Annotated in this window: 101 protein-coding genes, 1 tRNA gene and 1 pseudogene (1 of these 103 running past the window's edge); 44 read left to right on the top strand and 59 right to left on the bottom strand. The window is 63.3% G+C overall.

What is annotated here, in order from left to right:
- Window positions 1-116: 116 nt before the first annotated feature.
- A complete protein-coding gene (locus tag XH88_RS13165) occupies window positions 117-572 on the top strand; it encodes a cupin domain-containing protein (RefSeq protein WP_271668719.1) in 456 nt (151 codons plus the stop codon).
- A gap of 109 nt (window positions 573-681) precedes the next feature.
- On the opposite strand, the pseudogene XH88_RS13160 reads toward XH88_RS13165, so the two are convergent.
- The 6 genes and pseudogenes from XH88_RS13160 to XH88_RS13135 form a co-directional block, all read right to left on the bottom strand.
- Window positions 682-1,195 (bottom strand): annotated as a pseudogene (locus tag XH88_RS13160) (hypothetical protein).
- 75 nt (window positions 1,196-1,270) lie between these two features.
- Window positions 1,271-1,822: an EamA family transporter gene (locus tag XH88_RS13155; RefSeq protein ID WP_271668718.1), complete on the bottom strand. Its 552-nt coding sequence runs from the start codon at window positions 1,820-1,822 to the stop codon at window positions 1,271-1,273.
- 69 nt (window positions 1,823-1,891) lie between these two features.
- Window positions 1,892-2,704 (bottom strand): MBL fold metallo-hydrolase, encoded by an 813-nt coding sequence (locus XH88_RS13150; protein WP_271668717.1) that lies wholly within the window; start codon window positions 2,702-2,704, stop codon window positions 1,892-1,894.
- A gap of 90 nt (window positions 2,705-2,794) precedes the next feature.
- The gene (locus XH88_RS13145) at window positions 2,795-3,046 is read right to left on the bottom strand and encodes an AbrB/MazE/SpoVT family DNA-binding domain-containing protein (protein WP_271668716.1); all 252 of its coding nucleotides are present in this window, start codon (window positions 3,044-3,046) and stop codon (window positions 2,795-2,797) included.
- A gap of 56 nt (window positions 3,047-3,102) precedes the next feature.
- A complete protein-coding gene (locus tag XH88_RS13140) occupies window positions 3,103-4,629 on the bottom strand; it encodes a permease (protein ID WP_271668715.1) in 1,527 nt (508 codons plus the stop codon).
- Entirely contained in the window at window positions 4,626-5,375 is a 750-nt protein-coding gene (locus tag XH88_RS13135; RefSeq protein WP_271669056.1) for an ABC transporter ATP-binding protein, read from the bottom strand. The genes XH88_RS13140 and XH88_RS13135 overlap by 4 nt, the downstream gene beginning before the upstream one ends.
- Window positions 5,376-5,648: 273 nt before the next feature.
- Here XH88_RS13135 and XH88_RS13130 point away from each other — a divergent pair, with 273 nt between their 5' ends.
- The 6 genes from XH88_RS13130 (at window position 5,649) to XH88_RS13105 (ending at window position 12,416) form a co-directional block, all read left to right on the top strand.
- Window positions 5,649-6,524: a branched-chain amino acid ABC transporter permease gene (locus tag XH88_RS13130; protein WP_271668714.1), complete on the top strand. Its 876-nt coding sequence runs from the start codon at window positions 5,649-5,651 to the stop codon at window positions 6,522-6,524.
- A gap of 4 nt (window positions 6,525-6,528) precedes the next feature.
- Complete coding sequence (locus XH88_RS13125) at window positions 6,529-7,680, top strand: branched-chain amino acid ABC transporter permease (RefSeq protein ID WP_271668713.1); 1,152 nt, start codon at window positions 6,529-6,531, stop codon at window positions 7,678-7,680.
- Entirely contained in the window at window positions 7,677-8,435 is a 759-nt protein-coding gene (locus tag XH88_RS13120) for an ABC transporter ATP-binding protein (protein ID WP_271668712.1), read from the top strand. The genes XH88_RS13125 and XH88_RS13120 overlap by 4 nt, the downstream gene beginning before the upstream one ends.
- Window positions 8,436-8,439: 4 nt before the next feature.
- Window positions 8,440-9,228: an ABC transporter ATP-binding protein gene (locus XH88_RS13115; protein WP_271668711.1), complete on the top strand. Its 789-nt coding sequence runs from the start codon at window positions 8,440-8,442 to the stop codon at window positions 9,226-9,228.
- A 70-nt stretch (window positions 9,229-9,298) separates the two neighbouring features.
- On the top strand, window positions 9,299-11,137 hold the full coding sequence (locus XH88_RS13110; protein WP_271668710.1) for an AMP-dependent synthetase/ligase: 1,839 nt from the start codon (window positions 9,299-9,301) through the stop codon (window positions 11,135-11,137).
- Window positions 11,138-11,216: 79 nt separating this feature from the next.
- The gene (locus tag XH88_RS13105) at window positions 11,217-12,416 is read left to right on the top strand and encodes an ABC transporter substrate-binding protein (protein ID WP_271668709.1); all 1,200 of its coding nucleotides are present in this window, start codon (window positions 11,217-11,219) and stop codon (window positions 12,414-12,416) included.
- 187 nt (window positions 12,417-12,603) lie between these two features.
- On the opposite strand, the gene XH88_RS13100 is transcribed toward XH88_RS13105, so the two are convergent.
- Both XH88_RS13100 and XH88_RS13095 read right to left on the bottom strand, forming a co-directional pair.
- A complete protein-coding gene (locus XH88_RS13100; RefSeq protein ID WP_271668708.1) occupies window positions 12,604-13,728 on the bottom strand; it encodes a hypothetical protein in 1,125 nt (374 codons plus the stop codon).
- Window positions 13,729-13,792: 64 nt separating this feature from the next.
- Entirely contained in the window at window positions 13,793-14,524 is a 732-nt protein-coding gene (locus XH88_RS13095; protein WP_271668707.1) for a transglutaminase-like cysteine peptidase, read from the bottom strand.
- A gap of 617 nt (window positions 14,525-15,141) precedes the next feature.
- Between XH88_RS13095 and XH88_RS13090 the strand changes: the two genes are divergently transcribed.
- The 11 genes from XH88_RS13090 (at window position 15,142) to XH88_RS13040 (ending at window position 34,853) form a co-directional block, all read left to right on the top strand.
- Window positions 15,142-23,403, top strand: a complete 8,262-nt coding sequence (locus XH88_RS13090) for a VCBS domain-containing protein (protein ID WP_271668706.1) — start codon at window positions 15,142-15,144, stop codon at window positions 23,401-23,403.
- Between the two features lie 79 nt (window positions 23,404-23,482).
- Window positions 23,483-25,714 carry a CHASE2 domain-containing protein gene (locus XH88_RS13085; protein ID WP_271668705.1) on the top strand — a complete coding sequence of 744 codons (2,232 nt, stop codon included), beginning with the start codon at window positions 23,483-23,485 and terminating at the stop codon, window positions 25,712-25,714.
- A 42-nt stretch (window positions 25,715-25,756) separates the two neighbouring features.
- On the top strand, window positions 25,757-25,954 hold the full coding sequence (locus tag XH88_RS13080) for a hypothetical protein (protein ID WP_271668704.1): 198 nt from the start codon (window positions 25,757-25,759) through the stop codon (window positions 25,952-25,954).
- On the top strand, window positions 25,951-27,366 hold the full coding sequence (locus XH88_RS13075; protein WP_271668703.1) for an amidase: 1,416 nt from the start codon (window positions 25,951-25,953) through the stop codon (window positions 27,364-27,366). Before XH88_RS13080 ends, XH88_RS13075 begins: the two co-directional genes overlap by 4 nt.
- Before the next feature lie 227 nt (window positions 27,367-27,593).
- Window positions 27,594-27,863, top strand: a complete 270-nt coding sequence (locus tag XH88_RS13070) for a GlsB/YeaQ/YmgE family stress response membrane protein (RefSeq protein WP_271668702.1) — start codon at window positions 27,594-27,596, stop codon at window positions 27,861-27,863.
- Between the two features lie 251 nt (window positions 27,864-28,114).
- Entirely contained in the window at window positions 28,115-29,863 is a 1,749-nt protein-coding gene (locus tag XH88_RS13065; RefSeq protein WP_271668701.1) for a type I secretion system permease/ATPase, read from the top strand.
- Window positions 29,860-31,194, top strand: coding sequence for an HlyD family type I secretion periplasmic adaptor subunit (locus tag XH88_RS13060; protein WP_271668700.1), 1,335 nt, complete (start codon window positions 29,860-29,862; stop codon window positions 31,192-31,194). The genes XH88_RS13065 and XH88_RS13060 overlap by 4 nt, the downstream gene beginning before the upstream one ends.
- A 150-nt stretch (window positions 31,195-31,344) precedes the next feature.
- Complete coding sequence (locus XH88_RS13055; protein ID WP_271668699.1) at window positions 31,345-32,814, top strand: AMP nucleosidase; 1,470 nt, start codon at window positions 31,345-31,347, stop codon at window positions 32,812-32,814.
- A gap of 120 nt (window positions 32,815-32,934) precedes the next feature.
- Window positions 32,935-33,549, top strand: a complete 615-nt coding sequence (locus XH88_RS13050; protein ID WP_271668698.1) for a tetratricopeptide repeat protein — start codon at window positions 32,935-32,937, stop codon at window positions 33,547-33,549.
- A 135-nt stretch (window positions 33,550-33,684) separates the two neighbouring features.
- On the top strand, window positions 33,685-33,960 hold the full coding sequence (locus XH88_RS13045; RefSeq protein ID WP_271668697.1) for a DUF1488 family protein: 276 nt from the start codon (window positions 33,685-33,687) through the stop codon (window positions 33,958-33,960).
- A 362-nt stretch (window positions 33,961-34,322) separates the two neighbouring features.
- Window positions 34,323-34,853, top strand: a complete 531-nt coding sequence (locus XH88_RS13040) for a hypothetical protein (RefSeq protein ID WP_271668696.1) — start codon at window positions 34,323-34,325, stop codon at window positions 34,851-34,853.
- A 26-nt stretch (window positions 34,854-34,879) separates the two neighbouring features.
- On the opposite strand, the gene XH88_RS13035 is transcribed toward XH88_RS13040, so the two are convergent.
- Window positions 34,880-35,362, bottom strand: coding sequence for a CinA family protein (locus XH88_RS13035; RefSeq protein ID WP_271668695.1), 483 nt, complete (start codon window positions 35,360-35,362; stop codon window positions 34,880-34,882).
- Between the two features lie 143 nt (window positions 35,363-35,505).
- Between XH88_RS13035 and XH88_RS13030 the strand changes: the two genes are divergently transcribed.
- Genes XH88_RS13030 through XH88_RS13020 form a run of 3 tightly spaced genes read left to right on the top strand, consistent with a single transcriptional unit; the run spans window position 35,506 to window position 38,165 of the window.
- On the top strand, window positions 35,506-36,564 hold the full coding sequence (locus tag XH88_RS13030; protein WP_271668694.1) for an amidohydrolase family protein: 1,059 nt from the start codon (window positions 35,506-35,508) through the stop codon (window positions 36,562-36,564).
- A 25-nt stretch (window positions 36,565-36,589) separates the two neighbouring features.
- Window positions 36,590-37,702, top strand: coding sequence for an amidohydrolase family protein (locus tag XH88_RS13025; RefSeq protein WP_271668693.1), 1,113 nt, complete (start codon window positions 36,590-36,592; stop codon window positions 37,700-37,702).
- Between the two features lie 49 nt (window positions 37,703-37,751).
- On the top strand, window positions 37,752-38,165 hold the full coding sequence (locus tag XH88_RS13020) for a Rieske (2Fe-2S) protein (protein ID WP_271668692.1): 414 nt from the start codon (window positions 37,752-37,754) through the stop codon (window positions 38,163-38,165).
- 142 nt (window positions 38,166-38,307) lie between these two features.
- Here the strand turns inward: XH88_RS13020 and XH88_RS13015 are convergent, their stop codons facing one another.
- Both XH88_RS13015 and XH88_RS13010 read right to left on the bottom strand, forming a co-directional pair.
- A complete protein-coding gene (locus XH88_RS13015) occupies window positions 38,308-39,654 on the bottom strand; it encodes an MFS transporter (protein ID WP_271668691.1) in 1,347 nt (448 codons plus the stop codon).
- A 143-nt stretch (window positions 39,655-39,797) separates the two neighbouring features.
- On the bottom strand, window positions 39,798-40,691 hold the full coding sequence (locus tag XH88_RS13010) for a transcriptional regulator GcvA (protein ID WP_271668690.1): 894 nt from the start codon (window positions 40,689-40,691) through the stop codon (window positions 39,798-39,800).
- A 110-nt stretch (window positions 40,692-40,801) separates the two neighbouring features.
- Between XH88_RS13010 and XH88_RS13005 the strand changes: the two genes are divergently transcribed.
- Window positions 40,802-41,005, top strand: coding sequence for a DUF1127 domain-containing protein (locus tag XH88_RS13005; protein ID WP_271668689.1), 204 nt, complete (start codon window positions 40,802-40,804; stop codon window positions 41,003-41,005).
- Between the two features lie 69 nt (window positions 41,006-41,074).
- Window positions 41,075-41,698: a GNAT family N-acetyltransferase gene (locus XH88_RS13000; protein WP_271668688.1), complete on the top strand. Its 624-nt coding sequence runs from the start codon at window positions 41,075-41,077 to the stop codon at window positions 41,696-41,698.
- 117 nt (window positions 41,699-41,815) lie between these two features.
- On the opposite strand, the gene XH88_RS12995 is transcribed toward XH88_RS13000, so the two are convergent.
- Together XH88_RS12995 and XH88_RS12990 are read right to left on the bottom strand one after the other, a co-directional pair.
- Complete coding sequence (locus XH88_RS12995; protein ID WP_271669055.1) at window positions 41,816-42,646, bottom strand: enoyl-CoA hydratase; 831 nt, start codon at window positions 42,644-42,646, stop codon at window positions 41,816-41,818.
- A gap of 123 nt (window positions 42,647-42,769) precedes the next feature.
- Complete coding sequence (locus XH88_RS12990) at window positions 42,770-43,471, bottom strand: SDR family NAD(P)-dependent oxidoreductase (protein WP_271668687.1); 702 nt, start codon at window positions 43,469-43,471, stop codon at window positions 42,770-42,772.
- Between the two features lie 245 nt (window positions 43,472-43,716).
- Between XH88_RS12990 and XH88_RS12985 the strand changes: the two genes are divergently transcribed.
- Together XH88_RS12985 and XH88_RS12980 are read left to right on the top strand one after the other, a co-directional pair.
- Window positions 43,717-45,486 carry an acyl-CoA dehydrogenase family protein gene (locus XH88_RS12985; RefSeq protein WP_271668686.1) on the top strand — a complete coding sequence of 590 codons (1,770 nt, stop codon included), beginning with the start codon at window positions 43,717-43,719 and terminating at the stop codon, window positions 45,484-45,486.
- Window positions 45,487-45,558: 72 nt separating this feature from the next.
- The gene (locus tag XH88_RS12980) at window positions 45,559-46,647 is read left to right on the top strand and encodes a Zn-dependent alcohol dehydrogenase (RefSeq protein WP_271668685.1); all 1,089 of its coding nucleotides are present in this window, start codon (window positions 45,559-45,561) and stop codon (window positions 46,645-46,647) included.
- 77 nt (window positions 46,648-46,724) lie between these two features.
- Here the strand turns inward: XH88_RS12980 and XH88_RS12975 are convergent, their stop codons facing one another.
- The 5 genes from XH88_RS12975 to mbfA all read right to left on the bottom strand — a co-directional run bounded on the left by XH88_RS12975 (window position 46,725) and on the right by mbfA (window position 51,070).
- A complete protein-coding gene (locus XH88_RS12975) occupies window positions 46,725-47,078 on the bottom strand; it encodes a nuclear transport factor 2 family protein (RefSeq protein ID WP_271668684.1) in 354 nt (117 codons plus the stop codon).
- 28 nt (window positions 47,079-47,106) lie between these two features.
- A complete protein-coding gene (locus XH88_RS12970) occupies window positions 47,107-48,579 on the bottom strand; it encodes an amidase (RefSeq protein WP_271668683.1) in 1,473 nt (490 codons plus the stop codon).
- Between the two features lie 91 nt (window positions 48,580-48,670).
- The gene (locus XH88_RS12965) at window positions 48,671-49,201 is read right to left on the bottom strand and encodes a cytochrome b (RefSeq protein ID WP_271668682.1); all 531 of its coding nucleotides are present in this window, start codon (window positions 49,199-49,201) and stop codon (window positions 48,671-48,673) included.
- 30 nt (window positions 49,202-49,231) lie between these two features.
- Window positions 49,232-50,089, bottom strand: coding sequence for a hypothetical protein (locus tag XH88_RS12960; RefSeq protein WP_271668681.1), 858 nt, complete (start codon window positions 50,087-50,089; stop codon window positions 49,232-49,234).
- Window positions 50,090-50,098: 9 nt separating this feature from the next.
- Complete coding sequence (gene mbfA, locus XH88_RS12955; protein ID WP_271668680.1) at window positions 50,099-51,070, bottom strand: iron exporter MbfA; 972 nt, start codon at window positions 51,068-51,070, stop codon at window positions 50,099-50,101.
- A gap of 183 nt (window positions 51,071-51,253) precedes the next feature.
- Here mbfA and XH88_RS12950 point away from each other — a divergent pair, with 183 nt between their 5' ends.
- On the top strand, window positions 51,254-51,976 hold the full coding sequence (locus XH88_RS12950; protein WP_271668679.1) for a hypothetical protein: 723 nt from the start codon (window positions 51,254-51,256) through the stop codon (window positions 51,974-51,976).
- A gap of 159 nt (window positions 51,977-52,135) precedes the next feature.
- On the opposite strand, the gene XH88_RS12945 is transcribed toward XH88_RS12950, so the two are convergent.
- From XH88_RS12945 to XH88_RS12920, 6 genes are all read right to left on the bottom strand, one after another.
- Window positions 52,136-52,513, bottom strand: a complete 378-nt coding sequence (locus XH88_RS12945) for a hypothetical protein (protein WP_271668678.1) — start codon at window positions 52,511-52,513, stop codon at window positions 52,136-52,138.
- A gap of 110 nt (window positions 52,514-52,623) precedes the next feature.
- Complete coding sequence (locus XH88_RS12940) at window positions 52,624-53,772, bottom strand: alpha/beta fold hydrolase (RefSeq protein ID WP_271668677.1); 1,149 nt, start codon at window positions 53,770-53,772, stop codon at window positions 52,624-52,626.
- 70 nt (window positions 53,773-53,842) lie between these two features.
- Window positions 53,843-54,712 (bottom strand): MBL fold metallo-hydrolase, encoded by an 870-nt coding sequence (locus tag XH88_RS12935; RefSeq protein WP_271668676.1) that lies wholly within the window; start codon window positions 54,710-54,712, stop codon window positions 53,843-53,845.
- Window positions 54,713-54,727: 15 nt separating this feature from the next.
- A complete protein-coding gene (locus XH88_RS12930) occupies window positions 54,728-55,339 on the bottom strand; it encodes a glutathione S-transferase family protein (protein WP_271668675.1) in 612 nt (203 codons plus the stop codon).
- Window positions 55,340-55,479: 140 nt separating this feature from the next.
- On the bottom strand, window positions 55,480-56,322 hold the full coding sequence (locus XH88_RS12925; protein ID WP_271668674.1) for a fumarylacetoacetate hydrolase family protein: 843 nt from the start codon (window positions 56,320-56,322) through the stop codon (window positions 55,480-55,482).
- A gap of 198 nt (window positions 56,323-56,520) precedes the next feature.
- On the bottom strand, window positions 56,521-57,372 hold the full coding sequence (locus tag XH88_RS12920; protein ID WP_271668673.1) for an MBL fold metallo-hydrolase: 852 nt from the start codon (window positions 57,370-57,372) through the stop codon (window positions 56,521-56,523).
- A 135-nt stretch (window positions 57,373-57,507) separates the two neighbouring features.
- Between XH88_RS12920 and XH88_RS12915 the strand changes: the two genes are divergently transcribed.
- Window positions 57,508-57,939, top strand: coding sequence for a DUF3775 domain-containing protein (locus tag XH88_RS12915; RefSeq protein ID WP_271668672.1), 432 nt, complete (start codon window positions 57,508-57,510; stop codon window positions 57,937-57,939).
- Between the two features lie 3 nt (window positions 57,940-57,942).
- Here XH88_RS12915 and XH88_RS12910 read toward each other — a convergent pair whose 3' ends face one another.
- From XH88_RS12910 to XH88_RS12890, 5 genes are all read right to left on the bottom strand, one after another.
- A complete protein-coding gene (locus XH88_RS12910; RefSeq protein ID WP_333909249.1) occupies window positions 57,943-58,932 on the bottom strand; it encodes an NADPH:quinone reductase in 990 nt (329 codons plus the stop codon).
- Window positions 58,929-59,711, bottom strand: a complete 783-nt coding sequence (locus tag XH88_RS12905; protein ID WP_271668670.1) for an SDR family oxidoreductase — start codon at window positions 59,709-59,711, stop codon at window positions 58,929-58,931. The genes XH88_RS12910 and XH88_RS12905 overlap by 4 nt, the downstream gene beginning before the upstream one ends.
- Window positions 59,712-59,842: 131 nt before the next feature.
- Window positions 59,843-60,355, bottom strand: coding sequence for a CvpA family protein (locus XH88_RS12900; protein ID WP_271668669.1), 513 nt, complete (start codon window positions 60,353-60,355; stop codon window positions 59,843-59,845).
- A 197-nt stretch (window positions 60,356-60,552) separates the two neighbouring features.
- The gene (locus XH88_RS12895; RefSeq protein ID WP_271668668.1) at window positions 60,553-62,142 is read right to left on the bottom strand and encodes a GMC family oxidoreductase; all 1,590 of its coding nucleotides are present in this window, start codon (window positions 62,140-62,142) and stop codon (window positions 60,553-60,555) included.
- 104 nt (window positions 62,143-62,246) lie between these two features.
- Window positions 62,247-63,704 (bottom strand): coniferyl aldehyde dehydrogenase, encoded by a 1,458-nt coding sequence (locus tag XH88_RS12890; RefSeq protein WP_271668667.1) that lies wholly within the window; start codon window positions 63,702-63,704, stop codon window positions 62,247-62,249.
- 308 nt (window positions 63,705-64,012) lie between these two features.
- Here XH88_RS12890 and XH88_RS12885 point away from each other — a divergent pair.
- Both XH88_RS12885 and XH88_RS12880 read left to right on the top strand, forming a co-directional pair.
- Window positions 64,013-64,089 (top strand) — tRNA-Met (locus XH88_RS12885).
- A 153-nt stretch (window positions 64,090-64,242) separates the two neighbouring features.
- On the top strand, window positions 64,243-65,019 hold the full coding sequence (locus tag XH88_RS12880) for a cyclase family protein (protein ID WP_271668666.1): 777 nt from the start codon (window positions 64,243-64,245) through the stop codon (window positions 65,017-65,019).
- A 206-nt stretch (window positions 65,020-65,225) separates the two neighbouring features.
- On the opposite strand, the gene XH88_RS12875 is transcribed toward XH88_RS12880, so the two are convergent.
- The 6 genes from XH88_RS12875 to XH88_RS12850 all read right to left on the bottom strand — a co-directional run bounded on the left by XH88_RS12875 (window position 65,226) and on the right by XH88_RS12850 (window position 74,059).
- On the bottom strand, window positions 65,226-66,086 hold the full coding sequence (locus tag XH88_RS12875) for a carbohydrate ABC transporter permease (protein ID WP_271669054.1): 861 nt from the start codon (window positions 66,084-66,086) through the stop codon (window positions 65,226-65,228).
- Window positions 66,087-66,159: 73 nt separating this feature from the next.
- Window positions 66,160-67,230 carry a carbohydrate ABC transporter permease gene (locus XH88_RS12870; RefSeq protein WP_271668665.1) on the bottom strand — a complete coding sequence of 357 codons (1,071 nt, stop codon included), beginning with the start codon at window positions 67,228-67,230 and terminating at the stop codon, window positions 66,160-66,162.
- A gap of 288 nt (window positions 67,231-67,518) precedes the next feature.
- Complete coding sequence (locus XH88_RS12865) at window positions 67,519-69,144, bottom strand: extracellular solute-binding protein (protein ID WP_271669053.1); 1,626 nt, start codon at window positions 69,142-69,144, stop codon at window positions 67,519-67,521.
- A gap of 642 nt (window positions 69,145-69,786) precedes the next feature.
- Window positions 69,787-71,058, bottom strand: coding sequence for an oxalate/formate MFS antiporter (gene oxlT, locus XH88_RS12860; protein ID WP_271668664.1), 1,272 nt, complete (start codon window positions 71,056-71,058; stop codon window positions 69,787-69,789).
- Window positions 71,059-71,862: 804 nt separating this feature from the next.
- Window positions 71,863-72,882, bottom strand: a complete 1,020-nt coding sequence (locus tag XH88_RS12855; RefSeq protein ID WP_271668663.1) for a hypothetical protein — start codon at window positions 72,880-72,882, stop codon at window positions 71,863-71,865.
- Window position 72,883: 1 nt separating this feature from the next.
- Window positions 72,884-74,059, bottom strand: a complete 1,176-nt coding sequence (locus XH88_RS12850) for an MBL fold metallo-hydrolase (protein ID WP_333909248.1) — start codon at window positions 74,057-74,059, stop codon at window positions 72,884-72,886.
- A gap of 497 nt (window positions 74,060-74,556) precedes the next feature.
- Between XH88_RS12850 and XH88_RS12845 the strand changes: the two genes are divergently transcribed.
- Complete coding sequence (locus XH88_RS12845) at window positions 74,557-75,270, top strand: metallophosphoesterase family protein (RefSeq protein ID WP_271668661.1); 714 nt, start codon at window positions 74,557-74,559, stop codon at window positions 75,268-75,270.
- Between the two features lie 259 nt (window positions 75,271-75,529).
- Here the strand turns inward: XH88_RS12845 and XH88_RS12840 are convergent, their stop codons facing one another.
- Window positions 75,530-76,021, bottom strand: a complete 492-nt coding sequence (locus tag XH88_RS12840) for a hypothetical protein (protein ID WP_271668660.1) — start codon at window positions 76,019-76,021, stop codon at window positions 75,530-75,532.
- Window positions 76,022-76,269: 248 nt separating this feature from the next.
- Here XH88_RS12840 and XH88_RS12835 point away from each other — a divergent pair, with 248 nt between their 5' ends.
- The 3 genes from XH88_RS12835 (at window position 76,270) to XH88_RS12825 (ending at window position 81,315) form a co-directional block, all read left to right on the top strand.
- Window positions 76,270-79,326: an ATP-binding protein gene (locus XH88_RS12835; RefSeq protein ID WP_271668659.1), complete on the top strand. Its 3,057-nt coding sequence runs from the start codon at window positions 76,270-76,272 to the stop codon at window positions 79,324-79,326.
- 269 nt (window positions 79,327-79,595) lie between these two features.
- On the top strand, window positions 79,596-80,813 hold the full coding sequence (locus XH88_RS12830; RefSeq protein WP_271668658.1) for an OpgC domain-containing protein: 1,218 nt from the start codon (window positions 79,596-79,598) through the stop codon (window positions 80,811-80,813).
- Window positions 80,814-80,826: 13 nt separating this feature from the next.
- Entirely contained in the window at window positions 80,827-81,315 is a 489-nt protein-coding gene (locus XH88_RS12825; protein WP_271668657.1) for a DUF2059 domain-containing protein, read from the top strand.
- A 257-nt stretch (window positions 81,316-81,572) separates the two neighbouring features.
- Here XH88_RS12825 and XH88_RS12820 read toward each other — a convergent pair whose 3' ends face one another.
- The 5 genes from XH88_RS12820 to XH88_RS12800 form a co-directional block, all read right to left on the bottom strand.
- Window positions 81,573-83,069 carry a sugar ABC transporter ATP-binding protein gene (locus XH88_RS12820; protein ID WP_271668656.1) on the bottom strand — a complete coding sequence of 499 codons (1,497 nt, stop codon included), beginning with the start codon at window positions 83,067-83,069 and terminating at the stop codon, window positions 81,573-81,575.
- Window positions 83,066-84,163 carry a hypothetical protein gene (locus tag XH88_RS12815; protein WP_271668655.1) on the bottom strand — a complete coding sequence of 366 codons (1,098 nt, stop codon included), beginning with the start codon at window positions 84,161-84,163 and terminating at the stop codon, window positions 83,066-83,068. The genes XH88_RS12820 and XH88_RS12815 overlap by 4 nt, the downstream gene beginning before the upstream one ends.
- Window positions 84,160-86,283 carry an ABC transporter permease subunit gene (locus XH88_RS12810; protein ID WP_271668654.1) on the bottom strand — a complete coding sequence of 708 codons (2,124 nt, stop codon included), beginning with the start codon at window positions 86,281-86,283 and terminating at the stop codon, window positions 84,160-84,162. The genes XH88_RS12815 and XH88_RS12810 overlap by 4 nt, the downstream gene beginning before the upstream one ends.
- 70 nt (window positions 86,284-86,353) lie before the next feature.
- A complete protein-coding gene (locus XH88_RS12805) occupies window positions 86,354-87,370 on the bottom strand; it encodes a sugar ABC transporter substrate-binding protein (RefSeq protein ID WP_271668653.1) in 1,017 nt (338 codons plus the stop codon).
- 40 nt (window positions 87,371-87,410) lie between these two features.
- Complete coding sequence (locus XH88_RS12800) at window positions 87,411-88,382, bottom strand: ABC transporter permease (protein WP_271668652.1); 972 nt, start codon at window positions 88,380-88,382, stop codon at window positions 87,411-87,413.
- 739 nt (window positions 88,383-89,121) lie between these two features.
- On the opposite strand from XH88_RS12800, the gene XH88_RS12795 reads away from it, so the two are divergent.
- A complete protein-coding gene (locus XH88_RS12795; RefSeq protein ID WP_271668651.1) occupies window positions 89,122-90,735 on the top strand; it encodes an acyl-CoA synthetase in 1,614 nt (537 codons plus the stop codon).
- Window positions 90,736-90,773: 38 nt separating this feature from the next.
- On the opposite strand, the gene XH88_RS12790 is transcribed toward XH88_RS12795, so the two are convergent.
- Window positions 90,774-91,967 (bottom strand): MFS transporter, encoded by a 1,194-nt coding sequence (locus tag XH88_RS12790; RefSeq protein WP_271668650.1) that lies wholly within the window; start codon window positions 91,965-91,967, stop codon window positions 90,774-90,776.
- 183 nt (window positions 91,968-92,150) lie between these two features.
- Between XH88_RS12790 and XH88_RS12785 the strand changes: the two genes are divergently transcribed.
- The 3 genes from XH88_RS12785 to XH88_RS12775 all read left to right on the top strand — a co-directional run bounded on the left by XH88_RS12785 (window position 92,151) and on the right by XH88_RS12775 (window position 95,096).
- Window positions 92,151-92,954, top strand: a complete 804-nt coding sequence (locus XH88_RS12785; RefSeq protein ID WP_271668649.1) for an MBL fold metallo-hydrolase — start codon at window positions 92,151-92,153, stop codon at window positions 92,952-92,954.
- 159 nt (window positions 92,955-93,113) lie between these two features.
- Window positions 93,114-94,133, top strand: a complete 1,020-nt coding sequence (locus XH88_RS12780; RefSeq protein ID WP_271668648.1) for an alpha/beta fold hydrolase — start codon at window positions 93,114-93,116, stop codon at window positions 94,131-94,133.
- A 15-nt stretch (window positions 94,134-94,148) separates the two neighbouring features.
- Window positions 94,149-95,096 carry a fatty acid desaturase gene (locus XH88_RS12775; RefSeq protein ID WP_271668647.1) on the top strand — a complete coding sequence of 316 codons (948 nt, stop codon included), beginning with the start codon at window positions 94,149-94,151 and terminating at the stop codon, window positions 95,094-95,096.
- A 54-nt stretch (window positions 95,097-95,150) separates the two neighbouring features.
- On the opposite strand, the gene XH88_RS12770 is transcribed toward XH88_RS12775, so the two are convergent.
- On the bottom strand, window positions 95,151-95,384 hold the full coding sequence (locus XH88_RS12770; protein WP_271668646.1) for a hypothetical protein: 234 nt from the start codon (window positions 95,382-95,384) through the stop codon (window positions 95,151-95,153).
- Between the two features lie 98 nt (window positions 95,385-95,482).
- Window positions 95,483-96,502, bottom strand: coding sequence for a helix-turn-helix transcriptional regulator (locus tag XH88_RS12765; protein ID WP_271668645.1), 1,020 nt, complete (start codon window positions 96,500-96,502; stop codon window positions 95,483-95,485).
- An 85-nt stretch (window positions 96,503-96,587) separates the two neighbouring features.
- Between XH88_RS12765 and XH88_RS12760 the strand changes: the two genes are divergently transcribed.
- Window positions 96,588-97,232, top strand: coding sequence for a glutathione S-transferase family protein (locus XH88_RS12760; protein ID WP_271668644.1), 645 nt, complete (start codon window positions 96,588-96,590; stop codon window positions 97,230-97,232).
- A 16-nt stretch (window positions 97,233-97,248) separates the two neighbouring features.
- Complete coding sequence (locus XH88_RS12755) at window positions 97,249-97,683, top strand: DUF6157 family protein (protein ID WP_271668643.1); 435 nt, start codon at window positions 97,249-97,251, stop codon at window positions 97,681-97,683.
- A gap of 3 nt (window positions 97,684-97,686) precedes the next feature.
- On the opposite strand, the gene XH88_RS12750 is transcribed toward XH88_RS12755, so the two are convergent.
- The 3 genes from XH88_RS12750 to XH88_RS12740 form a co-directional block, all read right to left on the bottom strand.
- Entirely contained in the window at window positions 97,687-98,472 is a 786-nt protein-coding gene (locus XH88_RS12750; RefSeq protein WP_271668642.1) for an enoyl-CoA hydratase/isomerase family protein, read from the bottom strand.
- A gap of 12 nt (window positions 98,473-98,484) precedes the next feature.
- Complete coding sequence (locus XH88_RS12745) at window positions 98,485-99,594, bottom strand: cyclic nucleotide-gated ion channel (RefSeq protein ID WP_271668641.1); 1,110 nt, start codon at window positions 99,592-99,594, stop codon at window positions 98,485-98,487.
- Window positions 99,595-99,768: 174 nt separating this feature from the next.
- Window positions 99,769-99,987: a hypothetical protein gene (locus tag XH88_RS12740; RefSeq protein ID WP_271668640.1), complete on the bottom strand. Its 219-nt coding sequence runs from the start codon at window positions 99,985-99,987 to the stop codon at window positions 99,769-99,771.
- A 454-nt stretch (window positions 99,988-100,441) separates the two neighbouring features.
- Between XH88_RS12740 and XH88_RS12735 the strand changes: the two genes are divergently transcribed.
- Window positions 100,442-100,789: a DUF3307 domain-containing protein gene (locus XH88_RS12735; RefSeq protein WP_271669052.1), complete on the top strand. Its 348-nt coding sequence runs from the start codon at window positions 100,442-100,444 to the stop codon at window positions 100,787-100,789.
- A gap of 207 nt (window positions 100,790-100,996) precedes the next feature.
- Entirely contained in the window at window positions 100,997-101,395 is a 399-nt protein-coding gene (locus tag XH88_RS12730) for a hypothetical protein (RefSeq protein WP_271668639.1), read from the top strand.
- Here the strand turns inward: XH88_RS12730 and XH88_RS12725 are convergent.
- Both XH88_RS12725 and XH88_RS12720 read right to left on the bottom strand, forming a co-directional pair.
- Entirely contained in the window at window positions 101,392-101,706 is a 315-nt protein-coding gene (locus XH88_RS12725) for a YkgJ family cysteine cluster protein (RefSeq protein WP_271668638.1), read from the bottom strand. The genes XH88_RS12730 and XH88_RS12725 overlap by 4 nt on opposite strands.
- 2 nt (window positions 101,707-101,708) lie before the next feature.
- Window positions 101,709-102,407: a helix-turn-helix transcriptional regulator gene (locus XH88_RS12720; protein ID WP_271668637.1), complete on the bottom strand. Its 699-nt coding sequence runs from the start codon at window positions 102,405-102,407 to the stop codon at window positions 101,709-101,711.
- Between the two features lie 112 nt (window positions 102,408-102,519).
- Here XH88_RS12720 and XH88_RS12715 point away from each other — a divergent pair, with 112 nt between their 5' ends.
- Window positions 102,520-102,795: a hypothetical protein gene (locus XH88_RS12715; RefSeq protein ID WP_271668636.1), complete on the top strand. Its 276-nt coding sequence runs from the start codon at window positions 102,520-102,522 to the stop codon at window positions 102,793-102,795.
- A gap of 39 nt (window positions 102,796-102,834) precedes the next feature.
- Window positions 102,835-103,563, top strand: coding sequence for a glutathione S-transferase family protein (locus XH88_RS12710; RefSeq protein WP_271668635.1), 729 nt, complete (start codon window positions 102,835-102,837; stop codon window positions 103,561-103,563).
- Window positions 103,564-103,642: 79 nt separating this feature from the next.
- Here XH88_RS12710 and XH88_RS12705 read toward each other — a convergent pair whose 3' ends face one another.
- From XH88_RS12705 to XH88_RS12665, 9 genes are all read right to left on the bottom strand, one after another.
- Window positions 103,643-104,794, bottom strand: a complete 1,152-nt coding sequence (locus tag XH88_RS12705; RefSeq protein ID WP_271668634.1) for an ABC transporter substrate-binding protein — start codon at window positions 104,792-104,794, stop codon at window positions 103,643-103,645.
- Window positions 104,795-104,872: 78 nt separating this feature from the next.
- Window positions 104,873-105,304, bottom strand: coding sequence for an acyl-CoA thioesterase (locus XH88_RS12700; protein ID WP_271668633.1), 432 nt, complete (start codon window positions 105,302-105,304; stop codon window positions 104,873-104,875).
- A 25-nt stretch (window positions 105,305-105,329) separates the two neighbouring features.
- Complete coding sequence (locus tag XH88_RS12695) at window positions 105,330-106,091, bottom strand: 3-hydroxyacyl-CoA dehydrogenase (protein WP_271668632.1); 762 nt, start codon at window positions 106,089-106,091, stop codon at window positions 105,330-105,332.
- Window positions 106,092-106,116: 25 nt separating this feature from the next.
- Entirely contained in the window at window positions 106,117-108,000 is a 1,884-nt protein-coding gene (locus tag XH88_RS12690; protein ID WP_271668631.1) for a feruloyl-CoA synthase, read from the bottom strand.
- The gene (locus tag XH88_RS12685) at window positions 107,997-108,806 is read right to left on the bottom strand and encodes a crotonase/enoyl-CoA hydratase family protein (RefSeq protein ID WP_271668630.1); all 810 of its coding nucleotides are present in this window, start codon (window positions 108,804-108,806) and stop codon (window positions 107,997-107,999) included. The genes XH88_RS12690 and XH88_RS12685 overlap by 4 nt, the downstream gene beginning before the upstream one ends.
- A 243-nt stretch (window positions 108,807-109,049) precedes the next feature.
- Window positions 109,050-109,511, bottom strand: a complete 462-nt coding sequence (locus tag XH88_RS12680) for a DUF3237 domain-containing protein (RefSeq protein ID WP_271668629.1) — start codon at window positions 109,509-109,511, stop codon at window positions 109,050-109,052.
- Between the two features lie 12 nt (window positions 109,512-109,523).
- Window positions 109,524-110,843, bottom strand: coding sequence for a TRAP transporter large permease (locus XH88_RS12675; RefSeq protein ID WP_271668628.1), 1,320 nt, complete (start codon window positions 110,841-110,843; stop codon window positions 109,524-109,526).
- A gap of 2 nt (window positions 110,844-110,845) precedes the next feature.
- Window positions 110,846-111,355: a TRAP transporter small permease gene (locus tag XH88_RS12670; protein ID WP_271668627.1), complete on the bottom strand. Its 510-nt coding sequence runs from the start codon at window positions 111,353-111,355 to the stop codon at window positions 110,846-110,848.
- A gap of 167 nt (window positions 111,356-111,522) precedes the next feature.
- Entirely contained in the window at window positions 111,523-112,539 is a 1,017-nt protein-coding gene (locus XH88_RS12665) for a TRAP transporter substrate-binding protein (RefSeq protein ID WP_271668626.1), read from the bottom strand.
- 537 nt (window positions 112,540-113,076) lie between these two features.
- Between XH88_RS12665 and XH88_RS12660 the strand changes: the two genes are divergently transcribed.
- A complete protein-coding gene (locus tag XH88_RS12660; protein WP_271668625.1) occupies window positions 113,077-113,496 on the top strand; it encodes a PaaI family thioesterase in 420 nt (139 codons plus the stop codon).
- Between the two features lie 3 nt (window positions 113,497-113,499).
- Here the strand turns inward: XH88_RS12660 and XH88_RS12655 are convergent, their stop codons facing one another.
- Window positions 113,500-114,331, bottom strand: partial view of a LysR family transcriptional regulator gene (locus XH88_RS12655; RefSeq protein ID WP_271668624.1) — the 3' portion only. Its footprint extends 53 nt past the window's final position; the window shows 832 of its 885 coding nt (coding positions 54-885); its start codon lies beyond the right edge, outside the window; it ends in the stop codon at window positions 113,500-113,502.

Raw genomic sequence — 114,331 nt, 5'->3', positions numbered from 1 at the left:
TGATTCTTCGGGCCTGCGTAAGAAAGAATTAAAAGCCGGCTACTAGCGTTCCGACATCTTTCGAAACAATCCGGGCCGAGACCCGGCCATACATATTATATCCTCTGGGGAAGCAGATGTCGCGCGCATTGATTGAAATTGGTAGTTGCAACGTGGATCTGGAGCTGCGGCCGATCGAGCCGGCCTGGATCATCGAGGGCAATCCGGTCTCGCGTTCGCACATTCTCTCGACCAGCTCGGACGGCACCTCCTCGACCATCATCTGGTCCTGCACCGAGGGCCGCTTCAACTGGTATTATGATTTCGACGAGACGATCATGATCCTGGAAGGATCGATCGTGCTCGAGAGCGACGGGCTGCCGCCGAAGCGCTATGGCGTCGGCGACGTCATCTTCTTCCGCGACGGCGCGCACGCCAAGTGGCATGTCGAAGGCCACGTCAAGAAGATCGCCTTCTGCCGCAAGACCAATCCGGCCGTGATCGGCTTCATGGTCCGCGTCGTCAACAAGCTGAAGCGGATGGTCGTCTCGCCCGGCGAGCGCCGCCCCGCGACGCTGATGGGCGCTGGCTGATCATTTTCAAGGACGCTTCCCAGCGGCCACGACGGAAGAGGGGGCGGGACCAACATCCCGGCCCCTCTTTCACGTCATGGCGGTCGTTTGCCCCATGGCGACGTTCTCGTCAGCTCTTGCGTCGCTGCGCCCTCACATCGACCACCAGACGCCAACCGGCTGCCGTGGCGGGCTTGACCTCGCCGAGCCAATGGAACGAATAGTCGGTGATCTCCATAAAGCTCCAGCTCACCTCCGTCGGTCGTGCCCTCCTGCACGATGTCCTCGCCGCGCGGACGGCCGATCTGCTGGCGGAATACGCTGCGGCCGGGATCGAACCACGAAATCCGCCACGCTGAAATGGAGGGATCGTAGACGCGCAGTGTCGTGCCGTACCAGTTGCCGGCGATCGGAAAGGTGGGGCTGCCCGCGGGACGCGGAATGATCCAGACGTCCTGGACGGCGCGGCCTTCCAGCACCCAGCCGAAATGGATTTCGCCGGGCGCGGTGTGCTTCGTTCCATCAGCGCCGTGGGCCGTGATCTCGGCGTCCCAATCGCCGACGAAGCGGCCGTAGAGCTGAAGCGCTGCCGCGTGCTCGGGGTTGGGTCCGTCGGCATGCAACAATCTCTCAAAGTCGGTCATGTCGATCTCCTGTTGCCAGCGAGATCAGCACGATCGGTCGCCGACCGACTTGGAGAAAATTGCCGTCGGTGATCGTCAGATCTTGCGCAAAAACAGATGTCTCAATTCCCGATCAGCCGGATCGCTCGCCCGGCGACTCCCCGCGCGTTCGGCGCTCCAGATGACGATGACCGAGATGATGACGAGACCCGCGCCAAGCAGCATCATGCGCGAGAACGGCTCGCCCAGCACGAGGGTGCCCGGAACGAGTGCGAGCAGCGCAACGGGCCGGGGGCGCTGATCGCCGGGGAACAGCACATCGATCAACAGGATCCAGAACGGGATCGTGGCAAGCACGACCGCGGCCACGCCCGACGGACCCGATCGTTGCGCGAACGCGAGGACCCCATGGCACCCCACGAAGAACAGCAGCCCGCACAGGCTCGCATTGACCCATGTCCGTAACGACACGCTCGCAATCTGCCCGCCACTCATGGCCAGCAACACGATGCCGCCGCAGAACGAGCGAAGCGCCATCAGCAGAATCGGCGGGATCGATTTCAATCCCAGAGTGATCGCGAAATAGGTGGAACCCCAAAGCAGGTAAATGGCGGCGAACGCGCCGATGACCAGGAACCTTCTGCTCATGATTGCTCCGATCGAGGATGTTCTCGAGGCAACCAAGTCGGAGCAGGATCATGCGTTCCGGTCTCTCCCTCAGACCCCGTCGAGGATGATCACCGTCGGCGTCGTCGGCAAAGTATCCCGCGACATCCGCAAGGACCGCTCGGTGCGGCGGTCGATCTCGAATTGCTGGCCGATGCGGCGCATGAACTCGTCGAGCGGAGTCGCGAAGCGGTGCATCGGCAGCACCACCGAGGCGCGCAGGCGCTTGGTGATCTCCGAGATGCCGTCGAGCGACATGGTGTAGGTGCCGTCGATCGGCACCATCACGATGTCGAGCCGGCCGATCTGGGCGAAATGGCTGTCGGCGAGCTTGTGATGCAAATGGCCGAGATGGCCGATGCAGAGGCCCGCGACCTCGAAGATGAAGATCGAATTGCCGTCGCGGATCATGTCGGCGCCGGAATCGTCACCAAAATAGCGGCGGATGTCGGTGGTGACGTTGCGGATGAAGGTGTCGCCGATCCGCTCCGACACGACAGCCGGTTTGCCGTCCTCGCCCCAGCCATGCAGGACGTGCGGAATGCGCTTGTCGGGATTGAGGGAATAATGGGTGCTGTGGGCCCGGTTCATGGTAACGACGTCGGGTAGCCGGCCGACCTGATAGGCGCCGCTATAGTCGGTCGCGATCCGTACCCCGCCGGGCGTATCGATGAAATACGTGGAGTGGCCGGCATAGGTGATCTCGACCTCGCCAGCGGCGGCGGCCTGGCGGAAGGCGACCGGCATGGCGCGCGGCGCGCCGTTCGCCATCGCCAGGCATTCGCTGCGCTGGGGCTGCTGGGCGAAGGCGGGTGAGAAACACGCGCTGAACAGCGCAACTGCTGCTGAGACTATTCGCCACATGTTCGGTCCCCAATGACTTCGGGGAAGTTTAGCTATCAACGCAGCGTGTGGCCAACAGGATGCGATCAACAGCGCGTCAATGCCGCAGACCTACCGCTCACCCGCCCAACTCGCAGAAATGATTTCATTGATCTCCTCGATCGAGAGAGAACGGCCACCGCTCTGCGCACGTAAGAAGCCAAAAGCGTTGGAAATATCGCCCTTCGGGGCGGCTCTCAATTCGACGCTTCCGTTCGGAAGTTCACTTGCGAGGAGCTTATCTCCCGGCTGCATACCGAGGTGCTTGAGCAACTCGGCGGTCAGCGTCAGCTGTCCTTCAGCGGTCACTTTGAGCGTATCCATTGCTTATCAATACGGCAGAATAGACGTGTCTTAAAGGGGCAAGTGCGTACAGCGTCTCACTCCCGCCTCGGGCTGAACTTCCAGGTCATCGCCAGCAGGCCCGCGGTGATCAGGCCGCTGACGATGCCGGCGGTCGGCAGCGTGAGCAGCAGCGCGGCGGTGGCGGCCCAGCCGATCGAGGAGAATGCTTCGGCGAAGGTGGCGAGCCGCGAGGAGGTCTGGCGGCGGCGGAATTGGCTGCGTCGGGCCTGGACGCGGAACCAGAGCTGGATCGCCGTGGCGGAGGCCGCGCCGACGATGAGCACGGCGGCCGTGATGCTGGCCTGGAACGGCGAGGCGAAAACCAGTGCCGCAACCAGCGGGCTGAAAATGACGGCGATCGCGATCAGCACCACCTCGATCTTGGCGCGGGTCACGCTGGATGGCGTCAGTGGCGCGGTCGCGACCAGATCGGGCGCGTCCTCGCCCGAGATCGTCAGCCAGGCCAGCCCGCCGGCGAGCTGACCCGCGGCCATGACGATGACCGGTGTGATCAGCGTCAGTGCGACGGAGCTGTCCCCAAAACTGCGCCACAGCAGCAGCGCCGGCGGCACCAGATAAAGCAGCTGCATCAGGGTTTGCGAGATCAGCCAGGGATCTCGCCAGAGCAGGATGATTTCCTTGCGCCGCAGCGCCTGCCGCCGCGAGCCGCCACGGAACGGCCGCTCCTTCGCACGCTTGCGGTTGGATGTACCATACGCAGCAGCGTCGATCGCGGTGTCGGCGAAGCGGCCCGAGAAGATCGCCATCACGCATCCAAGCAGCACCAACCCGAGCGCCAGAAGCAGCAGCAGCGCCTCGCTGTCGCCCATGGTCGCCCGTGCCGGCCACCACCAGATACTATCGACATCGGGCGCGTGCGCGGCGAGGGTGCCCGAGGTCAGGATGGTGAAGCGCGACAGCGTGCCGTAGGAGATGATCGCCGCCACCTGCAGCGCGATCACGAATCCGGCGCCGATGATCGCCGCCAGGATCTGGGCGACGAAGCGCGTCCGCGCCGGACCGATCAGGCGAAACAACAGGATGGTGACGGCGATCGCGACCGCCGCGGCCGACAGGCCCATCGCGACGACGACGCCGAAGGCGCCGAGCCAGCGCAGGCCACCGCCGATCACCAGCACGTCGATGAAGGGCGTCGAGAACAGCAGGGCCATCGCCGTGACGCTGAGCGCGATTGCGGCGATGCGTACCGAGAACAGATTGGCGAGCCGCGCCGGCGAGGACATGATCAGGTCGAGATCGGCGCGCGCGTAAAACACCCGCGTGACCGATTCGATCGCCTGCGACAGCATCAAGGTCCAGGCGAGCAGGATCGTCGCCGAGATCACGATCAGCGACGATTTGTCCAGCGGCAGCTGCAGATCGGCGAAGCGGCCGATCACGGCCCATGCCGGCACATGCAGCAGCGCGGCGAAGAACAGGAGCCCGATCACGGCGGCCCGGGCCCGCCGGCGCCGGCCGCCCGTCATCATGGCGAACCATTCGCGCCAGGCGAGCCTGAGCTCGTGCCGGGCAAACCAGGAGAGCGCGGTCGCCGGGCTCATGCCGCATCCTGGAGCGTCACCAATGCGATGAAGAGATCTTCCAGGCTGGTGTCGGCATGGCCGTTCTGCTGGCGCAGCTCCGTGAGCGTGCCCTCGGCAACGAGACGACCCGCGGCGATCACGCCGATGCGGTCGGCCATGCGCTCGGCGACCTCGAGGATATGCGTCGTCATGATGACGGTGCAGCCGGCGCGGACGCGATCGCCGAGCAGTCCCTTCACATGGCGGGCCGAAACGGCATCGAGGCCTGTCAGCGGCTCGTCGAGGATGATGAGGCGGGGATCGTGCACAAGCGCGCCGGCGAGAGCGACCTTCTGGCGCATGCCCTTGGAGAAGCCCTCGCAGCGCTCGTGCCGGTGCGGCGCGAGCCCGAGCGAGCTCAGGAGCTCTTCGGCGACCGGTTTCGAGGCCGAGGGGGCGATGCCCCAGAGACCGGCGACGAATTCGAGATATTCGAGCGGGGTGAGTTTGTCATAGATCATGGGCTCGTCGGAGACCCACGCCATCACCTGCTTGGCCGCGACCGGATCGGCAAGCGCGTCGATCCCGAAGATCGAGACCGCGCCGTCGTCGGGCCTGAGCAGGCCCGCCACCATGCGCAAAGTGGTGGTCTTGCCGGCACCATTGGGGCCGACCAGCGCGTAGAATTCCCCGGCATGAATGGTGAGATCGAGGCTATCGACCGCCAAACGGTCAAAACGCTTCGTTAACCCTCGGAGTTCGAGCGCCGAGCTTTCCGGCTTCATGACGGCCACACCATCCGGTTTTGCATCGGTCGCGACCATGACCTGAAGATGTTTCGGCCCCGTGAATCACGCAGCCGCAAATTCCGGCATCCATCTTGGACTAAAGGCAGGACACCCTAGAAGTCACCGTTTGTTGACAGCGCTTGGCGGTTCAGGCTGAATTGGCGTCGGGACAAATGGCGCTCACGCGGCGAAACGACTGCGTAGCGGCTGGACACAGGATGCGGCGATGCGGTCGTCAAGAACCGCAGGTTGCATCGGGAGGACGCGGCGATGCTGGATTTTGTTCAGCAGCTGGTCAGCGGTGTTGCGCTCGGCTGTGTTTACGGCCTGATCGCACTCGGCTTCGTGCTCGTCTACAAGGCCACCGAGGTCGTCAATTTCGCCCAGGGCGATCTGATGATGCTGGGCGGATTCTTCGCCTTCACCTTCATCGGCATGATGGGCCTGAACTACTGGATCGGCTTTGCCGGTGCGGTGGCGGCGATGGCGCTGTTCGGCATGCTGGCGGAGCGGATCGTGGTGCGGCCGATCCTCGGCTATCCGCAATTCTCCATCATCATGGCCACCATTGGCCTCGGCTATTTCCTGCGCTCTGTCGCCGGCATGATCTGGGGCACCGACGACTTCAAGATCGACACGCCGTTCAGCCAGGGCGTCTTGCGGATCGGCTCTCTCGTGCTGGCCTATGACAAGCTCTCGGTGATCGCAGCGACGATGATCCTGTGCACGCTGCTCTGGCTGTTTTTCAACAAGACCACGCTCGGCACCGCGATGCGTGCCAGCTCCGAGAACATGCTCGCGGCCTATTACATGGGCATCCCGGTCAAGCGCGTGGTGTCGATCGTCTGGGCGATCAGCGCGGCGGTCGCCACCTGCGCCGGCGTGCTGCTGGCGCCGATCACCTTCATTCATTCCAATGTCGGCCTCGTGCTTGGGCTGAAGGCGTTCCCGGCCGCGGTGCTCGGCGGCTTCGGCTCGATTCCCGGCGCGGTGGTCGGAGGCGTCCTGATCGGGGTGATCGAGAGCATGGCCGGCTTCTATCTGCCGGAAGGCTGGAAGGACGTCGCGCCCTACATCGTCCTGCTCGCCGTGCTGCTGCTCAAGCCCGAAGGCCTGTTCGGCCTTCACGCCCGCAAGAAGGTCTGAACGCATGCGCTTCCTGTTCAAGACCGACTATGAGGATGACATCAGACTGTTCCCGCATTCGGGCTACGTCGTCTCCTACGGCCTGCTGTTCGCAGTGCTGCTGATCGCGCCTTACGTGCTCTCCAGCTATCTGATGAGCCAGCTCGTCTTCGTCTGCATCTACGCCACCGTCGGCGTGGCGCTTCTGATCCTGACCGGCTTTACCGGCCAGGCCTCGCTCGGGCACGCCGCGTTCCTCGCGATCGGCGCCTATACGGCGGCCTATTTGCAGAAATACAACGTGCCGTTCCCGGTCTATTTCCTCGCCGCGGGCGTCCTGACCGGCTGCATCGGCGCGCTGGTCGGCTTTCCCGCGCTGCGGCTTCAGGGCATCTATCTCGTCATCGCCACGATCTCCTTCGCCTTCATCGTCGAGGAGATCCTGGCGCGCTGGGAGAGCGTCACCAACGGCAATGAGGGTCTGCGCGTCAAGGCGCTGTCGCTGCTCGGCGTGACAGTCTCGCGCGACAGCCCGACCTTCTATTTCCTCTGCCTTGCGGTGCTGGTGCTGACCATCGTCGGCACGCTCAATCTGTTGCGCTCGCCGACCGGGCGCGCCTTTGTCGCGATCCGCGACAGCGAGACCGCGGCGCGCAGCATGGGCGTCAATGTCGCGCTGTACAAGGTCAAGTCCTTCGCGATCTCGGCGGCGATCACCGGCTTTGCCGGCGTGCTGTTCGCGCACAAGCTCTCCTTCATCTCGCCCGAGATGTTCACGCTCCAGCTCTCGATCGAATTCATCATCGTGATCCTGATCGGCGGTACCTTCAGCCTGCACGGCGCGGTGCTGGGCGCGATCTTCATCGTGATGATTGATCCGTTCCTGACTTACCTCAAGGATGACATGCCCGGCGTCATCGCCGGCATCGCCGCTGCCTTTGGCGCAGGCACGGTGACCGCGGGAAACATCCAGTCGAAGGTCGCGGCGTTCGCCTCGCTCAACGGACTCAAGGGCGCGATCTACGGCGTCATCATCATGCTGTTCGTGCTGTTCGAGCCGCTCGGCCTCTATGGCCGCTGGCTCAAGATCAAGCTCTTCTTCCAGCTGTTTCCGCTCTACAAGCGCGCCACCTTCAAGCGGCAGAAGATCTACGTGAAGTCGGAGCGGAATCGATGAGCTATTTCCGCGCCGAGAATCTGTCGCTGCATTTCGGAGGGCTGAAAGCCGTCGATGCGGTGTCGTTCGCGGTCGAAAAGGGCGAGATCCTGTCCATCATCGGGCCGAACGGCGCGGGCAAGAGCTCGATCTTCAATCTGATCTCGCGGATCTACCGGCCGACCTCGGGCCGCATCTTCTTCGAGGACCAGGACATCACCGAACAGCCGCCTTACGACATCGCCAAGCTCGGTATTGCCCGCACGTTCCAGAACATCGAGCTGTTCGAGAATGCGACGGTGCTGTCCAATCTGCTGGTCGGGCGTCACCGGCATTCCTCCACGCAGCTCTGGCAGGAACTGCTGTTCCTGCCGAGCGTGCGCGCCAACGAGAAGCTGCACCGTCGCCGGGTCGAGCAGGTGATCGAGTTCCTCGACCTCGAGCCTTACCGCGACAAGCTGATCTCGGGCCTGCCCTACGGCGTGCGCAAGGTGATCGAACTCGCGCGCGCGCTCTGTTCGGAGCCGAAGCTGATCCTGCTCGACGAGCCGTCATCCGGCCTCAATGTCGAGGAGACCGACGACATGTCGTTCTGGATCCGCGACATGAAGAGCGAGCTCGGCGTCACCGTGCTGATGGTCGAGCACGACATGTCGCTGGTCAACCGCGTCTCGGACCGCGTCATCGCGCTGAATTACGGCCGCGTGCTGGCGATGGGCTCGCCGTCCGAGGTGCAGCAGCATCCCGACGTCGTCGCCGCGTATCTGGGAGCCTGACGCGATGGATGCGACCGTGACCCCGGACATCATCTTGAGACTCTCCAACATCGAGAGCTATTACGGGCCGATCATGGCGATCCGCGGCATCTCGCTGGAGGTGCCGCGCGGCCGCATCGTCACGCTGCTGGGCGCCAACGGCGCTGGCAAGACCACGGTGCTGAAGACGATCTCGGGCATCCTCGATCCGCAGAAGGGGTCGATCGAGTTCATGGGCAAGCCGATCCAGCGCATGGAGGCGGACCGCATCGTGCGGCTCGGCCTCAGCCATGTGCCTGAGGGACGCGAGGTGTTTCCGTTCCTCTCGGTGCGCGAGAACCTGATGATGGGCGCCTATCCGCGCAAGGATCGGGACGGCGTGGCGGAGGATCTGGGACGCGTCTACGGCTATTTCCCGCGCCTGAAGGAGCGCATCGACCAGCCGGCCGGCCAGCTCTCCGGCGGCGAGCAGCAGATGCTGGCGATCGGGCGCGCGTTGATGAACCGGCCGACGCTGCTGCTGCTCGACGAGCCCTCGCTCGGCCTGTCGCCGATCCTGGTGAAGGAGATCTTCACGATCATCCGCCGCGTCAACGAGGAGCAGGGCATGTCGATCCTGCTGGTCGAGCAGAACGCGCGCGTGGCGCTGGAGACGGCGCATTACGGCTACGTGCTGGAGATCGGCCGCGTCGTGATGAACGACAGCTGCGACCGCTTGATGCATTCGAAGGACATTCAGGAATTCTACCTTGGCGCCAAGGAAGCCGGTGCGCGAGGCGAACGGCGCTGGAAAAAGAAGAAGACGTGGCGATGAAGAATTGGCGATGAAGAATTGGCGATGAAGAATTGGCGATGAGGTACTAGGCGGCAAGGAGGAGACGCGCATGGCCCGACCGGCGGTGCTGACGGTCGCTGATACGATCGCAAAGAGCTTTTTGCGCGCGGCAGAGGTGCGCGGCGACAGGCCCGCGATCCGCGAGAAGAAATTCGGCATCTGGCAGCCAACGAGCTGGCGCGAATGGCTGCAGATCTCGAAGGAGATCGCCTATGGCCTTCGCGCCATTGGCTTCATGCCCGGCGACGTCGCCTCCATCATTGCCAACGCCATTCCGGAATGGATCTACGCCGACATGGGCATCCTGTGCGCCGGCGGCGTCTCCTCGGGCATCTATCCGACGGATGCGTCGGCCCAGGTCGAATACCTGATCAATGATTCCATGACGCGGGTGATCTTCGCCGAAGACGAGGAGCAGCTCGACAAGGTTCTCACCTGCCGTGCCCGCTGCCCCAGTCTGCAACGGATCGTCGTGTTCGACATGGAGGGCCTCAGCGGCTTCTCCGACGACATGGTGATGTCGTTTGAGGAGTTTCGCGCGCTCGGCCGCAATCACATGGTCGGCCGCGAGACGCTGTGGCAGGAGATGGTCGACAGCCGCAGTGCTGACGATCTCGCCGTGCTCGTCTACACGTCAGGCACGACAGGCCCGCCCAAGGGCGCCATGCACGCCAACCGCAGCGTCACCCACCAGATGCGGCACGCCAATGATTTCATTCCGGCGCGCGAGGACGAGGACCGGCTGATCTTCCTGCCGCTCTGTCACGTCGCCGAGCGCGTCGGCGGCTATTACATCTCGGTCGCGCTTGGCTCGGTGATGAACTTTGCCGAAAGCCCGGAGACCGTGCCGGACAATCTGCGTGAGGTGCAGCCGACGGTGTTCCTCGCGGTGCCGCGGATCTGGGAGAAATTCTACTCAGCCATCACCATCGCGCTGAAGGACGCCACGCCGCTCCAGCAATGGGTCTATCGCCGCGCCATCAAAATCGGCTACCGCATGGTCGATTTCCGCCTCGAGGGCAGGACGCCGCCGCTCAGCTTGCGCATCGCCAACAGCGTCGCCTACCGGGTTGCGTTCCGCAACATCCGCCGCATGATCGGGCTCGACCGCTGCCGCATCGCCTTCACCGGCGCGGCGCCGATCGCACCGGATCTGATCCGCTGGTATCTTGCGCTCGGCATCGACATGCACGAGGTGTATGGCCAGACCGAGAATTGCGGGGTCGCGACCATGATGCCGGCGGAGCGCATCAAGCTCGGCTCGGTCGGCACGGCCGTACCCTGGGGCGAGGTTGCGCTCTCACCCGACGGCGAGATCCTGATCAAGGGTGACTTCCTGTTCATGGGCTATCTGAACCAGCCGGAGAAGACGGCGGAGACTATCGATGTCAGCGGTTGGTTGCACACCGGCGACGTCGGCACCATCGACAATGAGGGGTTTGTCCGCATCACCGACCGGATGAAGGACATCATCATCACCTCAGGCGGCAAGAACATCACGCCGTCGGAGATCGAGAACCAGCTCAAATTCTCGCCCTATATCTCGGACGCCGTCGTGATCGGCGACAAAAGACCCTATCTCACCTGTCTCGTGATGATCGACCAGGAGAATGTCGAAAAGTTCGCCCAGGACCACGACATTCCCTTCACCAACTACGCCAGCCTTTGCCGTGCCCGCGAAATCCAGGACCTGATCTGGCACGAGATCGAAGCGGTCAACGTGAACTTTGCCCGCGTCGAGACCATCAAGAAATTCTACCTGATCGAACGCCAGCTCAGCCCCGAGGACGAGGAGCTGACGCCGACCATGAAGCTGAAGCGCAATTTCGTGAACAAGCGCTATGCCGCCGAAATCGATGCGATGTATCGCCAGCGCGCGGTGGCGTAAGCCTGTGCAAGACGAGAACAGCGAAGCGGTGATGGCCCCGCCCTTCGCGTCACACGGGGCCTGAGGAGAGGAGACGTCAATGTCGAAATCGTTGAAAGCGTTCGGCCTTGCAGTGGCTGCGGTCGCGCTCACCTGTCTGCCGGCTGCGGCCCAAACCAAGGTCACCAATGAAGGCATCTCGGCAAGCGAGATCGTCATCGGCACTCATCAGGATCTCTCGGGCCCGATCAAGGTCTGGGGCGTGCCTGTTTCCAACGGCATGAAGATGGCGGTCGAGGAGATCAACGCGGCCGGCGGCATCCAGGGCCGCAAGATCAAGATGATCCTGGAGGACAATGGCTACGATCCGAAGAAGGCGGTGCTGGCCTCGCAGAAGATGGTCGAGCGCGACAAGATCTTTGCGATGATCGGCCCGATGGGCTCGCCCACGGTCCTCGCCGCGCAGGACATCCTGTTCGATGCCGGCGTGCTTCAGCTGTTTCCGCTGACGGCGGCCGAATTCACCTTCAAGTTCGATCCGGCCAAGCCGCAGGAGCGGCTGAAGTTCAACAACCTGCTGCCCTACGTCGAGAGCACGCGGGCGGCGCTGAAATACATGATGGAGTGGAAGAACTTCAAGAAGCCCTGCATCATGCACCAGGACGACGAGTACGGAAAGAACGTGCTCGACGGCTTCAATCAGCAGCTGACCGCGATGAAGATCCCGGCGGCGTCGGTGACGAGCTACAAGCGCGGCGCCTCCGATTTCAGCGCGCAGGTCGCCAAGATGAAGTCGGACGGCTGCGATCTCGTCGTGCTCGGCACCGTGATCCGCGAGACCATCGGTGCGATGACGGAAGCCAGGAAGCTCGGCTGGGACGTCACCTTCCTCGGCGCGACGCCGACCAACGTGCTGGAAGTGCCGACGCTCGGGAAGGAGGCGGTCGAGGGGCTCTACGCGGCGAGCGGATTCGAGATTCCCTATGAGGACACCGCCAAGGGCAAGGTCCACGACTGGCTGATCAACTACAAGAAGATGTTCGGCACCGATGCCAACACGCAGGCGATCATCGGCTACAACGCGGTGATGACGTTCGCGTTCTATGCCGATAAGGCCGGCAAGGATTTGACCGGCCAGAAGATGCTCGATTCACTCGAGTCCGGCGAGAAATTCCTCGACATCTTCAACTCGCCGCCGACGAAGTTCTCCAGGACCGACCATCTCGCCAACACCATCACCCAGGTGCAGCAGGTCAAGGGCGGCCGCTGGGTATTGGTGAAGGATAACCTGATGTTTTGATGCTTGTTCGCCTCTCCCCGCGTGCTCGATGCACCCTCTCCCCTTGTGGGAGAGGGTGGATCGCCGCAAAGCGGCGAGCCGGGGAGGGGTCTCTATCCTCACGAGCATTCTGACGAGCGGAAAGAACCCCTCATCCGGCGTGCTCGCGCGCCACCTTCTCCCGCAAGGGGAGAAGGAAGCAGAAATGTTACGATCCCCCGCTCGCCGTCCCTGAATTCACCGGCGCCAGCTCGTCTTCGCGGCAGCGCCAGCCGTCGCCGGCCTTCACGAAGGCAAACGTCCGCTGGATCCTCAGGCGGCGCGTGACGTTGAAGGCTGCTGCGGAGCGCTCCTTGGGAGCGGCGCCCGGTTGCGGACGGCCGGTGCTGGCGTCCCAGCAGGTGCCGGTGCAGGTCGAGGCGACTTTGCTGCAGGTGGTGAACGGCGCCAGTACCACCATCTCGATCTCGCCGGTGACCTGCGCCTCCTGGTCGGTGACCTGGCTGTCGAGCGCGTAGACGCGGTTGATGCGGAGGAAATTGCCGCACGAATTGGCGGCATGAATGCGCGCGGCGCAAAAATCGACCGCGTCGGTGTCGGGCTCCCTGGCTGCAACCTGCCGGCCGAACACCTTCTTCGGATCGCCCTTGGCGGCGGCGATCTCCTCGGTCTCGCGCTTGAGGTAATCGGCGAGACAGGCTTCCGCAGAGCCGAGCTCCTCGAGCGGCACGTTTTCCTTGCCGACCAGATTGCACTTGCGATCGCGCTCGCGCGTCCAGCGGCCGTATTCGGCAAAGGCAAAGCGCGCGGCGGTCGGGTCCAGCTTCCCGATCAGGCCGAGCACCTGGCCGTTCAGCTCGGTCTCGGTCAGTGCCAGCGACGGGTCCGCGCAGATCAGCGCGCCGGCCGCGGTGTTGGCGGCGAGACAGTCGAAATCCGGATCGCGCACGATCGCGGCGCGATCCTCGGTTACCTTGAGCAGGCAGGACTTCACCCGGTCGAAATCGTCATCGCGGATCGCGGTCTGGCCGACGATGCCGCAGCCGAGGTTGCGCTGGCGGACCCAGATTGCGTTCTCCTCGATCGCGGGCAAGCGATCAGGCAGGCGGGCGAGCCGCGCCTCGATCGCCCTGCTCAGCCTCTCGGCGGCCGCGGACAGCTCTGCGTCACCGCAGAACAATTGGTTGCCGGGGTCGTGGATCTGCTGGCAGTTGTTCTTGGAAAACAGCGGCAGTCTATCGGCGACGGAGGGAGCCGATGTGCCGGATTGTGCGAATCCTGGTGCTGCCGGCCAACCGAGCAACGCAAGCACAATCAGTGCGATCAACCGCATTCCAGCCGCCCCCTATCGAAGGCGCCATGCTAGCGCCAGGGATCAAGCGGTGAAACGGGTTTGTTCAATGCGCCTCGGGGGCGACCATCGAGACCTGCACGGGCTCGCCGACATATTTCAGCACGGCGGACTGGTAGAGCACGAACAGCGGCTGGTAGGTCCGTGCGCTTTCGTCCTCGACCATGGCCATGCGGCGGTTGTCCAGCATCAGCCAGCGGCCGTCGAGCCTCGCGGCGGCCACAGCATGCGCTTCACCGGCCCTGACGTCGCGCACCACGACGATGCGGAGGTCTTCCGCGGCGACGCCGGCAAGCCGCAGCGCGGCGAGCTTGGCGATGGCGTAGTCCTCGCAATCGCCGGCGCCGCGTGCGAAGGTCGCAAGCGGCGGGCTCCAAACGTCATCGGTGCCGTCGTCGACGGCGCGGATGGCGAGGTTGATGGCGCGGTTGGCCTCGCCGAGCCGGGCGCGGCCGTCGCGGCTGCGGGCCTGGTCGACGATAGCCAGCAATTTCAGCGCCGCGGGCGAGGCGCAATGGTCGCGATCGCCGTCGCACAGCGCAAGCTGCACCATGTCGTCGTCGAGCTTCTCTTTCAGGGCGAACCATTTCTGCGGCAGGCTGCCGTCGGAGATGGCGAAGGCGAACACGCCGAACGGCTCGGCGGATTTGCGCACGAGCACGCCTGGGCCCGGCGACAGCAAGGTGCCGGCACGAAGATCGGCGACCGATCCGAGCAGCATCAATCCGCATAGGGCAATGATGACGCGCCAGGCGCGCCGGTGAGCGGCGGTCTCCATCTGACATCCCCTTCCGGCTTCGCTTTGGTTCCCTCGACCTCGACGTGCCGGGCTTGTTGCTTGTGCGGAGATGGTGCGAGACGGGCCGTATTGTTCTGCTTAACGCGTGCGGATGGGGCGCGAAAACCGCGAAGCAGGCTGAAGCGGGCCTGCCAAAATTGCGTAAAATTTTACGAAGCGGCGGTTGGGAGGGGGCGGCTGCCGCGAAATGGAGCCAGTTGCAGTCAGAAGTTGTGGGCGGTCGATTCGGCCCTTATGGCTAACGGCCCGTTATTTCACGGGTTCTGTTAGTTGGCTCACAGATTTACCTCCGTATTTGCCGCAGGATGTCGCGGGGCACCATGAGCACAAGACGAACCGGGTTATCCGTTGTCAAATTTATACATCAGAATACATGGCGGTTCGAAACATGTGCTCGGATAAGCCAGGCTATATTTTCAGAAGGCGCAAGAATTACTTGGGCTTCTCTAGAAATGTCGCAATAAGCATAGGCGCCCGCCGCCAAGTCACGCTAAATCACACAAGCAATAGATGGTTTCGCTAAGGACTTGGTAATGATATGCAAGCTTAGCCAATCGATACTTCCATAAATATTAACCCCCTTTTTTGGTGCCCGGTTGAACTACGCTGGCAAATTTGACGCCGCGCTCTCCTTGGATGGCCAGGGTTCCCGCTCGCCCAGCCATATCGATTCCTTTACCGCCAAGGCGCACGGCCACGTGCCCGAAGGCGCAGTCGTCATTGCCGATCCCAACCTGATCTTCCATGGCGAGTTCAAGCGCACCGGCCCCGACCTCGTGCTGTCCCATGACGGGCACGACTTCGTCGTTCACGATTATTTCAGGGGCGACAAGCGCGCCGCGATTGCCTCGCCCGACGGCGCCCATCTCACCGGCGACATCATCAGCGCGCTCACCGGCTACGTCCAGGTTGCGCAGGCCGCGCCCGGTGCGGCCGCGGCGCAAGTCATCGGCCACGTCACCAAGCTGACCGGCAGCGCGACCGCGATCCGCAACGGCGTCTCGGTCATCCTGAACAACGGTGACAACGTCGAGAAGGGCGACGTCGTCTCGACCGGTTCGGAATCGACGCTCGGCATCAGCTTCATCGACGGCACCGTGTTCGGCCTGTCCTCCAACGCGCGGATGGTGCTGAACGAGATGGTCTACGACCCCAACGGGTCGAACAATTCCTCGCTGCTGAGTCTCGTCGCCGGCACCATCACCTTCGTCGCCGGCGAGACTGCCAAGCACGGCGACATGAAGATCGACACGCCGGTCGCCACCATGGGCATCCGCGGCACGGCGGTGCTGACCGAGATCAGCTTCATCATTCCGCCGGCGACACCGACCAACCCGAATCCCGAACCTCAGCCGCAGGCCAATTTCCAGGTGCTGGTCGAGCCGAACGGCACCACCGGCTCCTACATCCTGTTCGACAAGCTGACGCTGCTGCCGATCGCGACGGTCAACCAGGCCGGCCAGATGATCCAGATCAGCGGCGGCAACGTCTCGGTCACCAATGCGCTGCTGTCGCCCGACGTGCAGAAGCTGATCACTGATGTGTTCACGCTGAAGTTCACGGACAACAACACCAATACCAAGCTGACCACGAACTTCACCGACACTATCACGCAGAACGGCAACATCGTCTTCATCAAGACGGACACCGGAGCCACCGCGACCGCGACCTTCACCACACCCGTCAACACTGGCACTGGCCCGGGCCACGGTGGGACCAACAACGGGGCAGAACGTTTCCCCGGTCCGCCTGACGCGCGCATCCTCGATGCCAGCGGCAATGTGGTGACTGCGTTCAAGGTGACCGAGCATGCGAACGCGACCAATGACCGCGCGGACACTGGCGGCACCGTGTCTGCCGACACGATCGTCTTTCGGATCAATTTCGTCGACCAAAACGTGGGCGACCGGCCGACGGTGTCGGTGGACCTCGATGCATCGCACTACACCTATACGGATTCCGGCCATCACGACGTCACCGCCTCGCTCACTGCTCTCCAGAAGCAGTATATTGCGGCGACGCAGATCAAGATCAGCATCGTCGCCGATGCCGGCAACAACAACAACGGCTCCGCGGTTGGGACCTACACGATCCCCGACCACGCCTTCGATTTCCTCGGAGCCGGCGAAACGCTGACGCTGACCTACATTGTCAGCGTCGACGACAATTTCGCGGTGAACCCCGAAACCAGGCAGATCCCAATCACCATCACGATCACCGGCACCAACGACAAGCCGGTGATCGCGACCAGCGTGCCGACCATCACCTTCTCCGGCGGCACCAGCGTGCCGGGCGGGCCGCTGACCACCGACGTTCCGACCACTGGCACCCTGACTTTCACGGATGTCGATCTCACGGACACACACACCGTGTCCGTGGCGCTGACCAGCGCGAGCCTGCCGGACGGCACCACCGTGCCGCCGGGCCCGCTTGCCGCGTTCCAGCACGCCATGTCGGTTGCGATCGCGAACGGCTTCGATTCAACCGGCACAGGCACCGGGACCATCAACTGGTCGCTGGCCGATCTGCCCGTCTACCTCGCCGACTTCATCCCCGAGGGCGAAGTGCTGACGCTGGTCTACACCGTGACGGTAGCTGACGAGCACAACGCGACCTCGCAGCAAACCATCGCCGTCACGATCAAAGGCACAGACGCCCCCGCGGTGGTTTGGATCGCGACAAACCAGCCCTCGGGCGGTTTCTGGAAGGACGCTGCGAACTGGGAAACCGGCACGGTCCCGACCAGCAGCGACGATGTCATCGTCATTACCGACCAGTTGCATGGGCTGACGCCGTCCTATCCTGTCACGATCGACGTTGCGGCATACGGCAAGTCGCTGACGATGGATGATTACGACACAACGGTGCACCACACGGCGCCGCAAGTGATCAACCACGGCACGTTGACGCTCACGGGGGCACTCACGCTCAATGCCGATGCGGAATTCACCAACGCTCCGGACGGCATCGTTCTTGTCGGTGGCGCGATCGATGTCGAGACGATCACCAGGGCGAAGACCGGCGAGGCCGTCGTCAATACCGCGACGATCACCAATGCGGGCACGCTGACGCTGGCCGCTGGCGGCAAGATCGATACCCTCACGACCATCGTCAATTCCGGCATGATCGACCTTTCCGGCGGCACGCTGACGCTGGAGAGCAACATTGCCAATGCCGGTGGTATCGTTCAGGTCGAGTCCGGGGCGGCGCTGTTTGCCGACACCGTGACGGTCGATGGTGGCACCGTCGCCATTCTCGGCACGCTGGAGCTCGACGGCACCAGCCTGATCGAGAATGGCAGGCTGAACAATTGGGGCGTGGTCAACGTCAAGGGCGCGGCGGAATTCGCCAACGAGATCGTCAACAATTCCGGCAGCGTCAACGTCGATGCTGGCGGCAAGCTGGTCATCAACGGGACGACGATCGACGGTGGTGTGCCGCCAGTCCCGCACGGGGGGGCGGGGGGCGGCGAGGGCGAGGGGGGCGCCGATCCGGGTTCGCCCGGCGGCACCGTCACGAATGACGGCGAGCTCGACCTCACCGGCAATGCCGTGCTCAGCAATGGCATCCTCAAGAACAACGCCACCCTCGATGTCAGCGGCACTGGCAACGCGCTGAACGGTGAGGCGGTCACCAATGCCGGCACCATCGAGGTGCGCACGGGCGCGCTCGCCCTTGGTCCGGGATCCACGGTCGACAATTCCACCGGCAACGTCATTGTCGACGCTGCGATGGAGCTGAACGGCACCACGATCAGCGGCGGCGCCGTCGCGGGCGACGGCAGCATCGACGTCACCGGCGCCAGCCGGATCGACAGCGGTGCAACCCTGAGCGTCGCCACAGTCGTGGTCGATGCCGGGCTGACGCTGGATGGCATCACGGTGTCGGGTTCGGTCATCACGGACAATGCCGGCATCGAGCTCGACAACCTCGTCAAACTTCAGGGCGACGCAAAGATCCAGGGCGGCCCTGTTACCAACAAGGGTACGCTGGAGATTGCCGGCGCCGCGACGCTGCTCGGCGTCATCGTGACCAACAGCGGCACGGTGCAGGTCGACGACGGCCAGACGCTGACGATGTCGAGCACCGAGATCGACGGCGGCACGCTGACGATAGCAGGCATGCTGGTATCGACGGGTGTCAGTGCCATCACCGATGCCGATATCACCAACACCGGCGCGTTCGCCGTCACCAGCGGCAAGCTGACAATCGATTCCGCTATCATTCATACCCTCACCAACCACAAGCTGATCCAGGCCAATGGTGGCGAGCTCGACATTTCCGGCGAGCGGATCGTCAACACCGCCGATATCAAGGCGGTGGGCGGCGGCATCCTCAAGCTCACGTCGCTGACCGTCACCAATGACGGGGGCTCCGTCACGATCGACGGCACGTCGAACCTCTATCTGTCCGATACTGTCGCGATCAACGGCGGCAGCCTGAACAATTCCGGCCATCTCTTCGGCGTCTCGGGCGGCAACACGATCTCGGCGGCCGTCACCAACACCGGAACCATCGAGGTGCAGGCGGACACGCTGAACCTCTCCGGCGGTCTCACCGGCGTCGGCTCGCTCGTCATCGACGACCAGGCGAAGCTCGAGCTCGGCGGGGCGGATGCGCAGACCGTTACTTTCGCGGGCGGCACGGGCACGCTTCAGCTCGACAAGGTTGCCGGACAGGGCTTCACCGGTACCATCGCTGGCCAGTCGTCGACTGGCGGCACGTTCATGGTCACCGGCGCGGGCGACATTACGGCTGCGAGCGGTGACGCGCTCGACTTCACGGCGTCGGGCGGAACGAGCGACAGCCATGCCGATATCGTGCTGACACCGACCGGCGCTCTGACGGGAGCGGCCAACGGCGTCGTCGTCACCCAGAATGGCGTCGGCGACATCTCGCTGACCGCGACAAAGGACATCGCGGGCTTGGCCGGTAACGGCGTCGTCTTGCGCGACGGCGCATCCGGTCTCGGCAATGTCACCATCGCCAATCTGACCGGCAAGGCGATCGGCACCGGCGCGACGTCCGAAGGCATTCTCGTCGAGAACCTCAACGCCGCCAATACAGGCGACATCTCGATCACCCAGCTCGGCGGTGCGGCCGGCGGTGCATTCGGCATCGATGCGACGACCCATGGCGGCGGCGACGTCACCATCGACGCCGGCGGCAACATCACGGGAAGCTCGACCTACGGCATTCGTGCGCGCAGCTACGGCAGTGGCGACGTCACGGTGAGCACCGAGGCCGGAAGCGTCGTGACCTCGGGCAGCTCCGGTATCGTCGCGGTCAACCGGGCGACCTCGATCGATGCGTCCGCCGACAGCGAGATCATCGTCAACGCCTACGGCACGATCAACTCCGGCAGCAGCCCGAATCAAAGTGGCAATACGCCAAGCGGTATCCAGGCCGGCTACAATGGCGCGACCACCGGTTCGGCGGTCAATACCAATGTGAACGGCAGCGTCGTCATCAACAACTACGCCGACATCACGTCCGGCGGGCACGGCATCCACGCTTACAATTATGGCAGCGGCGACATATCGGTGAACGATGGGGCCGGCACCAGCGTCACCGGCGCGGTGACCGGTATCAAGGCCGTGGCGCTCGGTGGCGGCACAGGGGACGTGAACGTCAGCATCGGTGCCAACGCTCATGTCACGGGTACGTCGGGCTATGGCATCGATGCCTACAGCCTCAACGCCGGCGATATCAGCGTCACGATGTCGGAGGGCGACGTCGTCGCTTCGGGCAGCGTCGGTATCGATGCAGTCAATGAGGCGACCGCGATCGGCAGCGACGTGCAAAGCACGATCCTCGTCCGCGCCCACGGAACCATTCATTCGGGAACGACCAATACCCAGAGCGGCAATCTGCCGGCCGGCATCATGGCGGGCTATACGGCGGGGGGGAGCGGTGAATTCAGTGGCGCTGTTCAGGGTGACGTCACCGTGGAGAGCGACGCGACGATCACGGCGGATAGAGGCTTTGGCATCGAGGCCTTCACCTGGGGCATGGGCGATATCACGGTCACGGCCGGCAAGGGGTCGTCGATCACCGCTGCCGGCACCGCCATCGGCGTCTTCGACCACGGTGGCGGCGACGTCAGCGTCACCAACGAAGGCTCCGCCACCGGCGCCATCGGCCTGTCGGCCTTTACGAACGGGGCGGGCAACATCACCATCATCAATGACGGCGACCTCACGGGCACCGGAACGTTCGGCATCAATGTCTCGCAGGACCTCGTGGGTGCGACCGGCTCGACGCACATCACCAACACGGGTACTGTTTTCGGGGCCGACGGCAATGCCGCGATCTCTGTCCATGAGAACGCGACCGGCACTGCGCTCATCGACAATTCCGGCACCATCGGACCCCATGATGCCGGAAGCGTGACCGCGACGACCTACGCGATCCTGGAGACCGGCGGCGCGATCGAGATCAACAACACCGGCCATATCAACGGGAACATCTCGGTCGCAAGCGCGACATTTGACAACAAGAGCGTCGGCACCTGGACGGTTTCGGGGACCAGCGTGTTCGGCACGCACTCCACCATCGATAATGCCGGCGAGATTGACCTCCACGACGGCGCCTCGATCTCGAGCGCGGACGGCGGGGCGCTCGCCATCACCAACTCCGGCGAGATCGAGAGCTGGGGCACGGCGGTCATCACCGGCGCCATTACCACCACCGATACCAGCGCGATCGAGGTTCACACAGGCACCCTGACGCTTTACGGTTCGCTGGCGGGCGCCGGCACGGTCACGATCGACGCCGGCGCCACACTCGATGTCGATGCCACGGTGTCGCAAACCATCACCTTTGGCGGCAACGGTGCTGAACTCGAGATCGATACGACGAGCTTCTCCGGCTCCGTCGCTGGATTTGCCGCGACAGACAAGCTGGACCTGTCGAGCATCGTCTATGATGCGGGTACGTCGGCGACCTACGACGCCGAAACCGGCGATCTCGTCGTCAGCGACGCCTATGGTCACAGCATCACGGTGAAGCTCGTCGGCGCCGACTACAGCAATGCGCATCTCGCCGGCAGCAGCGATGGCCACGGCGGCACGCTGATCACCTACAACGCACTCGACGACAAGCCGGCCTTCGACTCGGCCGAGACCTCGCAGAGTGCGGTCGTGACCGAGCAGTCCGGCGTCACGGGCTCCTCGACTTCGGATCAGTCGACGCCGGCGAGCGGCACGATCGATTTCTCTGATATCGACCTGACCGACCGGCCGACGGCGACCATCACTGGCCAGTCCGCGACATGGCTCGACGCCGACGGCCACACCCAGCTCACGCTGACGCCGGGTCAGGCGAGCGCGCTGGAAAATGCGCTTTCGGTTCTGACAGCAGGCAAGAACAACGGTGCCGTCGACTGGAGCTATTCGATCCAGGACAGCGCGCTGGACTTCCTTGGGCAGGGTCAGACAGCGACGGTAGTCTCGACCATCACGCTCAACGATCATCACGGCGGGACCGACACGGCGCAGGTCACGGTCACGATCAACGGCGCCAACGACGCGCCGTCGCTGGCTGCGGTGACCACCGGTCCGCTCCTGGACACCGCGGCGACCGACAGCTTCCCCGACCTCACCGGCAAGCTGGTCGGAACCGATGCCGACAGCGGCGAGACGACATCGCTGACCTATTCGGTCCTGAATGCGGATGCTCACGGCACGGCCGCGGGCCATTACGGTGCGCTGACCGTCAATTCCGACGGCACCTACGACTACGTGCCCGACGCCGCTGCGATCAACGCGCTGACGGCAGGCTCCTACATCGACACGTTCACGATCCAGACGCAGGACGTGCACGGTGCGACCGGCACGGCGACGTTCACCGTTAACGTGACCGGCGCCAACGACGCGCCGACCCTGTCGAATCTGAACGCAGGTACCCTCACCGACACGGCGGCCGCCGATACCTTCTCGAATCTCACCGGAAAGCTGGCAGGCACTGATGCCGACACCGGTGAGACGGCAACGCTGACCTACGCCGTCCTCAATGCCGATCACGTTGCGACGACGACGGTCTCTGGCCTGTATGGCTCGCTGACGGTCGGAGCCGACGGCAGCTACAGCTATGTTCCGAACGCCGCCGCGATCGACGCGCTCTCGGCGGGCCAGTACACCGACAGCTTCACGGTCCAGACCAAGGACGTGCATGGTGCGACCGGCACGGCGACGCTCACGGTGGACGTGACAGGTGCGAACGATTCGCCCTTGTTCAACGTCGACAACATCAGCGCGATCCGGCCGAACGACGACCACATCTTCGTGCACGGCCTTGCGGTCACCGACGCGGACGCCGCGGCGGATGAGACCTTCACGCTTCAGGCGAGCACTGCGGAGTCGGGCAGCAGTGTCAGCCCGTCGTCGAGGACCGGTGCGCTGGACACCATCAACTCGGCATTGCAGACGATTACCTACAACGAAGGCAGTGGCGAGCCCGCGACAGACAAGGTTACGCTCACCGTGACCGACGGCCATGGTGCGACCGATATGGTCAACCTGATTTTCAATCTTGCCGAAAACTCGGAGATTCCTGCGAATCTCAGCGGCACGACGGGCAAGGATGTATTCTTCGGTACGGGGTACCAGGAACAGTTCGTGTTTGCTGCCAACTCGAGCCACGACACGATCGTGAACTTCACGCCCAATCAGGATCAGATCAACCTGTCGGCAGTCGTAACGACCGACAACGTTTCCGATTGGATGGCTCAGCACGTCGCGGCGTCGCCGACAAATTCAGCAGACACCGTGATCACGATCGATAGCGCTGACACCATCCTCCTGAAGGGCGTCACGGCCAGCAGCCTCCATGCGAGTGACTTCATCGTTCATTCCTGAGAACCGCGTGGACGCCACGGATCGCCTGCAGGTCAGGTCGGAGCTGCCATTCGTCGCCAAAGCGTGATATTCAGCCAACATGAAACGTCTCAGGTCCTGGCGCCGGTGGTTCACGCAAAAGTTCGGTCTTGCGCGGCTGGTGTGCCTCGCGCTGCTCGTCGTGTTTGCAGCCCTGCGCGTCTGGGATCCGCCGCCGGTCCAGGAGGTGCGGCTGCGCACCTTCGACATGTTCCAGCTGCTCGACCCGCGCCACAAGACGGTGCGGCCGGTCACCATCGTCGACATCGACGACAAGAGCCTCGCCAGGCTCGGCCAGTGGCCATGGTCGCGCACGCGGATCGCCGATTTGATCATCAATCTCACCAATCTCGGCGCGGTGGTGATCGGGTTCGACGTGGTGTTCTCGGAAGCGGACAGGCTCAATCCGGATCTCGTCGCCAACCAGATGCGTTATCTCGACGACGTCACCCGCGCCCGGCTGCGGGAGCTGCCGAGTAACGACCAGATCCTTTCGGATGCGATCAAGCGCTCGCACGTGGTGCTGGGCGAGACTGGGCAGCCGGCGGTCGGGGCTGAGCTCGACAAGACGCTTCCCTTCACCGGCGTCGCCACCGTGGGCGAGGAGAATGCCGAAAAGTTCCTGTTTGAATTCCCCGGCCTGCTGCGAAACGTGCCCGTCATCGAAAAGGTCGCGGCCGGCCGTGGCCTGTTCACCATCAAGACCGAGCGCGACGGCCTGATCCGGCGCGTGCCGATGATCATGCGCGCCCAGGGCAACATCATGCCCTCGCTCGGCCTCGAGATTCTGCGGGTCGTCACGGGAACGCCGACGTTGCTGGTGCGCACCGACAAGACCGGCGTCCGCGCCATCCGCCTGAAGGGCGTGGAGATTCCGACCGACAAGAACGGTCAGCTGTGGGTGCACTATGCCTGGCAGGATCCCTCGATCTACGTCTCGGCGGCCGACGTGCTCGATAACAACGTGCCGCCGGACAAGATCAAGGGCAAGCTGGTGCTGATCGGCACCTCCGCGGTCGGGCTGAACGACCTCAAGACCACGCCGGTTTCGGCCAACATGCCGGGCGTCGAAGTCCACGCCCAGGTGCTCGAAAGCGTGCTGAGCGGTGCCGTGATCTCGCAGCCGAACTATGCGCTCGGCGTCGAATTGCTAGCTGCGATGATCATCGGCATTCTCGTCATCATCTTCACGCCGAATCTCGGTCCCGTCCGGCTGGTGCTCGCAGGCGCGATGTTCGCCGCCATCCTGGTCGGCACGTCCTGGTTCTTCTATGCGCGCTACCGCTATCTCATCGACTTCACCTATCCGCTGCTGTCGACCACCGCGATCTACCTGACCTTCATCTTTGCGAGCTTCGTGCGCGAGCAGCGGCAGCGGGTGCAGATCCGCGGCATGTTTGCCCAATACATGTCGCCGGAGCTGGTCGAGCAGCTCGCGCAATCGCCGGAAAAGCTCAAGCTTGGCGGCGAGGAGCGCGAGATGACGATTATGTTCTCCGACGTGCGCGGCTTCACCTCGATCTCGGAAAGCTACAAGCACGATCCGCAAGGCCTGATCACGCTGATGAACCGCTTCCTGACGCCGCTGACCAACGTCATCAGGGCGCGCAGAGGCACGATCGACAAGTACATGGGCGACGCCATCATGGCGTTCTGGAATGCGCCGCTCGACGACAAGACGCACGAGATCAACGCCTGCGAGGCCGCCGTCGGCATGCTCGAGAAGATCGACGAGGTCAACAGGGAGCGCGAGCACGAGGCCGCCGAGGGCGGCCACGTCTACATCCCGCTCAATGTCGGCATCGGACTCAACACCGGCATCGGCGTTGTCGGCAACATGGGCTCCGACAAGAAATTCAACTATTCGGTGCTCGGCGACAGCGTGAACCTGGCCTCGCGCCTGGAAGGCCAGACCAAGGAATACGGTTTTCCGATCATCATCGGTTCGCGGACCGCGCTCGCGGTGAAGGACAGGTTCGCGATCCTCGAGCTCGACTTCATCATGGTCAAGGGCAAGAGCGAGCCGGAAGTGATCTACGCCATTGCGGGCCGCGAGGACGTGCTGCGGTCGGCCGCCTTCCAGCGCCTGCGCAACATCACCATCGAGATGCTCGCCTGCTATCGCAGCCGCGACTGGCAGGGCGCACTCGAGGCCATCGAGCGCGGCCGCCGCAGCGAGGACGCCGACACGCTGGAGAAGCTGTTCAGGCTGTATGAAGCCCGCATCAAGGCCTTTCAGGCCGATCCGCCGCCGGCGGATTGGACCGGGGCGTATGCACTGCTGACGAAGTAGGAAGTAGGGGCTGCGCCACCGCTCTCGGAGGAAGACGACCGCATGACGAGACCGACACCGAAAGAAATCAAGCCGATTGCGCAGATCGCCGGCATTACCATTGATGATGAGATCGCGGCACGCATCTCCAACTCCATCGGGCCTGCCTTCGAGGGTTTTGCGGCCATCGCCGGCACGCTGCCGTTCGACCTCGAGCCCGCGCTCTATCCGCTGGCGCAGACGCGGAAGGTATCGAAATGAGTCTTGAACCTGCCTTGATGACGCTCACCGGGGTCGCGCGTGCGATCGCGATGAAGCAGGTCTCCTCGCATGAGGTGACGCGCGCGCTGCTGCAGCGTATTGCGCAGTGGCAGCCACATCTCAACGCCTTCATGGCGATCGAGTCGGAAGCCGCACTGAAGGCGGCGGATGCCGCCGATGCCGAGCTCGCCAGCGGCGCGGTGCGAGGTCCGCTGCACGGCGTGCCGCTTGCGCACAAGGACATGTATTACGATGCCGGGAAGGTCGCGACCTGCGGCTCGCTGATCCGCCGGGATTTCGTGCCGACGGTGACGTCGACCGCTTTGCAGCGCCTGAAGGATGCCGGACAGATCAGGCTCGGCACGCTGCATCTGGCCGAGTTCGCCTATGGCCCGACCGGGCACAACGCCCATTACGGCCCCGTGCGCAATCCCTGGAACGTCGCGCATATCACCGGTGGTTCGTCCTCGGGCTCCGGCTCGTCGGTCGCGGCGCGCCTGACTTATGCGGCGCTCGGCTCGGACACCGGGGGCTCGATCCGCATGCCCGCGCATTTCTGCGGCGTCACCGGGCTGAAGACCACGGTCGGCCGCGTCAGCCGGGCCGGCGCGATGCCGCTGTCGCAATCGCTCGACACGGTCGGCCCGCTCGCACGCACGGCGGAAGATTGCGCGCTGCTGCTGGCGCTGATGGCCGGCCCCGATCCTGAAGACTCGACCACGAGCCACGAGCCGCTGTCCGACTACGTCGCCGCGACCAGGAGCTCGCTGAAGGGTTTGAAGATAGGGGTGCCCGCGTCCTTCTATGTCGACGATCTCGACAGCGAGGTCGCACGCGTGCTGGACGAGACCATCTCGGTGCTCAAGCGCGAAGGCGCCGACATCGTCAAGGTCGAGCTGCCCGACCAGCGGCAGTTGTCCGCGGCGAGCCAGCTCGTGCTGGCCGCGGAAGCGGCGGCCTTTCATAAGCGCTGGATGATCGAGCGGCCGCAGGATTACGGCGCGCAGACCTTGATGCGGCTTCAGAACGGCCTCGCCATTCCCGCCATCACCTATCTCGAGGCGATGCGCTGGCGGGGGCCGGCGCTTGCCGCGCACAATGCGGCGACCGCGGGCGTCGATGCGATCATCGCTCCGGCCTCACCCATCCCGGCGCCGACGATCGAGGAGAGCGATGTCGGCGGCGGACCCAATGCGCCGGCCTTGTTGCAGCGGCTGACATTGCTCACCCGCCCGGTGAATTTCCTCGGCCTGCCGTCGCTCACCGTGCCGTCGGGCTTTACCGGGAGTGGCCTGCCGGTCGGCATGCAGCTGATCGGCCGCTCCTTCGACGAAGCGACCTTGCTCACCATCGGCGCCGCCTTCCAGCGCGTCACCGATTATCACGACCAGGTCCCGAAGTTGCCATCGTGAGACGAATTCGCCGAGCCGCGCCGTCTGACGCGGCTTCCTTTGAAAATCCGCTGTGCAGGCTTGGTGTTGGCACAATCCACCTCGGGCCCGCCGGCGGGTCCGTGTCTACTGTGCATCGGGTTGTTTTCGCGATTCGTGTGTGAGTTGTCCCTCCGGGGCCACCATTCAGACCCCATTCATCCCGGTTCCGGTTCCATGGCCCCGTTCACGGAGAGGAACTTCATCTTATGTATATTTCTGGCCAAAGCCTCATCATCATCCTGTTCGTCGGCCTGGTTGCCGGCTGGCTCGCCGGCAAGGTCGTACGGGGCAGCGGGTTCGGCATCATCGGCGACATCGTGATCGGCATCGCCGGCGCCTTCGTCGCCAGCTTCCTCTTCCCCAGGCTCGGCATTCACCTCGGCTTCGGGCTGGTCTCGGAGATCATCTATTCCGCGATCGGGGCCGTTATCCTGCTGCTGGTGGTGCGTCTGGTGCGCGGCGGCGGCCGGCTTTAGCGGCCTCGACCGATCGGAATGTTCCGCCTCTCCCAGCCCTGGGGAGAGGCGGCCGCTTTGCTAGAAAAAGCCGCAAAGCCTGTGAAATACCGGACTTGCGCATCGGGCCGTCCGGGGTAGATGTGACCTAGGCCCGGATTAATTCGATTGCGTTGCCCGTGGGAAGAACGCGATATTAATCTGGGGCGAGTATGCCTCGATTTACCTGTGAAATCAGGGCTTTTGCCCCTTACCCGAAAGAGATCAGACTGATGGCAGCCGTTCCCGGCCTCCGCCGTTCAGAGCTCGGTGACGCGCTGCGTGCCTGCCGCACAGCGTTCCTCGGCGTCGGCTTCATGAGCTGCATGATCAACCTGCTCTATCTGACCGGGTCGATCTTCATGCTGGAGGTCTACGACCGGGTGCTGCCGAGCCGCAGCATCCCGACCCTGGTCGGCCTGATCGTTCTCGCCGGCGGCCTCTACATGGCGCAAGGCGTGCTCGACATGATCCGCAGCCGCATCCTGGGACGGGTCGGCACCGCGCTCGACGAGGCCTTGAACAAGCGGGTGTTCGACACCATCGTGCGCCTGCCGCTGCTGGTCGGCAGCCGCAACGAAGGGCTTCAGCCGCTGCGCGACCTCGACAATGTCCGCTCCTTCCTCGCCGGCATGGGCCCGAGCGCGTTCTTCGACCTGCCCTGGCTGCCGCTCTATCTCGCCATCTGCTTTGCCTTCCACGTCATGATCGGCGTGACCGCGTTGGTCGGCGCCATCATCCTGGTCGGGCTGACGCTGGTCACCGAGTTCCTGTCACGCCAGCCGGCGAAGGAGGCGATGGGCCTCGCCGCCCGGCGCAACGACCTTGCCCAGTCCAGCCGCCGCAATGCCGAGGTGCTGGTGTCCATGGGCATGGCCGGCCGGCTCAACCAGCGCTGGAGCGAGGCCAACGAAAAATATCTCTCCGGCAATCAACGTGCGAGCGACATCGCCGGCGGTCTCGGCGCGATCGCAAAAGTGCTCCGCATGATGCTGCAATCGGCGGTGCTCGCGGTCGGCGCCTATCTCGTCATCCACCAGGAGGCGACCGCCGGCATCATCATCGCGGGCTCGATCCTGTCGGCCCGCGCGCTGGCGCCGGTCGATCTTGCGATCGCGCACTGGAAATCCTTCGTCGCGGCCCGCCAGAGCTGGCATCGCCTCAGCCGCCTCCTGGAACAGATGCCGGCGCAGGCAACCCCGACCCAGTTGCAGGCGCCCACCAGCCGGCTCTCGATTGAAGGCGTCGCCATGGTGGCGCCGGGCGACCAGCGACTGATCGTCCAGGACGTTACGTTTGCGCTCGAAGCCGGCAACGGCCTCGGCGTGATCGGACCGAGCGGCTCCGGCAAATCCTCGCTGATCCGTGCCCTGGTCGGCGTCTGGCATCCGGTGCGCGGCAAGGTCCGGCTCGACGGCGCGGCGCTCGACCAATGGTCGTCCGACGTGCTCGGCCGCCACATCGGGTATCTGCCGCAGGACGTCGAGTTGTTCGGCGGCACCATCGCGCAGAACATCAGCCGCTTCGATCCCGAGGCGACCTCTGACGGCATCATCGCCGCGGCCAAGGAAGCGGGCGTGCACGAGATGATCATCAAGATGCGCGAGGGCTACAATACGCAGGTCGGCGAGCAGGGCACTTCGCTCTCCGCGGGCCAGGCCCAGCGCGTGGCGCTGGCGCGCGCCCTCTACGGCAATCCGTTCCTGATCGTGCTGGACGAGCCCAATTCCAATCTCGACACCGAAGGCGACGAGGCGCTGACCCGCGCGATCCGCGGCGCGCGCGAACGCGGGGCGATCGTCGTCGTGGTGGCGCACCGGCCTATCGGCGTCGAGGCGGTCGACCAGATCCTGGTGCTCCGCGACGGCCGCATGCAGGCCTTCGGGCCGAAGGAGCAGGTGCTCGCCCAGGTGCTCCAGCCCCGCGTGGCGCCGCCGGCGCCGATCAAGGTCGTCAGCGAAGGCGGAGTGGCCAAAGCATGAGCACGATGACGGTTGGCGGCACAAAGCCCGCTGCGCCCAAGGCTGTCCGGGAATCAATCCGGTTTCACCTGATCCTCGGGCTCGGAATCGTGCTGTTCCTGGCCGTCGGCCTCGGCGGCTGGGCTTCGACCGTGCTGATCTCTGGCGCGCTGATCGCGCCGGGCCAGATCGTGGTCGAATCCAACGTCAAGAAAGTGCAGCATCCGACCGGCGGCGTGGTCGGCGAGGTGCGCGCCCGCGACGGCGATGTGGTCAAGGCCGGCGACATCGTGGTGCGGCTCGACGACACCGTCACGAGAGCCAATCTCGCCATCGTCGTCAAGAATCTGGACGCCGCGCAGGCGCGCGCGGCGCGCCTCCAGGCCGAGCAGCGCGGAATCGACAAGATCGAGTTTCCGCCATCACTGCTCGAGCGCATCAGCGATCCCGACGTCAAGGCGCTGATCGACAGCGAAAGCAAGCTGTTCGACGTTCGGGTCAACGGCCGTGCCGGCCAGAAGGCGCAGCTGCGCGAGCGCATCCAGCAGCTCAACGAGGAGATCGCGGGCCTCCAGGCGCAGGAGAAAGCCAAGGACAAGGAAATCGACCTCGTGCAGCAGGAGCTCACCGGTGTGCGCGATCTTTATGACAAGCACTTGGTGCAGATCTCGCGCCTGACCACGCTGGAGCGCGATAGCGCCCGCCTCAACGGCGAGCGTGCGCAATACATCGCCTCGCGGGCCCAGGCCAAGGGCAAGATCACCGAAACCGAGCTGCAGATCATCCAGGTCGACAAGGACATGGTGAGCGAGGTTTCCAAGGATCTGCGCGAGACCAACGACAAGATCGGCGAGCTGATCGAGCGCAAGGTCGCGGCCGAGGACCAGCTCCGCCGCGTCGACATCCGCGCACCGCAGGACGGCATGGTGCTGCAATCGACGGTGCACACCGTCGGCGGCGTCGTCACCGCCGGCGACACCTTGATGCTGATCGTGCCGCAGACGGACGATCTCCAGGTCGAGGCCAAGGTGAATCCGGTCGATATCGACAAGCTCCAGGTCGGCCAGAAGACTCTGCTGCGTCTGTCCGCCTTCAATCAGCGCACCACGCCCGAGCTCAACGGCGTCGTCAGCCGCGTCTCGCCGGACGTCACCACCGACCAGCGCACGGGCCAGAGCTACTATACCATCCGCGTGTCGATGCCCGCCGAGGAGGTCGCCAAGCTCGGCGATTCCAAGCTGATCCCGGGTATGCCGGTGGAAGCCTTCGTGCAGACCGGCGACCGCACCATGCTGTCCTATCTCTTGAAGCCGCTGCACGACCAGTTCATGCGGGCCTTCCGCGAGAAGTGACGCGCGAAAGCGCGTGCCTCCACCCGTCATTGGCAATCCAGGGTCTTTCCGAGGAGGGATTCTGGATTGCTTCGCTGCGCTCGCAATGACGACTTGGCTGTCAGTTTGCTATAGTTCGACTCGAAGTCCCAGCAACCCGGCGGTCGAACGATGCAATCTCCACCCTCCATCGCCACACAATCCTTCTCCGACGCCGGCCTCGCTGTCGCCCGTCTCGAAGAAATCTACGAGCGCAACACCAAATTCCTGCGCGACCGGTTCGAGGCCTATGTCTCGGGCGAGGCGATCACGACGCGCGTGCGCACCTACTATCCCTTCGTCCGTCTCACCACCGCGACGCATGCGCGACTGGATTCCCGTCTTTCCTACGGTTTCGTCGCCGGCCCTGGCGTGCACGAGACCAGCGTGACGCGGCCGGATCTGTTCCGCAGCTATCTGACCGAGCAGATCGGTCTCCTGATCCAGAACCACGGAGTTCCCGTCGAGGTCGGCGAGTCCAATGAACCGATCCCGATCCACTTCGCCTATCGCCGCGATATCAACATCGAAGCCGCCATCACCACCAGCGAGAATTCGCCGGTGGCGCGCTCGCTGCGCGATGCGTTCGACGTGCCGGATCTCGCCACTATGGACGATTCCATCGCCGACGGTACGTTCGAACTGCGGCCGGGTACGCCCGAGCCGCTGTCGCTATTCCGCGCCGCCCGCGTCGATTACTCGCTGCGCCGGCTCTACCATTACACCGGCACCGATCCCGAACACTTCCAGAACTTCGTGATCTTCACCAACTACCAGTTCTACGTCGATGCCTTCGCGCAAGCGTGCCAGCAGCGGCTCCAGTCCGGCGAGGTCGGCCTCGACGCTTTCGTCGCGCCCGGCAATGTGATCATGCGCAGCGGCGGCGCGACGAGCGGCGATGCGCCCGCGCGCATCCCGCAGATGCCGGCCTACCATCTGGTCACATCGGGCTATCGCGGCATCACGCTGATCAATATCGGCACCGGTCCGTCCAACGCGCGCAACGTCACCGATCACGTCGCGGTGCTGCGGCCGCATGCCTGGTTGATGCTCGGCCATTGCGCAGGCCTGCGCAACACGCAGCGGCTCGGTGATTATGTGCTCGCGCATGGTTACGTGCGCGAGGACCATGTGCTCGATCGCGAGCTGCCGCTGTGGGTGCCGATTCCGGCGCTGGCCGAGATGCAGGTCGCGCTGGAGCAGGCGGTCGAGGACGTCACGGGCCTGGAGGGTTTCGAGCTCAAGCGCCTGATGCGCACCGGCACCGTCGCCAGCGTCGACAACCGCAACTGGGAAATCTCCGGCCCCGAGGTGATCCGCCGCATGTCGCAGTCGCGCGCGGTTGCTCTCGACATGGAATCGGCTGCGATCGCCGCCAATGGCTATCGCTTCCGCGTGCCCTATGGCACGCTGCTCTGCGTCTCCGACAAGCCGCTGCATGGCGAGATCAAGCTGGCCGGCATGGCCAGCGAATTCTACCGCCGCCGCGTGGGCCAGCACCTCGAGATCGGCCTGAAGGCCTTGGAACGGCTCAAACAGCAGGAATCGGAGCGGCTGCATTCGCGCAAGCTCCGCAGCTTTGCCGAGGTCGCCTTTCAGTAAGGACAACAGAACTGTCGTACGGTCGTCCAGGTCTCTGTGAGTTCAGCGTCCGGGAATATCCCTGCAGAGGCAGGGTTATCCATTCGTCCGGGGCCGCTTGAAACAGGACGGGAGGCAGACATGATCACAGCGATGATCAGGCGCGTCACACTGGGTATCTTTGCGGCAGCTTTGTTGAGTTCGCCGGCGTTCGCCGCAGGCGGAGGTGGCGGCGGCGGGGGCGGCGTCGGTTCCACCGATCCCTATGCCGGGGCCTATTCGGATCAGAAGCCGCAGCCGCAGCCGGTTTATCCGAAGCGGTCGGGCAGCAAAGCAACGCAGAAGGGCAAGAAGCCGGACAACCATTCCAGCATCGGCGATCCCGCCTTCGCGGCCGGCTACCGCGTCGCCTATGACACGATCTACGAGCGCAACGACTACGCGACTGCGATCGTGCAATTGAAGTCGCTGGGCCATGACGACCATCCGAACGTCGCCAACCTGATCGGCTACTCCTATCGCAAGCTTGGGGATTACGAGCAGTCGCAGGTCTGGTACGAGCGTGCGTTGAAGGCAGATCCGAACCACGTATTGACGTGGCAGTATTACGGTCTGTGGCAGCTCGAGCGGGGCAACCGCGAGCAGGCGCTCTATCATCTGAGCCGGATTGCTGCCATCTGCGGCACGGATTGCGAGGAGTATCGATCGCTGGCCGCGGCACTCGGCAAGCCGACCGGCACGGCGCTCGCCTACTGAAACAGGAGCGCGGCTGATCGACAGAGCCCGTGCTTTCGGTCGGCCCCCTTTGACTGCTTGATCCACCGCCGCGGATGGTGACAAAGCGTCAGATTTTCAGCATTGTCCGGCCGGGGGCTCGACCGGGACAATTGGATGCCGCTAACACGCGACAGGATCATCGGGCACGACCTCGAACGGTTGGCCTTTCGCTTCACCATGCTGAGCGACGGTGATGTCGTGCAGTGCCAGATCAGCGATGCAGCGATGGACGAACTCGCCGGCATGCAGGGCACCGAGAGCAGCGCGCGGCAGGCGCAGTTCACGTCGCTGCGCGAGACCATCGAGCGGATCGCGTCGGACCTCTACGACGAGGCGCCGCGGTTCAAAGGCTATGTGGTGCGGATATTCATACGACATTTGGCCAGATAGAAGGGCATGCGCGCAACTTGCGATGGCCGCGAAAGGATTCATTAATGGCAGCCTGTAGTTGCAATGGATGGAGGCAACGCGGCGTGAGATGATCTTCGTGCGCTCGTCCACGCCGATAGTCTCACATGACCAGAAGATCAGTCCTGCTGCTCGTCGTCGTCGCCCTGCTGGCCGGAAACGCGGCTTATGCGAACCTGTTCGGGCCGAGCGCATTTGCACGCGATTTCGACCGAAACATCGCGCGGTTTCCCCTGGCAGCGTCGATCGCCCGCAGCGATCCAGGCCTCAGGGCGGTCTTTCTTCGCGAGACTGAAGAGGCATTCAACGGGGGTGGGTGGTCCGCCGCCAACAATGTGCTCAATATGATCGTTGCAACCGAGATGGATGCCTATACCGACGATGAGCACATCATCGCTGTGGACCGGGCGCAACTGGCGGCGCTTCTGAAGCTCGCGAGCAATCCATTGGAATGCAAGTCCTATCTTTTGGCCGGCTTCCAGCGTGGTGAGTTTCCAGACGCAGCGCAGGAGTTCGCGGACCTTGCCTCGGCAGGTCACGCAGCCCTCGAAAACGGATTCGAACGCAAGACGAATGGCGTTGCCCGCGCACAGGCGAGCGATGCGGAGCTCGCGGCGATCGAAACACAATTGGCTCTGGGGCCATTCGCGGAGCTCACCCGACAAGAGCTTGGAGCCCAATCACGGTATCTCGACGGCAACCCTGAGCTCATGTGCAGCGCTGCCATCAAGAAGCAGCTCAATCTGCTTTCAGCCGCCAGTGCCGACGCCGCTCACACCTCACGGCTGCGCAGAGCCAGGCGGTGCAAAATCGATTTTGTCGAGGTTCGCGCGAAGCTGTGCCGCGAGCCCGGCAACGGCTTGTCCTGCTCCTAGCACGGGTGGGTAAGCGGCGTCGCCGCTCACCCCTTGAGCTTCTTCAGCAATAGCTTCAGCGCCGTCGCTGCGAACATCTGCATATTGCCGAACCGGTCGTTGTTGCCCGTTTCAAGCGTCATCACCTCGGTCGCGGGTCCCGCCACCGCCACGCAGCTATGGCCGGCCGCATCGCCGTAACGATTGCCGGTGGGGCCGGCTGCGCCGGTCTCGGACAGGCCCCAGTCGGAGCGGAAACGCCCGCGCATCTGTTCGGCCAGCAGCTTCGCATACGGCTCCGATGAGGAGCGAAAGCCCTTCATTCCTTCATCCGAAATATCCATCAGCACGCGTCTGGCATCGCGCGTGTAGACCACCGCGCCGCCGAGGAAATAAGCGGAGGCGCCGGGCACCGCGAGCAGGCTTGCTGCGATCAGCCCGCCGGCCGAGGATTCCGCGACTGCAATAGTCTCTTTGCGTGCGATCAATGTTGCCGCAACCTGTTCCGCGATACCGACAAGCTCTTTCATGCCAGTCCCCTGTTCCTTCGCAACCGAGCTCCGCCTTCCTAGCATATGACAGGACGCTTAGCCGAGTTGCGGGCGACGGGCAGGCCTGCTTGAATGGTGGATAGAAGAAGAGACATGCGAGGAAACGTGAGAGGGGAGACGTCATGACGTCCCTGATCGCCGGCGGGATTGACTGCGATGTGCATCCGGCCGTGCCGCATCTGACCAGCCTGTTGCCGTACCTGAACGACTATTGGCGTGATCAGGTGACCACGCGCGGCATGGTCGACCTCGTCTCGCAATCCTATCCGCAGAACTCACCGATGACTGCGCGGCCCGATTGGCGGCCCGAGAAGGGAAAGCCCGGCGAGAGCCTGGAGGACATGCAACGCCACGTGCTCGACCCCTTCCAGCTCAGGTTCGCGATCTGCAACCCGCTTTACGGTGTGCAGATGGTGTTCTCCGAGGACATGCAGGCCGCGTTCTGCCGTGCGCTGAACGACTGGCTGGCGAAGGAATGGCTCGATCGCGATTCCCGGCTGCGCGGCTCCATCGTGATTCCGACGCAAAGCATCGAAAAAGCCGTTGCCGAGATCGAGCGCTGCGCAGCGGACGAGCGCTTCGTGCAAGTGCTGATGCTGGTCATGGGTGACGTGCCGCTCGGCAAACGCGCGCTGTGGCCGATCTACGAGGCGGCGGAACGGCACGAACTGCCGGTGGGGATCCACGCTGGTTCCGCCTATCACAATCCCCCGACCGCGGTGGGTTGGGGTTCCTATCATATCGAGGATTACGTCGGGCACTCCCAGGCGTTCCAGACCCAACTCACCAGCCTGATCGTCGAGGGCGTTTTCGCCAAATATCCGCACCTGAAAATGGTGATGCTGGAATCCGGTGTCTCCTGGATCGCACCCTATCTCTGGCGGCTACACAAATTCTGGCGTGGGGTGCGGATGGAGACGCCATGGGTCGATCGTGCGCCGCTGGAGATTGTGCGCAGCAACATCCGCTTCTCATTACAGCCATTTGATGCGCCACCGGACGCGGCGACATTAAATCGCCTGTTTGAGCATATGCAGTCCGACGAATTGGTCCTATTCTCCACGGACTATCCGCACTGGCAGTTCGACGGCCAGGATGCGCTGCCCGAGGGGCTCGCCCCCGATCTCGTGCGCAAGATCATGATCGACAATCCGCATGCAACCTATCCCCGCCTGAAATGAGCCCGCTGCCAAAGGAGGCAAGGCGATGAATATCCAGTTTCGCGAGAGCCGAGAAGCTGCTTCCCCTCCGACAACCAAGACCGCGATCGCGGACTGTGACATCCATCCGGCACGTGCGACTCGGACCGAGCTTTATCCCTATCTCGCCAAACGCTGGCAACATCATCTCGAGGTCTATGGCGTCCATGCCTATCAAGGCATGATGGAAGGACCGCCCTATCCAAAGGCCCAGCCCAACGCCTCGCGCCGCGACGCCTATCCACCGGAAGGCGGCCCGCAGGGCTCCTCGCTCTCCTTCATGCAGAAGCAACTGCTCGATCCGAACAACGTGCAGCTTGGCGTGCTCAATCCGCTCAACACCGGGCAGGGCATTCGCAACCACGATCTCTCGGCTGCGCTGTGCTCGGCCATCAACGACTGGCAGATCGACAAATGGACCAGCAAGGACAAGCGGCTCAAAGCCTCGATCGTCGTCGGCAATGAGGACGGCCTGGCGGCCGCCGCCGAGATCCGCGAGCGCGCCGGCGACAAGAATTTCGTTCAGGTGCTGCTGCTCAGCCGCAATGTCGAGCCGCTCGGCCAGCGCCGCTATTGGCCAATCTACCAGGCCGCGGAAGAGGCGGGTCTTCCGGTTGGCGTGCACGCCTTCGGCTTTGGCGGCAACCCGATCACGCCGTCGGGCTGGCCGTCCCATTACATCGAGGAGATGGTGGGGCACTCGCAATGCCAGCAATCGGCGCTGGCGAGTCTCGTGCTGGAGGGCGTGTTCGAGCGTTTCCCGAAATTGAAGATGGTGATGATCGAGGCCGGCTTCGGCTGGGCGCCGTCGCTGGCATGGCGTCTCGACAAGGTCTGGCAGCGGCTGCGCAGCGAGGTGGCGCACGTCAAGCGGCCGCCGTCGGAATATATCCGCGAGCAGGTCTGGTGGACCACGCAGCCGATGGAAGATCCCGAGCGGCGCGAGGATCTGTTCGACGTCATCAACTGGATCGGCTGGGACCGGCTGCTGTTCGCCACCGACTATCCACACTGGGATTATGACGAGCCTTCACGTGTGCTGCCGGCGGGCGTCAGCGAAGCCAATCGCGAGGCGTTCTATCTCGGCAATGCGAAGAAGCTCTACGGGATCGCCGCATGATCCGAAAAAGGGTGAAGCGGTTCTTCGATCAGATCATGCGGATGACATAATGGCGCGGCACGTGATTGCCGCGGTCGACGAGCTGCCGCCCGGCACGCGAAAATTCCTGGAGATCGACGGACGGCCGATCGCCGTCTTCAACATCAAGGGCGAATATTTCGGCCTGATGAACCGCTGCCCGCATCAGGGCGCGGCATTGTGCGAGGGCCCGCTGATCGGGCTTGCACAATCAAAGGATCCCGGGGAGATCGAATATACGAAACTCGGCGAGATCATCCGCTGTCCGTGGCACGGCTGGGAGTTCGACATCCGCACCGGCCAGTCCTATTGCGACCCCCGCCGCTTTCGCGTGAAGGCCTATCCGGCCCATGTCGAGCCGGGCGCGCGTGTCGTGAAGGGTCCGTATGTGGCCGAGACAGTCACGGTGACGGTCGAGAACGACTACGTGGTGGTGGAGCTGTAAGCTCCTTCGTCATTCCGGGGCAATGCGGAGCATCGAATTCTGATGCGCAATTGCGCATCAGAGAATCCGTCGTGCGTCAGCAACGCTTGGAGGAACGGATTTCCGGGCTCGCGACTTCGTCGCGCCCCGGAATGACGCTGTCTCACCGCCCCGTCGCCGGCTCTATTGCTGTATCGTAGGTCGGCACCGTCTTGCCGCTGCCGCGATAAACGGTGAGCGCGGCGACAATGCCGAGCGCCGCTCCGAACATGAGCCAGTAAGCCGGCGAGGCCTTGTCACCGTTGGTCATGCTGATCAGCTTGGTCGCCACGGCGGGTGTCGATGTGCCGAAGATGCCCGCGGCCAGGGCGAAAGCGATCGAGAAGCAGGTGGTGCGGACATGGGCCGGCACGATCTCGACCAGGCAGCCCAGCATCGTGCCGCTGTAGACGCCGAAGTAGAACGAGAACATCATCTGCACCGCGAGCAGTTTCCCGAGAGTGGGAGCTGCCGCGAGCCAGGACAGCGCGGGGTAAGCCGTCAGGAATGACAGAGCCGCAATCGTCACCAACACCGGCTTGCGGCCAATGCGGTCGGACACCGCGCCGCCGACCGGATTCCAGATGAAGTTGGTCACTGCAACGAGAAGCGTCACCAGCAGCGTTCCGGTCGGCGACAGATTGAGCTGCTTGCCGAAGCCGGGGGCATACACCGTGATGAAGTAGAAGGTCGTGGTGGTCAGCACGGCAATCATCATGCCGAGGATGACGATGCGCCAGTTCGCGATCGCCGACGCGAACACTTCGCGCGCGGTCGGATGCTTCTTCATGGCCAGGAAGGCCGGTGTCTCCTCGAGCGAGCGCCGCAGGAAGAAAATGACGGGGATGATGATGCAGCCGACGAAGAACGGGATACGCCACTTCGCAACTCCTCCGATCACATCCAGGAAGGTATCGCCGGGAATGAGCTCCCTCAGGATGAAGCCGATGATCGCTGCGACGAAGATCGCGACCTGCTGACTGGAAGACTGGAATGAGGTGTAGAAGCCGCGATGGCCAGGAGTCGCGATCTCGGACAGATAGACGGAGACGCCGCCCAGCTCCACGCCGGCCGAGAAACCCTGGATCAAGCGGCCAATCAGCACGATGACCGGGGCGGCAACACCGATTGCTGCGTAAGACGGGCAGAACGCGATCACCACGGTGCCGAGCGCCATGAGCGCGAGTGTGAAGATCAAGCCCTGGCGTCGGCCGATACGATCGATATAGGCGCCCAGCACGATGGCGCCTACGGGTCGCATCAGCGCGCCGAGCCAGAACACGCCATAAGCATTGAGCAGGGCCGCGGTCTCGTCTGCGGCGGGGAAAAACGCCTTCGCGATATCCTGCGCGTAGAAGCCGAACAGGAAGAAATCGAACTGCTCGAGAAAATTGCCCGATGTGGCGCGCAGGATCGCGCCGATGCGCGACTTGATTGCGGGCGGATTGGTTGAGGTGGCTGGTCCAGCCATGAACGTTACTCCCCTTCGAGGCGCGGCCGGACCGGAACTCATTTCACGGCAAGGCGACAAATTGCTGCTGCGACAATCTGGCTACCCCTTCCCGCGCGGGGCGTCGCGAGTCAACCCATTTCGCGGCGGAAGCTGATGATTTTTCAGGCTTTATTCTGAGTTGCCGCGACCACCCATTGGCGAAAGGCGGCGAGCTTTGGCGCTTCGCGGCGGCCCTCCGGCGAGACCAGATAGAAGCCGGCGTCGGCCGGCAGCGCGATCTTGAAGGGCACCACCAGCCGGCCCTTGGCGATGTCGTCCTGAACATAGGAGGTCCGGCCCATCGCCACGCCCATGCCGTCGATCGCCGCCTGCACCGTCATGAAGGTCATGTCGAAGGTGATGCCGGGCTGCCGTGAGATGCTGGTTGAAAGCCCCGCGGCTGTCAGCCATAGGCGCCAGTCATCGCTGGTGCTGGTGTGCAGCAGCACATGGTCCTTCAGGTCCTCCGCCGTGCGCAGCGATTTATCGCCGCGAAGGAGGGCAGGACTGCACACGGGAAACAATTCGTCCGCCATCAGCCACTCGGCACGCACGCCCGGCCACTGGCCGCGGCCGTAGCGGATCGCCGCATCGACATTGTCGCGCTGGAAGTCGACGAGGCTGGTCGAGGTGGTGATGCGGACGTCGATGCCGGGATGGCTCTCCTGGAAATCGGTCAGGCGCGGCAGCAGCCATTTCGCGGCGAGGGAAGCGATCGTCGAGACCGTCAGCACCTTGTCGTCGTCCTTGCGCAGCAGCCGGTCGGTGGCAAGGCGGAGGTCGTTGAAGGCGGCGCGGACGCCGGGCAGATAGTCGCGCGCTTCCGGGGTCAGCGCCAGCGCGCGGTTCTGCCGGATGAACAGGCGGATGCCGAGCTCCTCTTCGAGCCGGCGAATCTGATGGCTGATCGCGGTCTGGGTCACGTTCAGCTCTGATGCGGCCAGTGTGAAGCTGAGATGCCGCGCGGCAGCTTCAAAGGCCCGCAATCCGTTCAGGGAAGGCAATCTGGCAGTCATTTGGCAGCATCATGCATGAGCTTATTTCATGCGAAGAGGTACAAATTGTCGTTTGTTGCACGGCACAGAGAAGCAGATATTAGCGCCCAAGTTAGCTCAAGGAGCTGAAAATGTCTATTCTGACGCAGAATTCGATGACAAATCATCATGCGGTGGGGCTGATCCAGCAGGTCAGTGAGACCTTGCATCTCTGGCATGAGCGCTATCGCAACAGGCGCGAGTTGAGCAACTGGACCGCCCGCGATCTCCACGACGTCGGCCTGTCCTGGTCCGAGGTCGCCTATGAGGCTGACAAACCCTTCTGGCGGGCCTGATGGGCCGTCAGGCCGGCGCCGCCTGAGCACAGGGGCGCCGGCGGTCCCTCGTCCTCGTGAGCACGCGTCATGAGCACCTATCGCCTGGAAGAGCTGAAGCAATATTCGGATACGTTGCGCACCCGCGACGGAGAGGCGATTCACGTTCGCTTCGTGGAACCCCGCGACATCGACCAGCTTCAGCACTACTTCCGTTCGCTCTCGACCCGCTCCCGCTACAACCGCTTCTTCGGCGCGATCAGCGAGTTGCCGAAGGGACTGCTGAACGATTTCCTTCTGGTCGGCGCGCGCGAACGTTTCACCGTGGTCGCGACAAAAATGGTCGACGGCTTCGAGACCATCGTCGCCGAGGCGCGCTATGCCTTGCATGCCGAGACGTCGGCGCTCGAATTTGGCCTGTCGGTCGACGATCGCTGGCATGGCCGCGGCATCGCGACCGCGCTGATCAAGAACCTGGAATGCCGAGCCGCCGCGCTCGGCGCCGAGCACATGTTCGGCGACACGCTGCGCTCCAACGAGACCATGATCTCGCTTGCGCGCACATCCGGCTTCGCTTTCGTCAATCATCCCGATGATTGGAAGCTGGTCCAATTCGACAAGGAGATCCACCTCGCGCCGAAGGACATTCCCTGCGCGAGCTGGCGTCTCGCTGCTTTTTCCCGTCAGGCCGATCGCCCCTCAGCCTCGGCCTGACACGACTGCAGCCCGGCCTGGTTCAAACCAGAGCCGGGTGTTTTTTTGTCCACGCAGACCTGTCATCCTGTCGGGGTGAACTGTGAGATGCCAGGCGGCACGGCGCTGTCCGTGCCTCTACTTCCCCGTGAACACGGCTTTCCGTTTCTCGATGAAGGCCTGCACCGCCTCCTTGTGATCGGCGGTCGTGGTGAGACGGACAAGCCGCTCGGCTTCGTGGTCGCGAGCGGTCTCGAAATCGAACAGCAGGGCCTCGTCGAGATTGTCCTTCATGTAGCGCAGCGCCAGGCGCGGGCCTTCGGCGAGCGATTTTGCCAGCGCGAAGGCTTCACTTTGCAATTTGTCGTCGGGAACGACTCGGTTGACCAGGCCGATCGCTTCCGCGCGCGCGGCATCGACACGATCGCCCGTGAACATCAGTTCGCGCGCCCGCGCGGTGCCGACCAGACGGGTGAGCAGCCAGGCGATACCGTAATCTCCGGACAGTGCGATGCGGGCATAGCCGGTGGCGACGAAGGCCGATTGCGCGGCGATGCGGATATCGCAGGCCATGGCGATGGCCAGCCCGGCGCCGACCGCGGGGCCGGGCAGGGCGGCGACGGTAGGCTTGCGGACCGACACCAGCGCGCCCGTAAGCAGCCGCTGCCGTTCCTGCAGATCGGCGATGCGATCCTGCAGCGACATCTCCAGCTTCCTGGGATCGCGATGCGCGCCCATGCCCTTGACGTTGCCGCCGGCGCAGAACGCTTCGCCGGTGCCGGTGATCAGGAGCGCGCCGACATCGGGACTCTCGCCGCAGGTGCGGATCATCGTGCGCAGCGCCGGCGTCAGCGCGTCCGACAGCGAATTGCGCGCCTCCGGCCGGTTCAGCGTGATCACCGCGACGCGGTCGCGGATGACGCAGAGGAGTTCATCGGTGCCGGTGTCGATGGTGGTTTCCATGGTGATTGATTCCTCCCTGCGGTCATTGCGAGCGAAGCGAAGCAATCCAGAAATGGTCCAGCAGAGACAGCCCTGGATTGCTTCGCCGCAAGGGCTCCTCGCAATGACGGCAGTGGTGGCGCTGCCGCCTCAAAACTTCTCCACCCAAGGCCGCAGCTCCAGCTCCCAGCTCCAGGCGCTGCGCGGCTGTTGCAGCACGTTCCAATAGCTCTCGGCGATCGCATCGGGATCGAGCATCGAATCCGGCCTGTCGGGGGCTTCCGTCCGCGCAGCGCTGCGGATGCCGCCGTCGATGACGAAATGCGCGACGTGGATGCCTTGCGGCGACAGTTCGCGCGCCATGCTTTGCGCCAGGCCGCGCAGCGCGAACTTGCCCATCGCGAACGGCGCAGACTGTGCGTAGCCCTTCACGCTGGCAGAGGCGCCGGTGAACAGGATCGCCCCGTGCTGGTTCGGCAACATGCGTTTCGCCGCCTGCTGCGCCACCAGGAAGCCGCCATAGGCGCTCACCGCGATGGCGTTCGCGACGTCGGCCGGGACGAGGTCGACGAACGGTCCGCGCGCGCGGCCGCTGGCGTTGTAGACGACGAGGTCGGGCGTGCCGATCTCGCGCTCGACCAGGCCGAACAACCGCTCGACCTCGTCAGCCTCGGTCGCGTTGCAGGCATAGGCCTTGGCGCCGGTCTCGCCGCAGAGCGCACCGAGCTTCTCGATCTTGCGTGCCGCCAGCGCGACGCGGATGCCTTGCGCGGACAGCAGCCGCGCCAGCGAGGCGCTCAGGCCTTCGCCGGCACCGACGATGAGGGCGATCTTGTATGTCGGGTGTTCCATGATGTGATCTCTCGAGGACGGGACGTCGGTGATCTAGGCACCCGCCGCGGGGGCAGCCAGCCGCAGCGACAGGCCGGTCAATCACATTCCGCAGAGCGAACTGTTCCTTCACGGCGATCATGCCGCCCTGACGATTTGCGGCTTTATTGCCTCCCGCGACGGGAGCATGATCGACATCATCTCAAGCGGCAAGCGCCAAAATGAGCGCCAACAATTGCCGCCGGGCGGAAACGAAGAGGACGACCATGCAGACGCCGCTCACAGCGCAGCCAAAAGACCTCGGCCTGCTGGCGCCCGATACCACGGGCATGAATTTCTACCGCGCCGATCCGGCGCTGACGGACCTTCTGCGCATCCATCTGCCGGAGACGCTGTTCAGCCACATCGAGCCGCATCTGGACCGTCTCGGCGAGCTCGCCGGCGGCCATCTCGACGAGTGCGCGCGGCTTGCGGACCGCCACACGCCGGTGCTGCACCAGCGCGACAAGTTCGGCCGCGACGTGCAGTGGATCGAATATCACCCGGCCTATCGCGAGTTGGAGAACGCCGCTTTCGGCGAGTTCGGCATCCACGCGCTGTCGCTGCGCAAGGGCATCATGGGCTGGCCGGACAAATATCCTGTCGTCGCCAAGCACGCTTTCACCTTTCTGTTCAACCAGACCGAATTCGGCATGGGCTGCCCGATCAACGTCACCGACGGCTGTGCAAAGCTGCTGGCGAACTTCGGCAGCGAGGCCCTGAAGGCGAAATATCTCGACGGCCTGACCTCGACCGACATGAGCAAGCTGACGCAAGGCGGCCAGTTCATGACCGAGAAGGAGGGCGGCTCCGATGTCGGCACGCTGAGCACCCGTGCGGTGCAGGAAGGCGAGCATTGGCGCCTCTACGGCGAGAAATGGTTCTGCTCGAATGCGGACGCCAAGGTCGTGATGCTCCTGGCGCGGCCGGAAGGTGCCGGCCCTGGTACCCGCGGCGTCGGCCTGTTCCTGATGCCGCGCTTCCTCGACGACGGCTCGCAGAACCACTACCGGATCGTGCGCCTCAAGGACAAGCTCGGCACCCGCTCGATGGCGTCCGGCGAGATCAAGCTGGAAGGCGCCATCGCCTATGCCGTCGGCAAGCTCGACCGCGGCTTCGTACAGATGGCCGAGATGGTGAACTCCTCGCGGCTCTCCAATGGTGTGAAGTCGACCGCGCTGATGCGCCGCGCCTATCATGACGCCATGACGGTCGCGAAGAACCGCGTGGTGTTCGGCAGCCGCATCATCGACCTGCCGCTGGGACGACGGCAGATGCTGAAGATCACGCTCCCGGTCGAGCAGGCGCTGTCCATGAGCTTTCTCACCGCCGACGCGCTCGATCGTGCCGAGGCCGGTAGCCAGGATGCGGCCGCGCTGCTGCGCATCCTCACCCCGACGCTGAAATTCCGCGCCACGCGCGATGCGCGAAAGGTCTGCGGCGATGCGCTCGAGATGCGCGGCGGCATCGGCTATATCGAGGAGTTCGCCACGCCGCGCCTGCTGCGTGATGCCCATCTCGGCTCGGTCTGGGAGGGCACCGGCAACATCGTCGCCATCGATGCGCTTCGCCGCGCCGTCGGACGCCATGGCGCCGAATCCGCGCTCTCCGCCGACCTGCATGCGCGGCTCGACGACAGCGGCTCCGTGCCGCAGGCCTGGCGCGACAATTTGCGCAGGTTCGTCGATCGTGCGGTCGGCTTTGCGCGCGAGGTCGCCGGCAAATCCGAGAACGAGGCCGACGCGCGCCGCGCGACGAGCGTGCTCTATCATGTCGCAAGCGCGGTCGCGCTGGCCTGGGAGGCGCACCGGATTCACCAGATGCGCGGCGATGCGCGCCGGCTGCTGCTGTCGCGGCTGGTGATCGACCACCGCGTGGCGCCCGGTGATCCGTTCCGGCCGACGGAAAATGCCGCGCAGGCGAAGATCGCCGCGCTGCTGCTCGGCCATCGCGCAGCAGCCATGAGCGAGGTTGGCGAACTGGTTCTGGCGGCGTAGGCTCTCCACGTCTCCCTGGGGGAGAGGTGGAAACGACGCTCAACGAAAATCATAACAAGCGAGGAAACCCCGATGAAGGCCGCCGTCCTCTATGAAGTCAACCAGCCGCTCGTCATCGAGGATGTCAGCCTGCCGAAGCCGGGTCCGCGCGAAGTGCTGATCCGCACCGCGGTCGCGGGCCTCTGCCACTCCGATTTGCATTTCATGGAAGGCCTCTATCCGCATCCGCTGCCCGCGGTGCTCGGCCACGAGTCTGCCGGCGTCGTCGAGCAGGTCGGCTCCGACGTCACTTATGTGAAGCCGGGCGATCACGTCGTCACCTGCCTGTCCGTGTTCTGCGGCACCTGCGACAATTGCACCACCGGCCGCACCGTGCTTTGCACCGACACGACGGTGAAGATGCTGCCCGGCGTCTCGAACCGCATGCAGTGGTCGAAGCCGGAGAAGCTGCACCAGTTCCTCAACCTCTCCTCCTTCGCCGAGCAGATGCTTGTGCACGAGAACGCGATCGTCAAAATCCGCAAGGACATGCCGCTCGATCTCGCCGCGCTGATCGGCTGCGGCGTCATCACCGGCTACGGCGCCGTCGTGAACACGGCCAAGGTGACGGCCGGCGAGACCGTCGCGGTGATCGGCTGCGGCGGCGTCGGCATGGCCGCGATCAACGGCGCACAGATCGCCGGCGCCGGCCGCATCATCGCCATCGACACAAATCCGGCCAAGCTCCAGCTTGCGACCAAGCTTGGCGCGACCGACATCATCAATCCCGCCGACGGCGACGTGGTGAAGCAGGTGCGCGACCTCACCAATGGCGGCGTGCAGCACGCGTTCGAGGTGCTCGGCCGCAAGGAGACGGCGGAGCAGGCGTTCGGCATGCTCACTTCGGGTGGTACCGCCACCATCGTCGGCATGATCCCGTTCGGCCAGAAGATCGAGCTGCATGGCTTCGACTTCCTGCGCGAGCGCAAGATCCAGGGCTCGTCGATGGGCTCGAACCACTTCCGTGTCGACATGCCGCGCCTGGTCGATTTCTATCTGCGCGGCCGGTTGCATCTGGAAGACTGGATCTCGGCGAAGCTGAAGCTCTCCGAGATCAACGAGGGTTTCGCCAACATGAAAGCCGGCAAGACGCTGCGCAGCGTGATCGTGTTTGACAGTTGAGCGCCACCGGTGTCGTCGCCCGGATGCCCCGGTCAAGCCGGGGCATGAGAGCGGAATGAGGGATGACTTACCTCACCTCACCGCGATACGTGCGCCGACACCGCCAGCCACCTGCCGTTCTTCTTCGCCCAGCAATCGGTATAGCGGCCGGCCGCCTGCTGGCCATCCGCCGTGGTGTAGCTCGTTGCGGCGTGGATGATGGCGAAATCGCCCATGATGCGAATGATGACGTCGAACGCGTGCAGATTGCGGATCGCGATCGGCCGCGCCGTCTGCTCCAGGAATGCAGCTCGGTCGACCAGCGTCTTGTCGGGATTGGAGCAGTAAAACTCCGGCGCGAGGATCTCGTCGAAACGCTTGACATCACAATTCTGCACCGAGGTGATGTAGTCGCGGTTGAGTGAGGTGAGCTGTTCGAGGTCCTGGCTCATGGTGCTTGTTCTCCCTGGGATGAGGCCTTCAATCGTCGAACATCTTCGGCGGCACGAAGCCGCCGAACTCGCGTTCGATCAATTCGGCCAGCCTCAAGGGGGTGCGGTCCTCAAGCCACGGGCCGACGATCTGCACGCCGACCGGCAATCCATCCGGCGCAAAGCCTGATGGGATCGCGGTCGAGGGCAGGCCGGGGAGCGTGGCGATGCCGGGCCAGGCGAGCTGGTCGGTGTAGACGTGCTCCTTGCCGTCGATGAGGATGCGGCGCTGCTCCTGGTCTTCCGAGTGAACGTGAGGGTAGGCGGGCGTCGGCATGATCGGACAGATCACGGCATCGAAGAATTTGAACAGCTCGCGCCATTGTGCACGCAGCCGCGTCCGGCCGGCGCTCGCGATCACCCAGTCGCGGTGGCTAAGCGCGATGCCGCGCAGGCGTTCGGCCTGAAGGCTGTCGTTGCCGGCCGGCAGTGCGGCCGCGGCTGCCACGGCGCCTGCGTAGAATTCGGGCGTGAAGCTGGCGCCGAGGAACGACAGCAGCATCCGCATATAGAGGCGCGAGGACGCAGCGAAATCCGGCAGCAGCGGGCTGCTGCGCTCGATCTTGACGCCGGCTTTGGCGAGATTGTCGGCGAGCGTGTTGATGCTTGTTCGCACTGCGGTATCGGTCGGCAGCACCGGATCGGTATCGACCACGAGAACGCGAAAGTCTTTCAGCGAGCCGTGACGCGCGGCGGGCAGCTGGAGCCTGTAAGCCGTGCCGTTGTCGAGCGGGTCGGGCCCGGCCATGACATCGAGCAGCAGGGACAGGTCGCCGGCGCTCCGCGCCATCGGGCCGATCACGGCGAGATCGCGCTCATAGGGTAACGACGGCGCCGGCGGCGGCGTATGGCCACGAGACGGCAACAGATCGAAGGTCGGTTTGTGGGCGTAGACGCCGCAATGAAACGCCGGCACGCGCAGCGAGCCGCCGATATCCGAGCCGAGTGAGAGCGGGCCATAACCTACCGCCAGCGCCGCCGAGGAACCGCCGGAGGAGCCACCCGGCGTGCGGCCGAGATCGTAGGGATTGTTGGTGGTGCCGTAGATGTCGTTATAGCTCTGCCAGTCGGCGAGCCCGAGCGGCACGTTGGTCTTGCCGAGCACGATGGTGCCGGCGTCCATCACGCGCGTCACCGGCAGGGCGTCTTCCCTGGCAATGAAGTCCTTATGGGCCGGATTGCCCCAGGTCGTGGGCAGGCCGGCGATGTTGTAGGATTCCTTCACCGTCATCGGCAGGCCCAGCAGCGGCTTTCGTTCGCCGCGGGCCAGCGCCGCATCCGCCTCGCGCGCGGCGTTCAGCGCGCGATCGAAATCCCGGACGCAGATCGCGTTGATCTTGCCGTCGTGACGTTCGATGCGGTCGATCGCGTCCTGCGTGAGCTCGACGGCGGAGACCTTCTTCGCCGTCAATGCGGCCGACAGTTCGACCGCGCTCTTGAAACTCCATTCCGATTTGGCCACGACATGCTCCTGCGCTTCGCTGGTTGCGATGATGCGCAGTTTCAGCCGATGCCGCAACCGCCGTTTGATCGCGGTTGCTCCGTCCGGAATGCTACCCGCGCAGCATCCGCTGCATCACCCGGTCGTGATAGATGAAGATATGTGCGAGCGCCGCTGCGATGTGAATGCCGATGGTGACGAGCAGCGCCCATTCCATCGCCTGGTGGAGGCCGTCGATGGCCTTGCCGGCAGCTGCGTTGTCGGACGCGAGCATCGGCAGCGGCACGAGATAGAAGAACGAGACGGACCAGCCGCGGAAGGACGCAAACAGCCAGCCCGAGATCGTCGTCGCCAGGACCAGCACATAGAGCAGCCAGTGGACGGCCTCCGAAGACAAGCGCTGCCAGGCGGGCAGGGAGCTTTCGGGCGCGACGGGATGGGTGAGGCGCCAGGCGAACCGGAGCGCCGTCAGCAGCAGGATCGTCAGGCCAATCGACATGTGAAAGGTCATGCCGGCGCCCGGTCTCATGCCCCGATGGATATCCGGCATCAACCAGCCGATCGGGTATTGCACGGCCAGCAGGGCGACGATGAGCCAGTGGAAGATCTTGGCGGGCGTGCCGTATTGAAGGCGGGTGGTCATGAGGATCCTGGCGTTGAGTGGTCGCGCCGGTCAGGGCTGGAAGCCGCGCACGGCAGCATGGGTGAACGGATTGACTGGTCCCCTCACGCGATCACCACCGTCCGGTTTCTGGCCCGGCACCGGAAAGGCATAGCCGATGATGGTCTTGACCACGAGGCGGTCGGACCCTGGCGTCAACCCGTAGCCGACGCCAAAGTTCACGTCGAATTCGCCGGCCTTGAAGTCGGTGACCGCAAACAGCGTGTGCTGCTGGTCCGCAAGCTTGTCGAAATTTCCGATCTGGCCGAGGTCGCTGTAGTACTCGAACCCTGCGAACAGGTCGTCCCCGAATTTGCGTGCGATGCGCGCGGCCGGCGTGAAATGCTGTTCGGCGAACTTGCCGAAATGGATGTCGACAATCGGATTGACGATGAACTCGTAGTCGCTGTTTCGCACCCCGATGATGGGGCGAATCTCCATCGAGAAGCGGGACCGGGAGAATGGCGGTGTTTCGTTGGCGAACTCGAAGTTCACGCCGTAGAAGAAATTGCGCTGTTCGGCATGCGGCGATACGAACAGTGTTCGCAGCTTGAAGGCGTCCGAATAGAAGCGCTCGTCCTGGACCGAGAACGGCAGGTACAGCCCGACCTCCCACCAGTCGGTCACGCCGTAGGCGAATTCCGGGGTGCCGTTGAGGCTGTGATTTGAGGCGAGCCCGCCGGGAAAAGGCGGATTCTTCTGACCGAGTGCGATGTAGTTCAGATGCTGCTGGATCGTGAACTGGCCCACTTCCGCGATCGCGGCGTTGTAGACTTGAATCTCATCGGTCGCGTGCGCGGCTCCGCCCAAGGCTGGGAGGGTCAATGCGACGGCAAGGCCTGCTTCAGTGAGTGAACGATATCCCTTCATTCGCCTCGCCTACGCTGCCCCGATCAATATGCCCACTGCGAGCACGATCGCGCCGCCGAGCACGATCTGGAACACCGCCTGGAGGAAGGGCGTGTCCATGTATCGCGAACGGATGAAGGCGATCGCCCACAATTCGAAGAACACGACGACGCAGGCGATCGCCGTCGCGATCCAGAACGCATTGGCCCAACCGTCAGGCACGAGATAGGGCGCGGTGTGGCCGAGCCCGCCGAGCGTCGTCATCGCGCCGCAGGTGACGCCGCGCAGCCATGGCGAGCCGCGCCCCGTCAGCGAGCCGTCGTCGGACAGCGCTTCCGCAAATCCCATGCTGATGCCGGCGCCGATCGAGGCGGCAAGGCCGACCAGGAAGGTCTGCCAGTTATGATGGGTGGCAAAGGCGGCGGCGAACAGCGGCGCCAGGGTCGAGACCGAGCCGTCCATTAGGCCGGCGAGGCCCGGCTGCACATATTGCAACACGAACATCCGCCTGCGCGTGCGATCTTCCTCGGCGCGCACGTCGGGCTTCAAGATCTCGTCGGTCAGTCTTGCTGCGGTGTTCTCGTGGCTCTTTTCCGCTTCGGCGAGGTCGCCCAGCAGCCTGCGGACATTGACGTCCTCGGCCTGCTCGGCGGCCTTCGCATAGAAGCGCCCGGCCTCGAGCTCCATGGTCTCGACTTCCCTCCGGATGGTGTCGAGCGGTAGATTCTTGGTGAGCCAGATTGGTCGGCGCTTGAGGAATCCTTTGACGTCCTCGCGGCGGATCGGCGGCAAATGCTGGCCGAAGCGCTGCTCGTACATTTCCAACAACATGTGACGATGGCCGCGCTCTTCCTCAGCCATCTGCTCGAACAGCTTGGCCGAGTCCGGATAGCGTTCCTTCAGATCCTCGGCGAAGGTCATATAGATGCGGCTATCCTCCTCCTCGGAGGAGATCGCGACCGCGAGCACCTCGCGCTCGGTCAAATCGGCAAAGTTCTTCACGAATTGGCCTGTTAGCAGTTTAGAATGGTTCTAAACTGATATAGGCTGCAATTCGTTCAGGGTCAATTCACGCGGGCCGCGCGAATCCTGGCAATCCACGTGCCGCCACAATGGCGCTTGAGAGATGGCAGCCTGCCAAGACGTACAGGTTCGAATTCTATTGTGTGAATGGACGGGTGAATAATGGCCAAGGTCAAGTTTCGTCTCAACGATCCGCGGCTGGCGCCCCGCCGCACCAAGCTGGAAATCCCGGGATGGGCCGGCACGCGCGAGCCGCGTGCGAACGGTTCGCGTGAGCAGGTCTGGCATTGCGTGCCCTTTAGCGAGGGGGCGCAATACGGCATCGAGCTGTTCTATCCTTATGACTTCGAGCTTCGTGTCACGACCAGGGACGGCCGCCTGGTCCTCGAGGCCGACTGGGGCGAGCCGCCGGAAGGTGGTGCGGAATGGCCACCGTTCCGCAAGTTCGGCGACGCATTCTACACCTACCAGATCCTGCTCGACCTCAAGGTCGAGAAGGGCATGGCGATTCGGACCGAGCCGCATCCGCGCTTCTATGCCGACCGGACCGACACCGTGCCGATCGCGGTCCCTGCGCTGATCCGCAACTGGTGGCCGATGATGTTCTTTTGCGTCTTCAAGGCGCCGGCCGAAGGCCGAACCCACATCTTCCGACCTAACGAGCCCTTCGCTCAAATCATCGTTATTCCCGAGGAGGCGAACTTCGAGCTCGAGCCCATGGAGGAGGAGGAAGCGGCGGAGCGCGAGCTCCAGGCTCGCCGGATCTACAACAGTCGTCCCAAACTGGCGGCCGGCACCGAATGGACCTCGTCATCCGATACGGTGTTCGACGGCACTTACCGCCATCTCCATCGCGCGGCCAAGGAGAAGGCCCGCAACGAATAGGACCGGCGACCGCTCTCGGACCTGCCGTCTCCTCTACGCCGCGCCGGCCGCGTGAGGTGCTGGCGGTGGAGGCTTCTATCCACCCATCCCGACGGTGACATCGGCAAAAGCAAACAGGACCCGAAGGTCCTGTTCATCTCATTCATGGTGCCAGCGATATCAATAATAATCGCGGCGATAGAAGCTGTGATGGTGGTGATGATGATGGTGATGGTGGTGGTAATACCGCCGATACCGCGGCACCACCACGACCGGCGCGTCGTCATAATAGCGATAGCGCCGATAGAAGCTGTGATGGTGATGATGGTGGTGGTGATGGTGATAGTAGAATTGCGCGACCTGAACATTCTTGTCCGCTTTCGGCGGGGCCGCTTCATCGATGGCTTGCAGCAGGGCGCTGGCATTCGCAATCGGCTCCAGCAGGTCGGCATATGAATTCGCCTGCAGAACGTCCGTCGGCGCCGGTGCGGCTTCGACCGCGCCAAGCGTTCCGAGCGCAGCCACCGCGCCCAATAGTCCGGCGATCTTCTTGTCCATTTTCATCTCCATGGTCGCCGGACGCATTTCCGGTATCCAGCAACGTCAGACATTGCCGAATGTTCCCTGAACCGCGGATTAATGCCTCGTGACGAGACGGAGGCGCCGTTTCAGGCCGCTGCGGCGCCGCGGAGGAAGGCCAGCAGCAGCCGACTGACTTCGGCGGGCTGCTCCTGCTGCACCCAATGGCCGGCGCCGTCGATGAGATGGCAGCCGAGCATCTTCGTGCAGCCGCGCCCCTGCATCGCCTCGAACACGCCGGGCCTCTGATACGTGCCCCAATCCTGCCTGCCCGAGATGAAGCACGAGGGCACGTCGATGCTGCGCCCCGAGAACAGCTGCATCTCGCTGTTGAGCACGCCCGACGTGACGTAGCGATACCATTGCAGCCCGCCCTGGAATCCAGTGCGGCCATATTCGGCGCTGTAATAGGCGAGATCGCCGTCCGGCAGCCATGTGTTGGCGGCGATTGCGGCGCGCGAGGGCATCTCTTTCGCGACCGTCTCGGCCATGGTCTCGCCGAGATCCATCACGTAATAGGTCGGCAGCTTTGCAAGCTCGCTCGCCGACCACGATTTCAGCGGATAAGGCTTGTTGTCGGTCCAGTCTGCGCTCTTGTGATGGTAGTAGGCGCGCAGGAAATCATGCACGCCCTGCGGCGCGTGCTGCATGTCGGCGTTGGCTGTGCGTGTCGAATAGTACCATTGATAGTGGACGCGTGGACGCGGCAGCGCGGCGAGTTCGCGATGAACCGGATCTTCAGCCGCAGGCTGTGCCGGGTTATCGATCGTGTTGAAGGGCAACGCCGGCGCGCCGCCGAACGGCGCGCTCATCAGCGTCACCGAGCGAAACACGTCCGGTCTGATCAGCGCACACCAGGCCGCGACCGGGCTGCCGAAATCATGACCCGCCAGGTCGACCTGCCTGTACCCGAACGCCGAGACCAGCGCGAGCGCATCGCGCACGAGGTTCGGAAGCGAGAACGGCGTGAGGTCGCCGTCGTAGTCGGCGGTCCATCCGGTGGTGCGGCCATAGCCGCGCTGGTCCGGCGCGAGCACGTGATAGCCGGCTGCGGCCAGTGTCGGCATCACCTTGCGCCAGGAGAAGGCGAGCTCGGGAAAGCCGTGCAGCAGCAGGATGCAGGGACGCCCCTTGGTCTCGAAGCCGGCCTCGAGCACATGCATGCGCAAGCCGTTGATGCCGTCGACATAACGCGAGCGGATGCCGGCGGGGAGCGGGATGTCGGGGAGTGATGTCATTGCCTTCTCCGTGAGGCCGCTTCCTACCCTCCAGGGGAGGATGGGAGTTCGCGGCAACAGCAACACTAAATCACACCGCCGCGCACACGAATGCATTGCCCCTGCGCTTGATCTTCCCCACCGACGGCGAGGGGAAATGCGCGGTGCAACACAGCGTCCCGGTGTCGCAATAGCGTTCGAGGAAGCCGCGGCGCGTTTTCGCAGCTGCGGCCGGATCGACGTCGAACTTGATCGACAGCTCCGGATAATGCGTCTGCAGCGGCGAATGCATGAGATCGCCGGAGAACACGGCATCGTCCTTGCCGCGTCCCATCGCAATAGCGACGTGGCCGGGCGTATGGCCCGGTGTCGGCACGATGCGGACGTGGTCGCCGATCTGGTGGTCGTTGCCGACGAGCTCGTGCCTGTCAGCCTCGACCACCGGCAATACGCTGTCGGCGAAGGGCGGAATCTCCGCCTTCGCATTCTGCTCGAACCAGTGGTCGTATTCCTGCCTGGCGAAGACGTAGCGCGCGTTGGGGAAGGTCGGCACCCAACGGCCGTTTTCCAGCCGCGTGTTCCAGCCGACGTGATCGACGTGCAGATGCGTGCACATGACGAAATCGATGTCGTCGACGGAGAATCCGGCGGCGTTCAGTCCGCGCAAATAGGTGTCGTCGGTCTTCACGTTCCATTTCGGCCGCTGCGGCCGCGGCTTGTCGTTGCCGATGCAGCTGTCGACCAGAATGGTGTGATGCGGCGTCTTCACCACATAGGACTGGAAGCACAGCAGCAGCACGTCCTGCTCGTCCAGCGCACGTGCCTGCCGCATCCAGGACCGGTTCTCCGCCAGCACCTCGGGCGTCAGTCCCGGCAGCATCTCCAACGCCGGGATGAACGACGTCTCCTGCTCGATGACGCGATGAATTGTGAGATCGCCGACCGAATATTTCAGGCTCATGAGGACTCCCCGGGCTTACGCCGCCGGCGGCACCGAGATCTTCACGGAGGGCCGTTCCAGCATCTTTTGATGGAAGGCGTCGAGTTTCGGATAGGTCTTGCGCCAGCCGCAATCGGCGAAGCGAAAGTCGGCATAGCCGAGTACGCAAACGAGGCCGATCTGCGAAATGTCGAACGGGCCGTTCAGCACCTCGGGCATGTTCTCGAAGCGCGCCATGCCGGTCCAGGCTCGATTCCAGTGATCGTCCAACCAGGCCTGCCATTGCAGGCCCTGCGGCCGCACCATCTTCTCGTAGCGGCACAGCAGCATGGAATCGAGCATGCCGTTGATCAGTGAGTGATTGGTCTTGGCCTTCCAGCGCCCCGGACCGTAAGCCGGGATCAGGCTGCCGCCGGCGATTTCGTTGAGATATTCGACGATGACGTAGGAGTCCAGGATCACGTCGCCGTCATCTGTGATCAGCACCGGCAGCTTCTTGAGCGGCGTGATCTTCGAATAATCCTCGTTGACCGTGCCCGGTGCAACGGTTGCCGGCGTGAGTTCGATCTTGTCGATCAGTCCGAGTTCGATCGCGGCGATGCGCACCTTGCGGGCGAAGGGCGAGGCGGCGGAGAAGGAAAGCTTCATGGGGAATGTCCTACGGGGTAGCCGGCAGTTGGTTTTCGTCATTGCGAGGAGCGAAGCGACGAAACAATCCAGACTGCCTCCGTAGGACTATCTCTGGATTGCTTCGCTTCGCTCGCAATGACGGAGAGAGGGCGGAGACCTTACGCCGCCACGATCTCCTGGCGCTGCTCGCCAAGGCCTTCGATGCCCAGCGTGACGACGTCGCCGACGCTGAGGAAGGTCGGTGGCTTCATGCCGAGGCCGACGCCGGGCGGGGTGCCCGTGGTGATGATGTCGCCCGGCAGCAGGGTCATGAACTGCGAGACATAGGAGACGCACTTGGCCATCGAGAAAATCATGGTCTTGGTCGAGCCGGTCTGGCGGCGCTGGCCGTTGACGTCGAGCCACATCGACAGGTTCTGCACGTCCTTGATCTCGTCCTTGGTGGCGAGCCAGGGGCCGAGCGGGCCGAACGTGTCGTGCGACTTGCCCTTGGTCCACTGGCCCAGGCGCTCGGTCTGGAAGTTGCGCTCGGAGACGTCGTTGCAGACGCAATAGCCGGCGACGTAGTTGAGCGCATCGGCTTCCGAGACGTACTTGGCGCGGGTGCCGATGATCGCGGCGATCTCGACCTCCCAGTCGAGCTTGGTCGAGCCGCGCGGCTTCTCGACGTTGTCGTTCGGGCCTGACAGCGAGGTGTTGGCCTTCATGAAGATGATCGGCTCGGTGGGAATCGCGGCGCCGGTCTCCTTGGCATGGTCGCTGTAGTTGAGGCCGATCGCGACGAATTTCGAGATGCCGGTCACGGGTGCGCCGAAGCGCGGCTTACCGGAGACGGCGGGCAGCGAGGCCGGATCGATCGCGGCGAGCTTCTTCAGGGATTCCGGTGAATAGGCCTCGCCGGTGAGGTCCTTCAGGTGCGCCGACAGGTCGCGCAGCTGGCCGGATTTGTCGATCAGGCCGGGCTTCTCCGCACCCTTTTCGCCGTAACGAACAAGCTTCATTCTCGTTTCTCCCTTGGGATGGACTGAGCGGTTGATTAGCTTCATGGAACAGGGCGGCGGGAAATTCAACCGCCGAAAAAGGCCTGCAATGCAGCCCTTCCTTGTAGGGTGGGCAAAGGCGCGGAGCGTCGCGGCCACCACCTTGTTTCGATCGCCCGCGATGATGGGCACGCTGCGCTTTGCCCGCCTTGCGATTTGCTACGATTGCAGCGCCACAAACCTGAACGCATCGCCCTCTCGCCGGATATGCCCGGCCGAGAAGTGTCCGCCGATCACCAGGGTGGACGTATCGGCAAACCGGCCGAACAGCTCGCGCCGCGTCACAGCAGACTGCATCTGGTCGGAATCGGCGGTCGAAGACCAGTCGAGATGCGCCATCTGGCAGGGGTGATGAGCAACGTCGCCGGTCAAGAGCCCCTGTTCGCCGTCCGACCTGATCAGGATGCTCATATGACCGGGGCTGTGACCCGGCGTCGGGATCATGCTGATTTCGTCCGAGAACCGGTGATCGCTCGGAATCAGGTCGGCACGTTCGGCATCGACGATCGGCTTCACGGAATCGTTAAAGACCGCCTGCTTGTCCGGCTCGGTCGAATGGTCGAGCCAATGCTCGTATTCGGTGCGTCCGAACACGTAGCGCGCCTTGGGGAAGGCCGGCACCCATTTGCCGCCGACCAGCTTCGTATTCCAGCCGACATGATCGACGTGAAGATGCGTGCACAGCACGGTGTCGATGCTGTCAGGCGGAAAGCCCGCGGCCGCCATCATCTCCAGAAAGGGCGTATTGCGGTTATTCCAGGTCGGGACGTTGCGGCCCTGCTTGTCGTTGCCGAGGCCGGTGTCGACCACGATCCGGCGCGAGGGTGTCTCCACCACCAGCGAATGGATCGACATTTTCAGCCGGCCTTCTTCAGTGGCGAAATGCGGGATCAGCCAGGGCAGCTTCCGGATATCGTCATTGCCGGCCAGAGGCAGGATGAAGCGGGTCGAGCCGACCGTTTCCAGCTCGACCACCTTGGTGATTTTGACCTTGCCGACCTTCCACTGCATCGGGCGAGCCCCCATTTTCTTGATTTGGCGGCCAAAGATGCGCATTTTCCGCCATGAAGCGCAATGGATCATCGGTCGCGATGTTGCGTTATCGATGGAACCTGGACCCAACCCGAACGACGATCAGGGGAGCCCATGCCAGAGCTTGCGATTTCCGCCGACAAGGTGGCCTTCATCATCGAGAAGGCGCGCGAATTCGACGTCAAGGAATCCGGGTCCGATCCGGATTCGGGCTCCAACCCGTCCGATGACGACGAGATCGATGTGCTCGAGGACTCCAATTCCGATCCGGTCGCAGCCGAGCTCGCCGGCTTCATCAGGGCCCTGAACGAGGACGAGCAGGTCGACCTGGTCACGCTGATGTGGCTCGGCCGCGGCGACGGCGATGTCGACGAGTGGGACGATCTGCGCGCCCGCGCGGTCGAGGCGCGCGGCGAATACAAGGCGCCCCGGCGCGAGACGGTGCAATACCTGCTGGGCGAGCCGATGCTGGGCGATCTGCTCGCCGACGCCATGGATGAGCTCGGCATCGACTGGAGCGACGAGCGGACCACGCCCGTCTCGTAGCTGTCAGCGCGCGCAGTCGACGATCACGGTGCCGAGCTTGTCGCCCTTCTCGACGGCGCGATGTGCCTGCGCCGTGTCGGGCAAGGCGAACTGCGCAGCAACATTGTGAATCCGCTGGCCGGCCGCCAGCCATTTCGAAATGTCGGCCTGTGCCGCCGCGAGCAGCGTCGGCGGCAGCGCGAACAGCACGAGGGTGCGCAACGTGATGCATTTCTCCATCAACTCGCGCATGGGGACAACAGGCGTGCGGTTGCCGTTGGTGGCGTAGACCGCGACGGTGGAATTGACGGCCATCAGCTTCAGCGTCGTCGCGATGTTGCCGCCGAAATCGACATCGATGACGCGATCGACGCCGCGTCCGCCGGTGAAGGCCATCGCTTTCGCAATGACGTCCTCGTCCTTGTAATTGACGACGAGATCGGCGCCCGCTTGCCGCGCCTGTTCGCCTTTCATGATCGAGCTGACCGTCGCGATCACCTGCGCGCCACCCCATTTGGCGAGCTGCACCGCATAATGGCCGACCGCGCCGGCCCCGCCGGTGACGAGCACGATCTTGCCGACGATCGGCCCGTCCGCAAACAGCGCGCACCACGCCGTCATCGCGGGAATGCCGAGCGTTGCGCCTTCGGCAAAGGAGAGATTGTCCGGCAGTGGCGTCACCAGCTGTTCGGCCAGCGCGATATATTCCGCCGCGGTGCCGAAGGCGCGGCTGTTGCGTTGTCCGTTGAACAGCCAGACCCGATCGCCGATTTTGAACCGCGTCACGCCCTCGCCGATCTGGTCGACAAAGCCTGCGCCGTCGCTGTTGGGAATGACGCGCGAGAACTCCATCGCGCGATAGCTTCCGCCGCGCCGGCCGACATCGGCCGGGTTGACGCCGGAAGCTTCGAGGCGAATGCGCACTTCGCCCGGGCCCGCGGCCGGCGTCGCCATCTCACCATAGCTGAGAACGTTCGCCGCCGGCCCTGTTTGCTCGTACCAGACCGCTCTCACAGCGTGCCCGGGAAGGCACCGCCGTCGAGCAGGATGTTCTGCCCGGTGATGAAGCCGGCCTTGGCGCCGCAGAGGAAGGCGCAGGCGTAGCCGAACTCGTCGGGCTGGCCGAAGCGGCCGGCCGGGTTGAGTTTTGCGCGCTCGGCCAAAATCTGGTCCGGCGTGACGCCGCGCTTATCGGCCTCCCCCTGCGCGGTGCTGCGCAAACGATCAGTCTCGAACGGGCCCGGCAGCAGGCCGTTGATGGTGACGTTGTTGATCACGGTCTTGCGCGACAGGCCGGCGATGAAACCCGTGAGGCCGGCGCGCGCGCCGTTGGAGAGGCCGAGGATGTCGATCGGCGCCTTCACCGCGGCCGAGGTGATGTTGACGATGCGGCCGAACTTGCGCGCCATCATGCCGTCGACGGTCGCCTTGATCAGCTCGATCGGCGTCAGCATGTTGGCGTCGATCGCCTTGATCCAGTCGTCGCGGGTCCAGTTGCGGAAGTCGCCGGGCGGCGGGCCACCGGCGTTGTTGATGAGAATATCCGGCTCGGGGCAGGCTTTGAGCACGGCCTCGCGTCCGGCTGGCGTCGTGATGTCGCCGACGATCTCGGTGACCTTCACGCCGGGATAGGCTTTGCGAATTTCGTCGGCCGTCTTCTTCAGGGCCTCGGCGCCCCGCGCGGTCAGCGTGACGTCAACGCCGGCTTCGGCCAGCGCGATGGCGCAGGCGCGCCCCAGGCCCTTGCTGGATGCGCAGACGATGGCGCGGCGACCTTTGATCCCAAGATCCACTGTTTCACTCCCGAAAATAGCAGGCAGGTTTTTGGATGGGGCGCACTGTAGCCAACATCGGCGGCCCTGATAAGGGACGGGGCCGCGTCAAAATGCATGGCGCGTCCGAGCTGCGATGCAAATGTGCCTGATCAGATGCGCCGCTCCTGCCTGAGGCGGTCGATCGCGTCGGCAGCCTCCGGTGGCAGCGATTTGAAACCCATCTGTCCGACCACCGAGAACAACGGCCGCAGACGCGAGCCGGCGAGGAAGGAGGGCTGGTGGTTGGCCGGCACGATCTGGTCGAACACCAGCACCAACGTGGTGGCGACGAGCCCGACCCTGATCGCGCCAAGCGCGGCGCCGCCGAGCCGGTCGCCGATCCCGGCATCGCGGATCGTATCGCTCAGTGCGAGGCGGCCGAGATAGCCGAACAGCATGCCGACCACGATGAAGATGGCGAAGAACCAGATCCAGTTTTGAAACAACGGCGCGTTCGGGTTGCCGGCAATTTGCGGCACGATCAGCGGCATCAGGGCGACAGCGATGGGAGCGGCGAGCAGATAAGCGAGAATGGTCATGGCGCTGCCGAGCAGGCCGGTCCTGAAACCGAATCCGACCGCAATGGCGAGCGCGGCGTAGATTGCGAGATCAAAACTGTTCATGAGCGAACCCTGCCAATGGAACGAATGAACGTTGAAGCCATCGTTCCGGTTTCAGATCGCTAAAATCGTCTATATCTGGCTTCTGCAGCTCAGGATTGCATCCCTTTATGACTATTCGACGTCAGTAAGGAAAATCTCCGTTTGGTGGTCGTCCCGGCCTTCGCCGGGACGACCATCTGAAGACAGCGCCGCTAGCTTCACATCTCCGCCTTGATCATATCCGCCGCCTTCTCCCCGATCATGATGGCAGGCGCATTGGTGTTGCCGCCGATCAGCGTCGGCATGATCGAGGCGTCGATGACGCGCAAGGCCTCCACGCCGTGCACCTTCAGCTTCGGATCCACCACGGCCATCGCGTCCGTGCCCATCTTGCAGGTGCCGACGGGGTGATAGACGGTATCGACGCGATTGCGCAGGACGGCGCGGATGTCGTCGTCCGTTCGCACATCGGATGTGAACATGTCCTTCTTCTGCAATGCGCGCAGCGCCGGCGTTTCCATCAGCCTCCGCGTGGTCTTGAAGCCCGCGACCATCGATTCGAGATCCTCGTCTTCACCGAGGAAGTTCGGATCGATCATCGGCGCGGCGAGCGGATCGGCGCTTTTCAGCCACACGCTGCCGCGGCTCTTCGGTCTCAGCAGGCAGACATGACACGAGAAGCCCGCCTCCTTGTGCTTCTTGCGGCCGTGGTCGTCGAGCATCGCGATGACGAAATGCAGCTGGATGTCAGGCACATCGAGATCGGGCCGGGTCTTCAGGAAGCCGCCACATTCGGCGAAATTGGTGGTCATCAGGCCGCGCCGCTCGCGGCGATAGCGCTGGATGGCGCGGAGCAGCGACGGCAGCCGGCTGAGCGATGAGTGAACGAAGTGCGGATAGTCGGAGGCGTAGACGAACACGAAATCCGGATGGTCCTGCAGATTGCGTCCGACGCCCGGCAGATGATGCACGACATCAATGCCGTGCGCACCAAGCGCTTCCCCGTCGCCGATGCCCGACAGCATCAAGAGCTGCGGTGACTGGAACGCGCCGGAAGCGAGGATCACCTCGCGCCGCGCGCGCAGCTGCTTGGTCTGTCTGCCCTGCACATACTCGACGCCGACGGCACGGCCGCCCTCGAACAGGATCTTGGTGGCATGCGCGCCGGTCTCGACGCGCAGGTTCGCGCGCTTGCCCATGTGGGGCTGCAGATAGGCGCGGGCCGCGCTCCAGCGCTCGCCCTTGTGCTGCGTCACCTGATAGCTGCCGAGCCCTTCGTGGTCTTCGCCATTGAAGTCGTCGCGGATGCGGAACTGCGCCTCTCGCGCGGCCTGATGGAAGATCTCATGGATCGGATTGTCCGAGCGCAGCCTGTTGACGTGCAGAGGACCGCCCTTGCCGTGATATTCGCCGTTGAAATCGATATTGTTCTCCGAGCGCTTGAAATAGGGCAGCACGTCCGCATAAGACCAGCCCTGGTTGCCGAGCGAGGCCCAGTGGTCGTAGTCCCATTTGTGGCCGCGGATATAGACCATGGCGTTGATCGCCGAGGAGCCGCCGAGGCCCTTGCCGCGCGGTTGATAGCCGATGCGGCCGTTCAATCCTTTCTGCGGCACGGTATCGAACGCCCAGTTGGCCGCCTGGTATGGCAAAGCGAGCCCGAACGGCGTCGTGATCCGCCAACTGTCGTTCGCGCCGCCGGCATCCAGCAGCGCCACCGACGTCGCCGCGTCCTCCGACAGCCGTCCCGCCACCGCGCACCCGCCGGAGCCCGCGCCCACGACGACGAAATCGAATGTATCCGTCACTGATGTTTCCCCCCTTGCGAATGTTCTTCATTGTTTTCGTCATTGCGAATCCCACCGCGGAGACGGTCTGGATTGCTTCGCTGCCGCTCGCAATGACGGTATCCCTACGACATGAACCGCATCATCTTCTCCAGCCGCGCGATCTTGCCGCCATAGGGCGGGTAGAGGTCGGCGAGGCGATTGAACTTGGAGCGATAAAACACCGGCTTCAGCTTGCTGAACCTGCGAAATCCCCACTCGCCGTGATAGGCGCCGGTGCCGGAAGCGCCGACACCGCCCATCGGCTGGTTGATTTGCGCGAAGTGAAACAGGCAGTCGTTGATGGTGACGCCGCCTGAGACGGTGCGCGCCAGCACCTCGTCGCGCGCGTCGCTATCCCTGCCGAACCAGTACAGCGCCAGCGGCCGGTCACGGCGGTTGATGAAGGCGATCGCGTCCGCGGGCTCGCGAATGGCCAGCACCGGCAGCACGGGGCCAAAAATCTCCTCCTGCATCACCGCCATGTCTTCAGTGGCGCCGACGATCAGCGTCGGCGGGAATTTGCGGTGCGCCTTCCAGTTGGGATCATCGGTCTTGGCCGGTTGCAGGATCTTGGCGCCGCGCCGGGCGGCATCGGCGACCAGGCCCTCAAGCCGCGCATAGTGCCGGTCGGAGATGATCGAGGTATAGTCCTTGTTGGCGGGATCGGTGCCGAACATGCGCCGCATCTGTGCACGCACTTTCTCGGCGAAGGCCTGCAGCGATCGCTCGGGCACCAGCACGTAGTCCGGTGCGATGCAGGTCTGCCCGGCATTGAGCAGCTTGCCATAGGCGATGCGCTCGGCCGCCTCGTCGAGATCGGCAGACGCATCGATGATCGCGGGCGACTTGCCGCCGAGCTCGAGCGTGACAGGCGTGAGATTGCGCCCCGCCGCCTCCGCGACCAGCCGCCCGACCCGGGTCGAGCCGGTGAAGACGAGGTGGTCGAACGGCAGATGGGCAAAACCCTTTGCGACCTCGTCCTCGACCCCGGTGACGAGCAGCTCCGCCGCATCGAACCTCTTGGCGACGGTCTCCTTGAGCAGCGCGGAAAAGTGCGGCACGAGCTCGCTCGGCTTGACGATGACGCGGTTGCCGGCGCCGATCGCGCCGATCGCCGGCGCGAGCGTCAGCTGCAGCGGATAATTCCAGGGCGCGATGATACCGACGACGCCGAGCGGCTGCGGGATCAGCCGGTTGCGCGCCGGGAGGAATTGCAGCGCCGTCGCCACGCGCTGCGGCGCCATCCAGCTCTTCAGGTGTCTTGTGGCGTGCCGGATCTCGGAGAACACCATCATCGCCTCGGCGATGGTGGTCTCCACCGCCGAACGGTGGCCGAAATCGGCCGAGATCGCCTGCCGGAAACGGTCCTCGTTGTCGGCGACGACGGCGCGCAGCCGCGCCAGTCGGTCGAGCCGCGCGGCGCAATCCGGTGCCGGCTCGGCTCGCGAGCGCGCGACCATTGCCTGGAAGTTGTCGGTGAGTGTGGCCAGGGCCGCGCTCGCCTGGGGACGGCCCAAAGTGTTGTCCAAGGAATTTTCCATGGCGGTCCTCCCCATCCGGCGTTTCGCCGCTGTTTTGTTGCCGCAAGCTGGCGGTTTGTGGAACTTCTGGCAAGTGCCGGGCAAACCGGCCGGAATCTGCGCCTGCTCCTGTCATAAAGTCGAAAAAAACGTCCCCGCGGCCCTTTCCAAAGCCAGCCCGCCTTGATACATACCCCCCGCACCCGACGGGCCTTGGTCCGGGGTTGCCTTCCAGGGAAGCCTTCGGGACGGGAGAAGCAAGCCACGCGAGAGCGTCGGCCCTCAATCCACCGTCCCCGGCATTTTTACGAAGGCGCGCAACGGTTTAACGCGGGGTGGAGCAGCCCGGTAGCTCGTCAGGCTCATAACCTGAAGGTCATAGGTTCAAATCCTATCCCCGCAACCAAATTCGGAAATCACCGGTTCCGATACGAGAATGGCCCGCTTGACGCGGGCCTTTTTTGTTTGGCGATGTGATTGCCGCGTTACCGGGCCACGGTCTGCCGGGCGAACAGTCGCTGCTGACGGCCGCCAAGCAAACAATCTACGAGGAAGCGCCATGACGAGCACGCTGATCGACATCTCCGTCCCGCTGCAGAACGATGTGCCGGCCGATCCGCCCGGCAATCATCCGACGATCCAGTATATCGATCACCGGCAGGGCCTGCCGCGCATGCTGCAGTTCTTCGACGGGCTGAAGGCGGAGGATCTGCCTGATGGCCAGGGCTGGGCGGTGGAGCAGGTCAGCCTCTCCACCCACAACGGCACGCATCTCGACGCACCCTGGCATTTTCACCCGACCATGAATCGCGGCGAGCGGTCCTGGACCATCGACGAGGTGCCGCTGGAATGGTGCTTCCAGCCTGGCGTCAAGCTCGACTTCCGCCATTTGCCGGACGGCTATGTCGCAACGGCGAAAGATGTCGAGGCCGAACTCAAGCGCATCAAGCACGAGCTCAAGCCGCTCGAGATCGTCGTGGTCAACACCAGCGCCGGCGTAAAATACGGCCGGCAGGACTACGTCACCTCAGGCTGCGGCATGGGCTATGAAGCCACCATGTACCTGCTCGAGCGCGGCGTGCGCCTGACCGGCACCGACGGCTGGAGCTGGGACGCGCCGTTCGTCCACACCGCGAAGAAGTACGCCGAGACGAAGGACGCCAGCCTGATCTGGGAAGGCCACAAGGCCGGCCGCCATATCGGCTATTGCCATCTCGAGAAGCTGCACAATCTCGAACTGCTGCCGCCAACCGGCTTCAAGGTGTCATGCTTTCCGGTGAAGATCGAGCGAGCCTCGGCAGGCTGGACGCGCGCGGTGGCGATTTTGGAGGGCTAGTTTCTCAAGGCTGCCGTTAAGAGGGCGTGTCTGGCCTGCCCCGAATAGCAGACCGCGCCTGCGGGCGATCCAGGCGCTTATCAACAAGGCGCCTACGCGGGAGAGGAAACGGAGATCAACGCCGCTGTGCTTGAGGGCCGATCTAAAGGCCGTGCGCTCGCTCGAGGCTGGCGCGCCTGTGCCGGTGCAAGCAGGTCGCTCGTCGCCTATTTGCCCGCGCCGGTCGTCAGCCCGCTGACGATATAGCGCTCCAAGAAGATGCCGATCAGGACAAGGGGCGCGATTGCGGCCGTCGATAGTGCCGCCATCGACCACCAGTTGATGCCTTGCGAGCCGGTCTGGCTCGCGACCATCACGGGCAGCGTCTTGGCATCCGTGCTGGTCAGCAGCGCTGCGAAGAAATACTCGTTCCAGCACAGCACCAGCGAGAGAATGAAGGCCGCCGCCATACCAGGAAAAGCCAACGGCAGGATGATGCGCAGAAACGCGCCCCAGGTCGACAGGCCGTCGACGAAGGCCGCCTCGTCGAGCTCGATGGGTATGGCATTGAACTGGTCCCGCATGATCCAGATGACGATCGGCAGCACCGTCAGCGTATAGAGCAGGATCAGGCCGAAGGTGGTGTCGAGGAGCGCGAGCGCCTTATAGAGCACGAGGAAGGGCAGGGCGAGCACCACCGGCGGCAGGATGAGCTGTGACATGAAGAAGAACAGGATGTCGTCGTTGCGCATCCAGGCGAATTTGTAGCGGAAGCGGCTCAAGCCATACGCCGCCAGCGATCCAAGGATCAGTGCCAGGACCGAAGCGCCGACCGAGGTGATGATGCTGTTGATGAAGCGGTTGACGAACTCGGAGCGGGCGGTGGAGGTTTCGAACAGCGTATCCGGCGAGAGCCCGAGCGAGCGCCAGCCCTTCCAGTCCGGATGGAAGTCCACCCACGGGATCAGGTGCGCCTGTGTCACGTCGACCGCCGACTTGAACGAAGTCGTGACGGTCCAGTAGATCGGAAACAGGCAAATGAATGACCAGAACAGCAGCGCGGCATAGATCAGCGCGCGGCGCGCCATCCGCTTGGCGCGCGGTGCGACTGGGGCCCTGTGGGCGGTTATTGAGGTCGTGACAGCCACGTGAGCAACTCTCTCAAGTAACCCGCTGCGTCCAGCGTTTGGACAAGCGCAGCATCAGCGTCAGCAGCACGATGATCAGAAGCAGATAGACCATCGCGAGCGCGGTGCCGTATCCGACGTTCGAGCGGTCGCGGTAGACGCGGTAGATGAAGCTCGAGACCGTGTCGGTCGCGCCGCCAGGACCGCCGGCGGTGACGTTGATGACGATGTCGGCAAGCTTCAGCTTGAAGATGATGCGGATGATGAGCACGGTGATGCTGACCGGCAGCATGATTGGGAACGTCACGTGCCAGAACGACTGCCAGCCGTTCGCGCCGTCGACCTTGGCGGCCTCCTGCACCTCCTTGGGCATGGCCTGGAGGCCCGCGAGCAGGATGATCATGATGAAGGGAATGGACACCCAGGCGTCCATCGCCTGGATCGTGAAACGCGCCATCCAGGGGGAGGCGAAGAAGGCCGGGTTGTCCCAGCCGAGATAGCGCGCCAGCGTCGCCGCCGGACCGAAGCGATATTCCAACAGCGACTTGCCGATCATCCAGCTCACGGCGACGGGGCTCAGCATCATCGGCAGTAGGAATACGACACGAAAGAATTTCCGCGCGCGGATCTCAGCGCTGAGCAGCAGCGCGAGCGCGAACGCGATCGCATACTCGCCGAGCACTGCGACGGAGTAGAACACCATATTGCTGAGCGCGTTCCAGTAGTAGGCGTCACTCAGCATCGCCCTGACGTTGTCGAGCCCGCTAAAGTGTGGGCCTTCGATCGAGGACAGGTTCCAGTCGAGCGAGGCGATGTAGAGCCCGAAGATGGTTGGAAAGATCACCACGGCGACGGTGAAGAACACGGCCGGCAGCAGGAACAGCGCGCGCTGGCCGCGCTCGCCGCGCATAAGCACCTGCGCGGTCCCGAATGCGATGGCCCAGAGCAGGTACACGATCAGGATCGGCCGCCAAGTCGAGAAGCCGGCGGCGATCGCGCCGGCTGCATGCAGGACCTGAACGACCAGCACGAGCAGGAACACGAGCGAGGCGAGACCGATCAGGATGCGGCCGACCGTCGCGCGCCGGCGCATTGCACGCTTCATCGCTGCTCTCGGGGGCACGGCGTCGGCTATGTCAACGGAACTTTGCATCGAATTCGATCTCGCCGGGCCCCGCTTCGCCTTTTCCGCGTGCGGAGAGCGCAGGCCGCCTTCGGCGACCGTCCTCTCGGGAAACGCCGAAAGCCAAAGCCTCGGCTGTGCCGAAGGCGCGGGTGAGGGCGCTCTCCATTCCGGGAATCCCAATGGGGACGCATCCTCTCCCTGACCCTCCCCCGCGCGCGGGGGGAGGGAGCGCGTCTGGCTTCGACGTCTGCAGCGAAATCATCCTCCCTATGCGCCGAAAGAGGCCTTGTAGAGTCCGATCTGTCGCTCGCGGCCGAGTTGATCGGTCAGCTTCTCCCAGGCGGCGGCGATGTTGTTGGCGCCCGTCTGCGCGTCGATCTTGCCGGAGAAGATCTTCGTCAACTCGTCTTCGGCGATGCTGTAGTACTGGAAGATGCCGGGGATGCGCGGCTCGACCGCCCGATTGGGATGGTTATAGGAGTTGAACTGCGAGTTCAGATAGGACGTGATGTACTTCCTGTCGTAACCTGCCGCCACCCATTCATCGATGTGAGAGTGGCTGGTCCGGTGGACCTGGAAGCCCGACGGATACATCACCGTCCAGAGCGACAGGTCCTTGCCGCCGAGATGCGCGGCCGCGCTCCAGGCCGCCTTGTGCTTCTTCTCGTCGCCGTTGACCCGCGCCATCACATAGATGCCCCAGCCCAGATAGGCGCAGTTCGGCGCATGGTTCGGCCCGCTCGGCAGCTTGTCCCATTTGCCGGTCTTGGAATTGTAGACATCGTCCGATCCCGGCAGGATGTCGAAACCGACGGTATCGCCAATGACGGAGGTGTCGCTCGCCTTCGCCACCTGGCCGATGTCACCCCACCAGGGGATCATCGAGCCGATGCCGGCCAAAAATTGCTGGAAGCCGGTGGTGTTCGGATCGGCATTGAGCTGGTCGGCCGGCTCGGAGGGCAACGCATCGATCACGTCCTGGATGGCGCGCACCCAGGCCGGATTGTTGATGCGCGGCTTCATCGTGTCTATGTCGAACAGCCATGCCTTGTCGTCGGGATGCTTTGCGTAGGCTGTGGCGCGGCTGCCGAGGAAATAGAAGCCGAACCCACCCCAGGGCTTTGGCGCGTCCAGATAGCCGTAGACGCTCTGGCCCTTGAACTTCTGGCCCTTGAGGAACTTCGTGACGGCCTGCACCTGCTGCCAGGTCTTCGGCATTCCCCATTCGCTCGTGTTGCCGGCGTCCTTCCAGGCCTTGGCGAGCGTGGCGTCCGAGAACACGTCGGTGCGATAGTTGAAGTTGTGGCAATCGCCATCGATCGTGACGCGATAGGTCTTGCCGTTCCAGGTGCCGACCGGCGGCTTCAGGTAAGCGACGTAGTCGTCGATATCGATTTGTTTCTTGACCCAGTCCGGCATTTCAGAGGCGAGGCCCTTGCCGCAGACATCGCCCTCGAAGGGCGCGCCCATCTCGAGGATGTCGAAGTCGACGGTGCCGGTTGCGATCGCCTGTTGCAGGCGTGGGTTGTAGTCGGCCTGCGCCAGATCGATCCAGGAGATTTTCGCGCCAGTATACGCCTCCCACGGCTTCAGGAAGCCCCGGAACAGCAGATTGTGCAAGTTCTGATTATTCAGTCCCATGAAGGAGAGCTCGACGCCCTTGAACTCACCCTCCTTGATACTCGCCTTGGTCGGGCCGAGGCAGAGCTCGCCGACCTTCTGCCAGTCGGCGTCGGTGGGCGCACCCTTGCCGACGCCAGGAATCTTTGTGATCTCTGCGCGCAGATTGGCCTGCGCGAATGCAAGCTCGGAGAACGTGCCGAGTGCCCCGGTCGCGCCAAGTGCGGCGGCTCCGGCCGCGCTCTTGATCACCGTTCGCCGACTTGGGTGCATTGCGGGATGCTGGTCATGCTCTTGCTGCTTCACCACGAAATCCTCCCTTTTTTGACGCTGCTGATGTCAAAGTCTTGGTCAGGTCAGATTGGGCCGCCTAAGCACCACCGACAAGTGAGGATCGCCGAAGTTCACGTCGCGGCGATGGTGCGAGAAGCCGCGTCAAGTATGCAACGACACCGATCAATGTCAACGAATCCGCGCAAAGCGGACGCGGCGGCCACACGCCATGCGAACGATGCGCTTCCTTGCGGTGCAGTAGGGATATTCGACGAAGCTATTACAATGAAATACTGTCGCCCTTCTTCAACAGAAGCGGCCCTTCCGTGACCTCGGGACATGTCCCCTTTCCGCCGCTGTTGCGGGGTGAAGCGGACATCAGCCGGCCAGCCGCTCCGCGCCTGATCAGCCGAGCTGCCCGGTGAGCAGAAATGCGTGTGCAATAGCAGGATCGTGGTAGGCGAGGAGCAGGCTCAAGCACCATGGCAGAAGCGAGGCCAGCGCTATCAGTTCGAACTCGGACGCCAGCGCGGATCGGGTTCTGCCTGGCAGCTCAGTGGGCAAGGGAACGCCTCCTTTCCGCGAGGCCCCGCGCGAGCGCGAGCACTTTGCCAGCAAGCACCTCGAATTGACGGCCTCGGCTCAGCCGTTGCTGAGGAATCGCAGCCGCAACGGCTTGAGCACAAAGAGAGCCAATCCCACGACGACGAAGTTCAAGATGGCAGTCAATACAAACACAAAGTGCCAACCGCCGCTTGCTGATTTGATGAGGTTGGCAACCGGCACAAGGAAGGCCGACGCGCCTTTGGCAGTGTAGAGCAGGCTGAGATTGACGGTCGCAAAATTGCTTCCGAAAGTGTCCGTGCACGTGGACGGGAATAGGCTGAAGATCTCGCCCCACGTTAGAAAGATCAGCGCAGCGAAAAGAACGAATGCCCAGGGGGCGTGACCCAGAGTCCCCAGCAACCAATACGCTACGCCGCCCAAACCAAACGCGATGGCCATCGTGTATTCGCGGCCGATCTGATCTGAGATCCAGCCAAAGAGAGGCCGGGCTCCCCCATTGCAGATGCTGTCGACGACCAGCGCCACGCTCAACGCCGACGCGCCGAACAGGATCACTACGTTTCCAACATTAAAGTCCTTGGCGATAGGTGCGATCTGTGCAGTCGCCATCAACCCGCTCGCCGATACCATGATGAACATGATGTAAAGGAGCCAGAATACCCCGGTGCCCAATACTTGCCGAGGCGTATAGCTGCGCGTCGTCTGCATTATTCTTGGCGCAGCGATGCCGACCATCTCGTCGGGATCCGGCGCTCGTAAAAACCACGCCAGGACGAAAACAAGTCCACCCTGAACCAGTCCGAACCGGAAAAAAGCTGCTTCATAGCCGGCAGCTTCAATCACCGCGCGAATGGGAACGACGGTCAGCGCCGCGCCGGCTCCGTATCCAGCAGCCGTAAGACCGACGGCCAACCCTCGTCGGTCTGGAAACCACTTGACGGCTTGCCCCACGCAGGTGGCGTACACCGCGCCGCCTCCGGTGCCGCCGACCACGGCACCGAGATAGAGCATTGTGAGGGAGTCTGCATAGGCGTTGATAATCCAACCGAGAGCGACCAGGATGCCTCCAACTGCCACGACCAGCTTGGCGCCACGTCGCCCGCCGAGACTGTCAACGATCCACCCATGGATCGGCGTGAGCCAGGTCTCGAGAGCGATGAAGATGCTAAACGCAACTTGGATCGAGGCGATCGACCAGCCATGCGCCTGGCTGATGGGATTGACGAATAGCGTCCAACCGTACTGCAGATTGGCAATCAGTATCATGCATAGCACACAGCAGATGAGCTGGGTCCGCCGTGTTGTCGGAATTGCGGGTGATCGGGAGTCAATGGTTGCCGTGGTCATGTTCCGTCCCTGTTACCGGCACAGATGTGCCGGGTGTGATTGGCCACTCATCGAGGCAGGGACGCCCGCGTGCCTCTGAGGTTCGGGTTAGCTAGTTGAACCATTAGCTCAGGTCCCGAAGACGGGCCTCTGTCTGCCAAGTACGTGGCAGGATTTCACCGTTGAATTGGCGAGAGGTCCGGAAAGTTCCACAAAAGGTTCTAGTCCTTTCGTTGTGGAGCACCCGTCGAATTGCCCGTCAGGCCAAGGGCCGGATCGTTTGGCTCCCGATAACTTCGATCGAAGTGAAAGTAGGCTCGGTGTGGATGACCCTTGATGATCGCGGGAAAAAGGCGGGTAACGCCTGCGCTGGGCAGTGCCACCACGGCCGTCTAGCGCCGGGCGATACTTTCAGGACTATTATCAGGCGTTGCGTCGCTGCTGAGGGGCGTCCCGGCGAGAGCAAGACAATGATCCTTGCATCTGGGACATTGCCAGATTGCCAGACTGGGAGTTCCTTCCGCAAGTCCGCATCGTCCACCAGCTTCGCGAGGGCAACGCAAACGTCAACTTCTGCACATGGGGGATCACTTCAATGCGTTAGCTGCGACTGTTGCAGCCGATTTGGCGCGAACTCCCTACCGCCCCAGCGCGAGAACATACTTACGGGCATGAAGGCAACAGACCAGCTTCGCGCCTGGATCTGGTCACATCGAAGTGTCCTAGAGCGTTGGGCTGCCACTGTGGCTGCGCATGGTTGAGGAGCGCGGAGCGTTGCAGCCAGGCAATCCGCCACCGAGGCAAAGGCAGCTAACTGATGTCGGCTTAAACGACGCCTGCATGCTTGCCCGAGTTGAAGTCCTCCAGTCGCTGGATATCCTGCGCGAGGGTGAAATGCGCAGCATCGCCTTTGGCTATGATCCGGTTACCTAGCTTGTCGTCGGCGCGTAGCAATTCAAGTTGTTTGCCTAGTGCGCCGTCTCGTTGCTCGGCTGTGAAATCGTAGACCAGCAGATAGACGTGCGGGTGTATCGACAGAGCAGCCTCACCTTTAGCAACACGCGCGATCAGGGGGTCGGGCGTCCTCGCCAAGCCCTGGCTGTGCAGATCGGTCAACATCTCGCAAACTTTGACGTAAGACGCGATCAGGTTTTCCTTGTTGCCGTCATCGGAGATGTACTTCTTATATTTTTCGATTTGCGCGACGACGGAAATTCTTCTGAGCGCCGACTCGTTCTTCTTATCCTTCTTCTCCAGCCTAGAAAGCTCGGGATTGTCGGCGCACTTTGCCTCACAAAAAACGAGACTGGCATGGGAGGGGCCGTTCGGAATTAGGACTGCCAAGTCCATTCGCGGTGCCGATGAGCCCTCATTGCTTGATTGCGAGAACGCGATTTCTAGGTCGATTACCTTTCCTTCTTTCATAGCTATCTCGTGAACACCCGTCTTTTCTGGGCCAGAGAAACGAGATGCGGTCTTTATCAGTCGCGATAGCGTAATATTCGGCCGGTACGCCGTCTGGACCACGTCGGTTGGTTTGACAGCAAATTGCAGGCCGTCGAACCGGATGTAGGGGTCTTGCTCCCCTAGGTCGGGCTGGACCAGATACTTGTAGTGGATGCTGACCCGTGGCGCTCCATTCTGATCTAGGCCGTTGCCCCTCTCTAATCCAATTTTGAAGACGCTCTGGCCTTTGACGTAAGCGTTGAGATAGCCGCCACGGAGAGCCAGAAATAACTCGGGGCTTGTCAGCACTTCCTTCCACCAATTGTCGGTGGCACTACGCGAGAGGGCTTGTAACGTGGAAGCGCACTCGCTCGACAACCATCTTGCAAATTTATTCACTTTAGATCTCTGTCCATTCACCATCGTTGATCAACGCAACGTTCTCAAACAAATCCGGAAATTGCTCGCGCTCGAACGTATGAATCGGGATTAGCCTTTTGGGGGAAACGGCTGCGGCCAATCGTTTCAGATCGCCCGGACTGGCATGCCCGGATGTGTGGATCGTCTCAAATGGGATTCCGCGACTCTCGCAATCGGATTTAAGCATCGCGCCTGCGCTGCCGGTGGTCAGATAGCCATCCCATTGGGACCAGATGACCCTTGCTCCGGTCAGCGCCTGCGCGCGATCAAGGTCACGCATCATCCAGCCACGAAACAGCATTACCGAGCGGTGAGCTACATCGGCGAGTTGCTCCGGCCAAACTCTAAATTCTCGATAGGTATCCACGATAGGCGCGATGTTCTTCTTCAGCAGTTGCACGCGTTGACTGTGCGGGATGAAGACGGCGAGATTTGTCCAGCCGTGGGCAGGCTTTGGTATGCTGCTATGTTCGGTCGCCTTGAGAACTTCCGCCGCATACGCATCAACGATTAAGGTCCGTCCGGTTCGCTTGGCGGCGCGATAGATGGTCACGACCCGGTCAATGTTCTGCGCTGAACACGCTACCAGGGCCATCCCATCGGTTGCTCGAAACCTGCCAATGAACAACTCTTCAAGTGCGTCTTCCGTCGGAAAAGATTGATCGTTCGCGAGGCGGCCTAGGCTCGAACCCTCCATCAACATGGTGTCGATGTTGCGGGGTGGATGCTTGAGCAGAGCCTCAAACAGTTTGCTTTTGCGGCCATGCGCGCGGAGATCGCCAGAATAGAATAGGCGCCTTCCATTCGCCTCGACCTCCATGGCGTATGCATCGAAACCTGAATGGTCCACCAAACGAGGGGTGATCAGGAATGGACCGAGTTGAATTTGTTTTCCGTGCTTAAGGTGCTGCGCTGCATCTAAAGCGATTGCGTCCGGAACGAAGTCGGCCGCCGCCCGCATGATGCTTTCAGTCGCTTTGCCCATGATGAGTGGAATCTGACGGTTGACCTTTGGCACAAGGCCCCAGTGATCGCGGTGTCCATGAGATAGAATGATTGCGAGAAGGGTCGAACTGTCGCCCGCAAGCCCATCGACGCCCGGTAAGGGGGTTGCGGCAAGGTCAGTAGCGTTCAGTGGCAAACCAAGGTCGAGCAAAATCCGGGAGCCAGCGCATTCCAACTCAATGCATGTACCACCAATTTCCTGCGTGCCCCGATGAATTCGTAACCGCACTCAATGCCCTTAAGATAGCGTCAAACGTCAACATTTTTGTACAGGGTACTATGAGTTGGCCACCACAACAAGTTGCCCGCAGGGCAGATGCCGATACAGCAACACCGTTGTGGCGAACCTCGCAATAGTGGGCTCATCGCTTGCGCGAATGCCCAGCTTGGCTTGTGGCTCAGGTCCAGAATCCGCTTGTCTTTGACGGTGGCCATGTTGTGCGGAGCGGCGTGACATTCCGACAGACGCTGAACGTTAGCGGTCCCGAAGACCAGAATGACCAGCCATGTCGAGATCCAGGATCATTCCATAGCTTCAAACATGGCTCCTGGAAATTTACACATTATGGAATATTTAGAAAAAATGTTTCTCTGGTGAAGACGACTCCTCCATGGCATCTGCCAACGCCGCATATCGGGTTTAGCTCCATGGCCTCCTCAATCACCTTCGCAATTGGCGACATTCATGGCTGCTTTGATAAGCTGAACTCACTAATCGCGGCATGCGAGTTTGTTGGTGCGGGACGAGACGCCCGCTTTGTCTGTATTGGCGACTATGTCGATAGAGGACCCGACACCAAAAGGGTCATCGAGTTTCTGATCCATAAGCGGCTTCACGAAAAGGATCGCTTCATCTTCCTTCGTGGCAATCATGAGGAAATGCTGAGTCGTGCTGCCAGTGCGGATCGCTCGGACCTCGACCTTATGAACTGGTGGGCAAATGGGGGCGAGCAGACCCTCGATAGCTACGGCGTTAACGATCCGAGCGCGCTTCCCGATGATCACCTTGCACTGATTCAATCGCTTCCAATGAAGTTCAGCGATGAGAATAGACTCTACGTACATGCCGGAATTCGGCCGGGTGTTTCTGTTTCAGCTCAGTCAGAGATGGACCTGCTTTGGATAAGAGAGCCGTTTTTGTCTTCCGATGTGAGCCATGGTGCCTTTGTGGTGCATGGGCACACGCCGACAAAATCTCGGTTGCCTGATCTTCGCGCAAATCGACTCAACATCGATACCGGGGCTTGCTTCGGCGGACCGCTAACCGCAGCGCTGTTCTCGAACGATGAGGTGCTGCCAAGGCTGTTTTTGAGTAGCGATGGTAAGTTCTGGCGACCCAATCCACCCCCTCGTCCAGTGTGACGGAATTCGCGATGGGACAAGCGGGGCATCTGGACTCCACGCCTTTAGCGAATTTCTTCGTCTTGATCGCGGCAGTGATAGTTTGCCTTCGTGCGACAGGCGCGTGACGTGGTGAAGTTGCGGCGAGAGCGCGAGACCGACGCAGCATCGGCCCCGCTGGCCGAGGCCGCCTGAAAGAGATGCCTCCCGCACGCCTGTGGGGCACGAGGCACGAGAGGCGATGTCGCGATTCTGTTAATTTGACTGAAACGGCCGTTGATCAGGATCTATGCGGACAGACCATGGTCAGGTTGAGCAGCGTCGGCTTGTCCGAGCCCTTCTTGTATTCCCACTCCAGACGGATCTCGTGCCGGTGAGCGAGAGCATCGTTTGCCTCGTGGTTGATGATCTTCGTCTTCATCGGGATCGGCGGCTCGGAGTTGAAGCACTTCCGGACGCAGGCATCGAGCAGGTCGCACCGCGTCAGCGGGATGACGCCGGGCTCGTCCTTGGACAGGGGGACCGTGTTCGGCTGAGTGCTGAGGTCGACGCGGGCCCGGCCTTTCTCCTTGTGCCAGTATTTGGCGCTCCCCTGCGGCCACTTCGACGGCGGGGTCAAAATCAGATGGTACTGGCCGTATTCCAAAGTAGGCAGGTCGATGTCGTCCGATGCCTTGAGCTTGGCGACGCTCTTCTTCATATTCGCTAAAGGAAAGTAATTGCTGTTCATCAAGTCTCGAAATGCCTTGCCGCTATATACGAGTCCGGCCATCGCCTCTTTCCTCGAAATGTCTGTTTGTTGAAACCCCTGGCGGGCTGGCCGAAAATACACTTCACGCCGCGGCCGATCACGCAAATGACGCTACCACTCAGGACTGCGTTTCGTCCAGAGAGCTACCTTCCGATCAGCTGCGTATCCCACAAGCGCGATTGCCATGCTCTTTGCTATAGGTAATCTTGGTTCGAACGCCTTGCGGGCATTGGAGCGGGACTGCCGCGGCAGTCGTTGAAGGCGTTGGAATGCATTGCTTCGCGTGTCAGTCGGCGATTGGTCCGGGCGACAGCTGGTGCTCCAAATGTGGGGCGGCTGTCCGTCAGCGCGTTGATCCTGACAGCGAGCGCCGGTTTGTGACGATTCTGCGCGCCGACGTCATCGATTCCACAGGCCTTGTTGCTGAGCTCGAACCCGAGGAAGCGGTGTCGCGTCTCGAACCCGCTCTTGCGGCGATGAGAGGCGCCGTACGCCAGTTTGGCGGCATCGTCAGCAAGGAGCTGGGCGACGGGGTAGCAGCGGTATTCGGCGCCCCGATTGCCGACGACAACCACGCGCCCCTGGCCTGCCACGCGGCAATTGAGCTGGTCCGGCGCGTGCGGAGCCTCGGCGATCCCGGACTTCAGGTGCGGGTCGGCGTCCACTCGGGCCATGTGGTCGCCTATATGGTCGCGAGCGAGTTTTCCAAGGTCTACGAGATCGGCGGCGCCGCCCAGCACCTGGCCGCACGGTTGGAGTCGGTGGCCGAGGCGAATCAGATCTATGTCTCCGAGGCCTGCCAGGCGCTCGCTGACGGGCACGTCCGCTTTGAATTCCTGGGCCGCAAGACGCTTCGTGGCTTTGGTGAGGCTCTGCCAGTGTACCGGGTCATGGGCGCGAGCGATCTGTCGAGTTGGCGGGTCCGGCGTGCGCGCAGCGCCTCCCGGTTCGTCGACCGCACGACGGAACGGGCATTGTTGTGGCGCGCAGCGGAAAATGTCAGCGCTGGCCGGCAGACGGTCTTGCTGATGGGGGACGCCGGCATCGGAAAGTCGCGGCTTGCGCATGAGTTCGCGCAGGATCTGCGAGCCAGCGGCTGGCGGCTGGTCGATGCGGAGTGCAGTCCAAATCTTCAAGGCGCGCCCTATAGCACCCTCAAGCGCCTGTTGCTGTCGCTCCTCGAGCCGGCTGCAAAGGATTACGTCCCGGCGGACGATCCCAGGGAGTCGTTGCCGGCGGTGCAGCAGCGAGCCATCGACGCGGTTCTGGACCTGCCGATCGCCGACCGGCAATGGGACGAATTGGAGCCTCACGCGCGTGGAAGGGCGATTTCCGATGCGAGTTGCGCGATCGTGGAGAGCGCCGCCCGTCGCCAGCGCACGGTTCTCTTGATCGAAGACCTGCACTGGATCGATCGGGCCAGCGATGCGGTCGTTGCGGCTCTCGCCGGGATACAAGGCCGGGACGTGCTCGTGCTGCTGACGACGCGACCCAATGGAATGCCGGTGTGGATCGCGCGGTGCCACGCGGAAATCGTGGCGATGCGTCCGCTCGACCGCGATTCGGGATTGGCTATGCTCGCGGAGATGCTTGGGCCTGCCACGACCAACGCGGACCTGAAGGACCGGATCAGCTCCCATACGGCCAACGTTCCGCTGTTCATCGAGGAAGTCTGCCGCAGTCTGAAGGACAGCGGCATGCTTCTTGGTCAGTGGGGCGATCTCTCGCTGGCGCGTCCCGTGAACGAGCTTGGCATTCCCAGCAGCATTCAGGGGGTGATCGCGGCGCGGCTGGATCGGGTGTCGCGACAGGAAAGGTCGCTGCTCCAGATTGCCGCGGCGCTTGGACCGCGGGCGAGCCAGGGCCTGCTGCGGAAACTAGCGGCCCTGCCGGAAGACGTCCTGCAGAACTGCCTCACCGCGCTCGATCGGGCCGAATTGCTCGTCCGGATCGATAGCGAATTGGAGGACTCCCTGGAATTCCGACACGAGATGGTCAGGCAAGTGACCTATGATTCGATGGTCGAGAAGGTGCGCGAAGGCATTCATGCCGGCATCCTGGCAGCTCTCGAGAGCGATGAGGCATGGGCCGACGACCCGGACACGCTCTGCTATCACGCGACGAGGGCCAAGCATTGGCGGAAGGCGTTTCATCACGGCAGGAGCGCAGCTCGAAAATGTCTGGCGCGCTCGGCCTACGCGGACGCGGTTGACTATTTTGAGATTGCGCTTGGGTCTCTCGACAAGACACCGGTTACGGATTTGCGGGAAGCTGACGCTATCGATCTCCGGATGGAGGCGCGTTTGGCCTACGCCGGATCCGGTCGTGTCGCTGAAGCGTTGGACCTCGGACGGGAAGCTGAACGCCGGGCGGATGCGATCGGCGACGTTGGACGCAAAGTCGCGGCCATGACCATGAGGGCGGGTGCGCAGAACTTCTATGGGACGCCCGTCGAAGCTGTTGTGGTCGGCGAAGACGTCGTGCGTCTGGCGGAAAGCTCTGGCAATCCCGGCTGGCGTAATCTCGCGCAGTATAATCTCGGGCAGGCCTATTTTCTGGCTGGCCGCTACCACAGCGCGAAGGAGATGCTGGCGGTGGCTCGCGCCAACCTCTCCGGTCCGGCAGCCAGCGCGCCGATTGGGACGACCCCGCAATCTCTGCTCGTGCTCTGCTGCATGATGAAGAGCTTCACGCACACCGTCATGGGCGAGTTCGATGCCGCCGAGCAGCTCCAGCAACAGGCCGCCGCGATCGCGGAAGAGACCAACCGTCCCTATGACCGCGTTGCCGCCGCCTATAGCGGCGGCTGGCTGCTGCTTGGCCGGGACGATCCGGCGGCGGCGGCTGCGATACTCGAACAGGGGTTTGTGCTGGCGCAGAAGCACGGCATCCGGCTGTTCGTGCCGGTACTCGCCTGCCATCTCGGCATCGCCTATCTCGAGCAGGGGCAGTTCGACCGGGCTCGTCGGATGCTGACCGAGGCGCGCGAAGAGGCGAGGGCGCTCGGCTATACGTCGGCGGTGCTGCGCTCCTCGATCTATCTGGGGCTGGCGGCCAATCGGCTCGGCGATGCCCAGGCGGCGCAGAACATGCTGCGTGAGGCGCGCAACACGGCGCGCCAGCAGGGCTTTTCCGGCCTCGAGGCCGAGGCGCTGTTCGGGGAGGCTGTGGTGACGCCGCCGTCGAGCGAGGAGAGCCGCACCATCATTCGTGCCGCGCTGCGCGCCGCGATCGCGGTCGCCTCGGAAAGCGGTGCCAAGCCGCTGCTGGGGAAGGCCGAGGCGATGCTGAACGGCGTGCTTGCAGGCGGCGATCAGCCGACCTGAGGTCCCGCCGCGTCGGCTTTCGATCTTGCCCGACGGGTGGAATAGATTTCGTAAATTTTACAAGGATTTAGCTACTGTGCATGGGGTTGTTTTCGCTTTTCTGGTTCAAGGCGGCCGCGCTGTGACGACAAGTCCCTTGCGCGGGCGGCAAGGTCGGCTACCGTGACCGCCCGAGCCGCATGGGTCAGGTGACCTTTGGATTGATCTTTTTGGGCATCTGATTGCATCGGCGCCGCGATGGCGCGACGCCCACCCGACGAGGCGGGGCCATGATCATAAAGGACCAGGCAGCACTGTTGGCGCCCATCGAGCGCGACCTGCGGCTCGACCTTTTCCGTGGCATCGGCTTGTGGATGATCTTTCTCGACCACATCCCGCAGGACGTCGTGACCTGGCTGACGCTGCGCAATTACGGCTTCAGCGATGCCGCCGAGTTCTTCGTCTTCATCTCCGGCTATCTGGTCGGCTGGATCTACGGTCCCGTCATCGCCGGCGGCTGGTTTCTCGCCGCGCTGAAGCGGCTGTGGCGGCGGGCGGCGGAAATGTATGTCGCCCACATCATGCTGTTCCTGCTGTTCACGGCGCAGGTCGCCCGCACCGCGCGCCGCTTCGACAATCCGATGTACGAGCACGAGTTCAACGTGTTCAATTTCCTGTCGCATCCGGACGAATTGATCGGGCAGGCGATCCTCTTGAAATACAAGCCGGTCAATCTCGACGTGCTGCCGCTCTACATCACGCTGGTGCTCGCCGCGCCCTTCATGATCTGGTGCCTGGTGCGCCGCCCGAACCTGACGCTCGCCGTCTCCGCCCTGCTCTACGTGCTGTCGCACCGGTTCGACTGGAATGTCGCGTCCTATCCGCCCGGCACGACCTGGTATTTCAACCCGTTCTGCTGGCAGCTGATGTTCGTGTTCGCCGCCTGGTGCGGCATCGGCGAGATCGACAAGATCCGCAAATGGGTGTGGTCGAGGACGGCCATGGCGCTTGCGGCGGCCTGGCTCATCTTCGCGTTCTTGATCGTGATGACCTGGCACGTCCATGCGCTGGAAGCGCTGATCCCGAAATGGATGATCAAGGCGATCTACCCGATCGACAAGACCGACCTCGACATGCTGCGCTTCACGCATTTCCTGGCGCTGGCGATCTGGGTGACGCATTTCGTCTCGCGCAAATGGAAGGCGCTGCACACGATCTGGCTGCGTCCCGTCATCCTCTGCGGCCAGCATTCGCTGCCGATCTTCTGCCTCGGCGTCTTCCTGTCGTTTTCGGCGCACTGGATCCTGACGCAATATACCAGAGGCGTCTTTGAACAGCTCGCGGTCTCCGCCGTCGGCATCATCATCATGATCGGCGCCGCCTGGTTGCTCGACCGCGCCGAGCGGGTGCCGAGCCTGTTCGTGAAGGTGACGGAGGTCGAGGAGCCAGATGCAGCCATCGAAAGCGCGCCGGCGCCGAAGGCCGCTGTCGCGCCTGCGAGCCGGTGAGGGGGGAAGGTCCATGTCGAGATGTTTGCTAGCGATCGCCGGCGTTTTGCTCTTTCTCGCTGGCGGCGCATCCGCCGAAACGCCGTCGCCGGAGGCGATGAATACGGCGCGCAAGCTCGTGGTCACGCTGAAGATCGCCGATCAATATCGCGCGCTACTGCCGCAGCTCCTGCTCAAGCTGCGGCCCGTGGTGGCGCAGGACAGGCCGGAGATCGAACGCGACTATGACGCGATGACGGCGCCGAGCGCCGCAATCTACGCGCCGTTCTTCACGGCCATGGTTGACCAGATTGCCGCCGTCTATGCCGCCAGCTTCACCCTGGACGAGCTACGCCAGATCGAGGCGTTCTACGCCCAACCGGCCGGACAGAAGCTTTTGGCGCAGTCGGATGCGCTGGCACAGGCGAGTGCGCAGATCGGCCAGGACGTCAGCCAGAAGGCCGCCGATGAATTGAAGCGGCGCCTGATCGAGGGACTGCGCCAGAAGGGCCACAAGCTCTGACCGCATGGGCTAGGCCAGAAAGGCGCGGAAACGCCGCAGCGCGATCAGGAAGAAGACGACGCCGATCAGCGTGAGCGATCGTCACCGCCAGCCATCCCTTCGATGCCCGGCCGCTAACCGCGCGGAAGGGGCCTGCGTAGCATGCAGCGATTTTTGCAGCGCAACTTGATGCGATCGGATAGTGGCTTTTGCTCCTGCCCAAGGTTCAGGCAGCTCTCCGAACCGCAGCGTCCTGGTGACGCCGCCTGGGTTCAAGGCTAGTGGATTGCCGCGTACATAATCTTCTCCTCCGTCGCCTCCAGCGCGGAGAATTCCTCCACGACCTTGCCCTGGCGCGAGACCAGGATGCGGTCGGAGAGTGCCATGATCTCTGGCAAATAGGATGAGATGACCACGACCGCCTTGCCCTCGTCAGCGAGCCGATTGATCAACTCGTGGATCTCGACGATGGCGCCGACGTCGACACCGCGGGTCGGCTCGTCGAAGATGATCAGATCAGGCTCCTGCACCAGCGATTTGGCGATCACGACCTTCTGCTGATTGCCGCCCGAGAGCTCGACGACTTTGCCGTGATCGCCGATGGCGCGAACCTTGAGGCGCTCGATCCAGGTCCTGCCGACCGCATCGGTTTCCCGTCGCGACAGCAGCATGCGGCCCCGCGGAAACTTCGAGAGCAGGCCGAGATAGATGTTGCGCGCGATCGAGGCTGTCTCGAAGAAGCCCTCGACCTTGCGGTCCTCGGTCACGTAGGCGATGCCGGCCTTGATCGCCGGCGCCGGCACCCGGTAACGCACCGGCTGGTCGTGCAGCAGGATCTCGCCGCCATGGAAGAAGTCGCGCTTGAGCACGCCGGCGACGATCTTGAACGTCTCGGTGCGGCCCGCACCGACGAGGCCGAATACGCCGGTGATCTGGCCTGCGAACACCGACAGCGAATTATTCTTCACCACGGGTGCCATCTTCAGATTTTGTACGGTGAGCACTCGCGCACCCGGTGATCGTACGCTGCTCTTTCGCGCACCATAGAGTGTGTTCGAGAGATCGCGCCCGACCATGGCCTGCACGATCGCCGCGCGGTCGAACCTGCCGACATCGTCAGTCACGACATGTTTGCCGTCCCGGAGAACCGTGATGCGGTCGGCGAGAAGCAGAGCCTCTTCCAGGGCATGCGAGATGAAGACGATTGACACACCGCGCTTCTTGAGGTCGCGGACGAGGTCGAAGAAGTATTTCTTCTCCTCCGGCGTCAGCGATGCGGTCGGCTCGTCGAAGATGATGACCTTGGCGCGGTGCAGAACCGCGCGCGCGATCTCGACCATCTGCTTCTTGGCTGCACCGAGGCCGCCGACGGTCGCGGTTGGCGTGACGTCGAAATTGAGCGATTGCAGGAATTGCTGGGCGGCGATGTAGATGCCGCGAAGGCGGTTGTAAAATCTCTCCTGCCCGAGAAACAGGTTCTGCGCGACCGTCATGGTCGGCACCAGACTGTTCTCCTGGAATACCATGGCGATGCCGAGATTGCGCGCTTCCAGCGGCGTCTTCGGCGCGACCTCGGCACCGTCGACCGTCATGGTGCCCGAGGTCAGCGTGACCACGCCCGCCATCACCTTCGTGAGGGTCGACTTGCCGGCGCCGTTCTCGCCAACCAATGCATGAATCTCGCCGCGGCGAAGGTCGAAGTCGACTCCGTCGATGGCGGGCACGCCGGCGTAGAGCTTTGTGGCCTTGCGCAGCGAGAGTGCGATGTCGCTCATGTCCGAAACTCCTCGGCAACGCCGGCAAGAGGCAATCGCAGGACGCGGCCCGGCCCCTTGGCGATCAGGACGAGATCGTCGCCCATCTCATGAGCCGCAACGATGCCGTGGTTGATGCCGTCGACCCGGCTGTGCAGCGAATAGAGCGGCTGGCCATCGGCATCGAGACGGATGACAAGGCCGTAAGAGCGCGGTGGCGCCCAAGGCTTGATCACGCCCATGGTCTTGATGTGCGCGCCCTGCATCGGCTCCTTGAACGAACGCCCGGAGCGCAGGCGCGGCGCGACCCAGTACGCGGGATCGATCTCGGCCATCATGCGACGCCGGTAGCCGGGCTCGCGCAGCACGAACTCCACAAGCTGGGTCCGTGCGGTGAAGGCGGTGAGCCAGTAGCCTCCGCTGGAGGCCTTCGACAGCCGCGAGGGATAGACAGGGAGGTGAGCCAGCACGATCCTCGGCGATGCGCCGGGCTGGACGAGAACGAGGCGATGACGCCAGCTCTCGCTCACCAGCATGGCATTGCCATGCGCGCAGGCGCCGAAGGCATAGCCGAGCCCCTGGGCCAGTCGTGTCACGCTCTTGTTGCCGGGATGCAGCTTGAACACGCGGCCGGTCCGGTTGAGCTCGAGCAGGTCGCGTGCCCAATCGTCGACATCTGATGTCGTCGAGCCGTCCGTCGCGATCAGCGTGTTGTCGCTCGCTAGCGCGAGCGCATTGATAGCGTTGAATGCAGCGTCGGTGAACGTCACGCTCGGCTGTGCGGCCGAGGGACTTGCGTACATGCGCACCTCGCGTCCCCCAAGTGCGACAGCGAGGCCGCCGCCGGGAAGGGCACAGAGCGCCGAGATCGGCTGCTCGAAGCTGCGCAACTCCGATGCCGTGCCGCCGCTCAGGCACATCAGTCGCCGGCCGTCGGCGATGAAGAGGTTGCTCCCATCGATGGCGAGGTCTTCCGGCGCGTCGCATGTCAGCACCGTTTCGGCCGATTCCAGGATCTGATTGGGCTTCAATGCGCCGTCGAAGGACGGCACGGTAATCGTAGCGTCGCCGCGCCCGAGAAAACGGTTAGCGAATTCCCTGACGGCGGCGATCACGATTGCTTCCCCCACCTTTTGTCATACTGGACGAAGTTCGGATCGGCGTTGTCGAGCTTGTAGCGGCCGATGCGGTTGTTGAGGATGCCGCCGAGATAGAGATGGCCGCGATGCTCGCGCATCGAGGTGATCATCGGATGGTTCTCGCCGTGCAGATCCCAGAACGATTCGACGATCTTGCCTTGCTCGTTGAACTTGACCACGCAGCCCGTGTTGATGTTGGGGAACAGCCATTCGTCGACCGGAACGCGCTTGGCCATGCGGCGGCGGAAACCCGGCATCTTCCAGGCGAGGTCGAGCGAGGGGCTGCGCATGCCGACCAGCGCGAGCCAATAGTTGCCGTCGGAGGCGAGGTTGATGTTGTCGGGGTATCCCGGCAGATTGTCCATCACGACCTCGACCCGCCCTTTCTTCGGTCCCGCAAACCAGTAGCGCTTGATCGAGCAGCCGAACGTCTCGGCGAACAGGATCGACTGGCCGTCACTGGCGACGCAAATGCCATTTGGGAATTTGAGGCCGCGCAGCTCGGTCCGGGTGGTGCCGGTCTTTGTGTCGTAGCAGATGATGCGGCCGTTGCCCCGCGCTTCGAGGCCGTCGATCGGCCACTCGTCCATCTCGTAACGCACGGTGGCTTCCGAGAAGAAGATCAGCCCGTCGTCGGTGATGTCGAGGTCGTCGGCGAGCCGCAGGCGGCTATCGTCGTTGACCGAGCGCATGCTGCGGTTGGTCTCGTCGGTCGCCTTTTCGACCGCGCCGTCAGGCCTGATGCGATAAAGCCCCATGCCACCGATGCAGACATAGAGATTGTCTTCGCGGTCGAACGCCATGCCAAGCGGCTGGCCGCCGATATGGGCGAACACCTCCATTGTTTGATAGTCGGGTGCCAGGAAGCGCATGATGTCGCCGTGGCGTGAGCCGGCATAAAGATTGTCGTGGCGATCGAGGATGACGTCCTCCGGCGCCTCGATACGGCCGAGGCCGATCGCCTCGACGTCGCGCAGCTTGTCGTTCTGCTCGAACGGTCCGCCTTGTCCGATCTCGGTCGGCGGCGGGGGCGGCAGCTCGTGATAGGTCGGCGCGACATAGACCTTGCTGATGATACGGGTCCGGTTCTTCTGCCAGCGGATGTCGACCATCGCGGCGACGAGCAGGATGCCGGCGAGCGCCATGCGGTTGACGCCGCCCCGCGCGTTCATGGTCGTGAGGCCGTTGGTGATCAGGAGCACGATCAGCACCCCCACCGCCGATTTGGCCACCGAACCCTTTCCGCCGCCGAGCGTGATGCCGCCGAGCACGGTCGCGGTCAGCACGATCACCTCGAGGCCGACGCCGATGTCGCCGCCGACGGTGCCGAGCCGGGAGGCGAAGAACAGCGCGCCGATGCTGGTCAGCGCGCCGCTCGCGACGTAGCAAAGGGCGATCGTGCGGCGAACCGGAATGCCCGAATTGTACGCCGAGCGGCGCGAGCCGCCGATCGCGGTGATGTGCCAGCCCGGCCGCAGCCGGGTCATGAAGACGTGGCCGAAGATGGCGATGACGATATAGACCAGCGCCACGGTCGGGATGCCGAAGACCGAACCGGCGCCGATGAAATCCCAGGACGGAATCTCGGGAAAGGCCGAGGCGATCGCGTTGGAGTAGCGTTGGATCAGAAGATCGTAGGCCGAGCGGTAGATGATCAGCGTGATCAGCGTGGTGATGAAGGCGCGCAACCGCAGATATCCCACCAGGATGCCGTTGACGGCGCCGAGTAGGGCGCCGCAGAAAAGCGTGGCGAGCACGACCGCTGGAACTGGCCAGCCCGCGACATCGAGCAGATAGAGCGCGCAGAAGTCCGTCAGTGCAAAGATCGATCCGACCGAGAGATCGATGCCGCCGACGATAACGACCAGCGCAAGTCCAAGCGCAATGAAGCCGATCTCTCCAGCTTGGCGGGCGGTATCGGCCAGACTTGCCGGCGAAAGGAAGTTGTCGATGGATCGGCTGAACGCGAAGCCGACGATCAGGAGAAGGATGACCGGGATGGCCGTCTCGGTCCATCGCTTGGACAGAATTTCGCCGAGGAGATGATCAGGCCAGTAGCGGTAACGCAGGCGTGTGATTGTATCGCGCATCGGCATTCCAGCAAGGCAACTATTGAGAGCGAGATCCCCGGGCGTTGATCCCGGGGACCGCGAGCGTCAACGCGAACTATTTCTTGAGGTCGCTGAGATTCCAGCAGGAGGTCTGGCTGTCGGCGTTCTCCTTGGTGATCGGGATCAGCGTGGTGTATTCCGAGCCCTTGATCGACCCGGGCTTGGCGCCGGATGACAGGAGCCACTTGATCGTGCCGGCCATCTGGGCGGCCTGGGTCGGCACGTCGTAGCTCAAATTGAGGTCGAACGCGCCTGACTTCACCAACTCGCAGGCGCCTTTGCGTTCACCGCCACCCGATGTGGCCAGGAACACCTTGCCGGTCAGGCCGGCTTCTTTCACCGCGGCAGCGGTGCCGATGTCCATACCGTCCCAGAAGCCGACGATGCCGCAGAGATCGGGGTTCTGCTTCAGCACGGTCTGCGTGATCGCCTTTGCCTTGGCAGCATCCCAGTCTGCGGCTTGGCTCGACACCACCTTGATCTCGGGATGCTTGGCGAGAACGTTCTCGACGCCCTTCAGCGTATAGGCGCTCGCTGCGGCCGAGAGCGCGCCTTGCACGATGGCGATCTTGTTCGACTTGCCTTCGCAGGCCTTGACCACGGCCTCAGCGTCCCGCTCGCCGATCTCGATCCAGTTGGCGCCGACGAAGGCGGCGCTGCGATAGGCCGATCCCATGTTGATCTGGATGACGTAGATGCCCTCGTTCTCGGCGCGCTGAAGCAGCTTGGCATAGGTCTGCACGTCAGGATTATGGACCACCATGACCGCTGGCTTCTCGGAGATCAGCGAGGTGACGGCCTGCGCGCCGGCATTGGTGTTCCAGTTGGCGTCGCGAATCACGAACTTGACGCCGAACGGCTCGAGTTCCTTCTTCAGCCCGGCGTACCAGCCCTCGGTGAGGTCGAAATTCATGGCCACCGGCACATAGGCCACGGTCTTGCCTGCCAGCGCTTCCTTGAACGGCTTCTGGAACGGCTCGTCGAGGCCCTGCTGGGCCAGGGCCGGTCCAGCCAGCGCCGTGAATGCCAGTGCGGCCAGGGCCGCCCGGGTGGGGTTGCCGGAATTCTTCATTGCGTCCTCCTTGGTTGTATTTGTCATTCTTGTCGGTCGTTCAGATGTCGCCCTGCTGTGCCGTTTCTTCGTTGCGCGGATTCAGGAAAGAGTCCGTGATGACGGCCAGCAGCAGGACCACCCCTTTGATGAGGTTTTGCCCGGCGTAGGAGATGTCCATGATGGTCATGCCGTTGAGCATGGTGCCGATCAGCAGGGTGCCGATGATGACGTTCAGCACGCCGCCGCGGCCGCCTGACAGGCCGATGCCGCCGAGCACGACCACCAGAATCACGTCGTAGATCAGCGTCGAGTTGAAGACGCGGGTCGGCATCGAATTGACCGAAGCGGCCATCACGAGACCGGCAAAGCAGCCGATCAATGCCGCGATCACATATTGCAGCACGATGATCGGGCGCGAGGGAATGCCGGTGACGCGCGCGGCGTAAGGGTTATCGCCGATCGCGTAGATATAGGCGCCCCAACGGGTCTGACGCAGCAGGATGGCGACCACGATGCAGGCGATCGCGAACATCACGATCGAGGTAGGAATGCCGAGAAGGGTGCCCTGCCCAAGTTGCTCGAAGCCGTTCATGCCCGCACTCCATTGCACGACGTCGAGCTGGAACAGCGCGGCCTGCCCGAGTCCGGCGAGCAGCAGGCCTGTCGCCAGCGTCGCAAACAGTGAGGGGACCTCGGCATAGGCGATCAGCCAGCCATTGACGAGGCCGAAGGCAATCGTGAGCAACACGGCGATCAGCAGCGAAAATGGCAGCGAGTGGCCGTTCTGCACCATCTGAAGCACGAGCCCCGGTGGCACGGCAAGGGCTGCGATCAACGAGATGTCGATGCCGCGGCCGATCACGACGATCGCCATGGCAAGACCAAGGATGCCGAGCACCGCCACGTTCTGAAGCAGCGTCAGCATGTTCTCAGCCGTCAGAAAACCATTCAGGAAGATCGAGAAGACGAGGAAGAGCAACGCAAAGACAGCGAAGACGATTTCTTGCTGACTGAACCGAAAACGCTTCATCGTCTGGTCCTTCCCGCGCTCGATAGGGTCGCTGGTCGCCTCGGCCGCGAGCGCGCAGCGGCGGTCGTCTGTTTGTTGATGGAGTTGCTGCGCAACAATGCGGCGCTCACGACTTGGCTGACGGCCAACAGGTCCCGCTTGTCGGAGAGCGTCGGGGATGTGCCGACGACAGGTCGGGGATATGCGACCGCGAGCCGTGGCTTCTGCAGGCAGATAGAGGCGTGATCACGCCCCGGAATGCGCGTGCACGGCGCTTCCGTCGAGAACGCGTTCGTCCAAGGCCGTCGGCGCGCGAAACTCACGCTGCCTCCCCGATGTCTTCCCGGACCTTGTGGCGCTGTTGTTGGTCCCGGCGTGGGCTTTACACCCTTGTCACCATTCCTAGCGCAGAGAGTGGCCGTCCGAAAAGAGGGCGAAGCAGAAATTTCCGAGAGAGCACGCGCGCATTTTCCCGTGCCGCGCAATGTCGTGGGCTCAAGAGCCTCGAATGCGGGCAGGTCCAAGACGCGTGCGAAGTTCACTCCACCGGCGGCGGCCACCAGCATCCGGCGCCCACGGTCGCGTTGGCCGGTGGTGCGCCGGTCCGAATGTGCCCTGTCGAACCGGCAATTCTTGCGTCATGGCGCCAGCGCGGCTGCAATTTGACGAGGCTGGCAGCGCCGACTACGGTTCGCGCAAACATGAAGGGTGCGCAGAAGGCCGAACGTCGCGCAGCGTCTGAATCCTCGGGGGAATGGAAATGTCGAGCGATACCACAGGCACCATCGCGAAAGCGCGCGAGCATTCGATCGGCGATCTCCTACGCCGCTCGGCAGGCCGCGAGCCTGGCAAGCTTGCGGTGAGCTGCGGCAGCGTGAGCTGGACCTTCGCCGAGATGGACGCGATCTGCAACCGGCTCGGCCGTGGCCTGCTCGGGCTCGGCGTCAAGAAAGGCGACCGCCTCGCGGTGCTCTCGCGCAATTCGCATGCGTTCGCGGCGCTGCGTTTCGCCGTGGCGCGGATCGGCGCGGTGCTGGTGCCGATCAACTTCATGCTCAATCCCGACGAGATCAATTTCATCCTGAAGAGCTCTGGGGCAAAGCTGCTGGCGAGCGGCCCCGATTTCGTCGAACCGGCGAAGGCCGCAAGCGTCAGGGATTGCGCGGTCGAAAAGATGATCTGGCTGCCAGGCGAGGATCTCGCCACGGCGCCGGCGGGTCTCACCACCTTCGATGATCTCCTTGACGCCAACGGCTCATTCCTGGAGACGCCCGTCGACAGCCGTGATCTTGCGCAGATCGTCTACACGAGCGGAACGGAATCCCTGCCCAAGGGTGCGATGCTGACCCATGAAGCCGTGATGTGGCAGTATGTCAGCTGCATCATCGACGGCGGCATGAGCGTGAACGACAAATTCCTGCATGCGCTGCCGCTCTATCATTGCGCCCAGCTCGACGTCTTCCTGGGGCCGCAGATCTATCTCGGCGCCTCCGGCGTCATCACGGGCAAGCCGACCGCCGACAATATCCTGGCACTGATCCAGTCGCACAAGATCACCTCCTTCTTCGCGCCGCCGACGATCTGGATCGCGATGCTGCGTTCGCCTGACTTCGACAAGACCGATCTCTCGAGCCTGCAGAAGGGCTATTACGGCGCCTCGATCATGCCGGTGGAAGTCTTGCTTGAATTGCAGCGCCGCCTGCCCGCCGTAAAATTCTGGAATTTCTACGGGCAGACCGAGATCGCGCCGCTCGCAACCGTGCTGCGCCCCGAAGACCAGCTCCGCAAGGCCGGCTCGGCCGGCAAGCCCGTGCTCAACGTCGAGACGCGTGTGGTCAATACGTCGATGGAAGATGTGAAGGTGGGTGAAGTCGGCGAGATCGTGCACCGCTCGCCACATCTGCTGTCGGGCTATTACAACGATCCCGTCAAGACCGCGGCGGCGTTCTCCGGAGGCTGGTTCCATTCCGGCGATCTCGCCACCGTCGATGAAGAGGGCCACATCACGGTGGTCGATCGCGTCAAGGACATGATCAAGACAGGCGGCGAAAATGTTGCCAGCCGCGAGGTCGAGGAGATGGTCTACCGCATTCCCGCGGTTTCGGAAGTCGCCGTCGTCGGATTGCCCGATCCGCGCTGGATCGAGGCGGTCACCGCGATCGTCGTGGTGAAGGCCGGTGAGACGCTCGACGAAGAGTCGGTCATCAAACATTGCGCCGGCCAGATGGCGCATTTCAAGGTGCCGAAGCGCGTGATCTTCGTCGATGCCTTGCCGAAGAATCCGAGCGGCAAGCTGCTCAAGCGCGAACTCCGACAGCGCTTCGTCGGTGGTGAGACGCTCGACAAGTCGGTCCAGAAGAGTTTCGGGGCGTGAGGGGCTCTTCGCTTCTCCCGCAAGCGGGAAGAGGGCGCTCAATACTTCTTCACATGCGCGCGAAACACCAGCCATAGCGCCGTCGATGCGAGGCCAAAGCCGCCGAGCAGCAAGAACGTCGGACCATAGCCGATCCATTGTGCGATCCAGCCGCCGAGCGCCGGGCTCAGACTCGCGCCGACACCTTGCACCGTGATCACAGCGCCCTGGCCGAGATTGATGCGGCCGGTGCCGTCGAGCGACCGCGCGACCATGCCGGGGACGGCTACCGTCTGAAGACCGGTCCCGATGCCGTCGAGCACCTGCATCGGCACCACGCCCCACCATCCCGTGATGAAGAACGCCAGCACGCCTCGGATGGGCAGAAACATGAAGGACACCAGGATCACCGGCCAGTAATTGCGCTTGCTGGCGGCCTTCATCGCGATCAGCGAAGTTACGATCATGACGCCTTGTGCGATGACCACGGTGGTGGCAACGAAGCTCGGGCCGTTGGCCTGTCCTTCGGCCACCGCCGCGAGGCCATAGAGCGGGACGATCGCTGCATTGCCGAGATGAAAGATGGCCAGCGCTAGCGCCAGCACCAGGAGAGGTTTGTGCTTGAGGAGGACGGACATGGCATCCGGCGGATTCTTGCTCTCATCCTCCTTGCTGCCGCGAGCCTGCCGGTCGTCGATGTCTTTGGCCGATATCATCAGCACGCAGGCGATCGCGATGGCGCCGAACACGGCGGCCAGAACGAACACGGCGACATAGCCGAATTTGTAGCCGAGATAGCCCGACAGTGCCGCGCCGACCATGTTGCCGGCGTGGTTGAAGGCCTGGTTGCGCCCGTTCAGCGCGTTGAAGCCCTTTTGTTTGGCGATACCCAGCGTGATGCCGGTGACCGCCGGAACGATCGCCGCGCTCGCCAGTGACTGTGCGATTTGGGAGAACGTCACCGCCCAGAAATTCTGCGAGATCAGGATGATTGCAGACGCCAGCACCACGCAGATGCCGGGGATGACGACCCATAGGCGCTTATTCCGGCTGGAGTCGATGAATCCTCCGATCGGTGTCGTGACCAGCATGCCCGCGACATTGCCGATCGTCAGCGCGGTACCGATCAAGCCCGTGACCCATCCGCGCTCCTGGAGGAACACGCCGACAAACGGCCCGATGCCGGACTGCATGTCCGCCATGAAGAAGTTGACGGCGAACAGGGGCCAGATACGGGAGGGGCGCGACGTCATCGATACGCTGGATGTGATGCTGCAGTTTGCATCTACCTCATGCGAACTGCCTGACAGGACCGGCCGTTTTTGCCGGGGCGGACCCGAAAGTAACCTGCGTTAATCGCGATGGTTCCTCAGGACTTGCGGTTCAAGGATTGCGATCTCACTTCATACACTCTGCTTTCCTTCTGGATGACAGCCATGCCCCTCTGGATCTGCGAAACCTGCGGTGCCCAATTCCCCGACAGCGGAAAGCCGCCCACATCCTGTCCGATTTGCGAGGACGAGCGGCAATATGTGAATTGGAAGGGGCAGACCTTCCTCGCTCGCGAGACGCTCGCCGAGCGGCACCGCCTCGTCTGGCGCGACGATCTCGGCCTCACCGGCATTGCACTCGAGCCAAGCTTTGCCATCGGCCAGCGCGCGCTGCTGGTCCCCGATGGCGGGGGATGCGTGATGTGGGACTGTATTCCGCTGGCGACATCGGAAGCGATCGCGCATATCAGATCGCTCGGCGGCCTGACGGCAATCGCGATCTCGCACCCGCACTATTACGGCGCGCTCGCCGACTGGAGCGACGCCTTTGGTGGCGTGCCGGTCTATCTCCACGCCGACGACCGCCAATGGGTGACGCGTCCGCATCCCTCGATCGTGCACTGGAGCGGCGATCATCATCGCATCTCGGACGATGTCCTGCTGCTGCGGACCGGCGGCCATTTCGCGGGCGCCGCCATGCTGCACCATGCGCGCGGCGCCGACGGGAAGGGTGCGTTGCTCACGGGTGACATCGCGCAAGTGACGATGGACCGTCGCTTCGTCAGCTTCATGTATTCCTACCCGAACTACATGCCGCTCAATGCAGCAGCGGTGCGGCGCATTGCTGCGGCCGTCGCGCCGCTCGCCTTCGACCGCATCTATGGCGCCTGGTGGGGGCGTAACATCGCCTCGGGCGCCAAAGCGGCCTTTGCGGCGTCAGTGGCGCGATATGTTGCGGCCATCGCTTAAACCGGGCGGCCGCTGAAATCGAAGTTGCTTCCGCTAAATAAATGTACTAGTAGTACAGTTATTGAGCGACGCGACGCCCCTTTTGCTGGCCCGGCACGATCGATGCATCGTTGTTGCGGCGGGCGCGTTCTGCGCGCCGCGTGAGCGGGAGTTGGACGCATGACCGGGCAGCGCGACTACGAGATTTTCGAGGCCGGGGATGTCTCGCTTCAATCCGGCGACGTTTTCCCCGCGATGAAGCTCGCCTATCAGACCTACGGTCGGCTCAGCCCGGCCAAGGACAATGTGATCCTCTATCCGACGTCGTTCAGCGCACAGCACTTCGATACCGAGTGGCTGATCGGGCCGGATGGCGTGCTCGATCCCTCGCGCTATTTCATCGTCATCCCGAACTTGTTCGGAAACGGCCTGTCGTCGTCGCCGTCCGGCTCTGGCGGTGGGCCATTCCCGGAGCTTACCTATCACGACGCAATTGCGGTCCAGCATCGGCTGCTGACCGAACGCTTCGGCCTCACAAAACTCGCGCTTGTCTATGGCTGGTCGATGGGTGGCATGCAGGCTTATCACTGGGCCGCGCTGCATCCCGAGATGGTGGCACGTGCAGCGGTCGTCTGCGGCAGTGCGCGCTGTGCGCCTTACAATCACGTCTTTCTCGAAGGTGTGAAGGCTGCATTGACTGGCGACCCCGCCTTCCGCGACGGCCGCTTCGTCGAAAAGCCCACTGCCGGCTATCGCGCCATGGGCCGCGTCTATGCGGGCTGGGCGATGTCTCACGGCTTCTATCGCGACGAGCTTTGGCGCGAGGCGGGCTTCACCTCGCTGGAGGACTATCTCGTGCGCAACTGGGACACGACCTTTGCCCGGCGCGACGGCAACGATCTGCTGGCGCAGGTCGGAATCTGGCAGCGCGGCGACATCAGCCGCTGCACGGCCTTCGGCGGCAATCTCGACCAGGCGCTAGGCGCGATCAAGGCCCACATGCTGCTGATGCCGGGCGCGACCGATCGCTATTTCGACGCTCGCGACAATGAGGATGAGCTTCGCATGCTGGTCAACGCGAAGTCGGCCGTGCTGCATCCGATCCCGTCGCTGCACGGCCATCGCGCCGGCAACCCCATCAACAATCCGCGTGACCAGGCCTTCCTCAAGGCAGAGGTCGCGGCGCTTCTCGACAAATAAGACAGGTCCCCACCCATGACTGATGCAACTGTTTCAGAGCCCGGCCTCCGCCTGAAGCCGCTGAGCCCGGCCATGCTGCGCGAATTGTCGGTGCGTTCGAATCTGAAGGGCGCAGTCCAGAGCCTCGCTCACTACGGAATGATCGCGCTGGTCGGTACGTCAATCTGGATGGTGTCTTCCCGTTACGGAATCATCTGGGCACTGCCGCTGATGGCGGTGCAGGGTTATCTCGTCGCTTTCCTGTTCATGGCGGTACATGAGACCGCGCACAAGACCGCCTTCAGGAGTCGTGGCCTCAACCTCGCGGTCGGCTATCTCTCGGCCTTCATCATTGGATTGCCGTATGAATATTACTGCCTGTTTCACTGGGACCATCACCGCTATACCCAGGATCCGGAGAAGGACCCGGAGTTGATTGTCAGCGTAAAGCCTGCATCCGATACGCAACTCGCGATCGCCTATAGCGGATTGGTCCAGGTTGCCGGCCGGCTGTGGCTGATGCTCGGTCACGCCGTTACCGGCAAGGTCGTCGTGCCCTGGATCCCAGAGAGCAAGCGCGCCACCATCGTGACCGAGGCTCGCGCCTATGCTGCGCTCTATACGCTGCTGTTCGCGCTCTCGCTGTGGTTTTCCTCAGCATTGCTGCTCTGGGTCTGGATCGTGCCGCTGATGACAGGGCAATTCTTCCTGCGGCCCTATCTCTATGCCGAGCACACCGGCTGCGAGCGCGCCCGCAGCGCCTTCCAGAACACCCGCACCACCTACACCGGCGCGCTCGTTAAATGGATTGCGTGGAACATGCCCTACCACGTCGAGCACCACGCCTATCCTTCGATCCCGTTCCACGCATTGCCGAAACTGAACGAGATCGTCGATGGCGAGATCGTCTATCGCGGCCGCGGCTATCTCAGGACGACGCGCGAGACCTGGATCTGGTTTCGCCGGCATTGGCAGAGCACTTGACCTGTAAGGCAAAACTCCGGACGTAGCGCGACCGGAGTTTTGTAAGGCATGATGCTAGTAAACGGTGTACCCGCAGACATTCACGACGCGTACGCGCAGGCCGTGGCGGGTCTGGACGACGCGCTCCTGATAGCAGTTGTCGATGCCGGTGTTGACGTACACGCCGCCAAAGCCCCAGCCTGGACCCCAATAGTGGTGGAAACCGTGAGCCGAAGCGGCGGTGGGTGCGAGAGCAGCAGCGCCGAGCGAACCGGCGGCGATCAGAGCAAGTGCAACTTTACGAAACATCTTCGTTCTCCAGTGTGGCGCGAAGCCGTTGTTGTGTCCCTGCTTCTCGGTCGAGGCGAAGCGTGATTGCGTTCACGTGCAGGGGAGAGAATCGTGTTTCAGGATTGTTTCGTCCGACGTGGCGCGATGCGCCGCCGTCGGGTTTTTGGCGACGCGCGATAGCGGGTGGCCATCGCCCGCGTCATCTCCGTCATCTTTTCGCGGAGATCGACGGGCTCCAGCACTTCAGCCTCGGCGCCGAGCCGTAGCAACTCGGCGGCGGCATGCCATGACGTCTTGCCGATTGGCACTCTGGCGATGCGCCAGCCGTCTACGTCAGTGGCCCCTTCAATCCGCGTGCGCGTCCTGACATAGGGGTGGCTCAACGCGTCGAGCAACTCCACGCCCAACGGCGAGAGCCGCACGACCGCCACATTCGGATGCATCTCGGCCTCCAGCCGCAATGTCGCATTCTGCCAATAGGTGGCGAGATCGAAACCGGCGGGTCGATCGAAGCGGTCGTCGAGCGCCGTGCAGTCGAGCACGCGCGCAACGCGATAGGTGCGCACGCTGCCGTCGACTTGCCCTGCGAGGTACCAGCCGCCGCCCTTCAGCACGAGGCCGAGCGGGGCGACACGACGCTGCTTCTCGGCGCGCCAGCTCTGGTAGCGGATCTTGATGAACGTTCCGCGCAGAGCCGCGCCGGCAATCGTGCGCAGATGTCTTGGTTCCTCCGCCTCGCCGAACCAGCCCGGCGCATCCAGATGGAAGCGCTCCTGCATGCGCCCGGCATCTTCGCGCAGATTCGCGGGCAGCGCCGCCATCAGCTTGTTCTGCGCGGCGATCATCGCCGCATCCAGCCCCAGCGCCGTCGCGGGGCCCGGAAGACCTGCGAGAAACAGCGCGCCCGCTTCGCTCGGAGACAGGCCGTTCAAGCGCACGCGATAGCCATCGAGCAGGCGGTAACCGCCCTCCGCACCGCGGTCGGCATAAACAGGAACGCCGGAGGCCGCGAGTGCGTCGATGTCGCGATAGATCGTGCGCACCGAGACCTCGCACGCCTCTGCAAGCTCGGGCGCAGTGACCTGCCCCTTGGCCTGGAGGGTGGTGAGGATCGACAGCATCCGGCTCGCGCGCATGATCCCTTAAACCATACCTGACACAAGATGTCAGGTATGTTTGGCTATAAGATGCACCTCGCCACCGGCCCGAGGGGGACCCGCCATGACCGATCCGAACCGCATCGCGCTGTATTATTCGCCGCAGAGCCGGGCCACCGGCACGCGGGTGCTGCTGGAGGAACTGGGCGCTCCCTACGATCTCCACGTCCTCAACATGAAGGCCGGCGAGCAGCGGAGGTCTCCCTATCTCGCCATCAATCCGCTCGGCAAGGTGCCGGCCGTCAGGCACGGCGAGGCGCTTGTGACCGAGCAGGTCGCCATCTTCATCTATCTGGCCGATCTGTTTCCGCAGGCAGGGCTCACGCCGGCGCTCAACGACCCATTGCGGGGTCCCTACTTGCGCTGGATCGCCTATTATGGCTCCTCCTTCGAGCCCGCCCTGATCGACAAGTTCATGCAGCGCGAGCCGGCGCCGATAACGCAGTCGCCTTACGCCGATTACGACACCATGCTGGGCGCGCTCGAGGCGCAGCTGTCGAAGGGGCCGTACCTGCTTGGCGAGCGCATGACCGCCGCCGATATCCTGTGGGGCGTGGCGTTCAGCTGGACCATGATGTTCGGCATCGTGCCTAAAAGGGACGTCTTCGTCCGCTACGCTGAACGCATCACCTCGCGGCCTGCGTTCCAGCGCGTCAGTGCAGCGGATGATGAAATGGCGGCGCAGCATGCCGCGGCCTCGGGAGGGTGAAGGGCCCGGACCTCACATGATCAAGCCGATCCATACGACCAACTGTTTCGATACGTTCATCGGGGTAGCCGAGGACTGTCCGGCGCGCTCCGGCGAGGAGCCGCCGACGCGGGCGGGACGGCCGACGGTGGCAGGACTGCAATATGCGATGATCGCAAATGCACCTTACAGGTACACGTCCGACGACGTGATCTTCGCGACCTCAGCGCAAGGGCGCGAACTTGGAACCAAGGCGTCCAAGTCGAAAAGGAACGCTGTACGCTCCGCGTTCTTCTCGCGCGGACAGGCCTGCATGCGTGCTTCAGGCCTCGGCAAGCGCTACGGCTGGGGTGTACACGCCGACAGCGAAGGCCGTATCGCGATCTACGCTGTCGACAGCGATCGCTATCAAGCGCTGTCGCACGATTCAAAGCTCACGCAAGCGCGCGCGATGCGATCCAAGCGGGGATGAACTTCAGAACCGCGGTGGCCGCTTTTCAGCAAATGCCTTGATGCCTTCCTTGATCTCGTCGCCGCGCATGCTCTCGCGGTGGCGCTGGTCGGCAGCTCGCTCATCCAGTTCGCCACGGGCGAATTCATTGATCGCGCGTTTCATGCCGCGCATTGCGATCGGCGCATTCCCGGCGAGAATGTCGGCGAGCCTGTCGACCTCCACGTCGAGCATCTCCTCCGGCACCATGGCGGTCAGATAGCCGATCCGCAGCATCTCCGGGGCGCCGATCTTCTGCGCGGTGAGGAACAGCCGTTTCGCATTGTCGACCCCGAGCCGCGTCACGTAGCGCTGGATGCCGCTCCTGTAATAGTGCAGCCCGAGGCGGGCCGCCGGCATGAACATCTCGGCGGTGTCGACTCCGATGCGGAAATCGCAGGCGAGGGCGAGGTCGGTCGAGCCGCCATAGACGCCGCCATTGAGCCGGCAGATTGTCGGCACGCCGAGATCTTCCAGACGGTTGACGACGATCTCGAAGGCGGAGCCAGCGCTCTGCTGCTCGCTCACGCTCACCGCTCGCTCTGCCACCGAGTTGAGGTCATAGCCGGCCGAGAACGCACGCCCCGTTCCGGTCAGCACCACCACGCGGATATCGGGATCGGCCTCCACCCGGTCGAACAGCTTGACCAACTCGCCGAGATCCTCCGCCTGGAGCCGGTTGAGATGCTTTGGCCGGTTCAGGCGGATGGTCGCGCGTGCGCCATTGATTTCCAGCACGGGGGGGCTTGCCGCGTCGGCTGTATCCGACATTCTTGTCTCCACTTACTTGTTCTCCAGCGCGCGACGTTTCGCCTCGGCGTCGATGGTCTCGGCCAAATCGGGGTGCCGCGCCATCAGCACGCGGAAGTCGACGAGGTCGAGCACCAGCAGTCGCGACACTTTCGTGGTCGAGACATTGGCGCCGCGCATGTTGTTGCCGAGCAGCGCCATCTCGCCGAAGAAGGCGCCCTCGCCGAGCTGGACCTTCTTGCCGGGCAGGTCGACCTCGACCGCGCCGGCGGCGATGAAATACATGCAATCGCCCTGCGTACCCTTGCGGATGATCATGGTGCGGGCCGGCAGGTCCATCGTGCGCAGCATGTGGGTGACGTCGGCGATGGCCGCCGGTCCCAGCGCCGCGAAGAACGGGACCTTGCTGACGGATTCCCAGGTCTTGAGGAAATTGTCGCGCCGGGTTTCCGCGGCGAATCCGGTCGCCAGAATACCGGTCCAGAGACCGAACACGCCGAGGCCGGAGATCATCACCAGCGCCGCGACCATGCGGCCAAGCGGCGTGATCGGCACGACGTCGCCATAACCTGTCGTGGTCAGCGTGACGACCGCCCACCACAGCGCGGCAGGAACGCTGCCGAACGTCTGCGGCTGCACGTCCCGCTCCAGAAAATACTCGGCGACGGAGGCGAGGAAGACCACCATCAGGAAGATCACGAGCACGCTGACCAGCGGCCCTGATTCCAATACGAGCACCCGGCGCAGCTGGCGCAGGCCGGGAATGCCCGGCACCACCTTCAAGACCCAGAGCACGCTCAGCAGCCAGGCCGTTTTGGGCTCGACGCCGAAGACCAGCGCGACCGGCACGGCCAGCGCCCCCAAAGCGTCGACCAGCCCCGCAGAGGAGGACATGTAGAGTGCCAGCCGCCCCTGCCGCGCCATGTGGCGCAGTCGGACCAGCCATTCGAACACGAAATAGACCAGGCAGGCCCAAAGCAGAACGTCGACCCAGCGGTGCGCCGTCTCGTAGGCTCGATCGACGGTCAGCAGCACCATGCTGAGCACACCAACAGTCACGGCCACATAGGCCGCCTTGGTCATGTTGCGGCCGGCGGTCGCGGCCACGAACTGGCCCAGAGCGGGGAACTTCGGCTTGGACATGACGGGGTGGCGGCTCGGTTTTAGTGCTCGCGGTCCCAAGGCTGGGACTTCGGCGCCAAAGTGCCCGCCCGCACCGGGGCCGTCAACGACGGGACGGGCGGCCGCACCATCCACCCCGGGGACAGGGCGCAGCTGCCTGGCACGGCGGGGCCGGTCGGTGCCGGGGACCGACCGCTACTTGAAACGTGGAGGTTCGTCATAGCCTCGGCGGCTGCTCAAGAACAGCAGCATCATCAGGCCGACGCCGACGATCACTGAGAACCCCGCCCCGAGCGCCAGCGCCACATAACCGTCTGTCGGGATCGGATCGCCTCCGACGGCCATGGCCGAATAGGCGAAGTAACCGACCGCAACCAGCATTCCCAGCAAGATGATGAGAAGGAGCATACGCATGGTGCGTTCTCCGGGTTGTGCCGATAACCAACGGTTGCGTAGGGCAAACTGTTCCAGGGGCGGGATGCAGCGCTTCGCCGGGAAAAGACGACCCTCCGGTGGCCGGGCAGGTATCGATAGGTCAGGCGCTCTGGACTGTCTTTACCATCCCGACATCACTGTCTCCATGCGAGGGGGGAAGGCAGCTTCGATCTCGCCAGCGGACGTAGCCTTATTCAGATCCGTGGCGTTTGAGGATGCTATCACCGTTTAGCCACAGTCGGCGATTTTCCGGTTCCCCCGGGCTGCATTCCAGCGCCGGAGATGCCATAAATCGCCGGTCTCGATGATCAAATCGGGTCCAAGAAGAGGTTGCGCTGAACGCTCCATTTTTCTTTTCGATTCAACGAGGGCGTCGGCTTTGTCGTTTCCACCCCTGTCATCGGCGGTTCCGGTCGAAGCGCTCATTGGCTGGATGTTGCTGCTCACTTTCAAGCACATCATCGCTGATTTCGTGCTGCAGACCGCCTGGATGGCGCATGGCAAGGACCAGAAGCACGGCTGGGCCCTGCCGCTCCTGGTGCATTGCCTGATTCATCTTGCGGTTGCGCTGCCGCTGATCCTGATCGTTGCGCCGAAATTCTGGTTCGTGGCGCTGATTGATTTCGTCATCCACATCACGATCGATCGCGCCAAGGGGCTGGTCTCGGCCAATCTCGGCGTCAACCAGGAGCACCCCTGGTTCTGGACCCTGATCGGCGTCGACCAGGCGCTGCATCACCTGACCGGCTTCGGCCTCTCCATCTTCATGGCGGCGAACTGAGACCACGAGCCTCAGCTTGAGGAGCCCGCCAAGGCGAGCGCCTCGAAACATGGCCGTCAAGGCCGCCGCCGTCCCCGTATTCAACCCGGCTAGGGGGCCTTTCTGATTCGCGGCATACGGCAAGGACACCGGGTGACTACCGCCCAGGGTGGTTAACCTTTCATTAGAGAATTACGCGGCATCTTCCCGACACGAGGGAGAACTGCAATGTTTTCAAGCCGCGACGCTTATGAAAGCGATTTCTGCCCGGTTCGCGACGAGCTCCTTGGCGAGATGTACCGCGCCAGCGAGAGTGGCCTGCCGAGGCTGGTTGAGAGTGTTTCCCCTGACGCGCGCGCCAGGCTGGCGCTGTTCTGCTATCGCCGCAGCCACCTTCATTCGCTGGCGGTCGCGATCGCAGCCAGCTGCAGCGAGCGCGATCTGATCGAGAATGGCGGCCGTGTCGGCTCGACGCTCTATGCGCTCTCGCGCGCGGGGTCAGCCAAATCGTCCCCGTCGCTGTCGGGTGGCCGCAAGCCGATCACGCTGTCGACCAAGCCGCTCTCGGTGCTCGCACCGCTGGACGACGAAATCGACGACGAGATCGCCGAAGCCGTCCTCGCCTAAGCGGTCTCTATATCAGGCAGTCCGAACTTCCGCCGTGCCATTGCGCATTCGGCGTCGCCGGGCATGCAGGTGCGGCACACCTCCGGCCGCACCGCATAGACGCCGCACGCCGTCGTCTTGCCGATCTCTCCCTGCAACGCCGAACAACGATCACCCTCGCAGCGCATGCCGGATTGACGCGCATTGACGAGCGCCTCCGGGATCAACGCGAGCTCCTCGTCGCTCTCGATCGAGAAGCGCGGCCAGTTCTGCGAATAGCCGCAGCAGGCGCCGCAGCTCTGGCAAAGGCTCGAGAGATCGATTTCTTGCATCGTCAGGTATCTTTCGGCGGGCCCCAGACCAGGCTCTGCCGCCATTTCGCGCGCAGCACGTCGCGCCTTTCAGGATATCTTTCGTCGAGATAGGTCGCATCCACGACGCGATCGGTGCGGAAGCTGCGGAAGTCGCTGCGTAGTTCGCACCAGGCCGCGAGCAGGCGCACCGCTTCGAGATAGCCGACCGTGATCGGCCAGATCATGCGTTCGCTGGGGCGGCCCTGCTCGTCGCGATAGCGCAGCATGATCTTCTTGCCTTCATGGATCTGGGTGCGCGTGCGCGCCATGTCGAGGCGGTCCGGCTCCCGGTTCCAGCTCGGCCGCGCGCGGCTGGCCGGCTCCAAGACGAATGGGCGCAGCCGCTCGGGTACGGTGTCGGCGATCTTGGCCATCAAGTCTTCCGCCGCGCGTGCCAGCGTCGAATCGGCATGGCCGGCGACCCATTGTGCGCCCAGCACCGCCGCCTCGATCTCGTCGGGTGTCAGCATCAGGGGCGGCAGGTCGAAACCTTTCTCCAGAATGTACCCCATGCCGGCTTCGCCGCGGATCGGCACGCGCTGGCCAATCAGCGTGGCGATGTCGCGATAGATCGTTCGCTTCGAGGTCTCGAGCTCGGCCGCGATCGCATCGGCCGTCAGCGGCTTACGGGTGCGCCTCAGCACCTGGATGATCTGAAACAGCCGGTCGGCGCGTCTCATGACAATTCTCTCATCATAGGCAGATCAGAAAATGGCGCGTGGCTGCTGACAGGATGTTGGCAGCAGGGGAGTTCTATACCGGGACAACACATCGACTGAAGAGGATTTGTCCATGATCATTCCAACCCATTTCGGTCCGGGCGGTCCGTTGTGGCGGACTCGGGCCCCCTTGCATGTCTCGCTGTATGCCTGGACCTTCAGCCGCCTCACATTTTTCGATCTCACGATCGTCGATCTCCGCGTTGCGCTTGCGACCATGCTGACACGCTCGTTGATCCAGGCTGCGGACGCGCTGGTCCGCCATGTCATGGGCCGCGCCTTTCGGGGGGCCCGTTTCGCAGAAGATATCACGGCTGCTGCCACCATGGTGGCAGCAGCCCGGCGCTAGGTTCCGTCAACTTTTTCGGTAGGGTCCAGGAGAGCTCTCATGATCACGCTTTACGGCTTTGGCACCGGCTTCGGCCTGCCGGAAATCAGCCCTTTCGTCACCAAAACCGAGGTGCAGCTCAAGATGGCGGGACTGCCCTACAGGAAGGAGCGCGCGATGCCGCCGGCCTCACCGAAGGGGCAATTGCCGTTCATCGACGATGGTGGCGAGGCAGTAGCCGATTCGACCTTCATCCGCGCCCATATCGAGCGCCGCTACGGCTTCGATTTCGACGCGGGTCTCTCCTTGCAGGAGCGCGCGCAAGCCTGGGCTTTCGAGCGCATGATCGAGCACCACGTCTACTGGGCGCTGGTTGGTGCGCGCTGGGTCGATGCCGCCAATTTCGCCAAGGGGCCTGCGCATTTCTTCGACGGCGCGCCCGAGCACAGCCGCGAGAAGCTGCGTGAAGATGCGCAGTTCCGCGTCGCCGAGAACTACCTGCTGTCCGGTCTCGGTCGCCACGCCCCCGATGACGATGTCGATCTCGCGGTCCGCTCGCTGTTTGCGCTGTCGGTGCAGCTCGGCGATAAATCCTATCTGATGGGCAACAAGCCCAGCGGGGTCGATGCGACCGCGTTCGGCGCGCTTGCGGGCATCTTGACGCCGTTCTTCGACTCCAGCCTGCGCGAGCGCGCGGAAGGATTCCCGAACCTCACCGCCTATGTCGACCGGTTGATGGACACCTATTATCCGGAGTTCGCCTGGACGCCGCTGCGCCAGGCGGCCTGACGCAGACGGCACGGAAAACGCAAAAGAAAAGAACCGGCCCGATGGGCCGGCTCTTGTCGTTTCGGGCGACTGTCGCCGCTTACTTCGCGAGTGTGTACTTGCCGTCCTTGACGGTGAGCAGGATGCGCGAGCGGTCGTCGAGGCCGTAGCGATCCTTTTCCGTGAAGTTGTAGACGCCCTGGCTTGCCGCGATATCCCGTTCGGTCAGCCAGGCTTGGCGGATGGCTTCGCGGAATTCCGGCGTGCCGGGCTTGGCCGTCTTCAGGGCGGTCGGGATGATGCGCTTCAGCACCTCGAAGGCGTCGTAGGAATGGCCGGCGAACTGGCTCCGGCTATGCGGGCCGTATTTGGCCTCATAGGCGGCGTTGAGCGCCAGGCCCGGCTTCTTGGTGAGTGCGCTGTCGGGCTGGTCTTCCGGATCCATCACCGGGCCGGACGCCATCAGCACGCCTTCGGCCGCTTTGCCGGCGATGCGGATGAAGTCCATGCTGGCCGCGCCGTGGGTCTGGTAGATCAGGCCCTTATAGCCGCGCTCGCGCAGCTCGGTCTGCGGCAATGCGGCCGCAGTCCCGGAGGCGCCGACCAGGATCGCGTCGGGATTGGCCGCGACGAGCTTCAGGACCTGTCCGGTAACGGACGTGTCCGGCCGCGCGAAGCGTTCTTCGTCGACCATGGTCATGCCCATTGGCACGGCCTGGGCCTTGAAGTCGTTGAACCAGAGGTCGCCATAGGAGTCGGAATAGCCGATATAGCCGACCGTCTTCACGTTATGAGCCTTCATGTGCTGGTAGAGCACCTTGCCCATGATCGGAATCGGCTGGGGCATCGACACCGACCACTTGGCGCGTTCGGGCGTGATCGGGAACGGCGCAAGACCGAAATGAGGAATGCCGGCTTCGTTGGCGACGTTGGAGATCGCGATCGAGGGCGGCGTCGTCGACGAGCCCATGATGATGTCGGCCTTGGACTCCGTGACGAAGCGGCGTGCGTTGGTGGTTGCCGTGGTCGGGTCGCCGCCGTCGTCGAGCACGATCACTTTCAGCGGCACGCCGCCGATTTCCTTCGGCACGAATTCCAGCGCATTGCGCTCGGGGATGCCGAGTGCAGCGGCAGGACCCGTGGTGGTCACGCTGATGCCGATGGTGATGTCGGCGGTCTGGGCCAGCGCGGGCAGCGCCGGCAGCGTCAGCGTCGCCGCCGCGATGGCGGCGGTCATGTAAAAGCGTTTCATCTATTCCTCCCTTGACGTTATTCTTTGAAAGCAGAAATCGGGGACGAATTCAGCCCCGTCTTTTGGTGATGTGGCGATTTAGCTCCGGACCTCGCTCCCTGTGAATTTGGCTACCATTTCCGGAGGGAATGGCGCCGATTTCAGTTTGTCGGGGTTGTCGGGGTCGCGCCCGACCAGGACGCGGGTCTCGAAACCTTCGATGGCGAGCGCCTCGCCCTTGTAGACGTTGTGCTTCACCTCGAAGCTCGAGCGCTTGATGCTCTCGATCTTCGTCTCAATGGTGATCCAGTCGCCATAGGTCGAGGGGATGTAGAATTTGGACCGCGTGTCGACCATGGGGATGCCGACGAGGCCGTATTTGCGGACCAGGTCCTGCTTTGAGAACCCGGCGACCTCGAACAGGGCCGAGGTCGAATCGTCGAACATCGCGAAATAACGCGGATAGTAGACGATGTTGGCGGGGTCGCAGTCGCCCCACTGGATCTGGACCTCGCGCCGGTTCACGAACATGCGTTGCGCGTCCTACTCTACGAAGTTACTTGGGCGCCATGCGCAGCGAGCCGTCGAGGCGCACCACTTCGCCGTTAAGGTAGGAGTTCTCGACCATATGCAGGGCAAGCGCGGCGAATTCGTCGGCGTTGCCGAGCCGGCGCGGGAAGGGGATCGCCGCGGCGAGCGAGTCCTGGGCTTCCTGGGGCAGATTGGCGAGCAGCGGCGTCAGGAACAGACCGGGCGCGATGGTCAGCACGCGGATGCCGAATTGCGCGAGCTCGCGCGCGATCGGCAAGGTCATGCCGACGATGCCACCCTTCGAGGCCGAGTAGGCGGACTGGCCGATCTGGCCGTCATAGGCCGCGACGGAGGCGGTGTTGATGATGACGCCGCGCTCGCCGCTCACCTGCGGCTCGAGCTTGGACATCTCGGTCGCGGCAAGGCGCAGCATGTTGAAGGTGCCGATCAAATTGACCTTGATCACCCTGTCGAAATCGGCAAGTGCCATCGGGCCGTCGCGGCCGACCACGCGCTTGGCAACGCCGATGCCGGCGCAGTTGACCAGCACGCGTGCCGGTCCATAGGCCTTGGTTGCCTGCGCGATCGCAGCTTCCGCGGAGGCGGCATCGGAGACGTCGCAGGTCACGGCGACGCCCTTGATTTCGGCGGCAACGGTCTCGGCGAGCTTGGCATTGAGATCGCACACCGCGACCTTGGCGCCTTGCGCCGCCAGTTTCCGCGCAGTCGCCGCGCCCAGTCCCGATGCGCCGCCGGTGACGATGGCGGCCTGATCCTTCAACAACATGGCGTTCTCCTATGGCGATGATTTCTTACCCGACCGATATCACACGGCCCGAGGGATTGGCAGCGTAGAGCTCGTCGATCAAGGCGGCGCGATGCTCCAGCACCGCGCGCTGGTTGATCGAGCCCTTGTCGGTGACCTCGCCCTTGTCGATCGAGAGCGGTTCATCCAACAGGATCGCACGGGTGATCCGGGTTGAGGAGCCGGTCGCCGACGAAAGAAAGTGCGTCAGGCGCTCGCGGAAGGCTTCGCGCACCAGCCGGTCTCGCGCGGTGACGGTGAGGTTGTCGGCCGGCAAGGTCGGATTGATCAGCCGGCAACCGTCGAGATCGAGCAGCACGAGGGCGGAGACCTCGTCGCGGTTGATGCCGGCGATGACGACGTCGCGCACGAGCGGCGCGCAGGCCGCCGTGAGGCGCGCGCGCAGCGGGCCGACGCTGACCCAGGTGCCGCTCGCGAGCTTGAAGTCCTCGCTGACGCGGCCGTCGAAATCAAAGCCGGCGTTGAGATCGTCCGGATCGGCGGGCTTGAGCGCGTCGCCAAGCTTGTAGAAGCCTTCCTCGTCGAACGATTTTGCGGTGATGTCCGGCTGTCGCCAATAGCCGGGCATCACGTTCGGGCCCTTGCAGCGCACTTCCAGCTTGCCGTTGTTCGGCACCAGCTTGGCGTCATTGCCTGATACCGGCAGCCCGACATGGCCGGAGCGGCTGGTGCGCGGATTGACCGACATGAAGAACGGCGCGGTCTCGGTGGCGCCAAGGCCGGTCAGCATCGGCACGCGATAGCCTTTTTCCTTCACCGCGAGTTCGTCGAGACTGTTCCAGACGAAGGGCGAGAGCGCCGCGCCCGAGAAGAACATCGCGTGCAGGCGATCGAAGAATTTTGCACGAAGGCCCTGGTCATCGCGCAAATAAGGCAGCAGCGATTCATAGCCCTTGGGCACGTTGAAATAGACCGTCGGCGAAATCTCCTGGAGATTGCGCACGGTCTCCTCGATGCCGCCGGGCACCGGCTTGCCGGCGTCCAGATACATCGAGCCGCCATTGTAGAGTGTCAGCCCGATATTGTGGTTGCCGCCAAAGGTGTGATTCCATGGCAGCCAGTCGATGATCACAGGCGGCTCGTCCTTGAGGAAGGCGAGCGTCTCGCGCAGCATCACCTGGTTGGCGCAGATCATGCGCTGGGTGTTGATGACGGCCTTGGGATTGCCGGTCGAGCCCGACGTCAGCAGGAACTTTGCGATCGTGTCGGGGCCGATCCTGCCGTGCACGGCGTCGAGGTCGCTACGTACGGGCGTCGCCATGAGGTCGGCGAGCAGGGTGACGTCGCGGCCTGGGACATGGCCGTAGGACGCGGCGATCTCGGTGCCCAGCGAGACGTTGGCGGCGAGCGCGTCGGCGAATTTGTCGGCATCCTCGGCGAAAACGAGGCCGGGCGTCAGCAGCTTCATCAGATAGGAGAGCTTGCCGTAATCTTTCGATACCAGCGAATAGGCCGGCGACACCGGACAGAACGGGACGCCGGCATAGAACGCGCCGAAGGCGAGCAGCGCATGGTCGATCGAATTGCCGGAGAGGATGACGACCGGCCGCTCCGCCGACAGGCCGCGCTGGATCAGCCCTGAGGCGATATGGCGGCTCGCCGTGAGCAGCTCGGCATAGGTGATCTTGCGCCAGCCGCGCCCGCCGTCGCGCTCCGCCATGAAGATTCGGTCAGGCGTCGTCGTCGCCCAGTGATGCAGGCGGTCGGTGATGCGGGCGGGATAGTCGCCGAGCGGCTGCTTCGGCCGCAGATAAATCGTGCCATCGGCGCGACGCTCGATGTCGACGACGGGATCGCCGAACGAGATCGGTCGCAGCGGAGAATTGCTCACGCCGCGCTCTGTGCTGGAAGAGGACGGCTGCGCGCTCATGACTTCGGCTTTACCTTTGCGGTCTTGTGCTCGAGGAATTCGCGAATCCTGCGTTTTGCCTCTTTATCGCTCTGGGCGACCGTGGCCATCAGCGATTCCATCAACAGGCCGGTCTGCGGATTGGCTTCCGCGATCATCGGCAATGCCTGGAGCACCGCGAAATTCGTCAGCGGCGCATTGGACGCAATCTTGGTCGCAAGCTCCAGCGCCTTGGCAAGACCGTTGCCGGCCTCCGTGACATATTGCGCAAAGCCGTAAGACGCGCCCTCGGTCGCGCTATAGACGCGACCCGTCAGCATCATGTCCATCATTCGTGCGACGCCGATCAGCCGCGGCAGCCGCACCGAGCCGCCGCCACCGACGAAGATGCCGCGCTGTCCTTCCGGCAGCGCGAAGTAAGTCGAGGGTTCGGCGACGCGGATATGTGCCGCGCAGGCAAGCTCCAGTCCGCCGCCGATCACGGCGCCCTTGAGCGCGGCGATGACGGGGACGCGGCTGTACTGGATGCGATCGAACACCCGGTGCCACATCTGTGAATGCAGGAGGCCGCCACTGGCGTCGTGGTCCTGGAGCTCGGACAGGTCGAGGCCGCTGGAGAAATGGTCGCCAATGCCGTGAATGACCACCGCGCCGATGTCCTCGGGCAGGGACGTAAAACATTCGCCGATTTCGAGAATGATGCCGTCATTGAGCGCATTGCGCTTGGCCGGCCGGTTCAGACCCACGGTCAGAACACGGTCCACCCTCTCGATTTGAAGCAACCCGGAGGCGCCCGCGCCAGCGGTCTCGGCGTTTCCCTGTGTCATTTGCGTCCTTGTCAGAATAGTTATGTTGTATAACGAATTCTGGGGGAGTCAATATGGTTGGCCCCGTGATGGGGCGCGGTAGGCCTTGATCTGTCACGCGTCGGATCCCCCGGTCCGAGGGGGCGGGAGCATGTTGTGACGCGCAGCCCTTGCCACTTCTTCGTCATTGCGCAGCGAAGCAATCCTGCGCGGAGTCAGTCTGGATTGCTTCGCTGCGGTCGCAATGACGAGGCCGCAGCTGTCTCACATCACCTGATGCACGTCGATGACCACCCGGTCCGCATGCCGTGCGGCCGACCCGACGAAAATGCGCTCCATGAGCCAGCGATACTCTTCGTGCCCGGTCTCGAATTTGGGCACGGTGCGGAAATAGATCAGCTTCGGATCGACCGGCTCGCCGCGCTTGAGCTTTTGCAGCAGCTCGACCGGGCCGAAGCGCATGCCCCTGTTCTCGACATAGACAATTGCGCCGTCATCGGTCTCGAAGGCATATTTGGCCTCGAGATCGATGAGTTCGTTGGGGCGGATGGTCTGGAAGTCGGCGCCGAAGGGCAGCACCTTGCCTGACAGCGCGCCCATCACCTCGCCGCCGATGATCGGGATGATGCGACGCACGCCGATGCCGGTCTCGCCGGCGGTGACGACGTCGCCGATCCTTGCAGTGATGGTGAAGACGTATTTTGTCTCGAGCGTCGGTGTCGTCATCGCTCCACCTCTCTAGTGAGCCATCATCCGCGTCGGCAGCCAGGTTGCCAGCAAGGGGAAGGCGATCAGGATCACCAGACGCACGAGATCGGTCGCCACGAACGGGATCACGCCCTTGAAGATGGTGGAGAAGGACACGTCCTTCACCACGCTCTTGATGACAAAGACGTTCATGCCGACAGGCGGATGGATCAAGCCGAGTTCGACCGTCATCACGATAATGACGCCGAACCAGATCGGGTCGAAGCCGAGATGCGTGATCACGGGGAAGATGATCGGCACCGTCAGGATGATCATCGCCATCGCGTCCATCAGGCAGCCGAGCACGAGATACATCCCCATGATCAGCGCCAGCACGCCGTACGGGCCCAGGCCCAGGCCGGTGAGGAATTCGGTCACCTTCTGCGGCGTCTGCGTCACCGTCAGGAAATAGCCGAAGATCAGCGCGCCGATCAGCACGGTGAACACGGCGGCCGCCGTGCGTGTTGCCTGAAGCAGCGAAGCCAGCACCTTCTCGCGGTCGAGCCGTCCGGTGGCCACGCCGATGATGAAGGCGCCCGTGGCGCCGACGCCGCCGGCTTCGGTCGGCGTGAAGCGCGGCAGGAAAGGCAAGCCGTAGAGGCCGCCGATCACGAACACGAACAGCAGCACCGGCGCCCAGATATCCTTGAGGCCCGCAAAGCGCTCGCGCCAGGGCAGCACCTTGCCCTTGGGCAGAAAGTCGGGGCGGGTATAGCCGATCAGAAAGATCGTGATCATGTACATCGTCATCGCCAGGAGGCCCGGGATGATGCCGGCGATGAAGAGCTTTCCGATGTCCTGCTCGGTGATGATTCCGTAAACAGCAAGCACGGTCGAAGGCGGCAGCATTGCGCCAAGCGTGCCGCCGGCGGCGATCACGCCTGTCGCAAACGATTGCGGATAGCCGAAGCGGCGCATCTCGGGATAGGCGACGGCCGAGAAGGTCGCGGCGGTCGCAACCGAAGAACCGCAAATCGCGGCAAAGCCGCCGCAGGCGCCGACGGTGGCGATGCCGAGCCCGCCCCGTAGATGTCCGACGAAACCGTTGGCGGCGCGGAACAGCTCGCGGCTCATGCCGGAGTTGCTGACGAAGGACCCCATCAGCAGGAACATCGGGATCACGCCAAAAGTATAGTCGGTGACCGTGCGCATCGAGGTCTGGCCAACGAGCTTCAGCGCCGGCGTTGCGCCGACCAGATAGGAGAAGCCGGAGACGCCGACGAGGCCCATCGCCATGCCGACGGGCACGCGCAACAGCATCAACGCAAACAAGGAAACGAAGCCGATAACGGCGACGGCATCGGTGCTCATGATTACTCCGTCGCCTTCAGCTTGGGGTCGTGCATGTCTTCGGGATGGAAGATCAGCCGGTAAGTGCGAATCGCGATCAGCAGCACGGCCGAAACGTCGCCGATCCAGGCGATGGCAAAGAACGGCCAGGTCGGCATGTGCATGTCGAAGGTCTGGACGTTGTCGTTGTAGGTGCCGCGGACCTTGTCGAACAGCGTCCAGGTCTGAACAGTGACGACGAACAGCAGCACCAGCGTGGCGAACACGTCGATCCAGCGCTGATAGCGCGGCCCGACATTGCCCCAGACCAGGTCGACCGTGATGTGCGTGCCGCGATAGGAGGTCGCCGCGATACCCCAGAAAATGAGGATGCCGAGCAGCATGCGGCCGATGTCGAAACTATCGGGGATCGAATAGTTGAGCGTGTTGCGCAGCAGCACCGACAGGAAAATGTCGAGCGCGACAATACCGACGAACGCGGCCGCGATCCATTCGATCGTGTCGATGATGCGGTCCATCCATGAGCGCTTCATGGGAGCTGTCTTGTCGTCTGATGTCATACTCGTTCTCGGCTCAGGCGGCAGGCTTCGCCTCTGCCCGCAGGCGGGGAGAGGAGGAAGCGTCGCACGCTCCTGATGACGCACTTGCAGAATAACGGCGGCGAGATGCCCCTCGCCGCCTTGCTTCTTGCGACGCGAAGCTATTCCGCCAGCGCGTTGTACTTCTTCAGCGACGCCTTGAGCTCCGCAAGCGCAGCGTCCGGATCGGCGCCGGCCTTCTTCGCGCCGCCGGCCCAGGTCTTGACCAGCGGCTCGGAGGCCTTCTTCCAGGCGGCCGTCTGGTCCGGTGTCAGCTTGTAGACCTCGTGACTTCCTTCCGCTTTCACCTTGTCGATTCCGGCGTCCTCGAACTTGCCCCAGTGCTCGCCGACCACGCCGGCCATCTCGGTCGAGCAGTTCTTGTCGATCGCGGCCTTCTGCTTGTCGGACATCGCATTGTACTTGTCCTTGTTCATCACGAACACGAAGGTCGTGGTGTAGAGCGGGGCCTCCATGTCGTACTTGGTCACCTTGTCGATGCCGAATAGCACCAGCGAGCCCCAGGGGAAGGTCACCGCGTCGGCGACGCCGCGCTCGATGATGTCGCGCACCTCAGGCGCGGAGGACTGCACATTCGTGCCGCCAAGCGAAGTGACGAAATTCGCCATGGTGGCGTGCGCCGGACGAACCTTCATGCCCTTCACGTCCTCCGGCATCACGATCTTCTTGGTGCGGGAGTGGAAGGAGGAGGGCGAGTGGACGAAGGCGAGGCAGTATTTGACGTCCTTCATCTCCTTCTCGGCATATTTGCGATACCAGGCGTCCAGTCCTTCTGAGCCGCCCTTGGCGTCCGAGATCAGGAACGGCAATTCGCCGGCGCCGATGATCGGGAAGCGCCCGGGCTGGTAGCCGGGATTGACGTAGGTGACGTCGGCGATGCCATCGCGCGCCATGTCGTAATGATCGAAGGCCTTGCCGAGTTGCTGAGCCGGAAACACCTTTCCCGTGATGGTGCCGCCGGAATCCTTGTTCACCGCGGCAACCCAGTCTTCCAAAGACTTTTGCAACGGGTGGGAGGCCGGCACCCAGTGCGAGACCTTCAGGTCGAAGGTCTTATCCTGCGCCAACGCAGGGCTCACGCTTGCTGCCAGCAGCAAAGCCAGACAGGCTTTTCTCATCACACGTCTCTCCCTCTTTGTGACGGCGGGCTTCGATGGCCCGGTCTCGTTAATTAACATGTTATCTATTTAGCCGGCGCGTTCAAGCCGGAACTGGTCCGTCAACTACGTCAGCGATGTTGCGTGGGTTTGTCGCTGTCCGGCGACCAGCCCCCCTTTCAAACCGTTATATGTTATAATTATCGCGCGCCGATAACTGCGACAAGCGAACCGTACGAAAGCCTACAGGATCGGGCGGAGCAAGTATTGCGGACAATAGCCGCAATCCTGGGCCGGACCGGCAGGATTGCTGCTTGGGCAGCTTTTTTGGAGGTCGTAAGCCGGACAAAGCGTAGCGTGTCCACGAAATTCCGTAGTCGCCGCGCGATGGGGAGCACCGCGCGATGCGCCTTTTTCACTCTACAGGATTCGTGCGTCATCACCGGCTTGCGCGCTTCAAACACCCGCGCAAAACCCGTTTAAAACTTTGTAATTGATGCGTCCGTCACGTCGATCGCATTCAATGGCAATGATCATTGCAACGGACGTGAGACACGCATGACCAGCGCCGACATTCCCGAAGGCTTCGAGCCGTTGTCCCGCAAGAGCCCGCTCACCGAACCCTGGGAGCCGCTCTACGCAAAGAAAACCGAAAGGGCCGTCATCGTCGGTCTGCGGCTGGCACGGCCGCACACCAACGGCCGCGGCCTGATCCATGGCGGCCTGATCGCCGCGCTCGCCGACAACGCGATGGGCTATAGCTGCGCGCAAGCGACGAACTGGAGCACCTCGTTCGTGACGGTCTCGCTCTCGATCGACTTCGTCGGCTCCGCCGAGATCGGCCATTGGTGCTCGATCGAGAGCGACGTGATCAAGACCGGCAAGACGATCTGCTTCGCGCAGAGCCTGATCAAGGCCGACGGGGCCGTGATTGCGCGGGCCAGCGGCACGTTTCGCGTCGTGCCGAAGAAAGGCTGACCCTTATCCGAACTTCCAATCTGCCGTTTCGACCACGAGGTCGATGAACGCGCGCACCTTGGCCGAGAGCAAACGCGACGTCGGATAGACGATGTGGATCGGCAGCGTCGGGTGCTCGTATTTCGCCAGCAGGATTTTCAGCCGCCCGCGCTTCAGGCCTTCGGCGGCCTGGTAGGCCAGCACGCGCGTGATGCCGCCGCCGGCCTCGGCATATTGCAGGGCGGCGTCGGCGCTGTTGCTGGTAAAGCGCGGCGACGGGGTTACCTCGATGTCGCGGCCGTCCTGTACGAAACGCCAGCTCGCCGACGGGCCAAACTGGATTGTCTGGTGCTCGTGCAGTGCCCCGGGCGCCCTTGGCTCGCCATGGCGCTTGAGATAACCGGGCGCAGCCACCGTGATCCGCCGCATCTCGCCGACATGTCGCGCGACGAGCGAGGAATCGGCGAGGTGGCCGATGCGGACGGCGGCATCGACGGCGTCTTCCACCAGATTGACGAGGTGGTCCGATAGCCTCAGTTCGCAGGCAACCTCGGGATAGCGCTTGAGATAATCGGTCATGACCGGGCTGACATGCAGCCGGCCGAAGCCGACCGGAGCAGATACCACCAGCCGTCCGCTTGGCCGGTTGCGCTCCTCCCGTGCCGAGCCGTCGGCCTCCTCGACGTCGGCGAGGATCCGCCGTGCGCGTTCGAGATAGCGCGCGCCGACGTCAGTCAATCTCACCTGCCGGGTGGTTCGTTGCAGCAGCCGCGCACCGAGATGCTCCTCCAGGGCCGCGATCAGCCGGGTCACCGCCGATGGGGACAGCTGCAGTCTTCGCGCTGCCGGCGCAAAG

The organism is Bradyrhizobium sp. CCBAU 51627, from assembly GCF_028128765.1.
Lineage (GTDB): Bacteria > Pseudomonadota > Alphaproteobacteria > Rhizobiales > Xanthobacteraceae > Bradyrhizobium.
This window is presented reverse-complemented; position numbering and strand designations above follow the sequence as displayed.

What these genes read in the sequence shown, in the direction of transcription:
- XH88_RS13165 (WP_271668719.1), top strand. Translation starts at nt 117, where the DNA reads ATGTCGCGCGCATTGATTGAAATTGGTAGTTGCAACGTGGATCTGGAG.
- XH88_RS13155 (WP_271668718.1), bottom strand. Translation starts at nt 1,822, where the DNA reads ATGAGCAGAAGGTTCCTGGTCATCGGCGCGTTCGCCGCCATTTACCTG.
- XH88_RS13150 (WP_271668717.1), bottom strand. Translation starts at nt 2,704, where the DNA reads ATGTGGCGAATAGTCTCAGCAGCAGTTGCGCTGTTCAGCGCGTGTTTC.
- XH88_RS13145 (WP_271668716.1), bottom strand. Translation starts at nt 3,046, where the DNA reads ATGGATACGCTCAAAGTGACCGCTGAAGGACAGCTGACGCTGACCGCC.
- XH88_RS13140 (WP_271668715.1), bottom strand. Translation starts at nt 4,629, where the DNA reads ATGAGCCCGGCGACCGCGCTCTCCTGGTTTGCCCGGCACGAGCTCAGG.
- XH88_RS13135 (WP_271669056.1), bottom strand. Translation starts at nt 5,375, where the DNA reads ATGAAGCCGGAAAGCTCGGCGCTCGAACTCCGAGGGTTAACGAAGCGT.
- XH88_RS13130 (WP_271668714.1), top strand. Translation starts at nt 5,649, where the DNA reads ATGCTGGATTTTGTTCAGCAGCTGGTCAGCGGTGTTGCGCTCGGCTGT.
- XH88_RS13125 (WP_271668713.1), top strand. Translation starts at nt 6,529, where the DNA reads ATGCGCTTCCTGTTCAAGACCGACTATGAGGATGACATCAGACTGTTC.
- XH88_RS13120 (WP_271668712.1), top strand. Translation starts at nt 7,677, where the DNA reads ATGAGCTATTTCCGCGCCGAGAATCTGTCGCTGCATTTCGGAGGGCTG.
- XH88_RS13115 (WP_271668711.1), top strand. Translation starts at nt 8,440, where the DNA reads ATGGATGCGACCGTGACCCCGGACATCATCTTGAGACTCTCCAACATC.
- XH88_RS13110 (WP_271668710.1), top strand. Translation starts at nt 9,299, where the DNA reads ATGGCCCGACCGGCGGTGCTGACGGTCGCTGATACGATCGCAAAGAGC.
- XH88_RS13105 (WP_271668709.1), top strand. Translation starts at nt 11,217, where the DNA reads ATGTCGAAATCGTTGAAAGCGTTCGGCCTTGCAGTGGCTGCGGTCGCG.
- XH88_RS13100 (WP_271668708.1), bottom strand. Translation starts at nt 13,728, where the DNA reads ATGCGGTTGATCGCACTGATTGTGCTTGCGTTGCTCGGTTGGCCGGCA.
- XH88_RS13095 (WP_271668707.1), bottom strand. Translation starts at nt 14,524, where the DNA reads ATGGAGACCGCCGCTCACCGGCGCGCCTGGCGCGTCATCATTGCCCTA.
- XH88_RS13085 (WP_271668705.1), top strand. Translation starts at nt 23,483, where the DNA reads ATGAAACGTCTCAGGTCCTGGCGCCGGTGGTTCACGCAAAAGTTCGGT.
- XH88_RS13080 (WP_271668704.1), top strand. Translation starts at nt 25,757, where the DNA reads ATGACGAGACCGACACCGAAAGAAATCAAGCCGATTGCGCAGATCGCC.
- XH88_RS13075 (WP_271668703.1), top strand. Translation starts at nt 25,951, where the DNA reads ATGAGTCTTGAACCTGCCTTGATGACGCTCACCGGGGTCGCGCGTGCG.
- XH88_RS13070 (WP_271668702.1), top strand. Translation starts at nt 27,594, where the DNA reads ATGTATATTTCTGGCCAAAGCCTCATCATCATCCTGTTCGTCGGCCTG.
- XH88_RS13065 (WP_271668701.1), top strand. Translation starts at nt 28,115, where the DNA reads ATGGCAGCCGTTCCCGGCCTCCGCCGTTCAGAGCTCGGTGACGCGCTG.
- XH88_RS13060 (WP_271668700.1), top strand. Translation starts at nt 29,860, where the DNA reads ATGAGCACGATGACGGTTGGCGGCACAAAGCCCGCTGCGCCCAAGGCT.
- XH88_RS13055 (WP_271668699.1), top strand. Translation starts at nt 31,345, where the DNA reads ATGCAATCTCCACCCTCCATCGCCACACAATCCTTCTCCGACGCCGGC.
- XH88_RS13050 (WP_271668698.1), top strand. Translation starts at nt 32,935, where the DNA reads ATGATCACAGCGATGATCAGGCGCGTCACACTGGGTATCTTTGCGGCA.
- XH88_RS13045 (WP_271668697.1), top strand. Translation starts at nt 33,685, where the DNA reads ATGCCGCTAACACGCGACAGGATCATCGGGCACGACCTCGAACGGTTG.
- XH88_RS13040 (WP_271668696.1), top strand. Translation starts at nt 34,323, where the DNA reads ATGATCGTTGCAACCGAGATGGATGCCTATACCGACGATGAGCACATC.
- XH88_RS13035 (WP_271668695.1), bottom strand. Translation starts at nt 35,362, where the DNA reads ATGAAAGAGCTTGTCGGTATCGCGGAACAGGTTGCGGCAACATTGATC.
- XH88_RS13030 (WP_271668694.1), top strand. Translation starts at nt 35,506, where the DNA reads ATGACGTCCCTGATCGCCGGCGGGATTGACTGCGATGTGCATCCGGCC.
- XH88_RS13025 (WP_271668693.1), top strand. Translation starts at nt 36,590, where the DNA reads ATGAATATCCAGTTTCGCGAGAGCCGAGAAGCTGCTTCCCCTCCGACA.
- XH88_RS13020 (WP_271668692.1), top strand. Translation starts at nt 37,752, where the DNA reads ATGGCGCGGCACGTGATTGCCGCGGTCGACGAGCTGCCGCCCGGCACG.
- XH88_RS13015 (WP_271668691.1), bottom strand. Translation starts at nt 39,654, where the DNA reads ATGGCTGGACCAGCCACCTCAACCAATCCGCCCGCAATCAAGTCGCGC.
- XH88_RS13010 (WP_271668690.1), bottom strand. Translation starts at nt 40,691, where the DNA reads ATGACTGCCAGATTGCCTTCCCTGAACGGATTGCGGGCCTTTGAAGCT.
- XH88_RS13005 (WP_271668689.1), top strand. Translation starts at nt 40,802, where the DNA reads ATGTCTATTCTGACGCAGAATTCGATGACAAATCATCATGCGGTGGGG.
- XH88_RS13000 (WP_271668688.1), top strand. Translation starts at nt 41,075, where the DNA reads ATGAGCACCTATCGCCTGGAAGAGCTGAAGCAATATTCGGATACGTTG.
- XH88_RS12990 (WP_271668687.1), bottom strand. Translation starts at nt 43,471, where the DNA reads ATGGAACACCCGACATACAAGATCGCCCTCATCGTCGGTGCCGGCGAA.
- XH88_RS12985 (WP_271668686.1), top strand. Translation starts at nt 43,717, where the DNA reads ATGCAGACGCCGCTCACAGCGCAGCCAAAAGACCTCGGCCTGCTGGCG.
- XH88_RS12980 (WP_271668685.1), top strand. Translation starts at nt 45,559, where the DNA reads ATGAAGGCCGCCGTCCTCTATGAAGTCAACCAGCCGCTCGTCATCGAG.
- XH88_RS12975 (WP_271668684.1), bottom strand. Translation starts at nt 47,078, where the DNA reads ATGAGCCAGGACCTCGAACAGCTCACCTCACTCAACCGCGACTACATC.
- XH88_RS12965 (WP_271668682.1), bottom strand. Translation starts at nt 49,201, where the DNA reads ATGACCACCCGCCTTCAATACGGCACGCCCGCCAAGATCTTCCACTGG.
- XH88_RS12960 (WP_271668681.1), bottom strand. Translation starts at nt 50,089, where the DNA reads ATGAAGGGATATCGTTCACTCACTGAAGCAGGCCTTGCCGTCGCATTG.
- XH88_RS12950 (WP_271668679.1), top strand. Translation starts at nt 51,254, where the DNA reads ATGGCCAAGGTCAAGTTTCGTCTCAACGATCCGCGGCTGGCGCCCCGC.
- XH88_RS12945 (WP_271668678.1), bottom strand. Translation starts at nt 52,513, where the DNA reads ATGGACAAGAAGATCGCCGGACTATTGGGCGCGGTGGCTGCGCTCGGA.
- XH88_RS12940 (WP_271668677.1), bottom strand. Translation starts at nt 53,772, where the DNA reads ATGACATCACTCCCCGACATCCCGCTCCCCGCCGGCATCCGCTCGCGT.
- XH88_RS12935 (WP_271668676.1), bottom strand. Translation starts at nt 54,712, where the DNA reads ATGAGCCTGAAATATTCGGTCGGCGATCTCACAATTCATCGCGTCATC.
- XH88_RS12930 (WP_271668675.1), bottom strand. Translation starts at nt 55,339, where the DNA reads ATGAAGCTTTCCTTCTCCGCCGCCTCGCCCTTCGCCCGCAAGGTGCGC.
- XH88_RS12925 (WP_271668674.1), bottom strand. Translation starts at nt 56,322, where the DNA reads ATGAAGCTTGTTCGTTACGGCGAAAAGGGTGCGGAGAAGCCCGGCCTG.
- XH88_RS12920 (WP_271668673.1), bottom strand. Translation starts at nt 57,372, where the DNA reads ATGCAGTGGAAGGTCGGCAAGGTCAAAATCACCAAGGTGGTCGAGCTG.
- XH88_RS12915 (WP_271668672.1), top strand. Translation starts at nt 57,508, where the DNA reads ATGCCAGAGCTTGCGATTTCCGCCGACAAGGTGGCCTTCATCATCGAG.
- XH88_RS12900 (WP_271668669.1), bottom strand. Translation starts at nt 60,355, where the DNA reads ATGAACAGTTTTGATCTCGCAATCTACGCCGCGCTCGCCATTGCGGTC.
- XH88_RS12890 (WP_271668667.1), bottom strand. Translation starts at nt 63,704, where the DNA reads ATGGAAAATTCCTTGGACAACACTTTGGGCCGTCCCCAGGCGAGCGCG.
- XH88_RS12880 (WP_271668666.1), top strand. Translation starts at nt 64,243, where the DNA reads ATGACGAGCACGCTGATCGACATCTCCGTCCCGCTGCAGAACGATGTG.
- XH88_RS12875 (WP_271669054.1), bottom strand. Translation starts at nt 66,086, where the DNA reads ATGGCGCGCCGCGCGCTGATCTATGCCGCGCTGCTGTTCTGGTCATTC.
- XH88_RS12870 (WP_271668665.1), bottom strand. Translation starts at nt 67,230, where the DNA reads ATGAAGCGTGCAATGCGCCGGCGCGCGACGGTCGGCCGCATCCTGATC.
- XH88_RS12865 (WP_271669053.1), bottom strand. Translation starts at nt 69,144, where the DNA reads ATGCACCCAAGTCGGCGAACGGTGATCAAGAGCGCGGCCGGAGCCGCC.
- oxlT (WP_271668664.1), bottom strand. Translation starts at nt 71,058, where the DNA reads ATGACCACGGCAACCATTGACTCCCGATCACCCGCAATTCCGACAACA.
- XH88_RS12845 (WP_271668661.1), top strand. Translation starts at nt 74,557, where the DNA reads ATGGCCTCCTCAATCACCTTCGCAATTGGCGACATTCATGGCTGCTTT.
- XH88_RS12840 (WP_271668660.1), bottom strand. Translation starts at nt 76,021, where the DNA reads ATGGCCGGACTCGTATATAGCGGCAAGGCATTTCGAGACTTGATGAAC.
- XH88_RS12835 (WP_271668659.1), top strand. Translation starts at nt 76,270, where the DNA reads ATGCATTGCTTCGCGTGTCAGTCGGCGATTGGTCCGGGCGACAGCTGG.
- XH88_RS12830 (WP_271668658.1), top strand. Translation starts at nt 79,596, where the DNA reads ATGATCATAAAGGACCAGGCAGCACTGTTGGCGCCCATCGAGCGCGAC.
- XH88_RS12825 (WP_271668657.1), top strand. Translation starts at nt 80,827, where the DNA reads ATGTCGAGATGTTTGCTAGCGATCGCCGGCGTTTTGCTCTTTCTCGCT.
- XH88_RS12820 (WP_271668656.1), bottom strand. Translation starts at nt 83,069, where the DNA reads ATGAGCGACATCGCACTCTCGCTGCGCAAGGCCACAAAGCTCTACGCC.
- XH88_RS12810 (WP_271668654.1), bottom strand. Translation starts at nt 86,283, where the DNA reads ATGCCGATGCGCGATACAATCACACGCCTGCGTTACCGCTACTGGCCT.
- XH88_RS12805 (WP_271668653.1), bottom strand. Translation starts at nt 87,370, where the DNA reads ATGAAGAATTCCGGCAACCCCACCCGGGCGGCCCTGGCCGCACTGGCA.
- XH88_RS12800 (WP_271668652.1), bottom strand. Translation starts at nt 88,382, where the DNA reads ATGAAGCGTTTTCGGTTCAGTCAGCAAGAAATCGTCTTCGCTGTCTTT.
- XH88_RS12795 (WP_271668651.1), top strand. Translation starts at nt 89,122, where the DNA reads ATGTCGAGCGATACCACAGGCACCATCGCGAAAGCGCGCGAGCATTCG.
- XH88_RS12790 (WP_271668650.1), bottom strand. Translation starts at nt 91,967, where the DNA reads ATGACGTCGCGCCCCTCCCGTATCTGGCCCCTGTTCGCCGTCAACTTC.
- XH88_RS12785 (WP_271668649.1), top strand. Translation starts at nt 92,151, where the DNA reads ATGCCCCTCTGGATCTGCGAAACCTGCGGTGCCCAATTCCCCGACAGC.
- XH88_RS12780 (WP_271668648.1), top strand. Translation starts at nt 93,114, where the DNA reads ATGACCGGGCAGCGCGACTACGAGATTTTCGAGGCCGGGGATGTCTCG.
- XH88_RS12775 (WP_271668647.1), top strand. Translation starts at nt 94,149, where the DNA reads ATGACTGATGCAACTGTTTCAGAGCCCGGCCTCCGCCTGAAGCCGCTG.
- XH88_RS12770 (WP_271668646.1), bottom strand. Translation starts at nt 95,384, where the DNA reads ATGTTTCGTAAAGTTGCACTTGCTCTGATCGCCGCCGGTTCGCTCGGC.
- XH88_RS12765 (WP_271668645.1), bottom strand. Translation starts at nt 96,502, where the DNA reads ATGCGCGCGAGCCGGATGCTGTCGATCCTCACCACCCTCCAGGCCAAG.
- XH88_RS12760 (WP_271668644.1), top strand. Translation starts at nt 96,588, where the DNA reads ATGACCGATCCGAACCGCATCGCGCTGTATTATTCGCCGCAGAGCCGG.
- XH88_RS12755 (WP_271668643.1), top strand. Translation starts at nt 97,249, where the DNA reads ATGATCAAGCCGATCCATACGACCAACTGTTTCGATACGTTCATCGGG.
- XH88_RS12750 (WP_271668642.1), bottom strand. Translation starts at nt 98,472, where the DNA reads ATGTCGGATACAGCCGACGCGGCAAGCCCCCCCGTGCTGGAAATCAAT.
- XH88_RS12745 (WP_271668641.1), bottom strand. Translation starts at nt 99,594, where the DNA reads ATGTCCAAGCCGAAGTTCCCCGCTCTGGGCCAGTTCGTGGCCGCGACC.
- XH88_RS12740 (WP_271668640.1), bottom strand. Translation starts at nt 99,987, where the DNA reads ATGCGTATGCTCCTTCTCATCATCTTGCTGGGAATGCTGGTTGCGGTC.
- XH88_RS12735 (WP_271669052.1), top strand. Translation starts at nt 100,442, where the DNA reads ATGTTGCTGCTCACTTTCAAGCACATCATCGCTGATTTCGTGCTGCAG.
- XH88_RS12730 (WP_271668639.1), top strand. Translation starts at nt 100,997, where the DNA reads ATGTTTTCAAGCCGCGACGCTTATGAAAGCGATTTCTGCCCGGTTCGC.
- XH88_RS12725 (WP_271668638.1), bottom strand. Translation starts at nt 101,706, where the DNA reads ATGCAAGAAATCGATCTCTCGAGCCTTTGCCAGAGCTGCGGCGCCTGC.
- XH88_RS12720 (WP_271668637.1), bottom strand. Translation starts at nt 102,407, where the DNA reads ATGAGACGCGCCGACCGGCTGTTTCAGATCATCCAGGTGCTGAGGCGC.
- XH88_RS12715 (WP_271668636.1), top strand. Translation starts at nt 102,520, where the DNA reads ATGATCATTCCAACCCATTTCGGTCCGGGCGGTCCGTTGTGGCGGACT.
- XH88_RS12710 (WP_271668635.1), top strand. Translation starts at nt 102,835, where the DNA reads ATGATCACGCTTTACGGCTTTGGCACCGGCTTCGGCCTGCCGGAAATC.
- XH88_RS12705 (WP_271668634.1), bottom strand. Translation starts at nt 104,794, where the DNA reads ATGAAACGCTTTTACATGACCGCCGCCATCGCGGCGGCGACGCTGACG.
- XH88_RS12700 (WP_271668633.1), bottom strand. Translation starts at nt 105,304, where the DNA reads ATGTTCGTGAACCGGCGCGAGGTCCAGATCCAGTGGGGCGACTGCGAC.
- XH88_RS12695 (WP_271668632.1), bottom strand. Translation starts at nt 106,091, where the DNA reads ATGTTGTTGAAGGATCAGGCCGCCATCGTCACCGGCGGCGCATCGGGA.
- XH88_RS12690 (WP_271668631.1), bottom strand. Translation starts at nt 108,000, where the DNA reads ATGAGCGCGCAGCCGTCCTCTTCCAGCACAGAGCGCGGCGTGAGCAAT.
- XH88_RS12685 (WP_271668630.1), bottom strand. Translation starts at nt 108,806, where the DNA reads ATGACACAGGGAAACGCCGAGACCGCTGGCGCGGGCGCCTCCGGGTTG.
- XH88_RS12680 (WP_271668629.1), bottom strand. Translation starts at nt 109,511, where the DNA reads ATGACGACACCGACGCTCGAGACAAAATACGTCTTCACCATCACTGCA.
- XH88_RS12675 (WP_271668628.1), bottom strand. Translation starts at nt 110,843, where the DNA reads ATGAGCACCGATGCCGTCGCCGTTATCGGCTTCGTTTCCTTGTTTGCG.
- XH88_RS12670 (WP_271668627.1), bottom strand. Translation starts at nt 111,355, where the DNA reads ATGAAGCGCTCATGGATGGACCGCATCATCGACACGATCGAATGGATC.
- XH88_RS12665 (WP_271668626.1), bottom strand. Translation starts at nt 112,539, where the DNA reads ATGAGAAAAGCCTGTCTGGCTTTGCTGCTGGCAGCAAGCGTGAGCCCT.
- XH88_RS12660 (WP_271668625.1), top strand. Translation starts at nt 113,077, where the DNA reads ATGACCAGCGCCGACATTCCCGAAGGCTTCGAGCCGTTGTCCCGCAAG.